The sequence below is a fragment of the Leptolyngbya sp. FACHB-671 genome (assembly GCF_014695745.1).
Lineage (GTDB): Bacteria > Cyanobacteriota > Cyanobacteriia > Elainellales > Elainellaceae > JAAUTN01.
Genome location: NZ_JACJOV010000157.1, coordinates 1 through 115,343, shown reverse-complemented (window position 1 = coordinate 115,343; position 115,343 = coordinate 1). Strand labels below are relative to the sequence as shown.

The 115,343-nt window shown below is 48.3% G+C and carries 100 protein-coding genes, 2 tRNA genes and 1 pseudogene (1 of these 103 running past the window's edge); 59 read left to right on the top strand and 44 right to left on the bottom strand.

What is annotated here, in order from left to right; translation table 11 throughout:
* Positions 1-30, bottom strand: the 5' portion of a protein-coding gene (locus H6F93_RS28675) for a GTP-binding protein (protein WP_190688549.1). Its footprint begins 501 nt before the window's first position; 30 of the gene's 531 nt are visible here — the first part of the coding sequence; its start codon is at positions 28-30; the stop codon falls past the left edge of the window.
* 389 nt (positions 31-419) lie between these two features.
* Between H6F93_RS28675 and ggt the strand changes: the two genes are divergently transcribed.
* On the top strand, positions 420-1,976 hold the full coding sequence (gene ggt, locus H6F93_RS28670) for a gamma-glutamyltransferase (protein ID WP_190688547.1): 1,557 nt from the start codon (positions 420-422) through the stop codon (positions 1,974-1,976).
* 71 nt (positions 1,977-2,047) lie between these two features.
* On the opposite strand, the gene H6F93_RS28665 is transcribed toward ggt, so the two are convergent.
* Complete coding sequence (locus H6F93_RS28665; protein ID WP_190643396.1) at positions 2,048-2,305, bottom strand: hypothetical protein; 258 nt, start codon at positions 2,303-2,305, stop codon at positions 2,048-2,050.
* A complete protein-coding gene (locus tag H6F93_RS28660) occupies positions 2,287-3,309 on the bottom strand; it encodes a ParM/StbA family protein (RefSeq protein ID WP_190688543.1) in 1,023 nt (340 codons plus the stop codon). Before H6F93_RS28660 ends, H6F93_RS28665 begins: the two co-directional genes overlap by 19 nt.
* A gap of 192 nt (positions 3,310-3,501) precedes the next feature.
* Between H6F93_RS28660 and H6F93_RS28655 the strand changes: the two genes are divergently transcribed.
* The 4 genes from H6F93_RS28655 (at position 3,502) to H6F93_RS28640 (ending at position 7,003) form a co-directional block, all read left to right on the top strand.
* Positions 3,502-3,573 (top strand) — tRNA-Thr (locus tag H6F93_RS28655).
* Between the two features lie 125 nt (positions 3,574-3,698).
* A complete protein-coding gene (locus H6F93_RS28650) occupies positions 3,699-4,091 on the top strand; it encodes a helix-turn-helix transcriptional regulator (RefSeq protein WP_242042339.1) in 393 nt (130 codons plus the stop codon).
* A gap of 244 nt (positions 4,092-4,335) precedes the next feature.
* Complete coding sequence (locus H6F93_RS28645) at positions 4,336-5,415, top strand: beta-galactosidase (RefSeq protein ID WP_190643324.1); 1,080 nt, start codon at positions 4,336-4,338, stop codon at positions 5,413-5,415.
* Positions 5,416-5,713: 298 nt separating this feature from the next.
* Positions 5,714-7,003, top strand: a complete 1,290-nt coding sequence (locus H6F93_RS28640) for a Glu/Leu/Phe/Val family dehydrogenase (protein WP_190688540.1) — start codon at positions 5,714-5,716, stop codon at positions 7,001-7,003.
* 200 nt (positions 7,004-7,203) lie between these two features.
* On the opposite strand, the gene psb35 is transcribed toward H6F93_RS28640, so the two are convergent.
* From psb35 to chlG, 3 genes are all read right to left on the bottom strand, one after another.
* On the bottom strand, positions 7,204-7,398 hold the full coding sequence (psb35, locus tag H6F93_RS28635; RefSeq protein ID WP_190643322.1) for a photosystem II assembly protein Psb35: 195 nt from the start codon (positions 7,396-7,398) through the stop codon (positions 7,204-7,206).
* Between the two features lie 89 nt (positions 7,399-7,487).
* Entirely contained in the window at positions 7,488-9,926 is a 2,439-nt protein-coding gene (locus tag H6F93_RS28630) for a transglycosylase domain-containing protein (RefSeq protein WP_347277372.1), read from the bottom strand.
* Between the two features lie 343 nt (positions 9,927-10,269).
* Positions 10,270-11,337 (bottom strand): chlorophyll synthase ChlG, encoded by a 1,068-nt coding sequence (chlG, locus tag H6F93_RS28625; RefSeq protein ID WP_190688537.1) that lies wholly within the window; start codon positions 11,335-11,337, stop codon positions 10,270-10,272.
* Positions 11,338-11,670: 333 nt separating this feature from the next.
* Between chlG and H6F93_RS28620 the strand changes: the two genes are divergently transcribed.
* A complete protein-coding gene (locus tag H6F93_RS28620; RefSeq protein ID WP_190643319.1) occupies positions 11,671-12,354 on the top strand; it encodes a sugar transferase in 684 nt (227 codons plus the stop codon).
* 109 nt (positions 12,355-12,463) lie between these two features.
* Here H6F93_RS28620 and H6F93_RS35480 read toward each other — a convergent pair whose 3' ends face one another.
* The 3 genes from H6F93_RS35480 to H6F93_RS28605 form a co-directional block, all read right to left on the bottom strand.
* Entirely contained in the window at positions 12,464-14,143 is a 1,680-nt protein-coding gene (locus H6F93_RS35480) for a sensor histidine kinase (RefSeq protein WP_347277371.1), read from the bottom strand.
* Positions 14,144-14,316: 173 nt separating this feature from the next.
* On the bottom strand, positions 14,317-14,673 hold the full coding sequence (locus H6F93_RS28610; protein ID WP_190688534.1) for a hypothetical protein: 357 nt from the start codon (positions 14,671-14,673) through the stop codon (positions 14,317-14,319).
* 478 nt (positions 14,674-15,151) lie between these two features.
* Positions 15,152-15,394 (bottom strand): DUF6761 family protein, encoded by a 243-nt coding sequence (locus tag H6F93_RS28605; RefSeq protein ID WP_190643317.1) that lies wholly within the window; start codon positions 15,392-15,394, stop codon positions 15,152-15,154.
* A gap of 504 nt (positions 15,395-15,898) precedes the next feature.
* On the opposite strand from H6F93_RS28605, the gene H6F93_RS28600 reads away from it, so the two are divergent.
* Entirely contained in the window at positions 15,899-16,666 is a 768-nt protein-coding gene (locus H6F93_RS28600; RefSeq protein ID WP_190643316.1) for a response regulator, read from the top strand.
* A 7-nt stretch (positions 16,667-16,673) separates the two neighbouring features.
* Here H6F93_RS28600 and H6F93_RS28595 read toward each other — a convergent pair whose 3' ends face one another.
* Together H6F93_RS28595 and H6F93_RS28590 are read right to left on the bottom strand one after the other, a co-directional pair.
* Entirely contained in the window at positions 16,674-17,438 is a 765-nt protein-coding gene (locus H6F93_RS28595) for an ABC transporter ATP-binding protein (protein WP_190688531.1), read from the bottom strand.
* A gap of 15 nt (positions 17,439-17,453) precedes the next feature.
* Entirely contained in the window at positions 17,454-18,071 is a 618-nt protein-coding gene (locus H6F93_RS28590; RefSeq protein WP_242043665.1) for a hypothetical protein, read from the bottom strand.
* Positions 18,072-18,285: 214 nt separating this feature from the next.
* Here H6F93_RS28590 and H6F93_RS28585 point away from each other — a divergent pair, with 214 nt between their 5' ends.
* Positions 18,286-18,573: an STAS domain-containing protein gene (locus H6F93_RS28585; RefSeq protein ID WP_190643314.1), complete on the top strand. Its 288-nt coding sequence runs from the start codon at positions 18,286-18,288 to the stop codon at positions 18,571-18,573.
* Positions 18,574-18,644: 71 nt separating this feature from the next.
* Here the strand turns inward: H6F93_RS28585 and H6F93_RS28580 are convergent, their stop codons facing one another.
* Positions 18,645-19,058: a DUF4079 domain-containing protein gene (locus tag H6F93_RS28580; protein ID WP_277881909.1), complete on the bottom strand. Its 414-nt coding sequence runs from the start codon at positions 19,056-19,058 to the stop codon at positions 18,645-18,647.
* Between the two features lie 273 nt (positions 19,059-19,331).
* Positions 19,332-19,673, bottom strand: coding sequence for a DUF1830 domain-containing protein (locus H6F93_RS28575; protein WP_190643312.1), 342 nt, complete (start codon positions 19,671-19,673; stop codon positions 19,332-19,334).
* Positions 19,674-20,195: 522 nt separating this feature from the next.
* On the opposite strand from H6F93_RS28575, the gene H6F93_RS28570 reads away from it, so the two are divergent.
* The 3 genes from H6F93_RS28570 (at position 20,196) to H6F93_RS28560 (ending at position 24,017) form a co-directional block, all read left to right on the top strand.
* A complete protein-coding gene (locus H6F93_RS28570; RefSeq protein WP_190688528.1) occupies positions 20,196-21,806 on the top strand; it encodes a photosystem II high light acclimation radical SAM protein in 1,611 nt (536 codons plus the stop codon).
* A gap of 46 nt (positions 21,807-21,852) precedes the next feature.
* Positions 21,853-23,307 (top strand): DICT sensory domain-containing protein, encoded by a 1,455-nt coding sequence (locus H6F93_RS28565; RefSeq protein ID WP_190688525.1) that lies wholly within the window; start codon positions 21,853-21,855, stop codon positions 23,305-23,307.
* A gap of 71 nt (positions 23,308-23,378) precedes the next feature.
* Complete coding sequence (locus H6F93_RS28560; protein ID WP_190688520.1) at positions 23,379-24,017, top strand: pentapeptide repeat-containing protein; 639 nt, start codon at positions 23,379-23,381, stop codon at positions 24,015-24,017.
* Between the two features lie 218 nt (positions 24,018-24,235).
* On the opposite strand, the gene H6F93_RS28555 is transcribed toward H6F93_RS28560, so the two are convergent.
* Complete coding sequence (locus tag H6F93_RS28555) at positions 24,236-24,712, bottom strand: DUF4079 domain-containing protein (protein ID WP_190643308.1); 477 nt, start codon at positions 24,710-24,712, stop codon at positions 24,236-24,238.
* A gap of 582 nt (positions 24,713-25,294) precedes the next feature.
* Here H6F93_RS28555 and H6F93_RS28550 point away from each other — a divergent pair.
* Positions 25,295-27,844, top strand: a complete 2,550-nt coding sequence (locus tag H6F93_RS28550) for a PAS domain S-box protein (protein ID WP_190688517.1) — start codon at positions 25,295-25,297, stop codon at positions 27,842-27,844.
* Positions 27,845-27,858: 14 nt separating this feature from the next.
* Positions 27,859-29,610 carry an EAL domain-containing response regulator gene (locus tag H6F93_RS28545; protein ID WP_190643306.1) on the top strand — a complete coding sequence of 584 codons (1,752 nt, stop codon included), beginning with the start codon at positions 27,859-27,861 and terminating at the stop codon, positions 29,608-29,610.
* An 11-nt stretch (positions 29,611-29,621) separates the two neighbouring features.
* Here H6F93_RS28545 and H6F93_RS28540 read toward each other — a convergent pair whose 3' ends face one another.
* The 4 genes from H6F93_RS28540 to H6F93_RS34850 all read right to left on the bottom strand — a co-directional run bounded on the left by H6F93_RS28540 (position 29,622) and on the right by H6F93_RS34850 (position 34,369).
* On the bottom strand, positions 29,622-30,497 hold the full coding sequence (locus H6F93_RS28540) for an SDR family oxidoreductase (RefSeq protein ID WP_190688513.1): 876 nt from the start codon (positions 30,495-30,497) through the stop codon (positions 29,622-29,624).
* 141 nt (positions 30,498-30,638) lie between these two features.
* A complete protein-coding gene (locus tag H6F93_RS28535) occupies positions 30,639-30,989 on the bottom strand; it encodes a hypothetical protein (RefSeq protein ID WP_190643304.1) in 351 nt (116 codons plus the stop codon).
* Between the two features lie 118 nt (positions 30,990-31,107).
* Entirely contained in the window at positions 31,108-32,217 is a 1,110-nt protein-coding gene (locus H6F93_RS28530; protein WP_190688510.1) for a hybrid sensor histidine kinase/response regulator, read from the bottom strand.
* A 271-nt stretch (positions 32,218-32,488) separates the two neighbouring features.
* Complete coding sequence (locus H6F93_RS34850; protein ID WP_190688507.1) at positions 32,489-34,369, bottom strand: calcium-binding protein; 1,881 nt, start codon at positions 34,367-34,369, stop codon at positions 32,489-32,491.
* Positions 34,370-34,666: 297 nt separating this feature from the next.
* Here H6F93_RS34850 and H6F93_RS28520 point away from each other — a divergent pair, with 297 nt between their 5' ends.
* From H6F93_RS28520 to H6F93_RS28505, 4 genes are all read left to right on the top strand, one after another.
* Complete coding sequence (locus tag H6F93_RS28520) at positions 34,667-35,434, top strand: DUF3891 family protein (RefSeq protein ID WP_524538033.1); 768 nt, start codon at positions 34,667-34,669, stop codon at positions 35,432-35,434.
* A gap of 122 nt (positions 35,435-35,556) precedes the next feature.
* A complete protein-coding gene (locus H6F93_RS28515) occupies positions 35,557-35,775 on the top strand; it encodes a hypothetical protein (RefSeq protein WP_190688505.1) in 219 nt (72 codons plus the stop codon).
* Between the two features lie 93 nt (positions 35,776-35,868).
* Positions 35,869-36,729 carry a TIGR02587 family membrane protein gene (locus tag H6F93_RS28510; RefSeq protein WP_190688501.1) on the top strand — a complete coding sequence of 287 codons (861 nt, stop codon included), beginning with the start codon at positions 35,869-35,871 and terminating at the stop codon, positions 36,727-36,729.
* Entirely contained in the window at positions 36,726-37,166 is a 441-nt protein-coding gene (locus tag H6F93_RS28505; RefSeq protein WP_190688498.1) for a TIGR02588 family protein, read from the top strand. The genes H6F93_RS28510 and H6F93_RS28505 overlap by 4 nt, the downstream gene beginning before the upstream one ends.
* A 24-nt stretch (positions 37,167-37,190) precedes the next feature.
* Here H6F93_RS28505 and H6F93_RS28500 read toward each other — a convergent pair whose 3' ends face one another.
* A complete protein-coding gene (locus tag H6F93_RS28500; RefSeq protein WP_190643298.1) occupies positions 37,191-37,862 on the bottom strand; it encodes a response regulator transcription factor in 672 nt (223 codons plus the stop codon).
* Between the two features lie 315 nt (positions 37,863-38,177).
* On the opposite strand from H6F93_RS28500, the gene H6F93_RS28495 reads away from it, so the two are divergent.
* On the top strand, positions 38,178-39,608 hold the full coding sequence (locus tag H6F93_RS28495; RefSeq protein WP_190688495.1) for an NADP-dependent isocitrate dehydrogenase: 1,431 nt from the start codon (positions 38,178-38,180) through the stop codon (positions 39,606-39,608).
* Positions 39,609-40,000: 392 nt separating this feature from the next.
* On the opposite strand, the gene H6F93_RS28490 is transcribed toward H6F93_RS28495, so the two are convergent.
* Positions 40,001-41,356, bottom strand: coding sequence for a CIA30 family protein (locus H6F93_RS28490; RefSeq protein WP_190688492.1), 1,356 nt, complete (start codon positions 41,354-41,356; stop codon positions 40,001-40,003).
* Between the two features lie 206 nt (positions 41,357-41,562).
* On the opposite strand from H6F93_RS28490, the gene H6F93_RS28485 reads away from it, so the two are divergent.
* Together H6F93_RS28485 and H6F93_RS28480 are read left to right on the top strand one after the other, a co-directional pair.
* On the top strand, positions 41,563-42,891 hold the full coding sequence (locus H6F93_RS28485) for an NAD(P)/FAD-dependent oxidoreductase (RefSeq protein ID WP_190688488.1): 1,329 nt from the start codon (positions 41,563-41,565) through the stop codon (positions 42,889-42,891).
* Positions 42,892-42,901: 10 nt separating this feature from the next.
* The gene (locus H6F93_RS28480) at positions 42,902-43,312 is read left to right on the top strand and encodes a DoxX family protein (RefSeq protein WP_190688485.1); all 411 of its coding nucleotides are present in this window, start codon (positions 42,902-42,904) and stop codon (positions 43,310-43,312) included.
* Positions 43,313-43,434: 122 nt separating this feature from the next.
* Here H6F93_RS28480 and H6F93_RS28475 read toward each other — a convergent pair whose 3' ends face one another.
* Positions 43,435-43,911, bottom strand: coding sequence for a hypothetical protein (locus tag H6F93_RS28475; RefSeq protein WP_190643293.1), 477 nt, complete (start codon positions 43,909-43,911; stop codon positions 43,435-43,437).
* A 278-nt stretch (positions 43,912-44,189) separates the two neighbouring features.
* On the opposite strand from H6F93_RS28475, the gene H6F93_RS28470 reads away from it, so the two are divergent.
* From H6F93_RS28470 to H6F93_RS28455, 4 genes are all read left to right on the top strand, one after another.
* The gene (locus H6F93_RS28470; protein ID WP_190688482.1) at positions 44,190-45,530 is read left to right on the top strand and encodes a 16S rRNA (cytosine(967)-C(5))-methyltransferase; all 1,341 of its coding nucleotides are present in this window, start codon (positions 44,190-44,192) and stop codon (positions 45,528-45,530) included.
* 54 nt (positions 45,531-45,584) lie between these two features.
* Positions 45,585-46,253 (top strand): beta-carboxysome protein CcmP, encoded by a 669-nt coding sequence (gene ccmP / locus H6F93_RS28465; RefSeq protein ID WP_524538032.1) that lies wholly within the window; start codon positions 45,585-45,587, stop codon positions 46,251-46,253.
* A 9-nt stretch (positions 46,254-46,262) separates the two neighbouring features.
* Positions 46,263-47,108: a pentapeptide repeat-containing protein gene (locus tag H6F93_RS28460; RefSeq protein ID WP_190688478.1), complete on the top strand. Its 846-nt coding sequence runs from the start codon at positions 46,263-46,265 to the stop codon at positions 47,106-47,108.
* Positions 47,109-47,448: 340 nt separating this feature from the next.
* Complete coding sequence (locus H6F93_RS28455) at positions 47,449-49,044, top strand: DUF1565 domain-containing protein (RefSeq protein WP_199314155.1); 1,596 nt, start codon at positions 47,449-47,451, stop codon at positions 49,042-49,044.
* A 258-nt stretch (positions 49,045-49,302) separates the two neighbouring features.
* Here the strand turns inward: H6F93_RS28455 and H6F93_RS28450 are convergent, their stop codons facing one another.
* On the bottom strand, positions 49,303-49,602 hold the full coding sequence (locus H6F93_RS28450; protein WP_190643289.1) for a DUF3493 domain-containing protein: 300 nt from the start codon (positions 49,600-49,602) through the stop codon (positions 49,303-49,305).
* A gap of 88 nt (positions 49,603-49,690) precedes the next feature.
* Positions 49,691-51,301 carry a serine/threonine-protein kinase gene (locus H6F93_RS28445; protein WP_190688472.1) on the bottom strand — a complete coding sequence of 537 codons (1,611 nt, stop codon included), beginning with the start codon at positions 51,299-51,301 and terminating at the stop codon, positions 49,691-49,693.
* A gap of 353 nt (positions 51,302-51,654) precedes the next feature.
* On the opposite strand from H6F93_RS28445, the gene pheT reads away from it, so the two are divergent.
* The 3 genes from pheT to H6F93_RS28430 all read left to right on the top strand — a co-directional run bounded on the left by pheT (position 51,655) and on the right by H6F93_RS28430 (position 55,385).
* Positions 51,655-54,135, top strand: a complete 2,481-nt coding sequence (gene pheT, locus H6F93_RS28440) for a phenylalanine--tRNA ligase subunit beta (RefSeq protein ID WP_190688469.1) — start codon at positions 51,655-51,657, stop codon at positions 54,133-54,135.
* Between the two features lie 175 nt (positions 54,136-54,310).
* The gene (locus H6F93_RS28435) at positions 54,311-54,580 is read left to right on the top strand and encodes a YciI family protein (protein WP_190643286.1); all 270 of its coding nucleotides are present in this window, start codon (positions 54,311-54,313) and stop codon (positions 54,578-54,580) included.
* A 31-nt stretch (positions 54,581-54,611) separates the two neighbouring features.
* Positions 54,612-55,385 (top strand): Uma2 family endonuclease, encoded by a 774-nt coding sequence (locus H6F93_RS28430; RefSeq protein ID WP_190688467.1) that lies wholly within the window; start codon positions 54,612-54,614, stop codon positions 55,383-55,385.
* Here H6F93_RS28430 and H6F93_RS28425 read toward each other — a convergent pair.
* The 3 genes from H6F93_RS28425 to H6F93_RS28415 are packed head-to-tail and all read right to left on the bottom strand — an operon-like array spanning position 55,358 to position 57,084.
* On the bottom strand, positions 55,358-56,146 hold the full coding sequence (locus H6F93_RS28425; RefSeq protein WP_190645890.1) for a cobalt-precorrin-6A reductase: 789 nt from the start codon (positions 56,144-56,146) through the stop codon (positions 55,358-55,360). The genes H6F93_RS28430 and H6F93_RS28425 overlap by 28 nt on opposite strands.
* A gap of 5 nt (positions 56,147-56,151) precedes the next feature.
* Positions 56,152-56,892, bottom strand: coding sequence for a class I SAM-dependent methyltransferase (locus tag H6F93_RS28420; RefSeq protein WP_190688465.1), 741 nt, complete (start codon positions 56,890-56,892; stop codon positions 56,152-56,154).
* Positions 56,893-56,901: 9 nt separating this feature from the next.
* Entirely contained in the window at positions 56,902-57,084 is a 183-nt protein-coding gene (locus H6F93_RS28415; protein ID WP_190688462.1) for a hypothetical protein, read from the bottom strand.
* Between the two features lie 312 nt (positions 57,085-57,396).
* Here H6F93_RS28415 and H6F93_RS28410 point away from each other — a divergent pair, with 312 nt between their 5' ends.
* Complete coding sequence (locus tag H6F93_RS28410) at positions 57,397-59,970, top strand: mannose-1-phosphate guanyltransferase (RefSeq protein ID WP_190645893.1); 2,574 nt, start codon at positions 57,397-57,399, stop codon at positions 59,968-59,970.
* A 220-nt stretch (positions 59,971-60,190) separates the two neighbouring features.
* Positions 60,191-60,697, top strand: coding sequence for a single-stranded DNA-binding protein (locus H6F93_RS28405; RefSeq protein ID WP_190645894.1), 507 nt, complete (start codon positions 60,191-60,193; stop codon positions 60,695-60,697).
* 233 nt (positions 60,698-60,930) lie between these two features.
* On the opposite strand, the gene H6F93_RS28400 is transcribed toward H6F93_RS28405, so the two are convergent.
* Positions 60,931-61,128, bottom strand: coding sequence for an AAA-like domain-containing protein (locus H6F93_RS28400; RefSeq protein ID WP_277882886.1), 198 nt, complete (start codon positions 61,126-61,128; stop codon positions 60,931-60,933).
* 1,113 nt (positions 61,129-62,241) lie between these two features.
* On the opposite strand from H6F93_RS28400, the gene H6F93_RS28395 reads away from it, so the two are divergent.
* Positions 62,242-64,152 (top strand): ATP-binding protein, encoded by a 1,911-nt coding sequence (locus H6F93_RS28395; protein ID WP_190688458.1) that lies wholly within the window; start codon positions 62,242-62,244, stop codon positions 64,150-64,152.
* A gap of 133 nt (positions 64,153-64,285) precedes the next feature.
* Entirely contained in the window at positions 64,286-65,233 is a 948-nt protein-coding gene (locus H6F93_RS28390; protein ID WP_190688454.1) for an endonuclease/exonuclease/phosphatase family protein, read from the top strand.
* Positions 65,234-65,274: 41 nt separating this feature from the next.
* On the opposite strand, the gene H6F93_RS28385 is transcribed toward H6F93_RS28390, so the two are convergent.
* Positions 65,275-65,484 (bottom strand): DUF8139 family protein, encoded by a 210-nt coding sequence (locus H6F93_RS28385; protein ID WP_190645898.1) that lies wholly within the window; start codon positions 65,482-65,484, stop codon positions 65,275-65,277.
* Between the two features lie 127 nt (positions 65,485-65,611).
* Here H6F93_RS28385 and H6F93_RS28380 point away from each other — a divergent pair, with 127 nt between their 5' ends.
* Entirely contained in the window at positions 65,612-66,442 is an 831-nt protein-coding gene (locus tag H6F93_RS28380; protein WP_190688452.1) for a DUF3598 family protein, read from the top strand.
* Here the strand turns inward: H6F93_RS28380 and H6F93_RS28375 are convergent.
* Positions 66,439-66,921 carry a hypothetical protein gene (locus H6F93_RS28375; protein ID WP_190645900.1) on the bottom strand — a complete coding sequence of 161 codons (483 nt, stop codon included), beginning with the start codon at positions 66,919-66,921 and terminating at the stop codon, positions 66,439-66,441. The two genes, H6F93_RS28380 and H6F93_RS28375, sit on opposite strands and share 4 nt — an antisense overlap.
* Positions 66,922-67,076: 155 nt before the next feature.
* Between H6F93_RS28375 and H6F93_RS33565 the strand changes: the two genes are divergently transcribed.
* Positions 67,077-67,313 carry a hypothetical protein gene (locus tag H6F93_RS33565; protein ID WP_199314153.1) on the top strand — a complete coding sequence of 79 codons (237 nt, stop codon included), beginning with the start codon at positions 67,077-67,079 and terminating at the stop codon, positions 67,311-67,313.
* On the opposite strand, the gene H6F93_RS28370 is transcribed toward H6F93_RS33565, so the two are convergent.
* The 4 genes from H6F93_RS28370 to H6F93_RS28355 all read right to left on the bottom strand — a co-directional run bounded on the left by H6F93_RS28370 (position 67,271) and on the right by H6F93_RS28355 (position 72,231).
* Positions 67,271-68,545 (bottom strand): dihydrolipoyl dehydrogenase family protein, encoded by a 1,275-nt coding sequence (locus H6F93_RS28370; RefSeq protein WP_199314151.1) that lies wholly within the window; start codon positions 68,543-68,545, stop codon positions 67,271-67,273. The genes H6F93_RS33565 and H6F93_RS28370 overlap by 43 nt on opposite strands.
* 147 nt (positions 68,546-68,692) lie before the next feature.
* Positions 68,693-70,519, bottom strand: a complete 1,827-nt coding sequence (locus H6F93_RS28365) for a WD40 repeat domain-containing protein (protein WP_347277370.1) — start codon at positions 70,517-70,519, stop codon at positions 68,693-68,695.
* Between the two features lie 548 nt (positions 70,520-71,067).
* Positions 71,068-71,256 carry a CsbD family protein gene (locus H6F93_RS28360; protein ID WP_190688446.1) on the bottom strand — a complete coding sequence of 63 codons (189 nt, stop codon included), beginning with the start codon at positions 71,254-71,256 and terminating at the stop codon, positions 71,068-71,070.
* A 300-nt stretch (positions 71,257-71,556) separates the two neighbouring features.
* Positions 71,557-72,231: a sugar transferase gene (locus H6F93_RS28355; RefSeq protein WP_190688442.1), complete on the bottom strand. Its 675-nt coding sequence runs from the start codon at positions 72,229-72,231 to the stop codon at positions 71,557-71,559.
* A gap of 1,319 nt (positions 72,232-73,550) precedes the next feature.
* On the opposite strand from H6F93_RS28355, the gene H6F93_RS28350 reads away from it, so the two are divergent.
* From H6F93_RS28350 to H6F93_RS28280, 15 genes are all read left to right on the top strand, one after another.
* Positions 73,551-74,399: a WecB/TagA/CpsF family glycosyltransferase gene (locus H6F93_RS28350; RefSeq protein ID WP_199314149.1), complete on the top strand. Its 849-nt coding sequence runs from the start codon at positions 73,551-73,553 to the stop codon at positions 74,397-74,399.
* Positions 74,400-74,502: 103 nt separating this feature from the next.
* The gene (locus H6F93_RS28345) at positions 74,503-76,161 is read left to right on the top strand and encodes an alkaline phosphatase family protein (protein WP_190688440.1); all 1,659 of its coding nucleotides are present in this window, start codon (positions 74,503-74,505) and stop codon (positions 76,159-76,161) included.
* Between the two features lie 40 nt (positions 76,162-76,201).
* On the top strand, positions 76,202-77,866 hold the full coding sequence (locus tag H6F93_RS28340) for an alkaline phosphatase family protein (protein ID WP_190645906.1): 1,665 nt from the start codon (positions 76,202-76,204) through the stop codon (positions 77,864-77,866).
* 88 nt (positions 77,867-77,954) lie between these two features.
* Positions 77,955-79,382, top strand: coding sequence for a glycosyltransferase (locus H6F93_RS28335; RefSeq protein ID WP_190688437.1), 1,428 nt, complete (start codon positions 77,955-77,957; stop codon positions 79,380-79,382).
* A 58-nt stretch (positions 79,383-79,440) separates the two neighbouring features.
* On the top strand, positions 79,441-80,175 hold the full coding sequence (locus H6F93_RS28330; protein WP_190688434.1) for an acyltransferase: 735 nt from the start codon (positions 79,441-79,443) through the stop codon (positions 80,173-80,175).
* 85 nt (positions 80,176-80,260) lie between these two features.
* On the top strand, positions 80,261-80,995 hold the full coding sequence (locus H6F93_RS28325) for an acyltransferase (protein ID WP_190688430.1): 735 nt from the start codon (positions 80,261-80,263) through the stop codon (positions 80,993-80,995).
* A gap of 55 nt (positions 80,996-81,050) precedes the next feature.
* Positions 81,051-82,142 carry a polysaccharide biosynthesis/export family protein gene (locus H6F93_RS28320; protein ID WP_190645910.1) on the top strand — a complete coding sequence of 364 codons (1,092 nt, stop codon included), beginning with the start codon at positions 81,051-81,053 and terminating at the stop codon, positions 82,140-82,142.
* Positions 82,143-82,195: 53 nt separating this feature from the next.
* On the top strand, positions 82,196-83,755 hold the full coding sequence (locus H6F93_RS28315) for a GumC family protein (RefSeq protein ID WP_190688427.1): 1,560 nt from the start codon (positions 82,196-82,198) through the stop codon (positions 83,753-83,755).
* A gap of 30 nt (positions 83,756-83,785) precedes the next feature.
* Entirely contained in the window at positions 83,786-85,078 is a 1,293-nt protein-coding gene (locus tag H6F93_RS28310) for an O-antigen ligase family protein (RefSeq protein ID WP_190688424.1), read from the top strand.
* Between the two features lie 70 nt (positions 85,079-85,148).
* Positions 85,149-86,120 (top strand): glycosyltransferase, encoded by a 972-nt coding sequence (locus H6F93_RS28305; protein ID WP_190688421.1) that lies wholly within the window; start codon positions 85,149-85,151, stop codon positions 86,118-86,120.
* 181 nt (positions 86,121-86,301) lie between these two features.
* Positions 86,302-87,567, top strand: a complete 1,266-nt coding sequence (locus H6F93_RS28300; protein ID WP_190688416.1) for an oligosaccharide flippase family protein — start codon at positions 86,302-86,304, stop codon at positions 87,565-87,567.
* Between the two features lie 32 nt (positions 87,568-87,599).
* Positions 87,600-88,637 carry a glycosyltransferase family 2 protein gene (locus H6F93_RS28295; protein ID WP_190688413.1) on the top strand — a complete coding sequence of 346 codons (1,038 nt, stop codon included), beginning with the start codon at positions 87,600-87,602 and terminating at the stop codon, positions 88,635-88,637.
* Positions 88,638-88,802: 165 nt separating this feature from the next.
* Positions 88,803-89,834 (top strand): glycosyltransferase family 2 protein, encoded by a 1,032-nt coding sequence (locus H6F93_RS28290; RefSeq protein ID WP_190688410.1) that lies wholly within the window; start codon positions 88,803-88,805, stop codon positions 89,832-89,834.
* Positions 89,831-90,967 (top strand): glycoside hydrolase family 5 protein, encoded by a 1,137-nt coding sequence (locus tag H6F93_RS28285; RefSeq protein WP_190688407.1) that lies wholly within the window; start codon positions 89,831-89,833, stop codon positions 90,965-90,967. The genes H6F93_RS28290 and H6F93_RS28285 overlap by 4 nt, the downstream gene beginning before the upstream one ends.
* A gap of 142 nt (positions 90,968-91,109) precedes the next feature.
* A complete protein-coding gene (locus H6F93_RS28280; protein ID WP_190645918.1) occupies positions 91,110-91,322 on the top strand; it encodes a hypothetical protein in 213 nt (70 codons plus the stop codon).
* Positions 91,323-91,336: 14 nt separating this feature from the next.
* Here H6F93_RS28280 and H6F93_RS28275 read toward each other — a convergent pair whose 3' ends face one another.
* Positions 91,337-94,012: a hypothetical protein gene (locus H6F93_RS28275; protein ID WP_190688403.1), complete on the bottom strand. Its 2,676-nt coding sequence runs from the start codon at positions 94,010-94,012 to the stop codon at positions 91,337-91,339.
* An 18-nt stretch (positions 94,013-94,030) separates the two neighbouring features.
* On the bottom strand, positions 94,031-95,233 hold the full coding sequence (locus H6F93_RS28270) for a glycosyltransferase family 4 protein (RefSeq protein WP_199314143.1): 1,203 nt from the start codon (positions 95,231-95,233) through the stop codon (positions 94,031-94,033).
* Positions 95,234-95,352: 119 nt separating this feature from the next.
* Here H6F93_RS28270 and H6F93_RS28265 point away from each other — a divergent pair, with 119 nt between their 5' ends.
* Together H6F93_RS28265 and H6F93_RS28260 are read left to right on the top strand one after the other, a co-directional pair.
* The gene (locus tag H6F93_RS28265) at positions 95,353-96,921 is read left to right on the top strand and encodes a glycosyltransferase family 39 protein (protein ID WP_190688398.1); all 1,569 of its coding nucleotides are present in this window, start codon (positions 95,353-95,355) and stop codon (positions 96,919-96,921) included.
* Between the two features lie 151 nt (positions 96,922-97,072).
* Complete coding sequence (locus H6F93_RS28260) at positions 97,073-98,074, top strand: Npun_R2821/Npun_R2822 family protein (protein ID WP_190688395.1); 1,002 nt, start codon at positions 97,073-97,075, stop codon at positions 98,072-98,074.
* Positions 98,075-98,086: 12 nt separating this feature from the next.
* On the opposite strand, the gene H6F93_RS28255 is transcribed toward H6F93_RS28260, so the two are convergent.
* Complete coding sequence (locus H6F93_RS28255) at positions 98,087-98,941, bottom strand: glycosyltransferase (RefSeq protein ID WP_190688392.1); 855 nt, start codon at positions 98,939-98,941, stop codon at positions 98,087-98,089.
* A gap of 433 nt (positions 98,942-99,374) precedes the next feature.
* On the opposite strand from H6F93_RS28255, the gene H6F93_RS28250 reads away from it, so the two are divergent.
* Together H6F93_RS28250 and H6F93_RS28245 are read left to right on the top strand one after the other, a co-directional pair.
* Positions 99,375-100,331, top strand: coding sequence for a glycosyltransferase family 2 protein (locus H6F93_RS28250; RefSeq protein WP_190688389.1), 957 nt, complete (start codon positions 99,375-99,377; stop codon positions 100,329-100,331).
* Between the two features lie 109 nt (positions 100,332-100,440).
* Positions 100,441-100,803, top strand: coding sequence for a hypothetical protein (locus H6F93_RS28245; protein WP_190688385.1), 363 nt, complete (start codon positions 100,441-100,443; stop codon positions 100,801-100,803).
* On the opposite strand, the gene H6F93_RS28240 is transcribed toward H6F93_RS28245, so the two are convergent.
* Positions 100,798-101,514 carry a ComF family protein gene (locus tag H6F93_RS28240; RefSeq protein WP_190688381.1) on the bottom strand — a complete coding sequence of 239 codons (717 nt, stop codon included), beginning with the start codon at positions 101,512-101,514 and terminating at the stop codon, positions 100,798-100,800. The genes H6F93_RS28245 and H6F93_RS28240 overlap by 6 nt on opposite strands.
* Before the next feature lie 171 nt (positions 101,515-101,685).
* Here H6F93_RS28240 and infC point away from each other — a divergent pair, with 171 nt between their 5' ends.
* The 4 genes from infC (at position 101,686) to H6F93_RS28220 (ending at position 106,597) form a co-directional block, all read left to right on the top strand.
* Entirely contained in the window at positions 101,686-102,213 is a 528-nt protein-coding gene (gene infC / locus H6F93_RS28235) for a translation initiation factor IF-3 (protein WP_190645927.1), read from the top strand.
* Between the two features lie 169 nt (positions 102,214-102,382).
* The gene (locus H6F93_RS28230; protein WP_199314141.1) at positions 102,383-105,418 is read left to right on the top strand and encodes an MFS transporter; all 3,036 of its coding nucleotides are present in this window, start codon (positions 102,383-102,385) and stop codon (positions 105,416-105,418) included.
* 173 nt (positions 105,419-105,591) lie between these two features.
* Positions 105,592-106,077, top strand: coding sequence for a Crp/Fnr family transcriptional regulator (locus H6F93_RS28225; protein ID WP_190645928.1), 486 nt, complete (start codon positions 105,592-105,594; stop codon positions 106,075-106,077).
* A 25-nt stretch (positions 106,078-106,102) separates the two neighbouring features.
* Complete coding sequence (locus H6F93_RS28220; protein WP_190688378.1) at positions 106,103-106,597, top strand: DUF427 domain-containing protein; 495 nt, start codon at positions 106,103-106,105, stop codon at positions 106,595-106,597.
* A gap of 77 nt (positions 106,598-106,674) precedes the next feature.
* Here the strand turns inward: H6F93_RS28220 and H6F93_RS28215 are convergent, their stop codons facing one another.
* Positions 106,675-108,066 carry a malic enzyme-like NAD(P)-binding protein gene (locus H6F93_RS28215; protein WP_190645930.1) on the bottom strand — a complete coding sequence of 464 codons (1,392 nt, stop codon included), beginning with the start codon at positions 108,064-108,066 and terminating at the stop codon, positions 106,675-106,677.
* Positions 108,067-108,266: 200 nt separating this feature from the next.
* Here H6F93_RS28215 and H6F93_RS28210 point away from each other — a divergent pair, with 200 nt between their 5' ends.
* Positions 108,267-108,698 carry an SRPBCC domain-containing protein gene (locus H6F93_RS28210; RefSeq protein WP_190688374.1) on the top strand — a complete coding sequence of 144 codons (432 nt, stop codon included), beginning with the start codon at positions 108,267-108,269 and terminating at the stop codon, positions 108,696-108,698.
* A gap of 119 nt (positions 108,699-108,817) precedes the next feature.
* Here H6F93_RS28210 and H6F93_RS28205 read toward each other — a convergent pair whose 3' ends face one another.
* The 6 genes from H6F93_RS28205 to lipA form a co-directional block, all read right to left on the bottom strand.
* Entirely contained in the window at positions 108,818-111,343 is a 2,526-nt protein-coding gene (locus tag H6F93_RS28205; protein ID WP_190688370.1) for a peptidase domain-containing ABC transporter, read from the bottom strand.
* Positions 111,340-112,104, bottom strand: coding sequence for a foldase protein PrsA (locus tag H6F93_RS28200; RefSeq protein WP_190688367.1), 765 nt, complete (start codon positions 112,102-112,104; stop codon positions 111,340-111,342). The genes H6F93_RS28205 and H6F93_RS28200 overlap by 4 nt, the downstream gene beginning before the upstream one ends.
* A 115-nt stretch (positions 112,105-112,219) precedes the next feature.
* Positions 112,220-112,405, bottom strand: coding sequence for a hypothetical protein (locus H6F93_RS28195; RefSeq protein WP_190688364.1), 186 nt, complete (start codon positions 112,403-112,405; stop codon positions 112,220-112,222).
* 176 nt (positions 112,406-112,581) lie between these two features.
* On the bottom strand, positions 112,582-112,890 hold the full coding sequence (locus H6F93_RS28190; RefSeq protein ID WP_242043663.1) for a hypothetical protein: 309 nt from the start codon (positions 112,888-112,890) through the stop codon (positions 112,582-112,584).
* 280 nt (positions 112,891-113,170) lie between these two features.
* Positions 113,171-113,413, bottom strand: coding sequence for a hypothetical protein (locus H6F93_RS28185; RefSeq protein WP_190688361.1), 243 nt, complete (start codon positions 113,411-113,413; stop codon positions 113,171-113,173).
* Positions 113,414-113,933: 520 nt separating this feature from the next.
* Positions 113,934-114,821, bottom strand: a complete 888-nt coding sequence (gene lipA / locus H6F93_RS28180) for a lipoyl synthase (protein ID WP_190688358.1) — start codon at positions 114,819-114,821, stop codon at positions 113,934-113,936.
* Positions 114,822-114,946: 125 nt separating this feature from the next.
* Here lipA and H6F93_RS28175 point away from each other — a divergent pair.
* Together H6F93_RS28175 and H6F93_RS28170 are read left to right on the top strand one after the other, a co-directional pair.
* Positions 114,947-115,020 (top strand) — tRNA-Pro (locus tag H6F93_RS28175).
* Positions 115,021-115,170: 150 nt separating this feature from the next.
* A pseudogene (locus H6F93_RS28170) lies at positions 115,171-115,335 on the top strand (IS6 family transposase); the annotation flags it as partial.
* Positions 115,336-115,343: the final 8 nt, after the last annotated feature.

Sequence of the window (115,343 nt, the reverse complement as noted above, 5' to 3'; positions counted from 1 at the left end):
GCCTGTAACAACAACACGTAGAATTTCCATTTAAGTTTTGCTCCTTGGGTAGCTCACCAAATTCCACAAAAGTGAAAGGGGGTTTCTGGTTGATCCTTAAGCTTTTTTACCCAGAAATGGTCAGAAAATCTCAAGGGTTTTCACTTTAAAAGTGCTATGTAGCTGTTATAAAAACTTTGGGGCAATTGCGTCTCAGCATTCAACTCGATATTGACTCCGCAATATCGCTGGTTTTTAGCTACCCATTCGTCAAATATTAATTTAAATTAAGAATTACGCCTGAACCTTACGAAAGGTACATTTTTAGTATTTTTCAGTTTTTCTAAGAAATTTAAGTAAATGAACAAATACAAGGAACGGGGTACTCCCCCATTTTTTTCAACAGTGTTTAATGAGGTCTACTTACTTAGTACAGCTATATGATTCAGAAAACTCGTGGGGCGATCGCGGCTGGAAATTTGCAAACGGCTGAAGCGGGAATGGAAATGTTGCGGTTAGGTGGAAATGCGTTTGATGCAGCAGTCGCCGCAGTTTTAGCCTCATGTGTCACAGAAGCAACGCTCACTTCTTTGGCAGGTGGTGGTTTTCTACTTGCTCATACGCAGCACAACGAAAACATTTTATTTGACTTTTTCACTCAAACTCCAGGTCAAAAGCGAGACGTTAAAGACATTGATTTTTGTCCTGTTTCAGTCAATTTTGGCAGCGTTGCTCAAGAGTTTCATGTTGGACTAGGGGCGATCGCCGTCCCTGGAACTGCAAAAGGGCTTTTCCACGTTCATAAACGATTGGGCAGACTACCGCTTGAGGTAATTGTTGAACCTGCAATTCACTACGCTAAAACGGGTGTCCTGTTAGATGATTTTCAGTCCTACTGTCTAAAAATTTTAGAACCGATTTTGCTGGGTACCGCAGGATCGCGGGAGATTTTTGCTCCTAATGGAGCGTTACTTCAAGCCGGCGAAACCTTTGCAATTCCAGATCTGGCAGACACCTTAAATTGTTTGGTAGAAGAAGGAGTTGAAGCCTTCTACGAAGGCGAAATCGCTCAACAACTGGTTAAGGATTGTCAGGAAAACGGAGGATATTTAACTTTAGAAGATCTCAAAAATTATCGGGTGATTGAACGGAAACCCTTAAAGACTAGCTACCGAGGCAACACACTTTTAACAAACCCTCCCCCTAGTTCTGGCGGCAGCCTGATCGCATTTACCTTATCACTACTATCTCAGTTAGACTTATCTACCGTTGGCTTTGGCACAACTGAACATCTGAAAATTCTATCCAATGCAATACGCTTGACCAATCAAGCTCGAACAGATGGATATGATGCCAACCTATATCAACCCGATGTAGCACAAAACTTTCTGTCTTCTGAACATATCAGCCAATACGCTAACCAACTCACTCCTGTAACCAATAAGTGGGGTAGTACAACGCACCTGAGTGTTGTTGATGCAGAGGGAAATGCCGCTAGCGTCACCTCATCCAATGGGGAAGGCTCTTCTCATGTCATTCCTGGAACTGGAGTGATGACAAACAACATGTTGGGCGAAGCAGATTTACATCCCACTGGGTTTCATCAGTGGCAAAACAATGTAAGAATCTCTTCAATGATGGCACCTACGATGGTGCTACAACAAGACCAGCCTGAGATTGTTTTAGGTTCTGGTGGCTCCAATCGAATCAGGACTGCTATCCTTCAAGTCATCTCCAACATCATTGATTTTGATATGTCGGTAGATAATGCAGTCAACAGTTCTCGGATGCATTGGGAGAATGATGTGCTAAGCCTGGAGCCCGGCTTTCACCACTCAGACTTTGAGAAAACATCTTTTCCTTTTAATGGAGAACTGGTGTTATGGGAAAACCATAATATGTTTTTTGGTGGAGTACATAGTGTGATGCAATACCATGATGGAACAATTAGTGGAGCGGGCGATCGCCGCCGAAACGGTTCAGTTGCCACCAGTTAATCCTCTTGTAGAGACGCAATTAATCCAAAGGCAAAGATTAATCACGTCTCTACAAAATTGAAAATTGTGGCTTACATTGCCAATAAGTCTTCTAACTCATTCAGTGCTTCACATCCGCTGCTCGGTCCTTGGTTAAACGTAGTCGAGTCCAAAAAGTGAACATTTGACGCTTCATCCATAGACTTCCCGCGTCCATACAGATACTCATCTGAGTAGCGACGGAAGACTGCTTCCACAGCAGCACGGGCATTTTTGAGTCCCCACTCGGCAGCAATGAGTTCAGCCTTATCAAGGACATCCTGGCTTAGCCTTACTTTGTTGTCATACATAGCTGTGTATCGTTAGATAAAAGAAACAAACCACGAACATTTGCAAACTGAGGATCACCCATCACAGCAAACAATTTCCGCCCTGCCAACCGCTCTGCGATCAGGTGAGAACCTCCCCCTGTCACCAAAAATCGGGTCACTCTCGCCATGTAGGGCGTATATTGAGCCTTGATGGTTTGAAAAATTCCTTTAAACCAGGAATCTAAATGCTCTTCCAGCCAGGGTGCCCAAGTTAACTCGGTATCTGCATAGGTATGTCCTACCCGAAAGCCATCCATTACAATGCTGGGGTCTGCGGTTGTGCCGAGAATATCGGTCAATCGTCTGTCGAAGCTAATCGACGCAGCTAACTCATAAGTTCCGCCCCGATCCATGACGTTTTCATCAATCACGTCACCTTCTGCATCAACCAGACGAGTTAGCCAAGTTCCTCCCCCAATATCAACCACAATCGTGTATCCGTTGTTGGGAATGTGTCCCTGCTTACGCGCGTAGTGGTAAGCCCCCATGCCTTCCCGCTCAACCTCAACCTGCTCTACATTGACCCGAAACTCAACGCCATTCCGAACAAACTCATGCAGTCCCAAAAGTTGCTCTCGAATCGCGTCTTCGTTTCTAGCAGGTTCAGGAGTAGAAACGTAAAGGTTTAAGGGGAACTCAGAAACTTCTGCACCTGTAGGTTCGAGACAAGCGTACAAGTGTAGCTTTGCCAGCTCAACTTTGTTTTCGACTACAGTTTGCTGCTGCCTTCTGTATTTATAAGCCTGTGCGCCAAAGTGGCACCGTGTACCATCAGGTAGCGCAATGAGAGGCGAGGCTTCAGAATAACGAACAGCATCTCGACCTTGAGGTAACTGGAAACGTACAGACCGAATCGCCTTTGGATGCCCCGTGCCGTCATAAAACTTAAGGTCATAGTTACCCGCATCCAGTGCCAGGGTTCGAGTCGCCGTCACAGGAGTTGGATCTTTACTAACTCTTCTCTGTCTGGTACCTATAGTCATATGTCTCCCCCTGTTTCCAGGTGTGCAGGTTTGCCCCCATCAGTACATATGTACTATAGCACCATAGACAAAGATGTGGGTCATCGGACGTTGACTAACTGTTATGGAAGCTTCATCTACAAATTCTTCAATCTCTCAACGCGCTTTGTAGAAACTTGGCAAGGAAGACTGCTATACTTATCTACTGTCTGTGCCGATGTGGCTCAGTGGTAGAGCACTCGATTCGTAATCGAGCGGTCGCGGGTTCAAATCCCGCCATCGGCTTTAAGGTTGTAGAGTGATGCTTTATTTAGACAAATAAAGCATCACTCTGCAATCTGCTTGGCAAGCCGAACCTTCGACGTGGAGATCACTGACTATAACTATCCGTCGCGATTTATCGACTTCTAATGAGAGAGCAAGGGGCTCGGCTGCGTCAGATTGCCGTTCTCGGTGGCTACACGCACCACATCGCCAGAGCGGTCGATCGCCTTCGTAAAGACTTTAACCAGCCGCTTCGGATTGAAAACATTGCACGAGAGCTTGGCATGAGTGTTTCGGGCTTTCATCATCACTTTAAGTCGGTTACTGCCATGAGTCCTTTGCAGTTCCAAAAGCAACTGCGGCTTCAGGAGGCTCGCCGTCTAATGCTGGGGCAAAATCTGGACGCGACCACTGCGGCGTACCAGGTGGGGTATGACGATCCTTCACACTTTAACCGAGAGTATAAGCGGCAGTTTGGTGCACCCCCAATGCGCGATGTGGAGCGGCTAAGAGAAGTCGCAAAAATTGGTTCAACTTAGTTCTTCACAGGTCTACTTCAGGCTCCGTAAAACGTCTGTCTCACATCTGTTGTGCTCTTGTCGCTGCGTTTAATTGAGCACGAAAATGCGGTTTCCTGCTCAGAATTATCCCTTATCATAAAGCCATTCAGTAGAAGAGCAGTCAACAGGGCACAGATTGCAAATGAGTATCCATAAGTGAGTATCTATAAAAGATATTTCTTCGAGAGTGAGGTAGTTCAACTTGACTTATAGAAGACAGTTTATGGCACTCTCGGTGTCCACTCTGCTTGGGTTCGTAGTATCTGATACAGGTAAAGTAGTTGCCTTGCCTTATTTGCAGCAATTGCTAACTCAAAGTCAAACTCAAGTTGGAACAACGTTTAGCCAACTTCAGTGCCAATACATTAACTTGAACTATCAAGAAGCCTTTCGTCAGATTTGCTCTCTTGGACTTAAGAGAATTCGCTTATGTAGCTACTGGCATGAGATTGAGCCATTAGAGAACTCGTTTGATTTCACGACTCTTGATTGGTTACTTGATGAAAGCCACAGACACGGAATCGAAGTGATACTTACAGTTGGCATGAAAGCACCACGCTGGCCAGAGTTTCACTTCCCCAGTTGGCTAGCTGCCCAACAGGATACTTCTATCACTTCTCAACCTGTTGATCACAATGCAGCGATCGCCAATTACACATTACGCTTCATTCAAAAAGTTATTGAACATACCCGCGATGCGCCCAATCTTAAATACTGGCAGATTGAGAATGAACCGTTCACTCGACTAGCCATTACATCGGGGCGTTATTTGAGCTATGAATTTGTGCGTCAAGAGGTTGAGTTAGCCCGTACACTAGCGCTGCCGAGACAGAAACTGTTGCTAACTAATGCAATTACACTACCCGATGCAGGCTCGAATGAGGACGATCGAGCATTCCAGGAAAGCCTATCGCTTGCTGATGCAGTTGGAATCAATGTTTACACACAGGTTCCAGATGGCAATCTATCTAGTTACCTACAACCATCCCCTGCATACTGGTACAAACTCAATGCATGGCAACAACAACTGTCTACGAGCGGCAAAGAAGCATGGGTTTCGGAAGCACAAGCGGAACCTTGGGAACCGAATCACCTTGTTGCCCTGGATGCTGTTCAGTATCCCAGTTCATCTCCCCAACAAACTTCTGGGCTTGTAAACCTGTTAGTGGATTTAGGCTATCGCACTATTTTGCTGTGGGGGTGCGAATACTGGTACTGGCATCAACAAAATGGGCGCGATCGCTGGTGGAACACGATCGAACAATTATCAAAAGCACCTTCTCAATCTATCCAGGAAGTTTGATATCCCACAAATATCATTGTTCTGACTGTTGATCGGGTAGCCCCTTTTTTGCCCTGTTCTGTATTCCTCTGTATTCAATAGACCTCTGAATCACTTCTTAAGGCGTGAATGGTAGCGCAGCGGAGCCGCGCTACCATTCATGCTGAAGGTCTACCACGACCACAGATGGACAAACTGGAAAAATAAACAGTAACAAAGATTACAAAATAGAATATTTTTTAGAAAAACGGCTAGTCTGGCCATAGGGATCAATAAATAGACATTCAGTTCGTGGAATTCCACGATTGCGAGAAGATTTATGGTTTTATCACCGCTGGTACCGTTAGAAGCACCTTCTCCAGCTCACATTTGCCCAGCCGATCAAGCCTGTAGCTATCTTGAGGCGGCAGCTAGAGAATTGCATTTAGATCAAGGTGTTCTAACTATTCTGAGCAATCCGCGTAAGGTCGTCACTGTCTCCATTCCCATCAAGTTAGATAATGGCGAAGTGCGGGTTTTTGCGGGACATCGCGTTCAGCACTGCGATATTCTTGGACCTTATAAAGGCGGGACTCGCTATCACCCAGCCGTAACGTTGCAAGAGGTTTCGGTGCTGGCCATGCTGATGACGTGGAAGTGTGCGCTGTTAGGCATTCCTTATGGTGGAGCCAAGGGAGGAATTGCGCTCGACCCCAATCGTTATAGCGTGAATGAATTGGAGCGGATTACGCGCCGCTATACCAGTGAGTTAATTAAAGACATTGGCCCATCTGTTGATATCCCGGCTCCTGATGTGGGCACCTCAGCCCGCGAAATGGCATGGATGATGGACACCTACTCGATGAATGTGGGCCATGCGGTGCCAGGAGTAGTAACGGGTAAGCCCATTTCAATTGGTGGGTCGCGCGGGCGCGAAATGGCTACCGGACGAGGAGTGATGATTGTGGTACGGGAAGCGTTGGCAAAGCAGGGAAGGGCGATCGCCGATTCCCGCATTGTCATCCAGGGTTTTGGAAATGTTGGCAGTGCCGCAGCTCTATTGCTACATCAAGCTGGAGCTAAAATCCTGGCAGTATCTAGAGGCTCTGGCGGAATTTTTGCGGCAGATGGGCTCGACATTCTAGCGCTCAAGGCCTACTCTGCAGAACATGACAAAAACCTGAAAGGCTTTCCTGGCTCCGTTCCCATTAGCAATGCTGAGTTACTGGCTTTACCGTGCGATGTTCTCATTCCAGCCGCTCTAGAAAACCAAATTACTACGGACAATGTTGACCAGGTAAAAGCCAGCATCGTTGCAGAGGCGGCAAACGGACCAGTTTCCTTAGAAGCAGACCGGGCACTAGAGGCACGAGGAGTAACCGTTCTTCCAGACATCCTGGCAAACGCAGGCGGAGTAGTGGTGAGTTATCTGGAGTGGGTGCAAGGACTTTCCTACGTGTTTTGGGATGAAGAACGAGTTAACCGAGAAATGGAAGGATTAATTGTCCACGCCTTTCAGCAGGTAATGGAGCAGTCCCAGATGAGACAGGTGCCAATCAGGCTTGCCGCATACATGCTAGGGGTAGGGCGGGTTGCTCAAGCTCTGATCGACCGAGGACTTTATCCGTAATAACGTTTCTCTAAGAAGGGGCTACAGGTAGAAGGGCACCCCGCTTGGCAGGGTGACTTCCACCTGTAGCCCCTTCTTGGAATTGGTATAACGTGAGTGTGACTTAAAAATAAAGCGGAAGTATGTACACTTCCGCCACTGCTTCCTCGATTAAAAATTGATATAAGTTACGAACTTAGCCGTCGGTTGCAAAACCGACTTTAGAGACCAGGGTTCTGGTCTTTGTCAACTTTAGGTACAACGTCTGGACGCTCTTTGCCTTCCCAGCCAGGAGGACGCTTCGAGTTATACCAGGCGATCGAACCAATGGTCACAGCGGCAATAAACCCGACGACGTAAACTAGCGTAGCGGAAATTGGAAAATGAGGTCCGGCAACTTCCGTCATTAAAGTCATTGGCTATCAGCTCCTCTATAAAACATTAGATAAACATACAAAAAAACGCTAAAGAATACATCCACCTTTCTAGGTATCCATCGATACGCTTACTCTGCTGCGGCTTCTGGTGGCGGTGCAGGTTCGGAGACGGGCTCAGTTGGCACAACTACAGGAGGTAATGGTTCAGGTGGGGCGGGTTCTGCTGCGGGAGCAGGTTCAGGGGCAGCAGCCTCTGGCGGAGCAGCGGGAGCAGGAGCTGAGTCACCACCAGAGTCACCGGAATCGCCACTATCTCGCAAGCGCTCTCGCAAATCCTCGGTCTTCTCCTCTTCCTCATTGCTGCGCGATCGCTCTCTCCGCGAAGGCTCAGATCGTCTCTCGGTGCGATCGCCGCCCTCGTCGTCGTCATTATCATTATTCCTAGCACTGCTTGCCGAAACGCGTCCTGGTCGCACAGGATCAGCTTCAATACTGCCCCTACGCCCTTCTAGTCGAGGTAGTTCAGGAAATTCTTGAACCGGTAGCCATTGCACAATCGTACCCATAAAGTCCCGCCAGGTACGAGCAGCCGTACTGCTGGCTCCGTACGTTGGGCGGCTGTCATCATTTCCTAACCAAACGCCAGTTACAAGCTGAGGTGTGTAGCCGACAAACCAAAGATCCCTTCTTTCCTCAGAAGTGCCCGTTTTTCCAGCGACCGGGCGACCCAGTTGAGCTCGTGCTCCAGTTCCATTTTGGACGACTCCTTGCAGCATCCAGGTCATGATGGCTGCGCTGGTTTCGTCCACCACACGCTTGGGTTCAACCTCCGATTCATAAATCACTTCACCAGAGCGATTGATGACTCTAACAACGCCGTGTGGTTCGGCATAATTTCCTTGCGTTGCCAGGGTGCCATAGGCACTGGTTAGCTCTAGCAGGTTAACCTCAGAGGCTCCCAAAGCCAGCGAATAGGTGGGCAACAATTCTGATTTAATCCCCATGTTGCTTGCCATCCTGATCACGGGGTCAAACCCAACATCAATCAGGGCTTTGACTGCAACGATGTTGATCGAAGAAACTAGAGCATCTCGAATGGAAACGCTGCCTCTATACCCTCTGCTGTAGTTTTGCGGTTCGTAGCCGTCTACAACAAATTTGGCATCTACATAACTCTTGTATGGAGAAGAACCAGAGGCGATCACTGCTGTATAAACGAAGGTTTTGAAGGTAGAACCAGGTTGCCGCTGTGCTTGGGTTGCTCGGTTGAACTGGCTTTTAGCAAAATCATCACCCCCAACCAGGGCTCTGATTTCGCCATTGCGCGGGTCGATGCAAACCAAGGCTGCTTGCTCAAAGTTTTGCCCCGGACCGTAGTTGGCGATCGCATTTCTCACCGTATTTTGAGCAATTCTTTGCCATTCCAGGTTCACGGTTGTTTCAACGGTAAGACCACCGACTTTCAGTTCTTCTTCTGGAATAAGCAGGGGAAGCTGTTGCTGAATATAAGAGGTGAAGTAGGGAATCTCGCTGTAAAGCCGCTTTGGAATGCTGGGGTTAACCGTTAGCGGAGTGGCGATCGCCGCATCCATTTCAGCTTGCGTGATGAATTCTGAATCTAGCATTCGGGCTAGCACCACGTTGCGCCGCTGCTCAGCCGCTACCGGATCAACCAACGGAGAATAAACGCTAGGAGCCGGAGCCATGCCTGCAATCATCGCCATCTCTGACAGCGTTAGCTGATCGGCAGTTTTACTGAAATAGACCCAGGCTGCATCCGCTACTCCATAGGCACTAGATCCGAGATAAACCAGGTTAAGGTAGTACTCTAAAATTTGCTGTTTATCTAAATCGCGCTCAATCTTCTGAGCCAGTAAGGCCTCCCGCAGTTTTCGCTGAAAGCTACGTTCTTGAGAGAGAAAAACGATTCGGGCCAACTGCTGGGTGATGGTGCTACCACCTTCTACTAATTCACCTGCTGAAACGTTGGCGATAACTGCTCTGGCGATCGACTGATAATCAATCCCGTTGTGTTCGTAGAAATCCTGATCCTCTGCCGCCAGAAATGCCTCGATCAGTTGCGGCGGAATCTGGTCAAAAGTCAGCTTATCGCGAGTTGCGGGACCAAGCTGCTGCAAGATGGTGCCATCCGCTGCTTTGATGGTCATCGTTCCATCGCGTACAAAAGTCAAGATGTTGCCCGTGTCAGGCAGCTTTTGATCAACAGCCTGCACCGTTCGATAGGCATAAACTCCGCTACCAACAACGCCAGCGCCAAGTCCCAGCAATACCCAGGGCCACCAACGCCGATAGAGCGGCTTTTTGTGCCCGGGCTGGGGAGTACCCTGCCCTGGAGACTCCGAGCGGCGACGAAGTTTAGAGTTGGTCATTGACTGCAATTTTGCAAACAACGGGGCAGCAGGAGACTTTGAGCGCCGCCTACTTCGTCTAGCAGAAGGATTTTGACGCGAACTGCCAGACTTGCCAGATGCCCTATTAGATTGAGTTGAACCAGAATTGTTGAACTTAGCCGACATGGCTTTGAGCTTGGAAATAAAATCTGCCACTTCAGTTCCTCTCGCACCACCACAAGCCAAGCCGCTTCTGTCGATCTATAGGGCTTGGGAAGAATCTACACCCCAGTGTATCTAGTCTGTTCCAGGTTGCAGCTTTGGGTTGGAAGGCGATCGCTCCCTTCACAGCTACAGCACAATTTCCTGGTTCCTCCGGACGAATTATCGTTAAGTCTAGTGCATCAACAAATGAATTCATCCTTAGCTGCTCAGAATTGGCTCGGATCAATGAAACCTGGAAACTAGAATTTAGTCGGTCTAAAGTCTAAGGGCTAAAGCCTGAATTCCACAAGCGAATTTGACCAGAACTGATGGTATGAATTGCACCTCAACGCCCTCAAACTCCTGCATGTCCAAGTGCTAGAGCCGTAACCAACATGCCAAAAACCAAAAATGGCTGTGCGCTAGCTTGATACTTTACGTCGTTTTCTACGGGATTCCGCAAGAAATACATATCCTGAAACGTAATTTGCGGAATGATCAGCAAAATCAGGATGACAGCATAGAGATTTTGGTGAATGCTAATTAGATAAGCTGCAACCCCAGATTGAAATACGTCAATCATCAAGACGCAAATCCAAGCAGCCGTACCAATGCCAAACATCACGGGTAAGGATTTGAGACCGAGTTGGCGATCGCCTTCCACACTCTTGAAATCATTCACAACCGCAATGCCCAACCCCGACAAGCTGTAAAACAGCGTCAGCACTACAATTGTCGGATTCAAATCGCCAAACAGAGCATGACCTGCCCACCAAGGCAGCGCAATATAGCTAGCTCCCAACGCATAATTGCCCAACCAGCCATTCTTCTTGAGCTTGAGCGGTGGAGCGGAATAGATATAAGAAATGAAACATCCTCCCAGCGCCAACACTGCAATTGTAGGGAATTCATGACCTGCCCATACATCGAGGAGGAAGGCAACACCTAACCCAGCACCCAGCAAAACGAGAATTTGAACCACCACCTGAGGCACGGAAATTGCACCAGAAGGAATGGGGCGATAAGGCTCATTGATCGCATCAATATCGCGATCGTAGAAATCATTTAGCGTCTGAGTATAGCCAGTCAGCAGCGGGCCAGACAGCAGCATACAGGCAGCAGCCAGCAGCACATTTTCCAGCGTCCAGGTATAGCCACCCGATGAAGCTGCCCCACAAACTACGCCCCAAATTAATGGAATCCAGGTAATCGGCTTCATTAGCTGCAGCCGGATCTTCCAGATCGAAGTTTCTCCAGCTTCTGCACCCTTCATGCCTAAAAGCTGACGGGCTTTGCCACTACGGTTTACAGCAGCGGGTGTAGCAGCCTCTAGGGGTGAATTCGGATCTACGCCATCAAGGGGGCTGTCCTGAATTTGCTCTGATGAGTCTGCCGAAAACTGAGGGGAAGTGGGTTCAGCCATGAGGTTAATCCGATATGAAAAAGCTTGAGAATCAAGAACGCTTCATTTAATAGCGTAGAAGACTTCCTGTAATAGCGTAAAAGACTTCCTGCCAAAAGCACGAATCTTCTAAGGGCTCTTCTAACTTCCAATTGGATTGAATGATACCAATCTGATTCCTAAGCTTTACATAAACTTCACAAACGTCCGCCATCTTGATTCTCAATGACAAGTTTCTGCAAAGACTGGGTGTCACCCTCTCCTCCGTTCTGGAGAGCAGACTATATTCTTTGGATAGCTTCTTAAGTATTTACACGGTCATTGTTTTCAAGCATTGATGGCAGGAAGGTTAGGATGACCCAATATACAGTCTCAGAGGCAACCCTCTCAAACTCTCTAGCACCTTCCATTCAGTTGGGAAGAGACGTTCATCCGTCAGCTTATTCCGTTTTCAAGCGGTTGCTTGATATCGTAGGTAGCCTGGTGGGGTTGCTAATTTTGGCGGTAGCGTTTGTCCCAATTGCGATCGCCATCAAGCTAGACAGCCCCGGTGCAGTCTTTTATGAGCAAGAGCGCTTTGGCTTGCAGGGTTCCCGCTTCAAAATCCGCAAGTTTCGCTCGATGGTTGACAATGCTGACCTACTCAAGGCACAGGTTGCTAACGAAGCTAAGGGAATGATCTTCAAAAACGAACAAGATCCCAGAGTTACTAAAGTTGGGAAGTTTTTACGGAAGACCAGCCTGGATGAGCTGCCCCAGTTTTGGAATGTGCTGGTTGGCGAAATGAGCCTCGTAGGAACTCGTCCTCCTACTTCTGATGAGGTTAAGCACTATGGCGATCGCCACTGGCAGCGCCTTAACGTCAAACCCGGATTGACGGGCGAATGGCAAGTCAGCGGTCGTTCTTCAATCAAAGATTTTGAGCACATCGTAGACCTGGATCTGCGCTACCAGAGCCTCTGGAACCCAATGTATGACCTGGTGATCATCTGGAAAACGGTTCAAATCCTATTCTCTCGTCGCTCTGGTGCTTGCTAGAGCAATTTCTGGGAAAAGTTATAACGTTGCTTTAGAAAGAGGCCACAGATGGAAGGGCACTCCGCTCCGTGGAGTGCCCTTCCATCTGTGGCCCTAATTTTTGGACTTCTCACTCTTCAAGCCTTTTAGTCTCCAAAGGCAAGAAGATCGTCAACACCTCTCCCTGCTCAGGACGCTGTCGCACAATCAGCTTACCGCCCAGTGCCTGAAACAAATTCTTGGTAACTGACATATTTAAGCTGAGACTACCTGTTTCGGGCTGGAACATCAGCAATCGACCCACAGATTTAAGCCCAGTTGCAAAGCTCGACTGTACCGTTTTCCTAGAGCCTCTTCCGTTTGAGCTTTCTACGTCGTCTTTAGGCTGAGACTGAAGCTGTAGCTTGAGCTGGTGTCCCGCCAACATAACTCGCACCTGAATGTGGCTTCCAGACGGCAGACTATGGGTGATTTGATCCATTAGCCCAGTCAGCACTTGATTTAACATGGTTGGATCACTGACCACCAGTGGCAGCTTTTGCGGCAAGATGACTTCTAGCGTCAATCCTCGCTGACTCGCCTGCTTTTGCCAGCGAGGTACATTGTCCTGAAACACCTGAGTCAGGGAAATTGCTGCCAACGGACTTAACGGATGCTTAACAGCGGATGTTTCTAGCTCGACCGCCCTGAAAATTAAGCTAAAGCGGTCAATCTGCTCCGTACATTCCCGGTCGATGACTTCCAACCGTTTAACCGCATCTGGGCTGAGGTCTTTTCGCTTTAACAACAGCCGAGTCAAGGTGCGAATGGTGGTCAGAGGCGTGCGAACTTCATGGGCGATCGCCTGCAACAGCTCTGCGTCTGAGCCAAGTTTCGCTTGAGCCAGTTTCTCTAATGAAGAATCATACGGTCGCCCTTTAGTAGCTATCTTCAAGGGCTGATTTGGTTTTGACAGAGGATGACGAGTATTTGGCTTTGTCCCGACTGTCAGGTTGTCGTTCTGCCCCTGAGATGTAGACGATTGGTTGGCAGAAGACAGGGTGTAAGAAACTTGTCGAATCGGTACGCCAGCGCGATCGCCTCCCATCTCCCAGTCCAGCGGCTCAGGCAGGTGTGCCAACATCAGTTGGCTAAATTGCATGACCAATCGGTAGTCCGGTGGCTTAGGCAAAAATTGCTTGACCAACGTATCCAGATGTTCAAAAGATTGAGGATTAGTCAGCAGCAAGCGTGATTGCAGCGATCGCCAAGACTGCCAGACGACTTCAGGTTCAAACGAAAACAAAAAGGCTGGCTTGGCATCCGCATCTTCACCCAACACCATCACCAGGCTAAACTCAGAAGTTAAGACCAGACAAAACTGCTCTGCTGCCAGCGGATCATTGGGCAACAGAGGCAGCGTCGAAGAAGTAGGGCGAGATTGAGTCACCTTGCCAGCCGCCGGAAGCAACTGAAACGGCATCAGGCTCAAAGCGCCCATGGGCTCAGTCGTAAATGTCCAGGTTGAGAAACTTGAAACCAGATTTGGCTGGTCTAGTACAGGCAAAGGACCCGACAAAACTAGCCCTTGCTCTTCTCGTTTAAGGGAAGCTGTCTCTTCTAAATTAGCTGAATTAGCTGAAGCAGCTAAACCATCAGGAGTAGCTACCGATCTAGATTGGAGCAAAGAGTTGAGAGCGGCGATCGCACCACACCACTCTCGTTCTGCTCTAACTCGTCGCTGTGCCTCAAAACCAGACCTTTCAGCGGTTTGAGCTGATTCACTCACCGCTAAAATTTCACCTAGAGTTGGCAAATACCACTTATACACCTGACTTACCCAGATAGTCGTTAGGAACACATAAATGCATTACGTTGTCCTCTATTACGACAATAACGGCATGTGCTGATTAGGTGTACCCGCAAAACCGAACTGAGTTAGTCGCAATCCCCGTGCAAGCGAACTATCTCCTGCACTTAATTTACATTTGCTTCAGCAAAACCTCAACCAAACCAATTAGACGGGGCAAAAGCAGAATTTGTCTCCTGGGGAATATGACGCTCGATCCAATCCATATTCTCCTGGAAAATGTGATCAATCCCTTGACGAACCAAATTCTCGATCTGAGTTCGCTGTTCCAAAGAATTGCACAAGGACTTAGGATTCATCGCTGCTTGGTCGGCTTCTTCAACTACTGTGTACACTCCAGGTACCCGACAGAGTACGTAAGAAATTAGCTTCTTCCGTAAATCAGGAATTGAAAATGCCTGCTGATAAGGATGATAAGGGTAAGTATCAAGTACATCCTCAGCTTCTTCCACTACTACAGGTAAAGTTAAATTGACGATTGTTTTACTCATCTTTCAACTCCAAATTAAATGGGATTAAGCCAATAAAATTGCTTCCGAATGTTGCTTGTGATACTGAGACGTAACCTTAACCAAGCACTCCTAAAAAGGAAGGAAGCAATTTACATTTCCTCACTCCTACACCCACCTGTAATTCCTAAATAGACTGCTTTTTGCCAATGTGAGCAGCTGCTTCAGCACCTTAGACGTCAAAGTTTGTTTACAAGGAATCTATTTAAGAAAACCGTTCTTTGAAAGAGGATTGCTTAAGAATTTCTTAGAGCGTAAGTTAACTTTTGCTGAACTTTTCGAGAAGCTGTAATCAAATTATGCGATGACATCCAGAGAATACGTAAAGGAAGTACTTAAAAGTTACTGTTTGTTTTCACTACTTTACAAATGCCTTAGATTCTGCCGCAAAGATTAAGCGGGAGCGCAGCACTGCTACACTCCCGCTTAATCTTTGCAGATTTAGGATCTGAGGACCTTTTTAGTAATAGTCTGGCTCTGACTGTGGAACCTCAAAATTAGACGGATCGTACAGATAGCGAGTGGCTTCTTCTTCTAAGCGGTGAATTAAATAAGGCTCAATTGCGTTGCTATGACGTAAGGCAGCCAGGTAGCCGTCTAGATAGAGCCGCAGGTCGTCAAAACGATAACCCCGGTTCCACTGTTCAGCCAGAGCATCAGTGATTCTCTGGTAGTAGCGAATAGTTTGAGTGTCTCGAAGCATAGTTAGTGGTGAGGATTCTTATACCTTGTAAACACAAAATTTATTCAGACAGATACTTAAGCAGGTCTTGACGGAGCAGAGGTCAGAGTATAGGACGGGCCCTAACTTGGTCCTTTGAATGTATCGTAAATAGGCAATCGTAAACAAGTAACCGCTAATAAGCTGATTTTTTACTATCTAAACTACAGGGATTGGCGGACTGGTAGGAGCACACTGTTTTGACAGCTAGTAGGATGGGTTATGAGGCGCGAGCGCCAGCAAAACGGAGATTAAGTAACCTTGGTAGAGCTAATCCACTAAATTCATTCTAACCTCAGGTGCTTCTATCTACCGTCCCTCAATTGGATTATGCCCAAATGGACATTACATCTCCAGCTCAAATATTTAAGCTACAGAACGTAATAGCTCGGAGATACAGTGACGGGTAGGGTAGCAGCAGTTACAAAACCTTGACAGTTGCTCTGATAACCTTAAATCCGCTGACTTCGAGGAAAGCTTAGCATTGTGGGATCTGTTTGCATCCAAATTGTTGAGGGAAATCCTCATTTGCGATCGCTGCTCGGCTGGCACTTACAGCAAGTAGGCTATTGGGTTCATCAATCGGCTGACATTCATCAAGCCCGAGAGGTGTTTCACAACCGTCAACCAACGCTAGTGATCCTGGACTCTGAGCTGCCGGACGGAGATGGGTTAGAGTTTTGTCGCTGGCTTCAACAGCAGCAGCAGGCATTAATCTTGATGCTGTCTGCCCGAAATACTGAAGCAGACATCGTGAATGGGCTACGTGCGGGTGCCGATGACTACTTAACCAAGCCCTTTGGGATGCAGGAGTTTTTAGCTAGAGTCGAGGCTCTGACTCGCCGCAGCCGCACAACTGCTGCTCCAGCTTTGCTTGACTACGGCGATTTAAAGATAGACCTGATCCAGCGTCGAGTTCGCTTTAAAAGCGATCTAATTGAGTTAACTCCTCAGGAATTTAGTCTGCTCTATGTTTTAGCCCAGGCAGGAGGTTTGCCACTCAGCCGTTCAGAGCTGTTGCGGAAAGCCTGGCCTGACGCCATCGACAACCATCGTACGGTTGACACCCATGTTCTTTCGCTACGCAAAAAAATTGAGGTCGATCCCAGGCAGCCTAACCTGATCCAGACAGTTCGTAACGTGGGCTATCGGTTCAACGTCGAAGTAGTGGGCTCCAACGGAATACCGGGCGATCGCCACTCCGTCTCAAAGAATGCCATACGTCCGCTATCAAAAGTAGTGGAAAGCCGCTGAAACAGGACTACTCCCATTCTTTAGCTATCTCAGCCTCGGCTTGAATTAAAGTCTGTTTCAGGTCGTTCCAGTCTGCCTTTTCGGCATCCAAGTCTTGAGCTAAGTTGCCCTGTTGCAGATATAGCACTCTGGTGCAAAACTGCTCAGCTAACTCTAGCTGATGGTTCACCATCAAAATCGTCATTTGACCAGATTTAGCCCAGTCTGATAGAACGCTAACCACGTAAGCCGCTCGACCCGCATCCAGGGCAGAGGTAGGTTCATCTAACAGCAGCACTTCAGGCTGAGCGACCATAGCCCGGGCGATCGCTACAAGCTGTCGTTGCCCTACAGAAAGCTGTAGTTCTGTCCGGTCTAGCCATTCTAGAGGAATGTGCAAGCGCTCAGTCCACTCCTCAACTCTTTGCTGCATTTGAGAGCACTCCATGCCCCGCAGCCGCAGCGGATACATCAGTGCCTCTCGCACAGTCATTCCCAAAAGTTTAGACTCTTGCAGCACCAGCATAATTTGCTGCCGCAACTGTAAGACCGGGATCTGTCGAATCTCGCGATCGCCAAAATAGATTTGCCCTTGGGTGATTTCGCTTAACCGATTGAGCAACTTCAGCAAAGACGTTTTGCCTGCCCCAGATGGTCCGATTAGAGCGATGCGATCGCCGCGAAGAATTTCACAGGAAATATCTTGTAAAAGACATTGTGAACCTATGCCAGATACCAGACTGACTTGCTGTAGTCGCAGTTGAGTAGAACCTGAACGAGCTGAACTGGGCATCCGTAATAATTGCGATTAAATTAAGTTTCCTTGAAGCAAGGCAGTCCAGATTGTCCAGCCATCGACTATCAGCAACAACAGCGTAGATACCAACAAAATTAGGTACATCCAGGGTTGCGCCAGAGGGCGAACATCCGTCGTATCAATTCCTGTTTCAGCTTGCACTCGCTCAACTAGCTTGGCAAATCCAGCCACTCGCATAGGCAGTAGATAGGCTTCTCCCGACTGACTCAAGAAATAATAAACTAGCCCACCCTGCCCGGTAGAACGAGGCTTTAACGCTTTCACCTCTGACCAAGGCAGAGACCATCCCTTTCGCCAAAAATTGGGGACCCAGCCTGGGTATGCAACTTGAATCCCCTGATCGTTCAAAATCACGCCCTCACTCAAGGCTACGTAGAGTCCTAGCCAGCCGATTACCAGCCCTATTATCAATAGTTGGGGCGGCACAGGAGACGCTGTTACCTGTGCTAAAAACGGCAGCGGTAAGGTGAGTGCCAGGTATAGCAACGTTAGCGTCAGCCGAATTAATGGTGAAATTCTTAGCACTAATTCGGCTTGTTGATTAGCCGCAGTTTGGCGAGAGGTTTGAAGGTTAGGGGGTTGAGTCGGATCAAGCTGAGGCTGATTCATGGAAGCACAACACAATGAGGAAAAAAGAGCAAACTTTAACAAGACTCCGAAACTCAACGAGCAGATTTACGGAGTTCTGATGTTAACGAACTAGTATTTTCACCAGAACACCCTACTTCACCCAGCAAAGAAAGACAGAATCTCACCGATGCTAGATCAGCGGTCCATCCAGTTATATCGAATTATCTAACCTCATTACCTATTTACTCCTCCTATGACCTCTACCTATGCATTAGTGACAGTTCGTGTACCAAAACGGGTTGATGCTTGGACAGCTCCTTTTCTTGCACAAGATTTGGAAGAGAAGATTCAAGAAGGCATCTCCATCGTGCTTGACCTGACTCAAACCCAGTTCATTGAACCCAGTAGCGCCAATGTTTTGCTTGAAGGGTTGATCAAGTCTAGGGCGCGTCACGCTCGAATGACGCTACGCGGGGTTAGCCCTCAAGTCAAAGTTGTCTTAGAAATGGCAGGGGTATTAAAACACTTTCGCCGCAAATAAAGCCTATATACACATTCAGTGATTGAGGGTGAGAGGTTAATCGTCTCGCCCTCAACCATTTGAGATCCGGGTCAGGGTAAATACTTTTGCACAACGTTCCAGCCCGTCAGCGAAACGGCAACGAAACCTAGTAGGAGAGTGATGTTAGTACCGATGTGGAGCGGGCGTGCCCAGGGGTGTTTTGGACTAATTTGCGTTGCACTCCAAGCTGAGAGCAGTGTTAACGCCACCACAGTCAGTCCGGCTGGTAAATGTACAGAATGTCCTAGATTGCCGTAGTAACCAACTGTACCAACTAAACCGACCGCCAGCAGCAGCAAGACTAGCACAACCATCGTCCCTCCTATTCCGTAATGGAGAGGGCGCAGCCACTTAGGTCGTCCTTGCCGCTGCTGACGACTGTAAAAAAGCCAGGTTCCAGTTGCCGCTAGCAGAACATAAGCCAACAGGGATAATCCCATTGACCAAGCTGCAATGCGCCACAACCAAAGGAAGGAGGGTAGATTCAAGGGACGGATTCGAGAGACAGCTTCCTATAATCTTATAGCGGTTCGTATTCGCACTAAAACCGAAGCATGAATCTTGGAGGATTGATGCCCTAACACCTCACATGCATAGGAAACTGCTATTTCTGCCTGCTTTTATAGATAATGATCCTAAAAAAATTGCGAAAGCACACCTAACCTAAGCAGACCTTTCAAAACCCACTGTAGGGATACGTTTGCTTAAATGCTCTACTAGCTTTCTAGATTTTTTCATCAACACGTAACTTTTGCCAAAGGCTCTTCAATCGCCAGGGTGGCGATCGCCTCTGTCTCTACCAGGTCAGGTTCCTCTTCTATTTCTTCTTCGACTTGGAGGCGATCGCACGGGATGCGATCAGACAAAATCGCACTAGCCATCATGCCAGTATGAATTTCCAAATGAGCATGGGGTAAGGATTCAAACACCAAACGCTGTCCTGGAAAAACTACGCGCTCAAAGTACCAGTTAGGAACGTTGGTCACGCGGACAATCTGGATCTTGTTCGTTGCATTCACGTAGCAGCAAAGGATTTGGCTTGAGCTATCGGAAGGTAGGGGATCAAAGATTTGTGCCATGACTGTGGGAGGAGCTTTGCACCGGAACTAAGGGTCGTATCGGAACATTAACATTCCGCGATCCCTGCTGCTGTAAACCCGACTACCAACCCCCCAGTGCCTGATGCTCCACAGATCAGATTCAAGTCAAGTCACCTAAAGTGCTTGACTTTGGCGGTTCCAAACGATTTTCGGCTATTCTTTCGACCCAGACGCGAACCAACTATCTAATAAGGGTAAATTCGCCTGATCTTTGGCTGAGTCTGCAATTTGTCTCCGAGGATGAGCATACTCCAATTCGGGATTGTTTTTGAACATCATGCAACAGCCGAGAGTCAGTGGTATCGTAAAGTTATATAAATTAGTTTTCAGAATCTTACCAAAACAAACTCAGGTCGTGAAGATGGGAAGCGATCGCTCTTAGGCTAGACTCACCAATCAAAATCTTCAGCCCCCACTTGATCCAAACTTTTCAGATCCTTGTTATTTTTCTCCATTGCTGATTTCTCCTCTGTTTACTGTCAATAGCGCCTTAGACTGCTAATGAACCCGCAAGAGCTACCGTTAAGCAAAGTTTCCTCAGAAGATCGAATTCTGTACGTGCGGCTACCCTGTAATCCAATCTTTCCGGTTGGTGTAGTTTACCTAGCTGACCACGTTCACAAACTGTTTCCAACCGTTGCACAGCGAATTTTTGACTTAGGCACTGTACCGCCTTTAGACTTCAACTCCGCTCTAGATGCTTGCATCGATGAGTTTCAGCCAACGCTATTGGTATTCTCCTGGCGAGACATTCAGATCTATGCTCCCGTAGGTGGGCGGGGCGGAAACCCGTTGCAAAACGCTTTTGAGTTTTATTACGCTCGTAACCCACTACTCAAGCTACGAGGGGCGATCGGCGGACTACGGATGGCAACCTCCTATCTTGTAGAGCTTCAGCGCAACTCAAACTTGATCAGGCGCGGCTTACAGCGAGCTAGGAAACATCAGAGCAACGTTCGCATAGTCGTGGGTGGCGGAGCCGTTAGTGTCTTTTATGAGCAGCTAGGTACAATGCTGCCAAAAGGCTCAATCATCTCAGTCGGTGAAGGAGAAGTTCTGCTGGAGCGGCTCTTGCAAGGTCAAGACTTTTCCGATCAGCGTTGCTACGTCGTCGGTGAGACAACTCCCCGTGAACGGATGGTTCACGAGCAGCCTGATCCCATCGAGAAAACTGCTTGTAATTACGATTACATCGCGAGCATCTGGACAGAGTTTGAATACTACCTACAAGAAAGCGACTTCTACGTTGGCGTACAAACCAAACGCGGCTGTCCCCACAACTGCTGCTACTGCGTTTACACCGTCGTTGAAGGAAAGCAAGTGCGGATCAATCCTGCCGATGAAGTGGTAAAGGAGATGCGCCAGCTTTATGACCGGGGTGTGCGAAACTTCTGGTTTACTGATGCTCAATTCATTCCAGCACGACGATTTATGGATGATGCAGTCGAGCTACTGCAAAAGATCCTGGATGCGGGTATGACAGATATTCATTGGGCTGCTTACATTCGGGCAGATAATCTGACCTCAGAACTGTGCGGCCTGATGGCAAAAACAGGCATGAACTACTTTGAGATCGGCATCACCAGCGGTTCCCAGGAGCTTGTTCGGAAGATGCGGATGGGCTATAACCTGCGAACCGTGCTGCAAAACTGCCGTGACCTGAAAGCGGCCGGATTCAACGATTTGGTTTCCGTAAATTACTCGTTTAATGTGATTGACGAAACCTTTGACACGATTCGGCAGACGATCGCCTATCACCGTGAGCTAGAGCGCATTTTTGGAGTAGACAAAGTAGATCCTGCTATTTTCTTTATCGGACTCCAACCTCACACTCACTTAGAAGATTACGCCTTTAAACACGACATCCTTAAGAAAGGCTATGACCCTTTAGCAATTCATTTACCTTGGGTAGCCAAAAAGCTACTCTGGAACCCAGAACCACTTGGCTCTTTTTTCGGGGAAGTTTGCCTGCAAGCTTGGCGGCGCAATCCTAATGATTTTGGACGAGAGGTCATGAAAATCTTAGAAGAACGGTTAGGAGTTGCTGATTTGGAAGAGGCTTTGAGTGCACCGATCGCCACTTCCGATCGACAATTAGCTGCCATATCGTAGATCAAGAGATATTTCAACGTTGTAAATCCTTCATTTAACCGCTGGCATGTTACAAGGCTCAATTTTACAAAAGCTAGGATCGGCCCATCAATCTGAAAAAACCGGGAAAAGACCACTCAATTTTGGCGTGTATTACAAAAATACACTGGTAGCACTCTGCCATGCGTTGGAAGATGCCATCCTTGATTCTGACTCTGCGCCCCTGGTGATTACAGCGTTTCAGCAAGGAAAGTGGTATTTACAAGAAGCCGATCGCTACGGCGAAATTGCCGATCAAGCCAGTCAAATTGTAATCATGGCAGCGGCTGGCACAGGTTTTGCGGAGCATCCGACCAGCCAGCGCTCGAACGTGGCTTTAGTAAACCTGGACAAAACAGACCCAGTAGCGCAAGAATGGCACCTGATCATTTTGTCGCCCAGTTACACAGCGATGGTGCTGTGTCAGGAGTTATCCGAGGCAGACTATGGTGCTGCTGGAGTGCCCCAAAACGATCTAGAGCGCAAGTTTTATGGGTTTTGGACGTTTGAGTCGGGTTTGGTGCTAGAAACAGCAGAGCTAGCGATCGCTCACATTTACCGCTACGATCCAGAGCTACAGCAAGCTCTGGCCGGTCAAGTTGAAGCGATCGCCACCTTGGCTCAGAACCAGGAAGCACGCTGTAACCAGCCATCCGCTGACAACTTGGGTGAAATTGTTTTCCGGGTAGTGGACTATCTGCAAACTAGCCAGCAAAACTTGTCACAGCCCACTAGCTATGCTCTAAATGCCCAGCAGGGGCTAGACAACAATCTGGTTTCTAACGAATTGCAGGCCTACCTGCGGGTTGCACAACTGATCGACCAGTCAGATGTGAATAATCCAATGGCAGCAGCAGAGGTGGCGACCCTTGCAGAAGTAGTGGGTCAATTATTAGATCTTCCCGCATGGCAACTACACCGACTACGTTTAGCGGGGTTGCTGCATCGAATGGCCTTTCTACAAACCTTTGAGAGTGACCTGATATCTGGAACAGTTCACTACGATGACGCTCCTGGCGTACCGCTTAGCTGCCCACTTGTGCCTGGAACACAGGTGCTAAGAAAAATGCAGCGGCTCAGAGCGATCGCCACCATCATTACGCACCAAACCGAGTGGTGGAATGGCTCTGGTCAACCTGCCGGACTAGCTGGAGACGAAATTCCAGTTGAGTCCAGAATTTTGGGACTGGTAGCAGAATTTCAGCACTACCTAGCAAGATTTCGAGCAGAGGATAGCTCAGACAGCCTATCGAGGGCATTGAGTGAATGTCAGACCCAACAGGCCAATCGCTGGGACCCTAAAATTGTGGAAGCCTTGCAGCTTCTAGTCAGTGGACTTCATCAAGGCATAGACCTGCCCATCTCTCTACCTAAAATTGCTGCAGGACTGTGGATGTTAGATTCCCACTCTGAAGAAAATTTGCTCAACTTAGACAGCTACAGCGAAGCAGAACAGAATGCCTCCCTTAAAGTCAGTCAGTAGATTACGGATGCATTCCCTGCATTAACCTACCTGTCAACCCAGTTCCTGTGAATAGCAAAGTGTAAATAGCCATGGATATTGAAGCAGTTCGTATAGGAAAACTTAAACAGCTAGCAGGAGTTAATCTGGAAGATGAAGACCTGACTCGTGCCGACTTGAGCGGGATAAACTTGGCAGGTGCTAATCTCGTAGGCGCTGACTTTAGCAACGCTGATCTCAGAGGAGGGCGGCTCGACGGAGCAAATCTGGTTGGCGCTAAGCTCATCGGCTCGGATCTGCGAGCAAACTTTCTGGGCGCAAACCTGATGCAAGCAGACTTGACCGAAGCCGATTTACGGGGCAGCAATCTGCGTGGTTGCAATCTAATGCAAGCTCGGCTAGCCCGAACAACCTTTGCCGGAGCGTTCCTCAGTGGCGCAAACCTGATGGGTGTCAACCTTCAAGGAGTTGATCTGCGGAGTGCCGATCTACGGGGCGCGAACCTAAGTAACGCAAATCTTCAAGGTGCTAATCTCAATCAAGCTGACCTGCGCGGTGCAAACCTAAATGCAGCCAATTTAGAAGAGGCCGATCTGCGAGGTTCTAATCTAGCTGGTGCTGATTTAACTGAGGCAAATTTGCTTTGTGCTGACCTAGAGGGAACGAACTTGAGCGGCACTAGCTTTTCAGGAGCTTGTCTAATCGGTACAGCCTTGACCCTGACTACCTGAAACTCCTATTTCTGGAGTGATCTGCCATTAAAAAGTGGAGACATAGCTGCCTTCACTTCTTCACTCAAGAATTTAAGGACTTCGTTTTCATACTGATTTGATTTAAAGATACTGCAGATACGGGAGGGGCGCACCGTAGTGCGCCCCTAGAGAGATTAATGTGTCGCGGAATCGGTTTAAATCGGTATCGCCAGCGCTGATAGAACGCTAGAGATGCTCTATGCCGTCATGTTCTCCAAAATGCGCTGAATGATTTGCATTCCTGTAACAGCCTGCCAGCCAAACAAAGCTAACAGCCCAACGTTGAGCAGGATATGAGTGTAGCGTGCCCAATCCTGCCCTTTCTGCATGAAAGGAGAGAGTGAAGCAGAGGTAGCGACTAAACCCGTCATTCCCAAACCAACCAGTAGATGGGGTCCAAAGAACAACTTTCCGTTGTTGATGTAAGTTGCTGCCATCCCACCAATCGTACCGATGACCATAAAGGCAAGTAAAGCAGAACCGATTTGGTAGTGCTTAATGTTGAATTTTCCTTTAATCAGTTCTTTTTTGGCATCTCCCTCAGCTTTGCGAGTACGACGGATTTGAAAGCCTAAGTAGAGCGCATAGATGGCGATCGCCAACAGCACCCACATAATCACAGGGTGAACAAAGTTAAGCCAGGGTTTAATAGACTCAGGGATATCTAGACTCATAAAGCATTTAAGAGCGGTTAAGGAACTTTATAAAAGTTAGTACATTTTCGTTCATAAAACCAAGCTAGTTCAGCATATTTCTAAAGAAACTCTAAAATTTCTCAGCTTTTTGTTCTGATACGAATATTGCCTAGCAAAATTACCCCCACATCAAAAAAGTTTGTTTAAGAGAAACGTCTAAAAATATGAGACTTTGTGATAGATGTCACATCCTTCTCGCACATCAGTTCAGTACAGGTGGAAGAGTAAGTTTTGGCTATCTGGATGGGCGATCGCTGCCTTCGTTCCGTCCAGGTCTTTTCTAAGTCTTTAATCCAAAAATTCTTAACCCCAAACTACGAGCAGATTCCGTTTTAGGACATTCTTCAACATAGTGATTAGTCATCTAGTTAGTGCAGAGCTCAGAAGTTAGCTTTGCTCAATATTTGGGATAACTAAGTGAAGGATTAGGACTCAACAAGTTTTGTCGGTTTCCAGATGCTCAAGCGCAAAGAGGTCTAAGTAGAAATGCTCAATGGCACTCAAAACCTGTTCAATTTTTCTGAACTTCCCTAACAGGGCAGCTTTACTTTTGATCCGGTTATGACCCAGACACAACAGACAGCAATTACTCAACCCATTCTTCAAGCTCTTCAGGGTTTACGAAAAACAGACGAGGCACTGCAAGCTACCGTCAATCAACTACATCTAGCTCTAAATGTTAGTTGTTGTCTGTTAGTTAGACCAGGTGCTGGACAAGTAACTATTAGTCAAGCCACCCTAAAAACCGATCTTTTTGCGGATACCCACTGCCTCCAATCTCATTTTCAGCTACAGCTAACTGAGGGAGATGCAGTAGTGTGCGATCGCCTCGACACCATCCTTTCCCCAGAAATTCAGCAATTTATTCAAACTAGTGAGATTGGTGCCACAGTTATAGTCCCGCTGGTCTGTCATCAATCTTATCTAGGAGAAATCAGCCTTTATCAGTGCAACCGTCCTCGTCAATGGACAGCAGCAGAATTAGATTTAGTGCAGCTAGCTGCAAAATACATGGCGATCGCCCTCTATCAAACGGAATTACACAAGCGTTTAGAACAAGCAGAGCAAACAGAAATAGCCCTGCGAGAAAGCGAAGAGCGTAAGCAGACAGAAATTGCGCTACGTCGGCGAGAGCAAGAATTTAGAGCTTTGGTTGAGCATTCCCCCGATGTGATTGCTCGCTTTGACCGAGACCTGCGACATCTTTACATTAATCCTGCTGTCACTCAAGCAACTGGCTTGTTGCCCGATTGCTTGATTGGTCGTACAAACCGAGAAGTATGGGGATCTCAGAACACTATAGCGATGTGGGAGAGGTCCTTGAGGGACGTTTTCTCAACAGGGCAATCCAAAACTATTGAATTTGAGTTTTCTACACCAGTAGGTACAAAATATCACCAGTCTCGTCTAGTTCCAGAGTTTGATAGCCAAGGCAAGGTTGAGTTTGTCCTTACGGTTTGTCGCGACGTCAGCGCCCTAAAACAGGTAGAATCAGCCCTCCGCCAAAGTGAAGAACAGTTTCGTCAGCTCGCTGAGAATATCGGTGAAGTTTTCTGGATCACTAGCTCAAATCGCAGCCAACTCATCTATGTCAGTCCTGCTTACGAGATGATTTGGGGACGTAGCTGTGAAAGCCTTTACGCTAACTCGCAGACTTGGATAGAGTCTATCCACCCAGAAGATCGTGAGCACGTAGCAAACTTAGTTCAAGAGCAAGAACTACAGGACTGGGAAACAGAATATCGCGTGGTTCGCCCTGACCAGACTGTGCGTTGGATCCGCGATCGCGCCTTTCCCATTCGAGATGAATTAGGTGAAGTCTATCGCTTTGCTGGTATTGCAGAAGATATTACCTTAAGGAAGCAAGCAGAGCAGGAGTCTAAGTTACTCCAAACTATGACTCAAGCGATTCTTGAGTCAGAAGACTTTCACTCGGCGCTTCAGGTAGCGCTGCAGAAAGTTTGTGAAGCAACAACTTGGGCTATTGGAGAAGCATGGGTTCCCAATGCGGAAAAATCGGTCCTCGAATGTAGTCCTGTCTGGTACAGCAAAGTAGAAGGTTTGACTGAGTTTAGAACTATAAGTCGGGAGTTTGTTTTTCCACTTGGAGTTGGTCTCCCAGGGCGAGTTTGGGCAGCCAAGTACCCAGAGTGGTGCCGTGATGTTTCAACTGAAGCTAGCAACGTTTATCTGCGGGCTAAGCTCGCTTTGAATGCAGGACTCAAAGCTGCTCTAGGTATCCCGATTGTGGCAAACGATCGCGTGCTAGCAGTTCTAGTGTTTTACATGTTTGAAGCACGTGAAGAAGACCAACGACTCATTGAGTTAATTTCTGCCTCAGCAGAGTTGGGCTTATTCATTCAACGCAAACAGGCAGAAGGCGAAATTCGTAAATCTCTGCTCAAAGAAAGAGAACTGAATCGGCTCAAATCTGACTTCATCTCGATGGTGTCCCACGAGTTCCGTACACCTTTAAGCAGCATTGTTTTGTCAGCCGAGCTTCTAGAAACCTATGGGCAACGGTGTACCGAGGAAAAGAGGCAAATTTATTTTCGGCGAATTCAAAACTCTACTCAACGCATTACCCAGCTATTAGAAAATGTGTTGTTCCTGGGACAATCCGAATCGGGAAGACTAGAGTTTAATCCCCAATTGGTGAACTTAGGGCACTTTTGCCAAAATTTGGTAGAGGAGCTACAACCCGATGAGGGTAGCCAACACTCCATTGCCTACATAAGTCAGGGAAATGGGGAGCAAGTTTATATGGATGAAAAATTGCTTCAACATATTTTTGGTAATTTGCTCTGCAACGCAATCAAGTACTCGCCGAAGGGTGGAGTGATTCGATTTGAACTTTTAACTCAAGTAGAAGAAGCGGTTTTTAAGGTGCAGGATACAGGCATCGGTATTCCTCTAGTAGATCAACTTAAATTGTTCGAGCCCTTTCATCGAGCAACCAATGTTGAGAAAATTGGCGGCACTGGGTTAGGGCTATCTATCGTTAAACAGTGTGTAGACTTGCACCGTGGACAGATTACGGTACAAAGTGAGGTAGGAGTGGGAACAACATTTACGGTTCGCCTTCCTTTGGGTCAATCAGTCGGAAGGTAAACAGGATAAAGATTATGCCCAAAATTTTGGTGATTGAAGACGGACTAGATGTCCGAGCCTGCATCATTGAGCTACTTGAAGTAGAGGGTTTTGAGGTAATTGCCGCAGAAACCAGCCCTGAGGGAATACGGCTTGCTCGGGAACTGTTACCAGATCTAATTTTGTGCGATGTCATGATGCCAGAGCTAGATGGCTATGAGGTGCTAACGGCTCTGCGACAGCACCCCATAACAGAGACAGTACCGTTTGTTTTTCTCACAGCTAAGGCAACCAAGTCTGATTTGCGGTATGGCATGGAATTGGGTGCTGATGATTATTTAACTAAACCTTTTACTCGTTCGGAACTGTTGGGTGCGATCGCCACACGCTTAGCTAAACGAAAAGCCTTTTCTCATCGATATGCAACCGATCTAAGTCAAGCAACTGAGTCTCTCAACCAACTCGCTTACTATGACAGCCTAACGGGTTTGCCTAACCGACTGATGCTAAGTGAACGCTTTCATCAGGTATTAGCTGAAACTGATGGAGTTCATTTACCCATTCCAGTTTTATATCTAGATATCAGTCAGTTCCGCCGAGTCAATAGCACATTAGGATATGAACTAGGCGATTATCTGCTTAGGACGATGGCAGAACGTTTGCAAGCTTTTGTTGGCTCTAGGAACTTAGTTGTTCGTTTGGGAGATGACGAGTTTGCCATCGTTTTGGGGACAATGGGCTTGGAATTATCTCAAACCCAAGACATTCATTCAGCGATCGCCCGTGTTGCTCAAAACTTGTTATGGGCCATGAGCCAGCCTTTTACGGTACAGGAGCGAACAGTTTTCTTAACAGGTTGCTTAGGAATTGCGGTCTATCCCGAAGATGGGAATGATATCGATACCCTGATTCGCCATGCAGACATTGCCATGCACGAGGCTAAAAGCCAGGGCAGTAGTCAGTTCAAAGTTTATCAACCAATAACCAAAGTTACATCTGACCAACTTGCGATTGAAGCCGATTTGCGTTATGCGTTAAAACGTTCAGAGCTTCAAGTCTACTATCAGCCTCAGATTAATCTCAAGACAAAAATGATCACAGGTGCAGAGGCTTTGCTGCGCTGGAAACATCCTCAACGAGGAATGATCTCACCAGCCGAATTTATTCCCTTGGCTGAGGCTACAGGTCTGATTGTTCCAATCGGGGCATGGGTTCTACAAACAGCCTGCCAGCAAACGAAGTTGTGGCAGGCTGAGGGATTTGACAATCTCCAAATTGCTGTTAATTTGTCGGCACATCAGTTTGGGCAACCCAAATTGTGCGAGGCGATCGCCCGAACACTTCAGCGAACTGGACTTGACCCTGCTCTGTTGGACTTGGAGTTGACTGAGAGTGCTTTAGTCCAGGATGTTGACTCCGCTATTGAAACCTTAAAACAATTGCGATCGCTGAGCATTCGAGTCTCTGTAGATGACTTTGGCACAGGCTATTCTTCCCTAAGTTATCTACAAAGATTTCCCTTTAATACTCTAAAAATCGATCGCACTTTTGTTAAAAGCATTAGCCAGGATGCCAAAAACGGTGCAATCACAACTGCAATCATTCAAATGGCACACCAACTTCAGCTACAGGTAATTGCAGAAGGCGTAGAAACCCCCGCAGAACTAGCATTTCTCAGCCAACATGATTGCGATCTAGCGCAAGGCTATTTGTTTAGTCCACCAGTGTCAGCAGAAGCATTCACCGAACTACTGCACCGTCAAGCTCTAAGTTCCCAAAGGCAGTAACCCCAAATGAATTAGCCGTTGACTACGGTACCACCGTTAGGATGAATCACCTGTCCAGTAATATAGGATGAGTCATCTGACGCTAGAAACACGTAACTTGGAGCAACTTCTTCTGGCTGTCCGGCTCGCTTCATCGGCACCTGCTGCCCAAAGCTTTCTACTTTATCTTCAGGGAAAGTCGCAGGGATCAGAGGTGTCCAGATCGGACCAGGAGCAACTGCATTCACTCGGATTTTTTTCTCGACTAATGCTTGAGACAAAGAGCGAGTAAACGCAACAATGGCACCTTTTGTAGAAGAATAGTCCAGCAGTTCAGGGCTTCCCTTGTATGCGGTTACAGAAGTTGTGTTAACGATCGCACTGCCTTCTTTTAGGTGAGGTAGAGCAGCTTTGGTGAGATAAAACATTGAGAAGATGTTAGTTCGAAAAGTTCGCTCTAGTTGCTCTGCACTAATCTTTTCAATGCTATCTTGTGGATGCTGTTCGGCAGCGTTGTTGATCAGGATATCGATTTGCCCAAATTCATCGACAGTTTGCTGAATTAACTGCTGACAAAACTGCTCGTCTCCAATATCGCCCGCCATTGAGACACACTGAGCACCTTCCTGCTCAACTTGCTGTTTTGTTTTCTCAGCATCCTCGTGTTCATTTAGGTAGGCAATCGCGACTTTTGCTCCTTCTTTAGCAAAAGCGAGGGCAACAGCACGCCCAATTCCGCTATCACCACCCGTAATTAGAGCAACTTTATCTTTGAGTTTATTGCTGCCTTGATAGCTTGGATCTTGAGCTTGAGGTTTAGGATTCATTGCCTCCTCGCTTCCAGGTTGCTGCTCCTGATGCTGAGGGGGTTGCTGCGCTTTTTCCTTAGTTTTCTGCTTCTGAGGCATTGTTTTATATCCTAACTATTGGGAACTAAACTGCAATTTATTCAAACATTCACTTTGGCATGCACACCAATTAAGAGTTCCAGTAGTGCAAATTAAACTCACTACTGAAACTCTAAGTAATTCAGGACTACTTGTCTCTACTTACCACCAGACACGGTTACCATCTTCATCGACACGAGCTTGGCGAATGACATCTGAAATCTCTTCTGCATCTTTTACATGATGTAGAGCTTTCTTTTCGCCATCCGGTTCATCTACGATGAAATAAGTTGGAACGGTGATATGATCACCTGTAATATCTGCAGTATCTACAGCGACCTGTTGTGCTTTTTCTTCAATGGTTTGAGGTTCATCGGAAATGCGATCGCCAGGGTTAGCTGTCAGGTGCTTTCCACCCTTACGCATCTCTTCCTTAATCGCTTTTTTCTGCTCTGGTTTAACGTCTTCTGGTTGGGTGGGTTGTTTAATTTGATCGTTGTTTTGCTTATCCATAACAGAAGCTTTAATGAGTTGATATGGTTGTCTTTTCTGTCATAATGCTAGGAAAACAGAGACAATCATACCTCCTTCAAATGGAGTAGCTTAAACTGTTTCAGCCTATTCACAGTATTCAAGAAGTGGGAAATTGAATTGTAAATTGGGTCCACCCTGCTTCACTTGTGACTTGGATAGTGCTGTTGAGTCGCTCAACAATTTTTTTAACCAACGTTAGCCCTAAACCACTGCCGCCTTGTTGCCAGCGATCGGCATTTGGCACGCGGTAAAACTTGTCAAACAGACGTGGCAGCGCAGTATCAGGAATATCAGCTTCGTTGCTGATGACTAGCATAATTAAATTAGAGTTGAGCGTTGCTGAAGCTTGTGGCGCACGATAAACTTCTAGAGCAATTTTTCCAGAAGGAGCCGTGTACTTGCAGGCATTGTTGAGTAGTTCAGCTAACATACGCTTTAAGTTGGCAGAATCTACTATGACCGTAGGCAAGTAAGGCGGCACATTAATTTGCAGCGTCTGCTGACGAGCCTGAGTACGAACTTGAAAAGGTTCTGCAACGGCTGGAACCCAGTCTTGCAATTTTATTGTTTCAACGTTAGCAGGGTGCGAATCAGTTTCCAAGCGCTGCAAATCCAATAAGTCATCAATTAGTTCCAGTTCACGGTTAGACTCTGCTTGCAAAACTTCCAGATAGCGCTGTAGCCGCTCCTTAGTGGGAGCTTTCTTCAGCATTTGAATTGCCATCAGAATGTTAGTGGCTGGGTTACGTAACTCGTGGGATGCAGTATTGAGGAAGTCGTCTTTCTCTAAATTACTTTGGTTCAACGTTGCAATCTTTCGCTGTAGTTGCACGATTGAATTTTGTTTGGTAAGTCGAGTGGCGATCGCATCTAATAAGTCAGTTCGCTTAAAGGGCTTAACAATGTAATCATCGGCTCCTAACTTCATCCCCTGCCGGAAATCTTCAACCGTGTTCCTAGCGGTTAGAAAAATAAAAGGAATTAAAGCTGTAGCCGGTTCTTGACGAAGCTGGGATAGGACGCCATGCCCATCCAACTCAGGCATCATTACGTCACAAACGATTAAGTCGGGTAGTAGCTCCTTTGCCATCTGAACACCAGCCAACCCATTTTCAGCACTGGTAATCTGGAAGCCCTCAAGTTCGAGCAGTTCAGAAATTTCTTCCCTAAGTGATACTTCATCTTCGATTACAAGAATTGTAGTCATCGCCCGTGTCTAATTTTCCTAAAGAAATGACCCCTGATCATAGAGTTCCCTACTCCAATCAACTTAAAACGCTAGGACAAACGGGACCCACCAGATGAACAGACCTCTTAAACATAAAGAGCCTCCATACCTTCAGGTATGGAGGCTCTTTATGTTTACTTACTCAGCCCAATCTAGTCGTATATGACTGTTATACCAATTTCAAAAATTAGGGCTACAGATGGAAGGGTACCTTTCCATCTGTAGCCTCTTTTTAGAGAAACATTATTACTTATACGATTGAGCTAACCACAAAACTAGCGTTAGTAAGAGTTGGTACAGTTCCAAGTGCTTTATCAAGGGTGGCAACTAGCCCACCATTCTCGCCAAGACCATTCACAGATCCTAGTGCATTCGTACCATTTGCATCATAGAACAGCTTGCCGCTCTCAGTGCTATAGATGAGGCGAGTTGCTCCAACCAACAAATTAGATAAAAGACCAGAAGCACCTTGCAACGCTGATGCATCACTATCAACTACTACTAACCGATCTGCACTTAAGACTGAACCAACTACCTGATCAACCAACCCAAAGGCAGTTTGCCCCAGAGCAATAATGTCTTCTCCTGCATTGAAATCGGTGATGATATCTTTGCTTGTATCCAAGAGCGCAAAGGTGTCAATTCCAGCGCCACCCGTAAGCGTATCAATGCCTAAGCCACCAATTAACTTGTCAGCGCCAGCACCGCCAACAAGAGAGTCAGCACCAGCACCGCCAGACAAGATATTGTTAGCGGCATTGCCGCTAAGCGTGTTTGCTAAATCATTTCCTGCACCATTGACTGCTCCAGTAAGCAACTCCAGGTTTTCTACCTGCTGAGTCAGGGTGTAGTCAGTGAGAGTAGAGCGAACTACGTCAATACCTTCATTCACTAACTCCACTACAAGGTCTCCAGCATTATCGATTAAATAGGTATCGCTGCCGAGTCCACCAATTAGTTTATCTGCTCCTGCTGCACCATCTAGAACGTTGTCAGCAGTGCTTCCAGTAATGGTGTTTACTAAGTCATTACCTGTACCTTTGATAGCGTTACCAACTAGAAGCAGGTTTTCTACCTGAGCGGTGAGCGTGTAATCAGCGAGGCTAGACTTAACCAGATCAACCCCTTCTCCTACGGCTTCAACGACTAAATCTCCTGCATCACTGACGGTATAGAGGTCGTTACCAAGTCCACCAATCAGTTTATCTGCTCCTGCTGCACCGTCCAAAACGTTGTTGCCAACGTTGCCGATGATAGTGTTGGCTGAGTCGTTTCCGATGCCGTTAGAGTTTTTGGTGCCCGTAAATTCCAGATACTCGATGTTATCAGCTAATTTGTAATCAGCTAAAGCTGTTCTAACCCGATCAATACCACCATTGGCAAGTTCAATTGTGGCATCTGCGACGTTGTCAACCAGGTAAGTGTCATCGCCCATTCCACCCGTCAAAGTATCTGCACCTGCATCACCATTTAACACGTTATGACCGCTGTTGCCGGTGATGGTGTTGGCGAGGCTGTTTCCTCTCCCGTCTAGGTTTTGAGTGCCTATCAAAACTAGATTTTCTACATGATTGCCCAAACTATAGCTGATCGAGGAGCGAACGTTATCAATCCCTTGATTGCCTCCCTCTACGACTTTGTCTTTGAGGTTATCGACGACGTAAGTATCGTTGCCTACTCCTCCAATCATCACATCTTGACCTGCTCCGCCATCAAGAACGTCATTACCAGCACCACCTCTTAAACGATCCTTTCCTGCTAAACCGCTGAGCAGGTTATTGCCTGCATTACCAGTGAGATGGTTATTCAGTGAATTGCCTATTCCTTTGATTGCCTTGTTGCCTTTTAGAGCGAGATGTTCAACGTGCTTACCCAGCCTGTAACTGGCAGATGACTGAACTATGTCAGTTCCTTGATTTGCCAACTCAATGGAGCGATCGCCACTATTATCCACGACATAAGTGTCGTTGCCCAAGCCACCGAAGAGAGCATCTTTACCCGTGCCACCATCAAGGACATCATTTCCCTTTTGCCCCATTAAGCGATCATTACCGCTGAATCCGCGAAGGTTGTCTTTGCCTTCAGTGCCTTTGAGAGAGTTCTTCTTAGAGTTACCTTTGATGCGAGCCATAGGAATTAACCAGGAATTAGAAACTTCGTATTTAAGGTAATAAAGTCACCCCCCTCCTAATAACCAGAAAAATACTTGAGTTTCTGTTTGCTCTTCTGGATTAAGAAGCTTTACTTACGCAATTAGAGTATAAATTTATACTAATCTAGGTGCGCACTGAGATTTTGCTTAGGGAGCAACAGGAAATTCCGCAATACTCAAAGATTTCAGCCAAGCGATGGAGTGATGAACTGAAACACAAAAGCTATTCTAAGCAGTGCTTTATATTTCTTGACGTTCTTGAAAGGCAGTTTTTGGGTGCCTTTTGAGCGTGCTTTCGGCTTTAAGGATGAAGTGATGATTGTGAATTTGGAGCAGGACGGATGGCAAGTGATTTATCACCGTGCCCATGCATTGCTGGCAGCACAGCTAGCAGGGCAATGGCGACGAAAAGATGCACCTCCTCGTCTGTATGAAACTGTGGCAGCAATTTCTCACCACGATGACTTGGAGCGTGAATGGGAGGGAAATGAACTAACTAGAGCAGGCACACCGTTGGACTTTACCCTTGAGCAGGGAACTTCGGTTGAGCAGTTGTCTGAGCAGATCGAAAGTTCGCGCTATCGAGGGCGGTGGGTTACTCTGATGACTTCTATGCACATCAGCCGCCTGACAGAGCCGAGCCGTGGAACATCAAAAGAACTAGACAAGTTCTTAGATGAACAACTTGAGCTTCAGCAGCAGTATCAAAAGGAGTTGGAAATTCCTAAAGAGGATGTGGATGCGGCTTACGCCTTTATGCAATGGTGCGATCGCCTCTCGCTCATCCTCTGCCAGCAAAAGCTTCCTGAAGATGAGCGAGCATTGGAAGTGAGTAAAGGTCCAGATGGAAAGCGGTATGACGTGATTCAGTTTCGTGATAACCGCGTCACGATTAGACCTTGGCCCTTTGAGGATGAGGAGTTTACTGTGAATGTAGAAACCTGTAAGTTATCACAGGTAAAGTTTGACAGTAATACAGAGTTGAGGGAGGCACTTCAACAGGCACCAATTGAGGTGTTGGAGTGGACATTCGAGAAGCGCTAGCTCGCTTGTTTCCATACAATCAGGAAACTAAACTCACGGTAGATGAAGGGGGCACGGGTTTGCCTCCAGAATTGCTCATGTAACTGCAACGTTTCGTTCTAGCTAGCAGGTAGAGACCGATTATGATTAACACTTTTACCCGCAGTCCCTTTAAAGCCCTGATGGGTTGGGTTGTGACTGCCTTTCTAGTGGTTGTTGCCGTGGGCTGTGCGCCTAATGCACCTGAAGCTGAAGAGGGTGGTGGACTAGGTGAGGAAATTGAGGAAGAAGCGGAGGAGGGAGAAGTTGAAGAGGGAGAAGTTGAAGAGGGGGAAACTGGGGAAGGAGGAGAAGGGGATTAGTAGAAACTGAACAGGGCGATCGCTTCTCTATTACTAAGTATCAAATGGTTTTCCTATCTATGACACAATAGGAAAACCAGTTAAGAAAGGGTTATGGATACAGCAAAAAAACACCGCAAAAATGTCTGGCTCAACGAGCTTGACGACATTATTCGCGGTGCTTGCGGTGGTTTTCTGTTTGGTATTCCACTGCTCTATACAATGGAAGTTTGGTGGATTGGCTCGGTTGTTGAGCCACCCCTGATGCTACTGGCGATCGCAATCACCTACATTGTTATATTTCTGCTTAATCGCACTGCGGGGTTTCGCAAGATTGAGAAAATTCGGGCGATCGATGCAGCTAGAAACAGTGTTGAAGCCATTTCTATTGGCATCGTTTGTGCAACGGTAATGCTGACTTTACTCCGTGAAATCAATTCTGATGTCTCTCTAGATGAAATGTTAGGCAAAGTGCTATTCGAGAGTTTGCCATTCACACTAGGGGTGGCGCTAGCAAATCAATTTCTAAGGGGAGATCGAGGTGGTAATGAGGGGCAACGCTCCTACAAAAGCGAAATCAACGCCACCTTTAGCGACATTGGGGCAACCTTAATCGGTGCTGCTGTGATTGCTTTGAATATTGCTCCCACTGATGAAGTTGTAATGTTAGCCAGTGCCGTCTCAGGAGGAAGGCTGCTTGCTATTATCGCGGCTTCGTTGATCATTTCTTATGGCATTGTGTTCCAGTCGGGTTTTGCTGATCAGCAAAAACGGATGCAGCAACAGGGTGTCTTCCAGCGCCCAATGAGTGAAACGCTTGCTTGCTATTTAGTTTCATTGGCAGCAGCAGCATTTATGCTGTGGTTCTTCCACCAACTGAGCTTTGGCGACCCCTGGACAATGTGGTTACAATACACACTCATCCTAGGATTGCCTGCAACAGTTGGGGGTGCAGCGGGAAGGTTAGCAGTATGACCCGAACCCCAGCCCATTCTCCTGACCAACAACCCTCTGAAGCTTCGCCACAGCAACGTCCGCGCTCGCTTGCAGAACAGACCACGTTTGGCATTGCTGGTTTGATTTTAGCCATGATTGTGGGACTCGTGCTGTATATCTGGTTTGATGAACAAAAGCAGCAACCTCCTGACATTACAGTTTCTAGTCAAGGTGCGGTGCGAGAAGCTTCGGGACAATTCTACGTGCCGTTTGAAATTGAGAATGTTGGCGGGGGAACAGCCGAATCAGTGCAAGTGATTGCTGAACTTCGCATTGATGGCGAAGTTGAAGAATCGGGTGAACAACAAATCGATTTTCTTTCTGGTGGTGAAACGGAGGAAGGAGCCTTTGTCTTTAGCCGCAATCCTGAGGAGGGAGAGCTAGTGCTACGGGTGGCAAGCTATAAGCTCCCCTAAAATGCATTAGGGGTAAGGAAGATGCTATTCCTCTGGTGTTTGTTCACCTGGAGAACTGTAGCCTCGCTCAAAGGCAAAGCGAATGAGTTGGGAACGGTTTTCCAGGTGGAGTTTACTAAGAATGTTGCTGAGGTGCGTCTGTACGGTGCGAGGGCTAACAAATAGGCGATCGCCAATCTGCTTATTGGTAAAGCCCTGAATCACTTCCCAAAATACCTTTTCCTCGGCTGGTGTAAGCGGCAGGGGAGAAGGTGTTGCGACACTGGGCTGCTCAGCAGTATTATTTTCGGACTGCTGCATCAACCGCACGATTTCTGAATGAATTCGACGCGATCGCTCTAACTGAGCTTCGATTTTGGCAACTAACTCTCGCGGCTCAAAGGGCTTTGCCAGATAGTCATCTGCCCCCATTTTGTGCCCCTGAATGCGATCGTCAATATCTTTACGGCTCGATAGGAAAATGAACGGCACCAACTGCCCAAAGCGAGTATTTCGCAAGCGGCGGCAAAACTCTAACCCGTCCATCTCTGGCATCATGACATCAGAAACGACCAAATCAGGCGGATTTTGCTCAAACAGCTCCATCGCCTCAACGCCAGAGCTAGCATTTTGAACCGAATATCCCCGATTCTCCAGATAGCGGATCAAGGCAGTTTTTAAGGTGATATCGTCATCAACAATCAGAATTTTCTTCATGCAGATTTACACAGCCGTCACAGCACAGAGCGATAGAACTAGCCTTACTCTTTTTTATCTTAGGATCACGAATCGTAAAACTTCTCTTTCTAGTCTTTCTTAAACAGCAACGCGGCAATATTCACCTTAGTCAAAGATCTGAATTCTAATTCAAACCACTGATTCTGAGCAAAAGTACCCTTTTAGCTTTACAGCTTTGGTGATACAGCAAAAAGGCAGACGAAAAAATCAAGTCTAACACCGTTGTGGGGCAGGAAGTTTGCTAATCTGCCAGGGAAGCTACAGAATCGCTAGCAAGCAGGAGTTGCTGCAACCATGTACGAAAAAATTGTTCCTCCCAATGTTGGATCGCGAATTACCTTTGAGAACGGCGAACCCATTGTTCCAGACAACCCGATCATCCCTTTTATTCGAGGAGATGGCACGGGAGTAGATATTTGGCCTGCTGCTCAACGAGTTTTTGATGCTGCTGTCAAACAGGCTTATGGCTACCAGCGACAGATTGTCTGGTTCAAGGTTTATGCTGGGGACGAAGCCTGTGAGGTTTACGGGACTTATCAGTACTTGCCAGAAGATACGCTAACTGCCATCCGGGAGTATGGCGTGGCAATCAAGGGGCCCTTGACCACTCCAATTGGCGGCGGAATTCGATCGCTCAATGTGGCCCTACGGCAGATTCATGACCTCTACGCCTGTGTCCGTCCATGCACATACTATGCAGGTACGCCTTCCCCTCATAAGACCCCCGAAAAGCTAGATGTAATTGTTTATCGGGAAAACACAGAAGATATTTATCTGGGGATCGAATGGCGGCAGGGTAGCGAGGTGGGCGATCGCCTGATCAAGCTACTCAACGAAGACCTGATCCCAGCTACACCTGAGCATGGCAAGAAGAAAATTCCCCTCGATTCGGGAATTGGCATTAAACCCATCAGCAAAACAGGTTCTCAGCGATTAGTGCGTCGTGCCATGAAACACGCCCTGCGGTTGCCCAAGTCCAAGCAGATGGTGACTTTGGTGCACAAAGGCAACATCATGAAATACACCGAGGGGGCGTTTCGAGACTGGGGCTATGAGTTGGTCACAACTGAGTTTCGGAATGAGTGCGTGACTGAGCGAGAATCTTGGATTTTAAGTAACAAGGAGCGCAACCCGGATCTGAGCGTGGAGGATAATGCCCGTCAAATTGAACCAGGCTACGATGCTCTGACGGCTGAGAAAAAAGCAGATGTTTGCAAAGAGGTACAGGCAGTACTGGATGCCATCTGGGAAACCCACGGCAGCGGGCAGTGGAAAGACAAGATCATGGTGAATGACCGAATTGCTGACAGCATTTTTCAGCAAATTCAGACTCGCCCTGATGAATATTCGATTTTGGCGACCATGAACCTGAACGGAGACTATCTGTCGGATGCAGCAGCGGCGATCGTTGGTGGGTTAGGAATGGGACCAGGAGCAAATATCGGCGACAACTGCGCGATTTTTGAGGCGACCCACGGCACGGCTCCTAAACACGCTGGATTAGACCGGATTAATCCGGGTTCCGTCATTTTGTCAGGAGTGATGATGCTGGAATATATGGGTTGGCAGGAAGCGTCCGACCTGATCAAGCAAGGAATTGGAGCAGCAATTTCGCACCGTGAAGTGACCTATGACCTAGCACGACTGATGGAACCTCCGGTAGACCCACCACTGAAGTGTTCAGAATTCGCAGAGGCGATCGTTAAGCACTTTGGTGGCAACTAGCATCTTCTACCCTCTTCGGGAGAAACACAGTTCATTGCATCTCTGGAGAAAATCGCCTTCTAGTAGGGGACATGGGTTTAGCCTGTAACCTCTTGTCAATGTCGTCCCCAGGTAGAGCCTGGAGATGTTTCATAGTGAGGCTCTGCTTCTTGGGACTCCCACAAGGCGGAGCCTCATTTATAGATCTGGTTGACTGACAAAACTTCCAAAACTATGGGTTAGCTTAGGTTGGGTGAAACAACGTGCAACCCAACATCCACCTGGATTCTGTTGGGTTACGCGTTCGCTTCACCCAACCTACATCAGAAGATTTGTCAGTCAACCAGTTTATAGGCACTACAAGGCAAAGCCTTAGAACGAGAAAACGGGAAAAAATTGTTTTTTGGGAGTGTTTACGGATTGGGTTTCAGTTGAGAGAACAAGCAATCCCAGTCACGGGGAGCGCAATTGTTTTCGGCTTCTGTAACCAGAAAGGTAGTGTTACGAGCTTGAGAGTGGGAAAGCGATTGGACGCAAACGGCTGCGACATCTTCACGGCTGATTTTGTTTTGCTGGTCAAGGTTTTCTGGGAGACTGTCTGACGTAAAGAGGAGCGATCGCCCCCCCGCTTCATCCGTTAATGAGGACGGTTTTACAATCGTGTAAGCGATTTCACTTTGACGTAATCTTGATTCTGCTTCTGCATCAGAAGCGCCCACAGGACTGACAAGAATAAACTGCGGCAACTCAGAGATTTTGTAGGTTTTGATAAATTTCACTTGAAGCTGAAACGGTCCAGGTGAGAAGTGAGGATTGAGCGCGCCATCATACTCAAACTTGCTGAGCATTAGCTGAAAGGCATAGGTTCGGCTGGAATCAAACGATTGAGCGTCTTTTACCGTCTTAGCTCGAAATACCGGGATCAGCGCTGAAAAAGGAACCCGAATCAGCATTTGGGTATCTGGGATCGTGTCAAACGAATAGCTGTAGGCAAGGCTGTCCCAGCCCGATTCGCTCCGCAGCAATAGCTTGTAGCGATTGCCATCCCCTTTCACGCACAGCTCAACTCCTTCTGCTTGAGACAGGTCGAGCGGCGGCTCAAAGTTGCGCGTACGAACGGAGACAAAACCGCCAGAGTTTGCAGTTGAGACGGTTCCAGAAAATACGGCACCGTCAGTATCTAAACGAATGCTGCTTTGACTCGCACCGCCCATGACAACATCATCCAGCGCACCCCAAACTTCCTTAAGGTCACTGGTGGGGTTAGTGAAATCGAAAACAAGCTGACCCGGTCGATTTAGACTATCTGCGGCTGCATCAATCAGGCGAGGCAAAGAGTACTCTGGTCCATTCACACAGATAATTGCGCTCACGCCTTTCAGAACATCGGAAATTGCTTCAGGGCTGGCAAGATCTGCTTGCACAGGTTCTATTTGATTTTGGGATGGAGTTGGGACTTCCTCAGTCGGCGTGAACAGCGATCGCACCCGGTAGCCCTGATCGACCAACTGCTGCACCACCTGCTGTCCCAGCGCTGCGGCTGCACCCACGACCAGAATGTTGCCTAATTTGGGATCAGTTAAGAAACTGGTAGCGTTTTTTGCAGAAGTGCCGTAGGAGATAGCAGAGCGATCGACCTTTGGGTCAGGACGACTGCCTAGCCACTGCTGGAACCAATCGACACTGCTTAGGAAGGGGATCGCTCCAAAGTAGGACAGCGTTTTAACAAAGCGTCCCAAATCCCAGCTAGAAGAATTTTGCTGACTCATACGGTCACCTACTGTCACCCGTTTTGCTGTTTTTATCTTAGAAAACTTGCGATCGCCTTCCCTCTAGCGTGGGTGGTGCATCCGTAAGATCCCATCTGTGATTTAGCTAGCAGCTTACCCTTAAGAATTATGTAAAGATACGTGTAGATCACGACCGTCAGGCAAAAATACTTGGCAATTGGCGGTTATTCCTTGAGGAACTGACCATGAGTACGCAAAAGCGCCCTCGAATCGTGATCATTGGAGGTGGGTTTGGTGGGCTATCGGCGGTGCAAAGTGTTGCTAGCTCAGCAGTTGAAGTGTTGCTAATTGACCGAAACAATTACCACACCTTCAGCCCCATGCTTTATCAGGTTGCGACGGCTGAACTGGGAGCAGAGCAGATTGCTTACCCAATTCGCAATATCTTGCGAAAGCTGCCAAATACTCAGTTTTTGCAAGCAGAAGTAAAACGAATTGATTTTGCTCAACGAGCTGTGGAAACCGATCGCACCGTTATTTTTTACGATTTTTTGATCTTGGCGACGGGAAGCGTTACCCAGATTCTTAGCGTTCCGGGGGCAGCAGAATATGCATTTCGGCTGGACAATTTGAGACAGGCGATCGCCCTTCGCAATCACATTTTGCGTTGCTTTGAGCAGGCTGCCTATGAATCAAACCCAGAACGCAGACGGCAGCGATTGACCTTTACAATCATTGGCGGCGGTCCAACAGGCATCGAATTAGCAGGTGCATTGGTTGAATTGCTCGGCAATTCTCTCAAGCGGGACTACCCAGTTTTAGATTTTCGTCAGGTGAAGGTGCTGCTGGTGCAATCAGGAAGCCGCTTGCTGAGGGACATGCCAGAGCGATCGCAGCGTTATACCCAGCGTCAGCTTCAAAAAATGGGCGTGAAAGTCATCCTGGACGCAAAGGTAAACCGAATCACTTCCGGTGCCGTGCATTTGCAGGACGGACGCATCATTCTTACAGAAAGTCCGATTTGGACTGCAGGAGTACAGGCTAATTCACTCTTGCGGCAATGGGGTTTACCGATGGGTGACAAAGGGAAGGTGACAGTTTTGCCGACTCTCCAGGTGCCAGATCATCTAGAGGTTTATGGAGTAGGAGATCTCGCACTGCTCAAAGAAAGCGGTCAACCGTTGCCGATGGTGGCTCCGGCTGCGATTCAGCAAGGAAGAGCAGCCGCAAAAAATATTCGGCGGCAACTGATAGGGCGACAGCCCGTTCCGTTTAAGTATTGGAACAAGGGAGCGATCGCCATGATTGGGCGAAATGCGGCAGCAGCCCAAATTGGCAAATTCGTCTTTACTGGGTTCCCCGCATGGCTACTATGGTTGGGAGTTCATCTTGTTTATTTACCTGGATTTCGCAATCGCCTACAGGTTCTGATTGATTGGCTGTGGGATTATGTTTTGCGCGATCGCCCTGCTCGATTTGTGTCGCCTACTTCGAGGGCGATCGCTGAAACTTACCCAACGCCAGATCATAAATCGGACGAAGTTCGCCAGATTTACAACAGACAACGGGTTTAGAGGTAAGCCGATGGACTTGCAAAAAATCATTCCGCTCATCGCTCGCACCTGTCTGGCAGTGATCTTTCTTCGCTCTGGAGCAGGTAAAGTACTTGATTTTGCTGGCACGCAAGAACAAATTGCAGGGGCAGGCTTGCCTCTCGCAGCCCTGATGACAGTAGGTGCGATCGTATTTGAATTGGTTGGGGCTGTCCTGGTTTTGCTGGGTTACAAAGCCAAGTGGGGGGCACTGTTACTCATCTTGTTTCTAATTCCAACGACGCTGCTCTTTCACACCAATTTTGCAGAGGGAATGCAGGTTACACAGTTCTTTAAAAACCTGGCTATTCTAGGTGGACTGCTGATGGTGACAGCGTTCGGTTCAGGGCCATTAAGTTTAGAAAATCGGTTTCGTTCGCGGCGCAGGTTTGGAGGAATATGAGACCCTGGAGTTCATTGTCAAGGCGTAGCATTCGATAAGTAAGCTACTTGAATTAAGCGTAATACACTGCCCAAATGCTACTCCCCTACTCCGTGCTGGGTAACAAACTCAGACTTCTAGACTCATGCTGGAACTGCGACAGCAGAAAGCATTTGCTTCAGGTTTTCGGGCTGCACAAACTCTAGATACTGACAGGCGATCGATGGCGGCAGCAGTTCAATCATCATCGTATTTTCGATCCATAGTTCAATCACTTCAAACAGTCCATCCCGACTGCAGTGGAGCGATCGCCACCCTTCCCGTTGAGCCACTTCCTGAATCTTTTCCTGGCTAACAGGCACTGAAATTGCAGCGTGAACTGCACCAAAACTGTAGGCAAACGCATTGGTAGAGAAAGTTGCCTGTTCACTGTCAGTTCCTGGCAGCAGTTCAGTTCCAGCCGGATAAACTTCGATTAAAGTTCCATGTTCATCCAGGGCAAGCGCCATGTAGCTGCCCGGATGAGGTGGAAAGGGGGCAGCGCAACCGTCCAACAATTCAGCCAAAACCTCAGCAACATGAAGCGGATTGCTGGCAGAGATAGAAATGTGATGAATCATAGAAATCCCTCCGAAATCAAGAATCTTTAAATAGGACTTACGCCAGGACTTCTCACCGACCTTGGCTGTGTAGTCCTGATCTATACATCGCTTTGAAGTGCATCCATTTCGTAAGTGAATATACCGAAAACGTAGATCTCATTCCATTGGGGGATTTATCTTCATCCGGACGAATCGCCCGATTGAATGAAGCTAAATTCGCTAAAATCTCAAGGCAATAGCCTACGAGAGTTTTCGCTGGGCTGTTGTGTGGTGTTTGCTTTCGTCCGAATGGTTCAGTGACTCAAAATCCCCGGCAAGCGGCCTTCCTCGCGCTCCGATCAGTCCATCGGGGGGCATTTGCAGATATAGCGTTAGACCGTGCTTTACAGCGGTCAGAACCAGCCCCTCCAGATCGCCGCCTGGTGACGGAGCTGGTCTACGGCAGCGTTAGACGACAAAGAACGTTGGATGCTCTAATTGACCAACTTGCAAAGCGGCGATCGTATCAGCAGCCCCCCGATTTACGAGCTATTTTGCATTTGGGGCTGTATCAACTGCGCTATCTCAATCAAATTCCGGCAGCGGCAGCAGTCAATACGACGGTTGATCTGGCAAAGCAAAACAGCTTTGAGAAATTGGCAGGGTTTGTCAATGGGCTGTTGCGCCAATATCTTCGGCTTGCAGAAACGGGCGACCCGCTACAGCTACCCGACGATCCGGTCAATCGACTGGCAGTACTGTACAGTTACCCCGATTGGGTGGTGCAGGTTTGGCTGGAGCAATTAGGCTTTGAGGAAACGGAGATGCTTTGTGAATGGCTGAACCGATCGCCTCACATTGACTTAAGAGTTAATCCACTGCAAGCTTCTTTAGAACAGGTTCAATCAGCGCTGCAAGAGGTGGGAATCAAAACCACTACGGTCGCCGCACTGCCTCAATCACTGCGATTGTTGGATAATTCGGGGTCAATTCAGAATCTACCCGGCTTCCGGGAGGGCTATTGGACCGTACAGGACAGCAGCGCTCAACTGGTAGGTCATTTGCTTGACCCGCAGCCAGGGGAAATGATTGTTGATGGCTGTGCGGCTCCAGGCGGCAAAACAACGCACATCGCTGAATTGATGGGCGATCGCGGCATTGTTTGGGGATGCGATCGCTATGCTTCGCGGTTGAAAAAACTACGCCAGAATGCAGAACGACTGAGGCTGACCTGCATCCAGACCTGTGCTGGAGATAGCCGTCAATTTACTCAATTTGCTCAACAAGCAGATCGGGTGCTGCTCGACGTTCCCTGTTCAGGGCTAGGAACCCTGCACCGCCATGCCGATGCCCGCTGGCGACAAACGCCAGAAACCGTCCAGGAATTAGCCCAACTGCAAACCGAATTGCTTGACCAGGCAGCAACCTGGGTCAAACCAGGCGGAGTGCTAGTTTATTCCACCTGTACGCTGCATCCTGCCGAGAATGAGGCGATCGCCCAATCCTTCCTATCTCGCCATTCAGAATGGGTGATTCAGCCGCCGTCTCACCCTCCTGGCGATGCTTTTGTCACTCCAGAAGGATGGCTCAAAGTTTGGTGTCATCAGCGCGATATGGACGGTTTTTTTATTGCTCGTTTCCGCAAAGCTATCGAATAACATCCTTAAGAGTCGAATAGCGCGGTAAACTCAAATCGTTACACATTGAGGAGTTTGACCTCAGCACACGGAGATCGCAGATTGGGCGTAGAACTTCGCAGTTACGTATATTTAGACAGTTTGCAGTCTCAGCACGCTGCCTACATTGGCACAGTCTCACTAGGGTTTCTGCCGTTACCAGGAGATGCCTCTCTGTGGGTAGAGATCTCACCTGGTGTTGAAATTAACCGGATCACAGATGTAGCGCTTAAGTCTGCGGTCGTTCGTCCAGGGGTGCAGTTTGTCGAACGGCTATACGGGCTACTGGAGGTGCATTCTAACCGCCAAGGAGAAACTCGTGCCGCAGGCAAAGCGATTCTTGAAGCATTAGGTGTGCAAGAGCGCGATCGCCTCAAGCCGTCTGTCGTTTCCAGCCAAATCATTCGCAATATTGATGCCCACCAGGCGCAACTGATCAACCGCAACCGTCGCGGACAAATGCTCCTGGCAGGGCAAACGCTTTACGTGCTAGAAGTTCAGCCTGCTGCCTACGCCGCTTTAGCCGCAAACGAGGCAGAAAAGGCAGCACTGATCAATATTCTTCAGGTGCAAGCAGTTGGCAGCTTTGGGCGACTTTATTTGGGCGGCGAAGAGCAAGATATTTTGGCGGGTTCTCAGGCGGCGATCGCGGCAATGGAAAACGTCTTTGGGCGAGAAAACCCGATTGGCGGGCACAAGGAATGAGGCTTTCCGATGGCAAGGATTGAACATCTGTCGCTCCTCCAAAGTGCTAAGTGGACTTCCTGGAGAATCCAAAACCCTGAAATTCAACTCGACCTGAGTGAAGCAGACTTGCACGGCGCAAATTTGCCAGGAATAAACCTGAGCAATGCCGACTTAAGTCGAGCCATCCTCAGGGACGCTAAACTAACCACCGCCGATTTCAGCAGGGCGAACCTCAGCAACGCTGATTTACAAGCCGCAGAACTAAGTGGGGCAAATCTCTACGCAGCTGAGCTGGTTGTCGTTGACTTGAGAAGGGCAACCCTTAAAGAAGCTGATTTGACTGGAGCAAACCTGATTGGGGCTGACCTGCGAGGAACGACGCTTAACCGAGCAGACCTGACCAGAGCTAACCTGATTGGCACAAACCTGAGCAATACTCGTTTGCGCTGGGCAGACCTGACCACAGCAAAGCTGGCAAAAGCTAACCTTAGCCAAGCCGATCTGTATCAAGCAAACCTCAGTAACGCAAACCTCAGTAACGCCACTCTTTACCAGGCTCAATTTATCGGGGCTTCTTTGTATGAAGCTAACCTGGCGCAGACAGACCTCGGAGAGGCATACATGACTCGCGCCTACCTATTCAATACAAATCTGCAGGAAGCGTCACTACGAGGAACGGATTTAAGGTGGGCAAACCTGAGCAAAGCAAACTTAGAGGGTGTTGATCTGAGAGCCGCCAAACTAAAAGGTGCAAACTTCAGCAAAGCGAATCTTAGCCGTGCAAATCTCAGCAACACAGATCTCACTTATGCCGACTTAACTCGTGCAAACCTCCGAGGCGCAGTCATGCCTGACGGTACGGTGCATGATTAGAGGGACAGGCTAAGAACTGTCTACCTCTTGCCCCAGACCCAGGTGGCTTTCAGTATAGGCTAAAGCCAGTAGGTGAAAAGCTGGGACTTGGGGTGTTTACTTTAGAAGAAAGTTTAGGTCCAGCAGTATTTTCCGTGGCTTAGCCTGTGTGGAACTGAGAGTCTTTAAACCCTGTCCCAACTGTAGTAACAACATTTACTAGCTTTTCCTCGTAGCGCCCGCGTTAAGCAAAACGGTCATGAGTCGGAGTTTAAGTTTGAATCGATTCATAAATTCATTTCTGCACACCCCCCCATCTATTAGTAAGGTAATGCTACGAAGACATTCCCCCCATGTCAAAATGTCCATTCCTGTGGGCATAACCGCTCTTTTACTGTTAGCGGGTGGAGCGATCGCTGCCCCCCTTCCTGCTAACCTGGGCTCCTCCATTACCGCCCAAATTCCCGCAAATGCCACGGTCCTTCATGTCAACCCGACCCTGGGGACAGACAACCCTGACGCAGGTAGGGAATCAACTCCCTTTCGCACCATCAGCTACGCGATGCAGCAGGCACAGCCTAATACGGTCGTTCAACTTGCGCCTGGTAGCTACACCCGCGACACAGGTGAAGTTTTTCCAATCGTCGTCCGACCTGATGTAATCTTGCGAGGTGATGAATCGACCAAGGGACAAACGGTTCTGATCATTGGCAGCGGCAGTTATGCCAGCCCCACTTTTGCCGTCCAGAACGTGACGATCCGAGCAGAATCTGATAGCTCGATTCGCGGGGTCACCGTCACCAACCCTAACAGTCGCGGCACTGCTATTTGGGTAGAATCCACCAACCCTAGCATTCGCGACAGCACACTTTCCAATAGCCTGCGAGACGGTATCTTTGTCACCGGTACAGCTGCCCCCACGATCGAAGGCAACGTCTTCACCAACAATCAGGGGAATGGCGTTTCGGTTGCTCGGACTGCCCAGGGTGAAATTCGCGGCAACATTTTCCAGAGCACTGGATTTGGAATTGCGATCGGCGACAACTCGTCCCCTAGAGTAGAAAATAATCAAGTCGTTCAGAACGTAGACGGTATCGTTGTTTCTAACAATGCTCGTCCGGTTTTACGAAATAACGTAATTGAGAGTAATACCCGTGATGGTGTAGTGGCGATCGCCAATGCTCAGCCCGACTTGGGTACTGCCGAAAGCCCCGGAGAAAACCTGATTCGCAACAACGGTCGCTATGACCTCTACAACGCTACCCGTAGCAACACGATCGTGGCAGTTGGCAATCAGATTGACCCCGAACAAATCTCTGGCTCCGTTGACTTTGTTGCAGCTACGATTGCAGGCGCATCCAGATTTTCAGACGTGACAGGACATTGGGCCGCAGCATACATTGAAGCATTAGCTAACAGAGATGTGATTGGTGGCTTTCCTGATGGCACATATCGTCCTAATGAACCCGTCACTCGTGCCCAGTTTGCCGCCATTGTGAATGCTGCTTTTTCACCCACTCCAGAGCGATCGGGAATTACTTTCCCTGACGTTCGCTCAGATTTTTGGGGCAATGCCGCAATTCAGTCGGCCTACCGGGGAAATTTCCTCAGTGGCTATCCAGATGCAACCTTCCGACCCAATCAACAAATTCCTAGGGTTCAGGCACTCGTTTCCCTGGCATCGGGCTTAAAGCTGCCTGCTGGTGATACGACCGCGCTAACTCGTTACCAGGATGCTGGACAAGTTCCGGCTTACGCAACGGGGGCGATCGCCGCTGCCACTCAGCGAGGCATTGTCGTCAACTACCCCAACGTGCAGCAGCTAAACCCTAATCAGGTTGCCACCCGGGCAGATGTAGCGGCCTTTATTTATCAGGCTCTAGTTAACGCGGGTCAAGCTGAGGCAATTCCCTCACCATACTTAGTGCTTAGCTCTGATGTTAATCCTTTGCAATAGCTGAGAGGATAGCTTCGGAAATCTCTTAAGCGGCGACCATAAATGCCGAGTGCCAGCCCTTTGTGGGCTGGCACTCGGCATTATTTATTCACAGGAAGTTAATAGTCAGGACCTTTATATCGGCTGATCCCGATTGAGCTTTTACTATATTGCCGGAGATTTTCGCGGCTCCTCAATTTTGTAATCTTTTCTTTGTGTTTCCCTTCCTCAGGATTCTCAACCTTTTGTTCCCCAAACTTCAAATATATTCACACCTCTTCATCCCTCATCTTTCACTTTACCTTTCTGCTCTAAGCGATACAGCCAGACCATTAGCGCTACCACTCCAACTTGGAGTGCAAAGTTGGGAAAAGCAGCGCCAACTTCCCGACCTGCAAGCAGTTGTGTGAAAAAAACAAAAGCTCCGATCAGTCCAGATGCACCAAAAGCAACATAAACAAACTGCCTCAAGCCTCGGTAAGGTGCCTTCGCCTCAGCCCTCAAACGGGCATACTTTTCGGGACTAAGATTCCGAGCGGGTTTTGCCTTGCCACGACGCTTAGAATTTGAATCAGCCATAACTAGATTCCTTCTCAACTAGACCAGGATTGCCTAGATAAGATAGCAGATTCAAAACTTAGGCACTGGGAAATCTTGTAGCCATTCGCTACCATACGCCTCGCTTGCCGCTGGGATGAACGGTTGTCCAGTTTGTTCGAGCTGTAGCAAGCTGTTCCTCAGAAACTTTTGCTCCTGTCAAATCAGCCCCACACAGATTTGCGCCGCGTAAATTGGCATTGCTCAAGTAGGCAAAGCTCAGGTCTGCACCACGCAAATCTGCTCCCTCCAAATCAGCGTGACTCAAGTAAGCTCTCGCCATATTTGCATTTCGTAAAACAGCGTGACTTAGACTGGCTTTACCAAAGTCAGCGTTAAACAAATTAGCGCCCTGAAAGTTAATCTTCTGTAGCTTCGCCTGATGGAAATTTGCTTCAGCAAGATTAGCTCGTTGTAAGTTTAATAAGCTGAGATCGTGAGAAGTAAAGTCCCTTCTTCCTTTGGCATAGGCTGTGAGCAGGTCAGTAGAAGCCAGTTTAGGTGCCGCAGAAGGTACCCCAGCGGTTCCCTTAGATTTGATAGCAGTGGATAAAGAAGCTTTTTGGGTCAGAAGCCTACGTCGAGGAGAGCCAGGCTGTAAGCTGGTCGCTTCAGAGGATGCTGCTTTGGCTTGCTGTCGCGCCCGAATTGCAGCCGCCATCCGAGAGGATGGGGTAGATGGAGTGGTGTCATTCAGGTCAACAGAAGGAGAATACTCCGGCTCAGCTTGATAGAGAGGTCGATTAGGTTTGGTGACCATGCCCTGAGCTAAGCTATCAAGATAAGGCTCAAGATCGAGTGCCCTCAAAACTTCGTTGGAAGACTGGTAGCGATGGCGAACCGAGACCTCCAGCATCTTCCGCAAAACATCAGCAAAGTGATCGCTAATGTGAACTTTCTCCCGCCAGAGCATTTCTCCGGTTGCAGGGTCATAGTCTAGGTCTTTTGGCGACTTCCCAGTTAGTAAATAAATGCAGGTGACTCCAAGGGCATAGATATCACTGGCATAGACTGGACGCATTGCCATTTGCTCAGGTGGAGCATAACCCGGAGTGCCAATCGCATAGGCCGTTAGAGCAGTTTGCTCAGAAGCGCCAGCACGAGTCGGATTTACCTGGTCTTTTACTGCCCCGAAATCAATCAATACCAGCTTTTTGTCCTGAGAGCGGCGAATCAGGTTAGCAGGCTTGATGTCGCGATGAATCACCTGTTGGCTGTGAATGTACTGCAGCATCGGCAAGACTTCGCTGAGAAACTGCTTGACCCCGGCTTCGCTAAATGGGCCAGAACGTTTAACCTCTTGCTGAAGGGTAGAGCCGCTAATATACTCCTGTACCAGGTAAAATTCTTGGTTGGCTTCAAAGTAATCTAGCAGTCGAGGAATTTGGGGGTGATTTCCGATTCTGCCAAGGGTTTTGGCTTCGCGCTTAAACAGTTCTCGTGCCATTTGCAGCACGTGAGGAGAAGATGCGGCTGGGCGAAGCTGCTTAATGACGCAATGGGGAAAACCTGGTAATGACTCATCCTTAGCCAGGTACGTTGCCCCAAAACCACCGTGACCGAGGGTTTGGAGAACTCGGTAGCGATCGCGCAGCAGCAACTTGGAGCCGCAAGCCTGGCAAAGCTCGGTATGAACTAAATTTTCGGGGTTAGGACAGGCTGGATTTAAGCAGTAGCTCATGCGGCATCACTCGCTATGTCAGTCGCCGGGGCATCACTTCATCCACTTCTAGACGTAGACACCTTAACTTCTATTATCTTTCCAAGAAAGACGAGATAAAGCGCCAAGTTTGCGGAAAATCTCTTGAAGAGTTGCTAAAGCTCACCCTACTTTCCTTAAAATCCTTGTGAATACCCGATTCTCTGTAGTTTAAGGGAGGAGAAGATGGCACAGTGGAGGGGTTGCACCCAGTTATGGCAAAGCACCACAGACTCGTAGCAAGCTTCCATCATTTCAGAGGCTTCTCACAGTTGAGCGGTAGAATGGTGGGGCACTATTGTAGACCGACCTAGAGTTAAAGAGCAAGTTAGGCAATGCGTATCTCACTAAACTGGCTGCGAGAACTAGTAGACCTGACAATGAGTCCAGAAGAATTAGCAGAAATGCTAACAATGGCTGGATTTGAGGTCGAAGAAATTGAAGACCGTCGCACTTGGGCAGATGGTGTCGTAGTCGGAAAAGTGTTGAGCTGTGAGCCACACCCCAATGCAGACAAACTCAATGTCTGTCAGGTTGATATCGGCAGAGGCTCCCCTTCCACCATCGTCTGTGGCGCGTCTAACGTCAAGGCAGATCTTTACGTTCCTGTTGCCACAGTGGGGACTTATTTACCAACTGTAGACTTAAAGATTCGCCCTCGTAAGCTGCGGGATGTCGCCTCGGAGGGCATGATCTGCTCTCTGGCAGAGCTTGGGCTTGCGAAAGAGTCTGTAGGTATCCATCACTTTGAGCAAGATTCCTTGAAGGTCGGCAGTGATGCTCGCCCGCTTTTGGGCTTGGATGACGTGGTGCTGGATTTGACCTCAACAGCAAATCGAGCAGATGCACTCAGTATGGTCGGGGTAGCAAGAGAAGTAGCAGCCTTGACAGGGGCTAAGTTGAAACTGTCCAATGTGCCTGAGCTTTCAGTCGAAACCAGTCCAAGCTTAGCTGTGAAAGTTTCTGAACCTGAAGCTTGCCCGATCTACATTGGCACAATCATAGAGCAGGTGAAGATTGCACCCTCGCCTGAATGGCTTCAGCGCCGGCTCCAGGCAGCAGGAACGCGCCCGATCAACAATGTTGTAGATATTACCAACTACGTTCTGTTGGAATGGGGGCAACCCCTTCATGCGTTTGACCGCGATCGCCTGCGCTCTGTCGTCGGCACTGATAATCTGACGATTGGCGTTCGCTTTGCTAACTCTGGGGAGTCTTTGACCACTCTAGACAGCCAAAAACGAACGCTACATGAGCAAACGCTCCTAATTACGGCAAACGATAAACCCGTAGCGCTGGCTGGTGTGATGGGTGGTGAAGAAACTGAGGTTTTTGCCGATACGCAAAATTTGATGCTGGAGGCAGCCCTGTTCGATTCTGTGGCAGTCCGCCGCTCGGCTCGCTCTCAGGGGCTTCGGACGGAGGCTTCTGCTCGCTATGAGCGGGGCGTAAATCAGGCAGAACTGGCGATCGCCTGCCGCAGAGCCATTCATCTAATTTCAGAATTGGCAGGGGGGGTAACAACGGTGCAGGCGATCGCTGACTCACGTTCTAGTCAGGCAACAGCAACTCGCACCATTGAGTTACGCCTTGACCGCGTCAATCAGGTACTTGGGCCAATCGAACTGGATGCAGAGGCGCTCTCAAGCGCCGCTACGACCGACCCCAAAGACATGGACGAAGACGTTGGCGAACTACAGCCTGAAGACATTGAGCGCATTTTGACTGCCTTGGGCTGTACGCTGGTTCCAGTTCAAGAGCGAGTTTGGAGTGTCACCGTTCCGCCCTATCGTTACCGGGATTTGGAGCGAGAAATTGACCTGATTGAGGAAATTGCTCGACTCTACGGCTACAACAATTTCTGCGACACTCTACCTGCCAAAACTGAGCCAGGATACCTTTCTGTTGAGCAAGCCCTAACTCAAAAGATTCAGCAGGCGTTTCGAGCCGTCGGACTAACCGAACTGATTCACTATTCTCTGGTGAAACCAGACAAAGAAAACCAAATTTCGTTGGCAAATCCTTTGTTCGCAGAATACTCAGCCCTTCGCACTGAGCTTCTGTCTGGGCTAATTGATGCCTTCCAGTACAACCTGGAGCAGGGGAACGGAGCACTGAATGGGTTTGAAATTGGGCGAGTATTTTGGCGAGAAGAGGAAGGCTTAAACGAAACGGATATGGTTGCTGGCATCCTGGGTGGCGACCCCAGCCAGGGGCAGTGGGTGCGCGGCGGGCGAGAACAGCCGATTACCTGGTTTGAGGCGAAAGGAATGATGGAGAGTGCCTTTCAACGGTTAGGACTGTCCGTTGAGTATCAGCCCGATCGCCGTAACGCTCTCTTGCATCCTGGAAGAACGGCCTCTCTCTGGGTTCAGGGAAACCGTCTGGGTACGTTTGGTCAACTGCATCCCCAGCTTCGCCAAGAAAGGGGCTTACCCAATGAGGTTTATGTTTTTGAGCTAGACCTGGATGTGATGTTTGCCCAAATGGAGCAAGAGGAAAACACTGCGTCCGCATTCAAACCCTACTCGACTTACCCAGCTTCCGATCGCGACATTGCCTTCTTTGCCCCGACAAAAGTATCCGTTTCTGAGATTGAGCGGGCAATTAAGAAAGCAGCGGGCACACTTTTGGAATCAGTAGAGCTATTCGACGAATATCGAGGAGAGAATGTCCCTGAAGGAAAGCGCAGTTTGGCACTGCGGTTAGTTTATCGAGCAGGCGATCGCACCCTCACTGATGAAGATGTCGAACCCGTGCACCGCAAAGTTCGAGATGCTTTGATTGAAAAGTTTGGGGTCGATCCGAGAAGTTAGAGTTCACTCGAAAGGTTGAGTTCTCATGCGCGTCGCCCGTAAGAACTCAACCTTTCAAAACCCGCTTAAGGGTTGACTTCTCAAGAAGTCCTAAATCTGTAATGATTTTTGGCAGTGTGGGTTTTGCCTGTGCTGCCAAAATCTTTTGTAGATCAATTCACCGAGATACTGGTTTATGCCTAAATACGTGATGTGGGGAAGCTACTGTGATGACGTGTTGGAGAAGCGTTCTCCCTATCGTCAGGCGCATCTAGATCGGCTTGCTAAGCTAAAGGAATCTGGAGCGTTGGTCACAATTGGCCCAACTCAAGATCTGACTCAGGTGTTTGGGGTATATGAGGCGGAGGACGAGCCTACTGTGAGACAGTTGGTCGAAGAAGACCCCTACTGGCAAAACGGCATCTGGACAGAATACGAAGTGAAAGAGTGGATTCAGGCTTTTTGATTTAGAGTGTTTTTGGATTAGGAGATTGCGAATGTCTACTGTCACATCTACTGCAACCCAAGCTCCTATCGCCCATCTCAAAATTACCTGGCCCCTCCTGCCAGAGGACTTCATTCTGCCTGATGACCCCGTGGAAAACACCGATCAACCCCTGCTTGCAGCCGCTCTACGACAGCCGCTTACTGCATTTCCTGAGTTGATGCAGGATGCTTTGGTCGTCTCCAATTTTGCCCTCTGCGCTGCCATTCAAGACCGAACTATTTGTAAAGCACCTGACTGGATGTATGTCCGTCCAGTGCAGCCCTGGCAGCGACCTGAGTCTCGCCGCAGCTATACGCCACACACTGAGGGCAGCGTTCCCCAAGTGGTGATGGAGTTTTTATCTGCAACCTACGGCGAGGAATATTCGGTTGAGTTTACGCAGTCGGTTGGCAAGTGGTTCTTCTATGAACAGGTGATTCAGGTTCCCCACTACATCATCTTTCGACCCGACACGGGACACGTAGAAGTTTATGCACTGACCGAAGGACGCTACCAGATTCAAAAAGCAGACGCCTCAGATCGCTACTGGATTTCAGGACTGGAACTGTTTTTAGGTGTTTGGGAAGGCCCTAACGAAGGACGAATGGGCTATTGGCTGCGCTGGTGGAATTCCGATGGAGAAATGTTGCTCTGGTCTGAAGAGCGCACTGAACAGGAAAGTCAGCGGGCTGAACAAGAACGCCAACGGGCTGAACAGGAACGCCAACGGGCTGAGGCTTTGGCTGAGCGATTGCGTCAGTTAGGGATAGATCCGGAAGTGTAGTGCTGTCGGCAAAACTCTAGGGCGATCGCCACCTCACCCGTTTGTTGGGGATAGGAGACTGGAGGACGAGCGATCGTTACCCACTTCACCCCTAGCTCAACCGCCACCTGCCGCTTTACATCCTCGCCTCCGGCAACCCCAGAAGCCTTAGAGACAACCATTGAAATTTGCCACTGTTGCCAGAGAGCCCGTTCGAGATCGGCTGAAATAGGCGGACGCAAAGCAATTAGGCGATCGGGCGTAAAGCCTGCTGCTAGTGCTGCCTCCAGTGCTGTAACGGAAGGTAAGATGCGGGCAAACAGAGTTGCTTGAGATTGCCACGAGCGAAACTGTTCCAACGGTCTGTAGCCCACAACTAACAGCACCCTTTGTCCCTTCAGATAATCCCCAGCTACCAGGGTTCCAAAGTTATCTAAAATGATTTGGTTTGAGCTACTGTTTTCGTCCAGGCTTGGTCGTTCATAGCGCAGATAGGGAAGTTGAAATTTAGCAGCAGCGGCGATCGCCATCCTGGACACTTCCACTGCAAATGGATGAGACGAATCCAAAATGCAGCTAATCTGGTGAGTTTGCAAAAAATCTTTGAGCTGCACCTCGGACAGGCGACCCACCCAAACTTGTAGTGATGGAGTTGAGCAATAGAGCGATCGCGCTGATTCGGTCGTTACGGTGACGATGCAGGGCAGATTAGAGTGGGCGATCACCCGTGCTAGTTGCACACTTTCCTGAGTACCGCCAATCAGCCAGATTTGCCCAAACATGAGGATCAGGAAAAGCGCACTTTATAAAGCTGAAATAGTTCTCCTGGCTGCTGTTTCACAATTTTTGCACCAGCCGACTGAATCATTTTCTGCCAAGCTGTCAGCGATTCCAGGAATACTTCAGCACCTAAATAAGTTTCTAAGATTGCCCAGTTCTCAGCGATCGCTGAATCAGGATCGATTGCGTCAAACACAAACAGTCCCTCTGGCTTGAGCACTCGCTTTGCTTCTGACAAGACGGTACTCCAATAATCCAGCGGATAGTAGCAGCTAAATCCAGTGGCGATCGCCAGATCGAACTGGTTTTCTTCGTAGCTCAATCGATGCGCCCCGCCAAGCTGCACACCCTTAAACAGTTTTGAATTCAGCTGAGGTCCGCGCGCGTTCAGCGTGTCTCGTGCCACCTCACTAATCTCCTGACCGTAAAAAAATGCTTCCCAATCACGCCAGGGATAGATCAGGAAACTCACTCCACAGCCAATATCCAGGCAGCGCTGCTGCTTACGAGGTTGGGCAATTTCCCAGAACGGTGAGGCAATCTTGGCAGCGAGAGAACCGGAAGCCCATTCTCGAAAAATTGGCATTGCCTCGACTTCGGGCGGCAAATCAAACGATTCCCGTCGATATTCCTGATTAAATCGACGTGCTACTACTGCAAGTTGGGTCTGCCAATCTGAGCTGCTGTTGGAGCGATCGCCCAAAAAATTGGCTAGATCTTGAGAATTGCGTTTCCGTTCCTGGGGCATTCCGTTCTGTTACCCCTTCAGCGCTCGCTTAAAGTTTTGACGATAGGACCTATTAGAAATCAACAAAACTGGCCACAGTGCCGCTAGATAAAGCTTTCCCTGGCTGAAGTTAGTGCGGTGAAATCCTGTCCAAAACTTCCATACACCGCCTAGATAAACAGCTAACAGCACAAAACCAAGTAATCCAGTCATCGCTTAAACTCCAGTTTGAAGTCAGACGCTTTAATCCAAGTGTAGAGTAGCGAACCGAATTCCTGCTACACCCCTTAATATGCTTAATACCCTGTTCCAATTTGCGGGATATCGTTACTATTCTCTTGAGCAATGAAAAATATTTGAGTTCAACGAAGCAACTGTGAAGATTCTCACAAATCACCTCTAGTGGGGATATTCAGAGTTTCTTGCCCATAGGAGACTGCATAAGCAGATAAGTTATACAAATATGCGGTTCAGTCTTAACCGCAAAATTACAGAGAGACGGTTGGCAACAACTAAGGAGGATTTATGCGAGCAGTGCTGATGGCCGGTGGATCGGGAACACGGCTCAGGCCGCTAACCTGCGACTTGCCAAAGCCGATGGTCCCTATCCTAAATCGTCCGATAGCCGAACACATCGTCAATTTGCTCAAGCGGCATCGAATTACAGAAGTGATCGCAACTCTGCACTACCTACCAGATGTGATGCGCGACTATTTTCAGGATGGCAGCGACTTTGGGGTGCAAATGACCTATGCCGTTGAGGAAGATCAACCCTTGGGCACTGCGGGCTGTGTCAAAAATGTTGCTGAATTGTTAGATGAAACGTTTCTCGTGATCAGTGGCGATAGCATTACAGATTTTGACTTGAGTGCGGCGATTCAGTTTCATAAGCAGCGCGGCTCAAAAGCCACACTGGTGCTGACGCATGTTCCTAACCCAATCGATTTTGGAGTGGTCATCATTGATGAAAATCAGCGAATCCGCCGGTTTCTAGAAAAGCCTTCTAGCAGCGAAATCTTTTCAGACACGGTGAATACAGGTACCTACATCCTGGAACCAGAGGTGCTGGACTATTTGCCTGTTAATCAGGAATCAGATTTTTCTAAGGAACTATTCCCGCTGCTGCTAGAGAAGGGGGAACCTATGTATGGTTATGTGGCGGAGGGTTACTGGTGTGATGTGGGTCATCTCGATGCTTATCGGGAGGCACAGTATGACGCACTATATCGAAAGGTAAAGCTGGATAGTAGCTATGAAGAGCGATCGCCCAATTTATGGGTAGGACAAAACACTTACATTGACCCAACTGTTCAGATTGAGACTCCAGCACTCATTGGTAGCAATTGCCGGATTGGGGCACGGGTACAAATCGATGCCGGAACGGTAATTGGCGATAATGTGACGATTGGTTCTGATGCAGATTTGAAGCGACCGATTGTGTGGAATGGAGCAATTGTGGGGGATGAAGTTCACCTGAGAGCCTGTGTTGCAGCGCGGGGTGTTCGCATCGATCGCCGTGCTCATGTATTAGAAGGGGCGATCGTCGGTTCACTTTCGACGGTGGGCGAGGAGGCGTTGATTAATCCAGCAGTACGTGTCTGGCCAAGCAAAAAAATTGAACCGGGCGCAACACTCAACATGAATTTAATCTGGGGACATGCCGCCCATCGCAACCTATTTGGACAACGCGGCGTTTCAGGACTGGCAAATGTAGATATCACGCCAGAGTTTGCAGTCAGGTTGGGTGCAGCCTATGGCTCAACGCTCAAACCGGGTTCTAATGTGACTGTCTCTCGTGACCAGCGCAGCATTTCGCGTATGGTGTCGCGATCGCTGATTGCTGGGCTCATGTCCGTGGGCATCAATGTGCAAAATTTAGAAGCAACCGCCATTCCGGTTGCCCGTGCGGTGTTGCCCACACTATCGGTTGCCGGGGGAATTCATGTGCGGGTTGGCTCCGATCGCTCTGACCACATTTTGATCGAGTTTTTTGACGCAAAGGGAATCAACCTTTCCAAAGGGCGAGAAAAGAAGATTGAAGGCGCTTACTTCAAGGAAGATTTTCGCCGAGCGCAGATTCAGGAAATCGGCAACGTCGTTTATCCAGGTCAGGTAATCGACATCTACAGCACTAGCTTTGAGCGCCACCTCAACGCAGAAGCGATTCGCAACAGCAATTCTAAAGTGGTGATCGACTACGTGTATGCCGTATCAGGTGCCGTTCTACCTATTCTCTTGGGTAAATTTGGCTGCGACGCCGTGGTGCTAAACGCGAGCCTCAGCCCTAACGTTCCCTCGGTAGCAGACCGGGAAGTGCTGTTAAGCCAACTGGGACATGTGGTAGAAGCACTAAAAGCCAACCTGGGCGTACAGGTGTCTGCAAATGGCGAACAGTTGATTTTGGTAGACGAGTCAGGCAGTGCCATTCGCGGCGAACTGCTGACCGCGCTGATGGTTCATATGATTTTGACAGAGCATCCACGAGGCACGGTGGTTGTACCAGTGAATGCCTCCAGCACAGTGGAGCAGATTGCCCGTCGTCATGATGGTAAGGTGATTCGCACTAAAGCAAACCCGACTGCGCTGATGGAAGCCTGCCACACTAACAGCAATGTGGTTTTGGGTGGCAGCGGGGAAATGGGCTTTATCTTCCCCCAATTGCATCCTGGCTTTGACGCAATGTTTTGCATCGCTAAACTGATCGAAATGTTGACGCTGCGAGAACAGGAGATGTTTGGCAACGCACCACGCACACTAGGTCAAATTCGAGCAGAACTGCCTCGCGTTTGCCACAAAACGATCACGGTGCGTTGCCCCTGGACGGCAAAAGGGGCATTGATGCGGCATCTAGTCGAAACCCATCCGGCTGAGGATCTCGACTTGACGGACGGGGTAAAGATTCTCAACCCGCAGCATGACAGTTGGGTTTTGGTGTTGCCAGATGCTGGAGAACCGCTGGTGCATCTATTTGCAGATAGCAGCGATCGCGGCTGGGTCGATGAAACTTTGAGAGAATATCGCGCTCAAGTGCAAGAGTTTGTCGATCACGAGCAGGGCACTGAGGAACCTCGAATTGATCTCGACAAAATAGGCGTTTGAGCATTGAGGAAGTAGAGGCTGTCAACTTCTTCTGTCAGATCTTATACTAGTAGACGGTAGGTCAAGTGTACTATTTTGTGAAACTTCGGAAGGAGAGCGATCGCCTTCAACAATGTGGAGAATCGCGTCTCTACAGAACTAACGCGAAAAATCTACCCCAAAAAATGCAGAGTTGGGGCTTTTTAGATTAAAACTATTATTTGAGCTCAGGAGTGTTGAGATGAATAGCTGTATTTTGATGGCGGAGATTATTCAAGAACCTCAGCTTCGCTATACCTCTGATAATCAAACGCCGATCACTGAAATGATCGTTCAATTTCCAGGAATACGGGATGATGACCCACTAGCAACCATGAAGGTAGTGGGCTGGGGCAATTTAGCCCAAGAGATTCAGGAGCGCTTTCATGAGGGCGATCGCGTCATTATCGAGGGTCGCCTCAGCATGAATACCATCGATCGCCCTGAAGGGTTCAAGGAAAAGCGGGCTGAGCTGACCGCCCAAAAAATTCACAGCGTTAGCGGAGACGTAGTCGCCAGCGCAGTTTCTAATCCTGCAACTGCCGCTGCACCCGCACCTACATCTGCACCTGCATCCGCACCTCGTAGTCAGGCACCTGCTAAAACGGCGAGTCGCTCGGCAACCCGCTCTGCTGCTCCGGAAACTAGCAAGTCTGCTGCCTACTCTGCACCTGCTGAGACGGCAGACTACGACGACATTCCGTTCTAAATGCTGTGTTATTGGGAGCGATCGCACGAATGCCAATCTTTTGGCTTAATTTCAGCGTTCGTTCTCAAATAATTCTGCATTCAATTACAAGCATATTTGAGCGTGTCCAAATTCAGAATTTGCTCCAGGCCCCAAAGGTGAATAGTTTGGTCACGCCCAGCAGAGGCAATTCACTTTGCTGTTGGGGCTAAATCCGTCGGGTCACGCCCCTTCAAGCAATCGCCAAAGCCAACTTAAAATAACGGGCGTACAGATCGCATCTCGGTAAAACCTTCTGATTTTGCACGCTCGTCTAACGTAATTTCTTCTCCACTTAGATGATGCAACGCTAGCTGAATCAGGTAAGGATTGCTACCCATTAGCGACATCAATTGCTCAACCGAATCTGTTGCCATCTCCGTACCTGCCTTTTCTATATAGGCTCTCAGCAATCCTTACGCTTTGGAAATCGGGTTTTCATCGTGCTTCAATTCACCTCTCCTCGATAAAAATTTACTTGCTTTGAGAAGCTGTTCTTTTTATCACTCCCGTCCTAACTTTACAGCTAGCAATTCACCGTAAGACATCACTTAGGCAAGAATAATTATCATTTACTTTCATGGGTATACAGTATTTAGTCTTAATTTAGTTAAACTTTAATTCTTTTTATACAAGACGTTAATAGCGCAGTTGCTAAACGGTCACAACAACCTGCTATGAACTTGTTGTAGATTTCCTACGAATGAACTATTCAACTTAATTCTCATGTTGAATTAGGATAGCCATGGCAGTAACTTGCTAAAAATAGGAGTTCCGGCGCTTAAATTGCGTGGTTAATTTGCAATTTTCACTTAGTAAGAGATTTAGCGTCAGCTATCCCAACTAAAGTGAAGAATTACTTAGTGATTAAAGAGAAATCTCTCGTAAACAGCTAGTCCGAAGAGCCTAATAGACGAACAGTCTACTGATACTCTGTGAGAGCGAGCAAGTCAGGATCACCTGAAGTTGGCAAGTCACTCACGCTAGTCAAGCTGCCGAGCTATTGACCTGCAAGGAGAAAATAGATTTACGAAACTGAATTTTCACCAAGTGGCAGTAAAAAGTTGCGCTCACAGAATCTAAACTTCTCATCAATAAATATTAATTTACGATCTGCCTTTGGGTAGATGACGACACTTCAATTTTAGCAGCCCCAGAATTGTTAAGTTGAGAAATGTATCGATCGTTCTAGGAGTTTGCTCAAATTCCTAGAAAGTGTTGAGCATCGCAGATTCTAGGAATCCTCATGCTATAACAACTACAGCATCCTCCAGTGGTCTACGTTGCGCTTTAATCTGGTGCATTACCTTTAGGTGTTTTATTAGACTGCATTAGTAGACCAATCAACTTAATTCGTGTCTTTCAATTAATAGACTTTCGGCAAACATTAACAACAAGTTCCATTAAATTAACGTTCTTGTGTTAACCAGTTTGTTTAGCGGAATCCTTGGGAAAGTTAATTAGGTAATAGTTGCTTAATGTTAAAGACTGACTAGATTAATTTGTAGCTATCCAACAACCCAAGAATGTTCACGGAAAACTTTATTCCTCACGGACACTGCTATCTGTGGAAGCCCGATTTAGTAGGCTTGCACATTGTGTCAGATGCGTTAATCGCGATCGCCTACTATTCGATTCCCCTGACTCTGATCTACCTTGTCCAAAAGCGGCGAGACATTCCCTTTAACTGGATCTTTTTGCTGTTTGGGGCATTCATTGTTTCCTGCGGCACCACTCATTTATTAGAAATCTGGACACTTTGGCATCCTGTCTACTGGATTTCTGGAATGACCAAATTGGGAACTGCTGCTATTTCTCTCTACACAGCGATCGCACTGGTAAAGTTGCTTCCTGTGGCGATGGCAATTCCCAGTGCGGCGCAGCTAGAAGCTGTCAACGACGAGATTAGGGAACGCCAGCGAATTGAAGCAGAACTCAAGCAAAAAAATTTAGCACTGGAGCAAGCAAAGCTAGAGGCAGATTTAGCCAATCGGGCAAAGAGCGAATTTTTGGCAAACATGACCCACGAGCTACGCACTCCTTTGAACGCAATCTTGGGCTTTACAGAACTGTTGACCTGTGACTCAAACCTCACCACCGACCAGCACGAACAACTCCGCATCATTGACCGCAGCGGCGAACATCTGCTGTCGCTGATCAACGATGTGCTGGAGATGTCGAAGATTGAAGCAGGCATGACAACGCTCAATCCCAACAGCTTTGATCTATGCGGACTGATTGCCAGACTGAAAGAGATGCTGCAACTCAAGGCTGAGTCTAAAGGCTTGCAGTTTATTACGGCGATCGCCCCGGATGTGCCGCAATACATTCAAGCAGATGAAAATAAGTTACGTCAGGTATTGCTCAATCTGCTGAGTAATGCCATCAAATTTACCGTGACGGGCAGCGTTGAACTGCATGTAGCAGCTAAAACAGCCCTAAACGATGGTGATTCTTCACCAGATCAAATTCTCTACTTTGAGGTGACAGACACCGGTCCTGGCATCGCTCCTCACGAGATTGAAGCTTTGTTCAACCCCTTTGTACAAACTGAGACAGGACGCAAATCTCAAGAGGGAACAGGATTGGGATTAGCGATTAGCCATCGATTTGTGGACATGATGGGCGGTAAGCTAATGGTTGACAGCAAGCTAGGAGAGGGAACGGCGATCGCCTTTGACCTACCCGTTGAACTAACCCCAGCCCCACTCAGCTATGCCAACCTCTCAGGAGAACGGGTAATTGGGATAGCTCCCGAACAGCCCACCTACCGCATTCTGGTAATCGAAGACCGTTGGGAAAATCGTAGCTTGCTGGTGAGAATGCTCAGCAACATCGGCTTTGAGGTGCTTGAGGCAAACGATGGGCAGGAAGGAGTCACCCTCTGGCAAAATTGGGAACCCCACCTGGTTTTGATGGACATGCGAATGCCTATCATGGACGGCTATGAAGCAACTCGACGCATTAAAGCCAATCCTAAAGGACAGTCAACCGCCGTCATTGCAATCACTGCCAGTGCCTTTGACGAAGAACGCGCCAAGATTATGGCAACAGGCTGTGACGACTTTGTTCGCAAACCCATTCGAGAAGCATTGCTCTTAAGTAAAATTGCTCAACATCTGGGAGTGCGCTATCTCTATGAAAGTTCCTCTCAAACGCCCTTGCTTCAAACTACAGAAGCCGAGCATTTGACAGAAATCAAAATGCCCAAACACGAAGCACTGCTGGCGATGCCGTCGCTCTGGCTAGAGCAGCTGAATGAGGCAGCTTTGAGGGGCGATCGCCAACAAATTTACACCTTATTGGACTACATTCCTGATCCAGATTCATCTTTAAAGTCAGCCTTAACTACTTTGGTTAAAAACTTTCGCCTGGATTTAATTGCGAATTTGACCCAGGAGAGTGCAAGCGAATCGCAATTCTCAAATCATCTGTAGCAATCCCAGATGGCTTGTAGAAACTCAATGAATCGTGTCACTGCGGAACTCTCACAATCAATTTGGGATTGCTAGATAACGTAAATCTTCTGGTCGTTAGCACCCTCCAGAGAACTTCGTTCAGGGATGCAAGATGAATAGCTTTAGTCAGATTCGTGCAGGGTTAATCGGCTCTGTGCTAGTGACGCTTATTTCCTCGATTGCCATTAGTCGCGCCGCGTCTGCTGAAAATTTAACTGTAGTCAGCTTTAATGTAGAGTCGGGAGGTTCTGACCCAGTCGTGATGGCGACTCAGCAGATGGCACCCCTGGACGGCGTGGATGTGTGGGGTCTGTCTGAGGTACAAAATGAAGCTTGGGTCAATGCTTTAGAAACCGGAGCAGAAGCAGGAGAACAAGCTGACTTCGACTCAATCTTGGGTACAACGGGAGGTGGCGATCGCCTCGCCATTCTTTATAACAGCACTTTACTAGAAGAGGTTCGCCACGAAGAACTAGACGAACTCAATCTTGGCGGCAATGTTCGAGCCGCACTAGTTGCCCAGTTTCGCCTGCGGCAAACAGGCGAGGAATTTCTGTTTGTGGTGAATCATCTCTATCGCAGTGAAACTGAGCTGCGCCATGAACAGTCCCGGCTACTCAACGCCTGGGTACAAGAACAGTCTCTTCCAGTCATTGCTGTTGGAGATTACAACTTTGACTTCAATGTGACAGACGGCGATCAGGGCGATCGCGATGCAGGATTTGATCTACTTACCCAAAACGAAGCTTTTGTGTGGATTCGCCCTAAGGATTTGATTGCAACTTTTTGCAGTACTAAATACAACAGCATCCTAGATTTTGTTTTTGTCGCCAATGCTGCTAAAACCTGGACGGTAGAGTCATCCGAGGTGCTGTTTGCTGATCCCACCTCAAACTATTGTCCTGATGACGAAATAACTAGCGATCACCGTCCTATTGAAGCAACGTTTCAACTACCATCCGATCAGGCAGATGGAGAAGCGAGTCTATCCCAGCCAGGAGGGTGGTTTCGACAGGTGCTTCAGGCGATCGCTAGTCTAGTTAGAAGCTTGCAATCTTAAGCTAGCATGGCTGAATGCGGACAGGATTTATGAAAGTTTGATTAATCTACTGGAATCAAGTCAAACTCACGAATTTTGGGCTTGATTGAATCACCTGTATCTAGCTCCACGGTGTAGGAAGCGCCCCACAGGGTCGTCACATCCGGGCTACGTACAACCACTCCCGTTCTGCCATTTAGGTGGTGAGGCTTAAGCAACCTGTTAATCTGAATTTTGACGCGATCGCCTGGCTTAAATCTTGGAGTATTCATATTCAACTCTTACTAAAAATCAAACAAGCTGTGAATCTCTATTAACGACTCAAGCTTCGCAAACATAGCAATCCATAGCCTCTGTCGCACGTCGACTTTCTTCTGCATCTTTAGAGGGTGATTCTCTATGACCCAACCGACTCGTTCTCAATGGGATAATCTGCTTTGCAACCTAGGAGACTGGCGAGGCTCATTTACCCGACTCTCTCCTCAAGGAATCGTCAAAGAAGATATCCCAACCCAAGTCACACTGGAAGGCTTGAACCAAAATCAAACCGTTCGTCAGGTCATCCGGCATTTCTCGGAGACGGGTGAGGTGTCGCAGGAGAAGGTGTTGGAGTACAGTTCTCTTAACCGCAGCACACTATTCTTTGAAGACGGTGCTTTTTCGCAGGGGTCGATACAGTTTGGACCATTTTCAGAATTTGGAGCAGAGCTAGGCTTCATTCGGGGCGATCGCCGTTTGCGTCTCGTGCAGCTTTTTGACACCCACAGCAGTCTCTCTAGCCTGACGCTAATTCGCGAACATCGGGCTGGCACGGAAGCAGCAGAACATCCTACTCTGACTGTCGAGCAGTTGATCGGTGAATGGCACGGGGAAGCGACAACACTTTATTCGGATTGGCGATCGCCCGACTGTTACGCCAGCCAGTTGATTGTGCAGAGAGAGGGCGATCGCTTACACCAAAAACTGATTGCCCCCAATTTAGAACTGAATTCAAGCGCACAAATTCAGCCAAACCTGCTGCTGTTTGACCAGGGAAGTTATCCCATACAGGTACTTTTGTTGCCTGACGGGGCTTCTTCTAATACACCGCTGGCAATTCCCAAAGGTAAACCCTTTTTCCTCGAAGCGGGATGGCTGGTTCAGCCTGGTTTACGTCAACGCTTAATTCGCAGCTATGACGCTCAAGGTGGCTGGGTTAGCTTGACTCTAGTCACAGAACACAAAACCTAAACCCTATTGCGTCGCTCCAGAGCAGCTTTGACGTTGGGTTTACTTAGAAAAATAATAGTCAGAATAGGGTAAATCAAACCTACTAAGCCACCAACCACGCCGCCAACAATACCCCCTATGGCAGCCGGATCACTGGATGCAAGACCGCCAGAAAAGATTCCGACGATAAAAATCATGTTCAAAATGCCGATGGCGATCGCAATGTAGGCGTAAATAATTGAGCCTGACCTTGCCCAGGGCTTTTTCATCAGCAGTCCAATTCCCAGAATCAGCAACGCCAGAGCCATTAACGGAGCAAACCACGCGGAAGCCCTGAACCATCCGATAGTCGCCGAATTTGCTCCAAAGTTCTCAAAAAATTCAATTGATTGATCTAGACTGAGCAGTCCGAGCGGACTAGTAACCAGTCCAAAGCTACCAAATACGATATTTAAAATACCAAAGACTTTTACTGAACTTGGAACAGTTTGACCTTCCATCGCTTCATCCCCTTTTGATGATCGACTTCAACATCAAACTGTAAAGCATTTAGCAATTTGAGCAAACATGATCCTAACTTCAGCAAAATAGCTGAGAAGAATAGGAGATGTCTGGTCCATTCTAGAAGTACGGTATCGTCTGGAACTCAAGCTGAATGCGTCAGTCCTCTACCAAATCCCTACAGCAAAATCCTTTTCTCACCTATCGTGATCCTAAGACGGGACGCTGGCTGGTCGTCAAACCGCAGCAGCAGGTTAGCTTCTCTGACTACACAATATCAATCAAGTTTGATGCAGCCGTTGGAAAGGCAAAAGTTGTTCTTTTGAGATCTTCTGCAGATAACTTGTATCAGATTGCCAACGCAAAAATGTTGACTAGCTCTTCAGCATAAGATCCCAGCAGGTGCGCTCCGAGAATGCGATCGCTCCCTTCTTCGACCAACACCTTAAAGCCTGAGTAGGGTTCATTAATACGGCGTGAAAAGTACCAGTCTGAAGTATCCGGCTCATAGAGGGTCTTGAACTTCAAGCCTTGCTCTCTCGCCGCTTTTTCTTGTAAACCCACCGACGCCAGTGTGGGGATGCTAAACACCATACTAGGAATTTCTGTGAAGTCAGGTTTGTGATGATTTCCCTGGAGCAAGTTATCAGCTACCACATGCCCTTCGATGCTAGACACAGGCGTCAAAGGCGGCGCACCACTCGCTGAAATATCACCGGCTGCATAAACCTGAGGATTTGAGATGCTCTGAAGGTAGTCGTTTACCGAAATGCCTTTTTTCTCATACTTAATCCCTGCCTTTTCTAAATCTAGGTCTTGAGTGGTGGGAACGCGTCCTGCTCCATGAACCACCATCTCCGTATCAAAAGTTTCTTCACCTTGCTCTGTCTCGACCTGCACCACTAGGCGGTCTGCCTGCTTCTGGATGCCTTTGACTTGTGTATTGACTTGCAGATTTATACCTAGATTCTGAGTTGCTTCAACAAGCCGCTCAACCAAATCTGGATCGAAGGGTTCCAGTGGTCTTGAGCCTTGATGCAAAATTCGCACCTGAGCGCCAGCCCGTGCTGCAATGTGGGCAAATTCCATTGAAATGTAGCCGCCTCCAATCATGGCAACTTGGCGGGGCAATGTTTCCAACTCTAGAAACTGGTCACTGTAGGTTAAATATTCTTCGCCTGAAATACCCAGGGGGGCAGGTTCTGCACCAGCGGCGATCGCCACATAGCGTCCGCTCAAGCGTTCGTCCCCAACCTGAACAGTTGTTTCATCTACAAACTTGGCAAGACCAGGAAAGGTCTTGATCCCAGCATCGGTGTAGGTTTTCTCACGTTTTTGGGGAACGGGTTCAGTAAAGGTGCGTTTGAACCGCATAAGATCCTGCCAATTAATCTGCAGGTCTGCTGAGGTTATGCCCTTGCCTTGCATCCGCTTTGCCCAATCGATCACCTCTGCGGCACCACCTAACACTTTTTTGGCATCGCAACCTCTCAAGGCGCAAGTTCCACCAAAGGGACGAGAGTCGATGATAGCAACGCTCCAACCTGCTGATCGGCACTTTTTGGCAATAATGGAACCCGCTGTTCCTGTGCCTATGACGATCAGGTCAAATTTTTGGGTCATCTAAAATGCCTTTTCTGTCGATTCGATTTACTGCTACAGCGGCTAACGTTTTATCTGCCGCAGGCTGTAACTCTTTCAAAATAGGCATGAATAGCGAGGCGATCGCTCTATCAAGAGTAGTACATTCAGCAAATCACCTTCAGCCTGTTAGTGCCAAAGTCTGATGCTTCTATCCTTGCTGCTACTAATCAAGGTTTTCCCATCAGGGCTAAAGTCCAACGAGATCACCCAATCTGAGTGTCCAGCTAGCGTATTCACGAGTTCCCCAGTTTGCAAGTTCCATACGCGAACTGTTTTGTCGAGACTGCCACTGGCGGCCGTTTTTCCAGAAGGGCTAACGGCAACGGCAACAACTTGTTCTGAATGACCGGATAGCGTCTTGGTGAGTTCTCCGGTTTGATAGTCCCAGATTTTGACGGTTTGATCCCAGCTACCGCTGATCAAGGTTTTACCATCAGGGCTGAGGTCGATCGACCTGACAGCGTTGGAGTGTCCCTTGAGGGTGCGTAGTTCTTTCCCGGTTTGCAAGTCCCAAACCTTGATACTTTTATCGCTGCTGCTGCTGGCAAAAGTGCGGTTGTCGGGGGCGATCGCCACTGACCAAACCGACTCTGAATGGCCAGTGACCGTATGTTGCAGTTCGCAATCTTGCAAGTCCCAAATTTTGACTGTGCCATCGTAGTCACCGGTAACAAACCTACTGCCATCGGGACTAATCGCAATCGTCCACACTGGACTCAGGTGACCTAAAAGCGTTCCACGCAGCTCACCAGTTTGTAAATTCCAAATTTTGATGGTTCCGTCCCCACCACTGCTAATCAGCGTTTGATTATCGGGGCTAATAGCAACTGCTCGAATCGCATCTGAGTGTCCTGAAAAAGAGCGGAGAACTTCACCGCTGTAAACATCCAAAAGCTTAATATTGCTGTCATAACTGCCACTTACCAAGGTTTGACCATTAGGACTAACAGCAACTGCCCAGATAGTATCTGAAGTTTGACTCAGGAAGTTTGTCAAGGAGAAATCGGGCTCTGGAAATGCTTCCTGTGACTCAATTGGAGCAGGGGACACCGAAAGCGGTAGCCCGTAATAATAAGCTCCAAGTGCCAAACCCAGTAGAACCCCAGCGCCAAACATCAGCAGTGGGGAGCGATGCCGTCTAGGGCTTCGAGGCGAAATTTCTGCTTCTTCAATCGGCTTTGCCCAAGGAAGTAACGGTAGCTGAGCAATATCAGTTACCGTTACTTCCTTAGCAAGAATGAGCTGTAAATCGCCTGCTGTTGAGACGGTTGAACTCTGTAACGCTGGCTGGAGGTGATGCTGAACCTCTTGCTCTGAGGGAGGCAACTCAACAGCCGGTAATACTGCTGAGGAAACGGTGTTTTGCAGTCCTGGCAACGCTATCACAATGCTCAGATTCTCCGCACCCTCAAGGTCGGGAATAGAAATGTTGGGCAAGGAGTGTAACAACTCAGCTAGCTCTGCTGAACTGAATTCTCCCTGTTCGGGACGGCGTTCCTGTTGGTGGTTTTGCAAGTAAACATACTCTGCCTCTACTTTATGAAGCTGAGTAGCAGCATTAATTTTCAAATTCTTCAGGCAAGCCCCAGTCCACCGAGTAGCAGTAAAGTCAGCTCCTTCTGCCTGGGCCTTGGTCAAATCGGCATGAGTAAAGTCAGCTTCGCTAAATTTAGCATCACTTAAATCTGCGCTCGCGAGATTTGCACCTTGCAGATTTGCTCCGTTAGCATACGCAGCACTCAGGTTTGCTCCAGATAAGTTTGCACCTTTCAGATTTGCCCCAATTAAGCAGGCGCGACTGAGGTTAGCATCACTCAGGTCAGCTTTACTTAAATCTGCCTCAAAAAAGTATGCTCTGTTGAAATCTGGTTTAACCGCAGGGTTTTCCTTTCTCCAGCGGTTCCAAACTTCTATTCCTTGCTCAATCAACTTGAGGTAGTCGTTATCCGCCACAGTACGCACCTCCTTAGAAAGCGAAAGCAAAGGCATTGCACAGAAGCATTACGCAACTGGCAGCCCTAAGGATTCACAATTTGGACAATTAGTAGATGCTGGATGATAGACGTAACCGCTCTGATGGTTGTTCAGTCTGCTTGTTATTCTCTGCTAAATGGCAAGCTAATGCCAACCCTTACATCAAGTAAAGCAAACATTACAGGAAGTGTTTAACCTTGAGTCAAACCCCAAGGTTGAGGGACGAAAGCAAATAACGAGTTTTTACATCAAGGATTGGAGTAGGGCTAGGACCTGATATGACAAACAGCGATATTTTGAGAAACTCTGCTGTCTACTACCTTTTTCAAAACTATTTCTTCAACGGACAGCCTTAGAGAAGATTGATATTAAATACTTTATGTAAAGGAAAAAGCCTAATCTCTGAGCCGGTAACGCTTTGGGCATTACACATTAGAAATTAGGCTTTTAAGGTGAGGTGTGAAAAGTGTGGTCTAAGACGACTTAGCAACCTTTTGTGCTAATCAGCAAAGCTAAAGTTTTTCTGTCTAAGCTCTGTCGATTATGTCTTTTGCTGCATCTTTGACATCCTCTACAGCATGCATTGCTGCTGCTTGGCTTTGCTTATCTTGACCCTCAACTTTATCTCTGGGATTACCGGTTACATCACCGGTTGCTTCCTGAATTTTACCTTCAACATTTTTTGCAATTGCTTTTGCTCTATCTTCAATACTCATGTTTGTACTCCTTTATAAATGATGTAAAGTTAACCTTTCGATTTGAAGAATAACACTTTGAATAATAGAGACACATCGTTCCCCAGGCAGACTGGCTACATCTCCCTAGAGATGTATTTCTAAAAACTCTAATATCTGCCTGTTAAATGATATCAGTTGATACTAATTCTTTTTGATCTTCAAAACATGCAGTTTCACGTAGAAACGCTATGAACAAAAATGGGGGCATAAGCCCCCGTAACAATCTACTTATTCGTAATACAAATTTGCTGCCTATTAGAGAGACGAACTTAAACTTATTTAGAATGCTCCTACCCTCGCGAAAACCACGTAGAGAGTTCTAAAGATCACGAACAGGTCGTAAAGGGGAGTCCAACGGCTCTGGTAGCGCAGATCCAAATCTACAATCTGCTCAAAATCTTCAATGGCAGAACGACCATTGACTTGCCATTCGCCGGTAATTCCAGGCTTGACATTCAGGCGTTGCCAATGACGATCGCTATATTGAGATACTTCATCAATGGTGGGAGGACGAGTTCCAACCAAACTCATGTCACCCATCAGCACATTCCAGAACTGGGGCAGTTCGTCCAGGCTGGTTTTACGTAGAAACTTACCTACTCTGGTAATGCGAGGGTCTTGACGATTTTTGAAGATTAGCCCTTTTGCCTCATTCTTAATCTGCGCCTTTAGCTCGTCTGCATTCGTGACCATTGAGCGAAACTTCACTAGGTGAAACACCTGCCCTTGTAGACCGCAACGCTTCTGGACAAAAAAGATGGGGCCAGGATTGTCGAGTTTGATGGCGATCGCGATGGGTACAAAGACGATGGCTAGAACCAATAACCCAATAAGACTTCCACCAATGTCGAGTATCCGCTTGAAGTTAGAGGTTACAGAAGGGTGAAGAGAACTGAGCTTTAACGCTTGGGATTGAGAGGAATCGGCGATCCTAGGTGAAAGTGTAGATTGCATAGTTTATTTCCTTGCTATCGCTGTCGTATTGAGATAAAGCGTGTATTCACTCAGGTTTAATTACCTAAACATATATTCACTTCTTGAAGACAAAACAGTTTCCAAGACGACTTATCCAAAACTTTATTGCGGGATCAGTATTTTCCAGCTTGTTTAAATTATTTATAAAGTGGAAGAAAAACTGTTGTTTCACTTCCTTTAGGTAGATGCTGCTGAGAATGAAGTAGGCAGATGAAACAGCTTTCCTTTTGCACAAAAGAGCGTTAATCAGGAATACAAACTCCATCAAGCCGTCTTCTATCTATAGATATAGATTAGAAGAACTCGGGTCTTCCGATTCTCAGCGTGAAGACGATTAAGGTGCTATTTGAGCTGTTTGTAGAAGCCTAGCAAATTGCTGTAAGTCTCTTCCACCAGGCATTTGGGCATCTCAGACCTTCTACGGGCAGTCCTAGAAGCAATGCTGTTTCAGTTCAGAGTGGAAAATTATATCGGGCGATCGTCTACAATCTATCCAAAGGTAGAAGCGAGAAAAAAAAATTAGCTTCTCGAGTTAGCTTCATCGTGTTAACCTCCTGCTTTTGTAATCTTTGAAACAAGGAAAACAATCCAAATTACAAGGATTTACGGAAGTATTATTAGAAGAATCGGGAATTATTTTCAAGCCAACTAGAATTGATCACATCCCACTCTCCGTATACGTAGTATTAATCTGTAAAGGTAATATGAGTGTTCGGTGAAGTTGCGCAGAATCGTTGATCTAGTAATAAAAACTGTGCGATATTTCTTCGCATGTCCTCTTAATACCTTGCGTAGATACACTTAATTAGTAATTACTCCACAACTGGTTTCAAAACAAATTCTTGATTTGAGCAGTTCTAACCTGGAGCAAGCAAAGTTACTAGAGTGTTCTCTACATATGTGCAAAGGCAAATTAAGAGCACATCACGCTGAACTCAAGAGTTTTTAGGACTCATGATCTTGTCCCCCGATAACTTCTAACTAAAAGTTTCCAGAATCTTCTTCACCAAACTCTAAGCGGTCAAGAGGCGAGGACAGGGCGACATTACCATCTCATGACTCCTCCCAATAGCATAGGCTTTTCTCAAACTGCTGCCTTGAAGAAATTTGATTCAGATGAATCGCTCTTTTAGGCTATGTTCAGGAGTTTCCAGAGTCTTCATTCTGCGATAGTGATGATTGCTTGAGAGAACTGTAAGTTCTCATAGGCTATCTCGTGCTGCAAGTTAAAGCTTTGCCTCAGCTATCGTGAAAGATCAAATTAGTCAGCAGTTGAAGTTATTCAAGTAGAAAAGAACATGGGTCGTGAGGTCAAAAGGGGTAAATTCCAGATGACGGAAGAGGTCAAAATTCTAAACCTGTCTATTAGCAATTTATCTAGGACAGAATTGCTAAATCAATTAAAACTGGGTGTTGTTTTTACGCCTAATGTAGATCACTTAATCAAGCTGCAAAGCGATTCGGATTTCCTTAAGGTTTATGCTGCTGCGGATTATAAAATTTGCGACAGCAAAATTCTGTTATTTGCATCCAAGTTCTTGGGGAGTCCTATCAAAGAAAAGATTTCCGGCTCTGATTTTTTTCCTGCATTTTACGAGTACCACAAAAAAAATCAAGAAATCAAAATTTTTCTGCTAGGTGCTGCTGCTGGTGTAGCTAGCAAAGCCCAAAATAGAATCAATAAAAGAATTGGTAGACAGATTATTGTAGGTTCCTATTCTCCTTCTTTTGGTTTTGAGAAGAATGAGGAAGAGTGCCAAGAAATTATAGATATCATCAACCGTTCAGGAGCAACGGTCTTGGCAGTTGGAGTAGGTGCACCCAAACAAGAAAAATGGATTTGCAAATATAAAGATCAGCTGCCTAAGGTCAAGATTTTTCTGGCGATTGGGGCAACGATCGACTTTGAAGCAGGGTATAAGCGTAGAGCACCCAAATGGATGAGTGAAGTTGGGTTTGAATGGCTTTACCGACTTATCTCAGAGCCGAGAAGACTCTGGAAACGGTATCTGGTAGATGATGTTTATTTCTTTTGGCTAATTTTGCAGCAAAGATTCAACCTTTACAAAATTCCAATCGCTTTGGGGTTGGAATCAGAGCAGTACAAATCTCCAAAGCAAACTAGTAACCTTTCAGCCAAGGTTTAGATTTTTGGGGAATATCGAATAACTTGGCTTGGCTTTTCACAATAGCTAGAGTTAATTTTTTGGTCTGGTTTTATCTGGTTTTATTACCGCTGTGAGGACACCTATGAATCATCCTGTTATCGCTATTGGACTTGATGCTGCAGACCCATTGTTAATCGAAACTTGGATGTCGCAAGGGCATCTGAAGAACTTAAAGCAATTGTGCGATCGCGGACTCTACACTCGCCTCAAAACCTTCGATTACTATCGTGCTGAAACTCCTTGGACAACTTTCCTAACAGGCTGCTCTCCCCAGAAAACAGGCTACTGGGCACCTGTAAAGTTCTACGAAGGCACCTATGAAGTAGAAGAAATCGAAGCTTACGATTTCTCTGAACATCATCCTTTTTATGCCCTAGGAGATGACTATCAGGTTGCAGTATTTGATATGCCGCAGTCCACTCTTTCAGAGCAGGTTAACGGGTTACAGGTCTTAGCTTGGGGTGCACATTCACCACTTACACCTAGCCACTCAAAACCCGCAGGTTTATTAGAAGAACTGATACAAAAACACGGCGAACATCCCAGATTGCGGAAGGACCACGCGAGCTGCATGAATGTAGCAGCATTGAAGCGATTACAGTCAGACATTCAGGTAGGAATTGCTCGTCGTTCAGCCATTTGTCAGGACTTGTTGCAGCGCCAACCCTGGGATCTGTTTCTCACGATTTTTGGTGAAACTCACTCTGCGGGACACTATCTCTGGCATCTAAGCCAACCTAGTCACCCTCTGTATGACACTTACAAAGATCAAGTTTCTGGCGATCCACTGCTAGAGGTATTTGAGTCGGTAGACCGGGCGATCGGAGAAATTTTAGACAAAGCGCCCAAAGATGCTCAAGTAGTCGTCTTTGCAGCACATGGCATGGGCAACAACGTGATGGATTTGCCCAGCATGGTGTTTTTGCCGGAACTGCTTTATCGGTTTAACTTTGGCAAACCGGCTCTGGCTCCTGGGCAGCTAGGTGCTCCGCCATCAGAACCGATTACTAAAGGGCGAGTTGAGCGTGGCTGGATTGGTGCAGTCTGGGGCTTAAAGCACGATGCAAATCGGCTTAGAAGCTGGTTGCGGCAAAAGCTGCCTAATAAGCTGTTCAAACATGTGGAGCCGCTATTTGGCAAAGATTCACAGCCTGAGCTGGTTTCCCCCTTCAAATTAATTGAGCAGGGCGACGCACTGTTCTTTCAACCTGCGGTTTGGTACAAGCCATTTTGGTCGCAGATGCGGGCATTCGCGCTGCCTAGCTACTCTGAAGGCTACATTCGCATTAACCTCAAAGGTCGTGAGCCAGAAGGCATTGTTGAACCATCCGAGTATGAAGCGCTGTGTGACGAACTGAGCCAACTGCTTTACAACCTGAAAGACGCGCGGACAGGACAGCCCATGGTGAAGCAGATTGTCCGCACGCGCCAGCAGCCAGACCAGCGTGACCCCAAGCTGCCCGATGCCGACCTAGTAATCATTTGGCAGGAAGAGCATGTCACTGATGTTGTAGATAGTCCTGAATTGGGACGAATTGGGCCCGTTCCCTACAGCCGCACCGGGAGCCATCGCAGCGATGGATTCTTGATGGCGCAGGGCCCAGGAATTGAGCCAGGTTCTAGTGCGCCAGAAGGACATGCGCTAGATCTCGCTCCAACCGTTTTAAGCCTGATGGGTGCATCGATCCCTCCTCACTTTGAGGGAAGACCGTTGATTGAGACGTTGATTTTAGCGAAGTAACGCTACGTTCATTCATTCATCACTAGGTAAGAACAAAGCTATGAAGCATCCGGTTGTTGCAATTGGTTTAGACTCGGCGGATCCGGTTTTGTTGGAGAAATGGATGTCTCAGGGGTATTTGAAAAACCTGCGACAGTTTCAGCAGCAGGGGGCATATGGGCGGCTGGTCAACATGGAGTATTACAAGGGCGAATCTGCCTGGACAAACTTCTTGACGGGTTGTTTGCCGCACAAGACGGGCTACTGGTCTAAATACAAGTTCAATCCTCAAACTTATGAGGCTAGCAAGATCGGTGATTACGGTGCTTACGACTATGCGGAATATCCTCCCTTTTACGCCGTTGGGTCTGATCATCGGGTGGCAATGTTTGACATGCCGCAAACGGCTTTGTCAGATCAGGTGAATGGGTTGCAGGTGTTGGCCTGGGGTGCCCATGCACCCATGGTGGCTCCTGCGTCTCAACCTGAAGGATTGAGAGAAGAGCTGATCAGAAAGTATGGGGACTATCCGATTGATGTTTTGCACCACCAGGATCGCTCGGACTGGTACAACTCAGACTCGGTAGAGCATTTGCGGCGATCGCTTACAGATGGCATTCTGCGTCGAACTGCAATCACTCGGGACTTGCTGGGGCGTGAAACGTGGGATCTGTTTTTGACGGATATTGGGGAACCTCATACGGCGCAGCATTATCTGTGGCATTTGAGCCAGCCTGATCATCCGCTTTATCAGCCAAGTGCAACTGATCCGCTACTGGATGTTTTTGAAACGATTGACCAATCTCTAGGAGCAATTTTGGCTGAAGTTCCTAAGGATGCCTATGTGCTGATTTTCTCAGTGCATGGAATGGGGACGAATTCTGCTGACTTGCTCAGTATGGTGATGCTGCCTGAGTTTCTCTATCGGTTTAGCTTTCCGGGCAAGTCGATGTTGAAGTCGCAGGCAATGGGTGCGCCTTTGTCGGAGGCGATCGCCCCCAAAAAATCTGAACACTGGTACAAGCAAATTCACCAGCTCAAGGACGACCCTGACCCCATTGCCCGATTGTTTAGAGCCTTAGAACCAATCTTGCCAACGCGGTTGCTGATGAAGGCATACAAGCAGTTAGCCAAACTGCGCGGTTCAGCTCAGACAAACCTGTACGACTGGCATCCAGCACATTGGTACAAGCCGTTTTGGCCGCAGATGAAAGCCTTCTATCTGCCTGGTTTCTCAGATGGCTACATTCGGATCAATCTGGCAGGACGGGAAGCACACGGTGTAGTGCCTTTGGCTGAGTATGATGCAGTGTGCGATCAGCTAATTGAGCAACTGAAGGAACTTACCGATGCAAGAACAGGTAAGCCCGTCGTCAAAGGTATCGTGCGGACACGACAAAATCCGCTTGACCCCGATCCTAAGCTGCCCGACGCAGACCTGGCTGTGATGTGGGAAGACTCTGCGGTCGATACGGTTGATAGCCCCACCTACGGTCGTTTTGGACCCGTCTTCTACAACCGCAGCGGCGCACATCGAGCGAGAGGATTTGTTATGGCGCAAGGTCCAGACATTCCAGCTGGAACCAGCTTGACAGAAGGACATGCGGTTGATTTGGCTCCAACGATTCTACAAATGATGGAAGCACCGCTTCCTCAACATCTGGACGGAAAGCCACTGGAATATGCAGACGGCAAACCGCTAGTAGGTTTACCTCTAGTCAAGTAGTCCTGCTTCCTTAAATCCGTCTTCCTGGGGAGAGGGACTTAGATTCAGCTTCCTCTCCCCTCCTCGATAACTGATTTGGTGCGTTCTGATGAAAACGATTCAAGCCGTTGCTCGATATTTTCCAGAGAAGTGTGGTGGCATTCACATTCACCTGAGCGAACTGCTACCTGTGCTGAAGTCCCTCGGCGTAGAGAGCAAAGTTGCGGCATCACAGGATTTACCAACCGAAGATCACTACACTTACCGGGACACGGAAGTTTATCGCTATCCAGTGTCTCCGCAGCCTAAGTCTGAGCCCAATCATGGGGCGATCGCCCACGGTGGGTTCGACTACTTTGCTCAATGGCTCAAAGCCCAACAAGCGGATGTGTATCACCAGCACCAGTGGACACCCAAATGTGGCTTACCCCATCTGCGTCTGGCGAAGGAACTGGGAATGGCGACGGTGGTGTCGGTGCGGCTGCCCCAACCAATTTGCCAGCGCCAAACCATGATGCTGCACGGGGAAACAGCCTGTGACGGCAAAATTGACGTGGTGCGCTGTAGCCGCTGCTGTGGCGTTTCGTCTGATTTACCACCCGCAATTGTTAGGGGGTTGAGCCATACGCCAATGCCGATTAGCGTGGCAGCAGCAGGAATCTTGCGGCGGCTCAACTCAGGAAGTTTTCGCTCGGTAGCAGAAGCAACGCTGCGACCGATCGCCATTCCTGCATTTGTGGCAGCGCGTCAGTACGGGCTACAGGAAATGGCGCAATTTGCCGATCGCATCATCGTCATGAGCGAATGGGTGCGGCAGGCATTGATGATCAATGGCATTCCTGAAGAGAAGCTGTTTTTGCTGAAGCACGGCATCTCGGATACGTTTGCTCAGCAAAAAGTAGCTCATGTGAAACGGGGCGATCGCCTTCGGGTCGGTTTTTTGGGACGTTGGGCACACGACAAAGGCATTCACGTTTTAGTAGAAGCAATCAAACGACTACCAGAAGACTTTCCGATCGAACTCATTCTGCACGGCGTACCGCAAGATGCTGCCTATCGAGAACGCATCACTGCCCGGATTGGCGACGATTCGCGTATTCGCGTTGCGAAAGAACTGTCGCGGTCAGAATTGCCCCAGGCGTTGGCTGGATTTGACGTGCTAGCAGTTCCCTCACAGTGGCTAGAAACGGGGCCAGTTGTGGTATTGGAAGCTCATGCACACGGGTTACCCGTGATTGGCTCTGACCTGGGCGGCATTGCTGAAAAGGTGAACCACGGGGTAGATGGGCTGTTGGTTGCAGCTAGCGATCCGGGCGCTTGGGCAGAGGCATTTGCGCGACTGACGCTGGACGAAGGCTACTTAAATCAGCTACGAGCCGGAATTCAGCCTGTCCGCACGATCAGCATGGAGGCAGCAGAGTCGCTGATGGTCTACCAGAGCGTGCTGGCAAAACAGTCTGCGGCGGGTAATTCCTGGGCTGATACAACCTCAATGGGAGCAGGCGATCGCGCTCCAGTGCGAGGCTTAGCCGGATAAATCACTAAATTGCTGGATCTTCCCAACTTACAAGACTTTGAACATACGGGTGAACGTGATGACTGCTGCAAACCCACTTCCTCAATCTCGCTGGACACACTACAAAGAAGCAATTCTGACAACGCTAGTAGGCTGGGTGCCACTCTCAGTCGGTACGGCGCTGCGGCGACTGCTGTATCGAGCGATTTTGGCGCGAGTTGGTGCTGCGGTTGAGATTCGGCCGGGGGTTGAGCTAATCAATGCTGATTGTCTGGAGCTGGGCGATCGCGTCAAAATCGATCGCCACGTCCGGATCAGAAACATTGGGCAAAACACAATTCGGATTGGCGATCGCGTCACCCTCAATCGTGGAGTCGATATCAAAATGCACTCCGGCAACGGGGGGCAAATTGAGATCGGGCAGCAGACGGCGATCGGTCCCTACACCTGTCTCTCAGGTCGCCAGATTAGCATCGGACGCGATTGCTTGATTGCTCCCCAAGTTGGCATTTTTGCGAGCAGTCACGTGTTTACCGAGCTCACCCGCAGCATTCGAGAGCAAGGACAAAGCTACAAAGGCATCGTGATTGAAAACAACTGCTGGCTGGGCAGCGGCGTCAAAGTGCTAGACGGAGTCACGATTGGCGAAGGCAGCATCATTGGCGCAAATGCCGTGGTAACAAAAGACATTCCAGCGTATTCAATTGCGACTGGAATACCCGCCAAGGTCGTTCGGCGTAGGGTTAATGAGAACGACACCAAGCTTCATACATCTGAGTTGAGTGCAATTACAGCCCTAGTCACTCCCCCTTGATGGGCGGATGGATTAGGAACACCAGTGCTAGTCAGTGTCGCTATTAATTCACATTTGATGATTTGCAGTTAGGAACGAAGTCCGCATGAACACTGAAAAGCTTTTAGCACAACTCACTCATTGGAAAGAAGTTTTAGTCGTTGTCTTCTTTTCGTGGATACCTCTTTCCCCAGGAAGGACATTGCGAAATCTGGCATACCGCAGCATTTTAGGCCGAATCGGAAAGTCTACCAAAATTGAAACGGGAGTTGAATTGATTAACGCGAATTCAATCGAGTTGGGGTATGGAGTCAGAATTGACCGCGATGTTCGCTTGAGAAACGTCAGGCGAAACACCAAAATTTGCTTGGGCGATCGCGCCTGTTTGGGTCGAGGTGTAAATGTCAAAGTACATCCCGGTGAAGGCGGCAAAATCGAAATTGGCGATCGCACTTCCATTGGACCCTACAGTTGCCTATCGGGTCTGTTTATCAAAATTGGCAAAAACTGTTTGATCGCGCCACACGTCGGCATCTTTGCCAACAATCACGTCTATGCCGACCCAACTCAGCTCATCGTCGAGCAAGGGCACTCCTACGAAGGCATTGTGATTGAAGACGACTGCTGGCTGGGCTATGGAGCCAAGGTGATGGACGGAGTCACCATCAGCCAGGGCAGCGTGATTGGCGCAGGAGCCGTTGTCACCAAAGACGTTCCACCCTATTCGGTGGCTGTGGGTGTGCCTGCAAAAGTGGTTTCACAGCGAGAGCAAACGCCTAAACAGGCTAAACACTCCAGACGCTTGAGATTCCAAAGGCTGAGCTACTCATCAATCGGCTAAGTCAAACAGGTTGATCGGTCTGGACAATCTAATTTTTTCAAGTCAGGTGAATTCCATGATTAAGGGTTTGAGGTTCTCTCTACTTACATCTGTTGCAACGGCAGCAATGCTGGCAGTTCCGGCGCTCAGTTGGGCGCTACCGCTGTCACCAGGTGATCGCATTCGGATTTCGGTTCCGGCTGACGATGCCATTCCTGAAACCTACCGCTTCAGCGGCATTTATGAGGTCAACCTAGACGGAACGCTGCAAGTCCCCTTCCTCGAGCCAATGCCAGCAGCGGGCTTAGAGGTCGCTCAAGTGCAAGAGCAACTAACCGACTCTCTAGTGAGCGGCGGTTTATTTCAGCCTCAGTTCCTTCAGGTGACGGCTCAGGTTGTGGATTGGGGCCCCGTGCAGGTGACAGTAGCAGGTGCAACTTTTGAACCGGGTCGCATTCTGGTCACCGATCAAACCCCCTCCGAAGCGGCACCCCGCGATGTAGTTGTGGAAGAAACTCAAACTGAACCTTTCACCATTTCGGGAGAATATCCGGTTGGGCGCTATCTCACCTCTGTGCTGCGGCGGGCAGGTGGCTTGACTCCCAAAGCCGACATCGAAAACGTTCGCTTAATTCGCGGCGATGAAGAAATAGTCGTCGATTTGTCGGGCGTGCTGAGCGGCGAACCCGTCGAAGACATTGCGCTGATTGCAGGCGATCAGATTGTTGTGCCGGAACTGACCCAAATCCAGCCAGAACTGGTGCGCCCCTCGCAGGTGACCCCTTCAGCGATCGCCATCTTCCTCTCCAACCAAACCACCCCAGGCGGCAGCGGTGGCAATGGCGAAGTGACTCAAGTTGCCTACGGTTCACGCTTTTCTCAGGCGGTTGTGGCGGCCCAATGTGCAGGTGGAACGCGATCGACCAATGCCAATCGGCGCGTTACGCTCATTCAAACCAACCGCAGTACAGGGCAAACCGAAGTTTTTGATCGCAAAGTTGAAGACCTGCTACGAAACTCTAACGACACCGAGATTAACCCTTACCTCATGCCTGAAGACAGCATCGTTTGCTACGACTCAGCCGTGACCAACACAACAGGTGTACTCGACTTTATTGGCAATATCCTTAACCCGTTTAGAACCCTCCGCTCAATCTTCTTTGACTAAATTCTTGCAGCCCCATTCTTTGATTAACCCTTTAGCTAAATGAGTTGAACATTATGACAACGTCTCCTGCAATTCCGGCTTATGTTCCTGAAACGACCCCCTCTCACGGTCGCTGGCTGCGCTATCTGCTGATAGGACTGGCAGCTAATGCACTATTGTGGGGACTGGCATTCGCCTATCTAAAGATGGCAAAGCCAGACTACGCAAGCAAGTGGGCGATCGCCCTACCCTCTGCTGGCACCACTACCCGCGTCGCTTTGCCCGACATTGGTGACACCACCTCTGAGATTCGATCGCCCTACAACAACCCCGACATTCAAGACCCGCGCGAAAACTATAAGTTCATTCTCACAAGCAGTGCTGTGATTGAAGCCGCAGCCGAAAAAATCGGGCTAACCAGAGGCGAGTTTGGCACACCAGAAGTGCAAATCGTCGATAACACCACCCTGATCTCAGTCACGATGGAGGGCGACTCGCCCGAACAGGCTCAACGCAAAGCTCAAGCTTTGTATGAGTCCCTGGAAGAAAGCCTGAGCCAGCTTCGGATTCAAGAAGTTTCACAAAAAAATGCAGGCGTGCAAACGGCACTGGCAAACGCTCAGGCAAAACTAGAGCTAGCCCAAAACGAACTGTCGGCGTTTAAGGCTGAATCGGGCTTAAGCTCAAACATGCAAATTGACCAGATTTCCACCAACCTGGAAGAACTGCGTCGCGAACGCGCCATGATCGCGGCCCAGCAGCAGCAGTCCAACGCCCGTCTGGGGCAGCTTTCTCGCAATCTAAACGTCTCTCCCCGACAAGCGGCAGATGCCTTTAGCCTGAGTGCGGACCAGCTTTTTCAAAGAAATTTGCTCAACTATAGCGAAGCCAGCGCTGCTCTAAGTGTGCTGTCAAACCAGTTTGGTCCCAACCATCCCATGATTGTGCGAGAGCGAACTCGCCAAGAAGCTGCCAGAACCGCCATGCTACAGCGAGGCAGCACCGTTTTAGGGCGACCCGTTGATCAGACAACTCTGGCACAGCTTAACCTGGGTGAGGGTGAGCAGCGCTCCTCAGCTCGGGAAAACCTGTTTCAGGAAACCGTTTCTGCCCAAGTTGACAGTCAGGGTTTGAGCGCACAAGCCGCAGAACTCGATCGCCAAATTGCTCAGCTTGAAGGCAGGCTGCGCCAAATGACCCAGTACGGCTCCAGGTTAGAGGCGCTGTCTCGTGATGTGGCGATCGCCGAAGCCGTTTTCTCTTCTACGATTACCCGTCTAGATCTGAGCCAGTCTGATATTTATGGCTCCTACCCGCAGGTTCAGCTAATCAATCAACCCAGCCTGCCTGCATCCGCCGCTTCTCCTCGGTCCAGCCTGGTTCTCTTGGGTACAGCCGCTGGTTCTCTACTGATTAGTATGGCCATTATTGCGCTCTGGCTCAGACCTCGTAGACCGCTGGCAGATGCAACCGTTGCAACAGCAGGGCAGCCGTCCCAGCCATTAGCACCTCAGCCCTACATTGACATTGAAACCTTGCGAGCATTACTAGCTCCTAAGCCACATGAGTTAAATGGTTCAGCCAAGCATGAGTCTGCTCCAGAAGTATCCATTGTTAATGCTGAAGACAAATAGCCTGACTGCAAACCATTCTCTCCCCCTTCAATGAAACCCCAAAACTTTGAAGAAACCGTAATCTGGTACTACATTATTGGCAGCATGGGGCTGTATTTCATCGGAGCTTTGTTTGTTACTGGACCTGCCCTTGCTTGGCTCTTAGCCCTTTACGTAATTAAGCGACTCTGGCAACAAACAGACGAAACCCCTGCTGACCAAAGAATTTCAATTCCACTAGGAGTTTGGGTGTGGATTGGAGCAATGCTAATGATTGGCTTAGCGCTAATCATCGGACACATCAACTTCAACTACGATGACGCCAAAATCATCAAATCATTTATCAACTTCTTCCTGCGAACCTGGGCATTGTTAGCGTTATTTCCGCTGATTGGCTGCCTCAACATTCGACCGCAGCTAATCTACCGGGCAATTTGCATTTTGTGTCTGCAATGTTTGGTGCTGATTCCAATTGCCTACCTGCTGAGCACAACGGGAATTGAAACTCCTTTGTATAACGTTTCGCTGATGGCTAAGATCGGCGGAAACAGCGAACGTTTTTATAATGTCAGCTTGTTTTTGCGGCAAGAGGGCGAAGTTCGTTTGCTCATCTTTGCGCCCTGGGCACCTGCTCTAGCCTTTGCAGGCAACATTTACTTTTGTCTAGCGAGCCAAGATGCTGACAAAAAATGGCGCTGGATCGGCATGTTTTCTAGCGCGCTCATGGTTTGGGGTTCGGCTTCTCGACTGGGTTTACTATGCCTTGTAAGTTTGCCGTTTTTGAAGGCGATCGCCGCTAATCTCAGCCGCCCCAGTGTACAAATTGCGACCGGACTCTCTAGCTTTGCGGCTGGTCTTTTTGGACCTCAGCTAATTGGTTACGCAAGAGACTTTAAAGACTATTTTGACAGCCAAAGAGCTTCCTCTTCCAGCCTTCGGGGACTCCTGGCAAGAATGGCATTCTATCAATGGCAAGAAGCCCCAATTTGGGGACATGGAATCAAAGCTCCGCGTGGTCCGGCCGTAACAAACTTTATGCCCATTGGTAGCCACCACACCTGGCTAGGACTGCTCTACGTACATGGGATTGTTGGCTTTATTGCCTTAGCGATTCCAATGTTGTACAGCTTTGTAGAACTAATTATCAAAGCCCAAAAAAGTAAGGCTGCTCAAACAGGATTAGCTGTACTTCTGATCCTACTTCTCTTCTCATTTGGCGAGAATTTGGAAACTCTAGCCTACCTCTATTGGCCAGGCTTAATCATGCTAGGTATCGCCCTTAAGGAGCCATTTCCAGCACTTTTTTCTCACCTCAGACCTCAACTCAATCAATCTCAAGCTTGAGTAGGGGCAAACGGTTGTTTGCTCCCTATAGCAACAAAACTTTAATTCCTAGTTTGTAGAGGCTCATATCATGCCGTGTGTGTCTGTGATCGTTCCAGTCTACAATGCTGAGAAGACCATACTTGAGACGATTGAATCTATTCAGGCGCAGACCTTTTCTGACTTTGAATTGATTGTGATTAACGATGGCTCAAACGATCGCACCATTGAGCTTCTCAACACGATTAACGATCCTCGACTTAAAGTTTTTTCCTACGAAAATGGCGGATTGCCTGTAGCGCGAAATCGCGGCATTCAAAGGGCTACAGGAGAGTTTATTACTTTCATTGATGCCGACGATTTATGGAAACCCAACAAGCTAGAAGCTCAGCTTAAAGCATTACAAGCATATCCAGAAGCAGGGGTTGTCTATAGCTGGACAGCTTTTATTGATGAAAACAGCAATTTTCTTTATGCTTGGGAGCCACTTCACTGGCAGGGAAATATTTATCCTAAATTGCTTATTCGCAATTTTATTTCTAGCGGTTCCAACATTCTGATTCGTAGGCAGTTTGTTCAAGCTGCGGGAGAGTTTGACCCTAATCTAAAATCCGTTGAAGATTGGGACTACTACCTACGCTTAGCAGCTTTGTGTCCCTTTGCTGTAGTTCCTGAATATCACATTCTGTATCGCCGTTCTACTCAGTCGATGACCTCCAAAATTGAGGTCATGGAAAATGCAAACTTGACTGTAATTGAAAGGGCATTCAAGGCAGCACCCCCAGAGCTTCAGTATTTAAAGAATCAAAGTTTGGCTAATGCTTATCGGTATTTAGCGAAACAGTGTTTGTTTAATGGAAGCGATCGCCAGGGAGTTCAGCAAGCTCAGCGAAAGCTCTTAAAAGCTATTCAACTATCTCCCAAAATTTTGTTGAACCGCGAAACCCTACGCTTAGTTCTCAAACTGCTAACCGTAAAATTTCTCCCTCAGGGAACTGCCCGTCGTTTCATTCAATTTCTAGGGAAGAACTTTCCAATGGTGTCAGTATCAAAAGCAAATTGAATACAGGAACTTATTTTTTGACGTTGCGGTCGGGGTTATCTTTGTGAGTTTCGTTAGACAATTCAGTGTTGGAATTAAACGAAGAGTCTACCAATCCAACTTTCGGAAGCGATTGCTTAATTCCTCTAGAGAAGACAAGCAATCTGTAAGCAGAACTGTTTTACCTCCAAAGCTCGAAAGTGTGAAACAGTTAGTTCTTAAAAAAGTAGTCAACAACGATTTCACTCGCAACTTGGGCTGGTTAAGTATTGCCCAATTAGCAATTCGAGTTTCCCGGTTGGCGGCAACAGTAATTCTGCCGCGCTTTCTAACGCCCCACGATTACGGTTTGGCGGCATTGGTTTTAACCACTTACGAATTTACTCAAACTTTTACCAAGATCGGCATCTTTGCTAAAGTCATTCAATCTGATGATGAAAGCCTAGAGAGTACTGCGATCGGTGCATACTGGCTAAACTGGATCATTTACGCAGCATTATTTTTGCTTCAGTGCATTGCAGCTTTTCCAGTTGCCTGGTTCTATAACGACGACCAGCTAATTCTACCTATTTGTGTGCTGGCTCTAACATTGTTGGTTAGCCCATTTGGGCGGGTACAGTCAGCTTTAATCCAGAGAGAAAATCGGTTTAAGACGATCGCGATCGCCCAAGCAGCACGTTATGGAACGGCAAACATTTTGACCGCAGTATTTGCCTTTATGGGCATGGGAATGTGGGCAATTGTTTTACCGAGACTCTTAGCAGCACCAATCGAGTTCGTCATTTATCTAATGAATCATCCCTGGCGACCTAATAAAGGATTTACGACCGAGAAGTGGGGCATAATCTTTAATTTCGGCATAAACATTCTTGGGATTAATCTATTAAAAACCTTGAGAGAAAATTTAGATTATTTGCTAGTCGGTCGTTTCTTAGGCGTTACACAGCTAGGAACTTATTTCTTTGCTTACAATGCAGGATTAGGAATTAGTCTGACTATCATTCAGTCGATTATGACGGCTTTATATCCACATTTATGTAAGCTGCGATCGCAATTTGCTGCCTTCAAGAAAGGCTACTTCAAGAGTCTTAAAACGATTGGATTAATCATTACTCCATTCGTCTTGCTACAGTCAGGTCTTGCGCCTTTTTATGTTCCTATCCTATTTGGTGAACAGTGGACACCTGCTATTCCCATTCTGGTTCTGATTTGCCTGTCTGCAATTCCTCGTGCTTTTGACTCAGCCGCTTTTAGCTTATTAGCAGCTGTTGATGAAACTCGTCTCGGTTTAATCGGCAATGTCATGTTTACGGCTATCTTTGCCGTTAGCATTTTGGTCGGTGTTCATTGGGGAGTTGTAGGTGTGGCGATCGCCGTTCTATTAGCTCATGCCATCTTTATTCCGCTTTATACTGCTTGGGCAACTCGCTATGTTTTTGCCAAGCAGCGAGCGCTTGCCCAAGCATAAATTACTGTTACTACCACGCTAAGGAATCTGTTATGAAAAAAGCGTCTGTGATTGTTCCAGTTTATGGAGTTGAAAAGTATATAGCGGCGACGGTGCGATCGCTCCTAGAACAGACTTATCAAAATTTTGAAATAATCTTAATTGATGATGCCTCTCCCGATCGCAGTATTGAGATCTGTCAGCAATTTTCTGATCCACGCATCAAAATTATCCATCAGCAAAACCGAGGTTTGGCGGGTGCCCGCAATACCGGAATACGCCATGCTGAAGGAGATTATATTGCTTTCCTGGATGGGGATGATTTGTGGCTACCAGAAAAATTAGCCAAACACATTGAGCATTTAGAAAATTCGCCAGAAGTGGGTATTAGCTTTAGCCGTTCTGCATTAATCGATTCAGCAGGAAATTCTTTAAATACTTACTTAATGCCCAAATTGACAAATATTACAGTAGAAGATCTATTTCGTAGTAATCCGATTGGCAATGGTTCCGCAGCGGTGATTCGACGGCAAGTATTAGAGGAAATTCGTTTTCAAGATAGCCTCTATGGAACAGTAGAAGATTCTTATTTTGACGATCGCTTTCGGCGTTCAGAAGACATTGAGTGCTGGTTGAGAATTGCAATTCAAACATCCTGGAAAATTGAAGGAATTCCTGAAGCACTAACGCTTTATCGAGTTAATGCTGAAGGGCTTTCTGCTAATTTACTCAAGCAGTTGGAGTCTTGGGAACAGGTGCTTGAAAAGGTTCGTTCCTATGCACCTGAGCTAGTAAAAGAATGGGGAGATTTAGGGGTCGCCTACCGATTGCGCTATCTTGCTCGGACAGCCGTTCGGCTCAAAGATGGGGCAATGGCAGTAAATTTGATGCATCGTGCGATCGCTACTTCTAAACAAATTCTGTTAGAAGAACCGCGCCGAACTCTAAGAACCTGGTTTGCTGCCTATTTGCTTTACCTATTACCTCAATCGCTTTACTCAAAGATTGAAACCCTTGCAGCGAAAGCAGCAGGCTCAATTCAAAAAGACCGCATTCAGAAGGAGCAAATTCAACAGGCAACTTCTCCATAATTAAATTAGTTAACCCTCTAACGTAGGTTGGGTAGAACAGAGTGAAACCCAACATTCTTTTAGCTTTTGCTGGGTTACGCGATCGCTTCACCCAACCTACGATGTGTTAGTGGCTTCGGAAGTTTTAAGAGTCAACCAACTTTGTAATTTAACTGGATCTAACCCATGAAAAAAGTGTCTGTAATTGTTCCTGTTTATAAAGTTGAGCAGTACATCGCTGTAACCGTTCAGTCTGTTTTAGATCAAACTTACTCTGATTTTGAGCTCTTGATCATTGACGATGGTTCTCCTGATCAGAGCGTTAGTATTTGTCAGCAGTTTCAAGACCCGCGCATTCAGATTATTCGTCAGCCCAATCAAGGCGCAAATGCAGCTAGAAACGCAGGCATTCGTGCTGCCAAAGGCGAGTACATTGCATTCCTGGATGGAGATGATGTATGGCTACCAGAAAAGTTAGAAAAACACGTTGAGCATCTCGAAAACTCACCCGAAGTTGGCGTTAGTTTTAGCCGTTCTGCATTCATTGACGAGCAGGGCAATGCTTTAGGTATTTATCAGATGCCTAGATTACAAGACATCGAGATTTCTCATTTAATTTGTCGAAATCCGATTGGCAACGGATCAGCGGCGGTGCTGCGACGAGAGGCGATCGCCGCCATCAAATTTGAGGATAACCTGCATGGCATCACCCAAGATTTTTACTGGGATGAGCGGCTTCAGGGTTCTCAAGACCTCGACTTTTGGTTTCGGATCGCGATTCAAACGCCCTGGAAGATTGAAGGAATTCCTGAATCTCTGACCCTTTATCGAGTCAACTCAGCCGGAATTTCAGCTAATCTGATGAAAAAGCAGGATTCCTGGGAGCAGGTCATCGAAAAAACCCGGTCTTATGCACCGGACATCGTCGCGCAATGGGAGAACCCTGCTAGAGCCTATCACTTGAGATATCTAGCCCGCAGAGCCGTGACGCTGCAACTGAGAAAAGATGCCGTTTCGCTGTTGCATCAGGCGATTAGAACTCACTGGCGCATGGTGATTGACGAACCGCGCCGCACGTTGATTACCGCTGCTGCCGCCTATCTGCTGTGGCTCTTGCCGCAGTCGCTCTACACTCAAATGGAGACGCTGGCACTGAAAATTACGGGAGCGACTCAAAAGCGACAAATTCAGCAAGACCAAACCGGACAGCTTGCATGAAGCGAAAATTTTGGATTTTGTTTGGCGTTGGGCTGTTTGCAGCCCTGTTTTTATCGCTTCTTCTGATGATGCGATCGCTTGGCGTGGAGCAATCCCGCCTAGAGCGGCTAACCCAGGGCATCAATGTGGCTCACTGGTTTGCTCAGGCAGAGTTGACGGCTGACAACTTCCAAAATCGAATCCAGCCTGAAGACATTCAGCTAATCAAACAGATTGGGTTTCGGCACATTCGACTGCCGCTCGATCCGACAATTCTATTTGACAAAGAACAGCCAGAGCGCTTGAATTCAGAAAATTTGCCCTATGTTGATGCTGCCCTGGATCAGATTTTGGCGGCAGATTTGGCGGTGATTGTGGACTTGCATCCCCGGTCGGAATTCAAGCGACGGCTGTATCAGGAAGAATCATTTGTTGAAGCAGTGGGCTTGTTTTGGCGATCGCTTGCTCAACACCTAAGTTCACGCAATCCAAACCAGGTTTTTCTGGAAGTCATGAATGAGCCTGCAACCCGAAATCCGCAGGATTGGTATGCCATTCAGGAAAGGCTCTTGGCTGAAATGCGGGCTGGCGCACCCGATCATACTCTGATTGCTTCAGCAAATCTGCGCGTAGAGGACGACTGGGACACGATCGTAGCGCTGCAACAAATTACGCCCGTGGAAGACCCTAACGTCGTTTACAACTTCCATTTCTATCAGCCGATGTCTTTTACTCACCAGGGAGCAGACTGGGGAGAAGACACCTGGGAACATTTTCGCAACGTGCCTTACCCAGCAGATGCAGAGGCGATCGCTGCTATCCTACCTGAGATCGAAAACGAAACAGCTCGGGACTGGCTGATGGACTACGGAGAGGAGGAATGGAATGCAGCAAAACTGAAGGAAAGCCTCCAGCGGGCGGCAGAGTGGGGGCAATCCCATCAGGTACACGTCACCTGTAATGAGTTTGGCGTTTATCGTCGGGCTGCACCCGTAGAGGGGCGTGAGGCATGGTTGCGAGATGTGCGATCGCTGCTAGAGCAATCTCAAATTGGCTGGGCGATGTGGGAATATGACTCTGGCTTTGGCGCAATTCGCCGCACCGATGGAGAGCGTGTCCCCGATCCGGTGGTGGTAAAGGCGCTTTTTAACTAACTGGAGGTAGTCAGTTGGACGATAGGCAAACTAGGATCTAGGATCTGCATACCTGGTAAAACTAGATTGCCAGGTTGAATAACTGGATTCAACAATCCGGTTACATCTCATTGAATTTAACAGTACGAGTGATGGCGTAGTGATGGATCATGATCCTTTGATTGCGTATCGTTGGGAAGACTTTACCCAACTGGCCTCAATTTTGCTCTTAGTTGGGCTAGTGGGGGCAGTGACCGTTCTCAAGAATAGCTTTGAAGGCAGCTTCTTCATTGAGGCAACCTTATTTGTGGTTTTGCTGACCTCTGGAGCCATTGCAATTATGGCAATGGCAATTTTTCTAGGAAACGTAGCTTAAGCAGCTAAGCTTTTCTATTCAAACCGCTGATTTTGGGCTGACCAGCGTTGTAGTCCGTAGGTTTGACCATTCGCAACCAATAAAGCCGTTGTGCCGTCGCCGGGGTTGGCGATCGCCACCAAAAATTGAGCTGCGTCGGTACTCAGTTCGCTATAAATTAACTGCCCCTGAGCTGAAAAAATCAGCGTTCGAGTTTCATTCTGATCTGCCGCCTGAGCGCTAGCGGTGACATAGCTTGAAGCAGCTAGCAGGCTGGGCTTGAAGGTAAATACTGATTCAAGCTGTCCATCTCCAGTCAAATCTATCAACTCGACCGACCACTGCCCTACCTCTTGCAGCAAGTCCGGGTCTTCCAGATCGGTAGCTTGAACCTGACCTGCTCGCTGCAATTCCTGCCAAAGATTGGTCAGTAGCGCTGACCCTCCGTCGGGCTGCTGTTGGCTTAACTCGTCCAGCATTAGCAAGTTTCCTGTCTCCAACCAACTGACGGTGGATAGGGTAATGGCTAATGGAGAAAGCGCTTGCCCAGCAGATGAATTTGCATTAGATGGCGGTGAACCTGCTGCCAGCAGTTGCAGGTTGCCGCCGCTAACACGAGCCGCTTTGACGGTTGCTTCAATCGTTTGAGGCTGACCATCGGCTGACCACACCAGGATTTGAATGGGCGAATTATTCGTTAGCCCCAATAGGCTCCAGAGCCGCTGAGCCGCTCCAGTAGAAGGTAAGTTCAGGTCAGAAAAGGGCGATCGCCGCCAGCGCTGCCCATCATGAAAATTAGCAAGCTGGATCTGATACCAAACTTGCTGCCCCGTTAAGGTCAGTGGACTGTTAGCTTGGGGGCGCAGCCAATCTACCGCATTGATGCTAGAAACCTGGGTCGCAGAGCCAATCATGCGGCTATCATGGCTGGCTGTAAGCGTTGGTGCCGATTGGGGATTAACCAGATTCAGGACTTGCTGGATGCGGGTATTGGTATCTGGAGACGGGTTTTGTTGGCGCAACCAGGCGATCGCAGCGGCGCGATCGCGCTGAGCCGTTAGCACTAGAGCGCCCCAAATCTGGACATCGGGCTGGTTGCGGTTAACCTGAAGAGCAGCATTAACTCGTCGCCAAATCCGGTCAGAGTCAACCTCCAACAGACTCGACAAATCGTAACCGTTGCGAATCGTGGTTTGCAGTAATTGCAGTGCGTTGCCCCAACGTCCGTCAATTAGCTGTGCCAAAATCTGCTGGCTGGGGCTAGCCCAATCACGCTCTGCTTGAGCTTTGGTGGCGTTGGCATGGAGCGCAATCAGGTCTAGCTGAGCTTGGGCTGGAGCTGACCAATTCGCTGCATCGATCTGCTGCTTGAGGGATTCCAGCGTTCGCAGTGCTGCCGACCACAACCCATTTCGCGCCAGAGTCAGCCCGTTTTCATAAGTCCGACTATCAAGAGCAGCTTGTTCCAACAAAATTGGTGTCAGGCGAATCGGTTCAGTGGACGATTGCAACCTCTCTACCTGATAAACCTTGAAGCTTGGCTCCAGCCCAACCGTTTGGTTAACAACCAGTTCTGTGGCTTCGCTGCCCGTGATCTGCTGCCAGGTGGGAAACTTTCCAGCGGGGCTTGTCCATTCCACTAGAGAATAGAGCTGTGGAATTGCCGGATCGTAGCGCACCACTTGCCCATAGACGATGCGTGTGCTGCCCCGCATCCGTTCACCGCTGAGATGTAGCCAAATTCCCGGCTCTGTAGCATTGCCTTCGATTAGAGTGACAGTGCTGAGCGGCATGATCCGATTGGAGCCAGGGACAGCCGTCGGCGAGGTAACAAACGGGTCAAGCACAAAAAATTCTTCAGGGCCGTTTACCGACATCCGGCTCATCAGTTGAAAGGAACCAGGGCGCGCTCCCTCCCTGGCTGAAAGCGGACGATAAATTCTGACTTCGACTAGCCTGCCGCAGCCAGACGGAACGGAGGCGATCGCCCCCCTGCCACCACAGTGATCAGATTCCGCCAAAATTGGGATCAGCAAATCCTGCGGCAACCCTACCGTTGCCGGGAGGTAGAGCGGAGTGCCTAGCGATCGCCCTGCCTCGGTCGCTTCTGCTTCAATCTCAGCCAGCGTTTGAATGACCTCTCGCTGGAGTGCGTGACGATTCCACTCTGGCATCATCCAGCTTAGCCATCTGACTGACCCAGGGTTGATGATGAGCTGCACCGCCAGCCAACCTCCGCCCACAACGGTTCCCGCCATACCCAGCAGGACAAAGGAAACGAGCAAGGCAGACTTGATCCTTGATCCTCGTTTCGGTTTAGGCGTAACTAAGACATTAATGGCAAGACGGCCCGCTTCATCCTCTAGCTCTTCGTCCAGTTCCTCTTCTTCAAGCCACTCTGGTTCTGCCTTTCGGGGCGATTGAGCTTTCTTGGAAGATTTTTTGGATTGAGCCGACACCAACACGTTCACCTTGACGGGCACCTTGGCGGGTGGGGTAGGTGTGCTGCTCGTTGGTTCTGTAGATTGTCCGTTTTGGGCAGACAGAGTTCCCTGAGTTAAGCGTTTTTGGTTAGAAACCAGCACATTCACCTTAACCGGATGAGAGGCGCGATCGCCTCTCTGCTGTCCTCCTGAACGCTTAGGAGGAACGGGCTGATGCTTTTGCCGCTCCTCTGAAGCTGAATCTAAGTCATGTGGTCGTTTCGCCATCCAAAACTGCGTAGATTTCTACCCTTCAACAATTGCCCGCTCATAGCGCTGTCCGGCTTGTTCCCAAGTATAGGTGTTCTCGACGAGTGATCGACCATTTTTGGACAATTGACCCCGCAATTCTAGATTCTCAAACAGACGGCTAATTGCGTTGACGTATTCCTCAACCTGGTTAGCCCGCAAAGCCGTTAGAGGATCATTTTCGCCATCTACTGCCAGTCCTTCTAAGCCGCGATCGCTGCCTACCACAGGTACCCCAGCCGCCATTGCTTCTAACGTCTTGTTTTTGATCCCAAAGCCGGTTCGCATGGGCACCACACAGACCGTTGCACGATGCAAGTATTCTGCCATCGAGGGAACCTTCCCAGTAACCGTGATACCAGGGCGATCGTCCAATTGCTGCACCTGCGGCACGGGACGGGCACCTACCAACTCCAGCGTCACATCGGGGTAAAGGGCTTGGATTTTAGGAAACACTTCTTGGCTAAAAAAGCAGACCGCATCAATGTTAGGCGTATTGTCCATCGCGCCGATAAAAATCAGCCGATGTCCTCCCGGATCGGACGCACGATAGGGAAAGGCAGAAAAGTCCACGCCATTCGGAATGACAGCGATCGGTGTCTTCGGGCTAAACCGCTGAAGCTGATCCCGGTCTTCCTCAGTGGTCGCCACGATGGTAGAAAATTTGCCGCAATATTGCCGTTCATAGCGGTGCAGCAGCGGCAGGTTGAGGCGATCGCGCAGCCAATTCTCAGAGGTGCCCGTCTCAAGCTGATTTTTACAGGTGCCATAGACCGAACTATGGATGTTGACGATAGTGCGAAGTTGCGATCGCCATTCTGGCTTCACGTAAATTTCATTTACACTATGTTCACAGGTCACGGCTGCAAATTTGCCTGCTTGTACTGCCTGATCCACCCAATTCTGAATCTCAGGCGAATAAATCGAGAGAACGCTGGGCGGCGTTCCCTCAGCCAAAAAGGTGCCGAAGCGCTTTAACTTGCCACCGATGCTTTGCCCAGCAGCGGCTTGAGGGCGCGGAAAAACTACCAGTTCTGTAACTGCCTGCCGCAATTCCTCTATCTCAGAGTCAGTTACATCAGGGGAACGTTGTGTTATCAGGGTGATATCGTGACGCTGGCTCAAATACTTGATTAGGTTAAACGTTCTAACCTGAGTTCCTCCCCGTGTGGGTGGGTAAGGGAACGTTGCAGAGAGCATCAGGATCTTCATCAGGGGAATTATTGGGATAGATATCAATTTCACCAGGGCAATCGTAGCTAATCGTAGCGACTGGGTCACCTGTGTGAACAGCAATGCTTCAGAAATCCAAACCTTCCATGACTGAAATTCAACTTGGTGCGATCGCCATCCTCGCTCTAGGCATCTTCTTTCGATGCACAGCTTTAGGGCAAAAACTCTATTGGTACGACGAAGCTTTCACATCTCTGCGAATCTCTGGCTACAGCGAAGCAGAGGTGATGCAGCAGGCATTTAACGGCAAGGAAATTACGCCGCAAGAGTTGCAGAAATTTCAGCATCCCAATGATCAAAAAGGCATTTGGGGAACGATTCGAGGACTCGCCCAGGAAGAGCCACAGCATCCGCCGCTGTACTACACGCTGATTCGACTGTGGGCGCAATGGGTAGGCAGTTCGGCAGCGGCCGTAAGAAGTTTGTCTGTAATTTTTAGCTTACTAGTCTTTCCCAGCCTCTACTGGCTTTGCCTGGAGCTATTTGGGTCAACGGATGTGGCATGGTTGGCGATTGCCCTGGTTGCGATCTCGCCCCTGCATGTCGTCTTTGCCCAGGAAGCTAGACAGTACAGCCTGTGGACAGTGTTAATTTTGGTAGCCAACGCTGCGTTGCTTTACGCGATGCGAGTCGATAGCTTTGCCAGTTGGGCGCTTTACGCTGTGACGCTTTCCCTGGGGCTGTATACGTTCCTGTTTTCAGGGCTAGTGGCGATCGGGCACAGCATTTATGTGATCGGAGTGGAGCAATTTCGCTGGACGCCAATCTTAGAACATTATCTGCTGGCTTCAATCGTCGCCTTGCTCACATTCGTGCCCTGGATTTGGGCAGTCGCCACCCGCCACAGTTCCGTGCAAACCACAACTGCCTGGGCAAACCGACCGTCTAGCTGGAAAGCGATCGCCAGAGTTTGGGCATTGAATTTGAGACGCATCTTTTTCGATGCAGACTTCAAACTTCATTCTCAGTTTGCTTACACAGCCAGTATTTTCGGTGTCTATGCTTTTGTGCTGCTGTTGGAAATCGGTGCAGTCTACTGGCTCTGGCAATCTACCTCGATTCGGGTTTGGCTATTTGTCTTCACCCTGATTGGCACGACGGCTTTCACAATTCTGCTACCCGACCTGATTTGGGGCGGACAACGATCCACCGCTACGCGATACGCCATTCCCTGCTACTTGGGCATTCAAATCGCGGTTGCTTATTGCCTGGTAAACCTACTGGAATCCAATGCTTTTGGTTCATGGCAGCAAGTGTTAGCGCTGGCTGTTTTGGCAGGGGCGATCGCCCTCAGCATTCTCTCTTGCAGCATTGGCGCTAAAACCCCGATCGGCTGGAATAAGGTCATCAGCTACTACAATCCGCCTATCGCCAAGATCATCAATCAATCGCCACGCCCCCTGCTGATTGCAAACACCTCAATGGGGGGGGGTGAAATTTTGTCACTAAGCCGTTTACTGAATCCAAACGTGACGCTTCAACTGACCGTCGAGCCGAACGTGCCCCAGATTCGAGCAGGCTTTAGTGATGTTTTCTTAATGACTTACTCGCAGTCCTTGCGATCGCAACTCGCAGCACAGCAGCAGGCATCTGTCCAACCTGCTTACCAAGAACGAGGTAGAACCTGGCTTTGGCGGCTCACGAGCAAAAACTAGCCTCAGTTCAAGGAATCCGTCCCATAGCTTCTGAACAAGCAGACAGAATTAGAATTGGGAACCTTAAAGGGTAACCAGCTTGAATCTTTCAATTCAAATTCATCTTGAGTCTTCAATTAACTAATGCATTTCGCATTCTAGAAAAGGATTTATGCAATCGCGCGGACTCTATACCTTGGCAAATGATCGGGTCTATGACCAACTCATTGCCCTGCTTAATAGCATCGAAGCAAACGTTAGTTCAAATATTCCTATTCTGGTTATTCCTTTTGATCATCAGATTGAGAGAATCACTCAAGAAATAGAATTCAGACCTAATGTAAAACTTTTTCAAGACTGGAACTCAATTCAACGCTGGGAAGACTTTGCTCGGCAGGTTTGGACAGCCCATCCTATCGCCCAATCTCAATGGCTAACTCGTTTGCCAGCAAAAAATATAGGGCTGCATCGCAAATTTGTTACTTTTGACGGACCGTTCGACCAGTTCGTATTTTACGACGCAGACAGTCTAGCGATGAAGCCGATTGACGACATATTTGAAAAGCTAAATACCTACGATTTTGTATTTAATGATTGGGAACATAACAAACCAGAGGGGCAGACTGCCCTTGATTTAGCATTAGCAACTCAAACAGGTTGCTACCCTGAAACTCAGGTTAGAACTAAACTGCATTGCTCTAGTTTCTTTGGCTCAAAACGAGGCATTTTCGCGGAGCAAGAACTATTAGCTCTAAAGCAAAAACTGATTGACTGCCAGGAAGTATCTTGGGTTCCTCGATGGTGGGATGATGCTTTTCTGTTTAACTATTTGACCTTGAGAAGCGATCGCCCCCAATTTAACTTTACGCTGAGTCTCAACGCGCAGGAACGGACTGGCAACTGTGCTGATGCCGATCCTTTCGTCAACATTAATAACGTTCTTTACAATGAACAAGGCTTAAAGCCAATTCATCGCTTGCACTACATGAATTACTCTCCAGAAGACTTTTTCTGCCTGAGCAAAGGAGAGGATGTCGATGTATGCTACAGAGAAATCTTTTTACATTACCGTTTCTTAAAACAACCCGATCAAGAGCCCAAACATTTACAAGCGGTCAACTTTCCGACTCAATTGGGTCGCTACATCCAAAAAATTTCTCAAAAACTCAGGTAAACGCTTCTAGTACTATACCTGCCTGGAAAAATTGAATTTAACCTTCCTCAAGGTACGCACTGTAGAGGGAGAAATAATATTAGAAATTTTTCTTGTTTTGACCTTCAAAGTATCCCATTCCTTGTTGCTTCTCACAACATTCAGAATCTCTACAGTCATCCTCTTTAGACTCTTGAGCCTGCTGCTTTTAGGGAAATCCAGGCTAACTGCAAAATTTGAACCAAGGCGGTTAACGGGCTGCCATGCAGCACTGACATCAAAGTTGGTTCGCACATTATTACCATGAGCCACCATTAACCAAACAGGTTCAGCTACAATCTGGCAAGTTTTATAGTTGCTAATTTCAGTATGACCGTATTCAAGAACGGTTTTGCAATCGCCTTGATAGGATTCGATCAACGTATGGAATGGCGAAGTCAACCATTCTCTCAGATAAAGCTTTTGTTCGCTAACTCGATACAAATAGCCGAACGGAAAGTTAATAAATTCGAATTCTTGCTTCCTAAATTGGTTTTGAACTAGCTGCAAGAAATCTTTCGAAATTGCATCGTCGCTATCTAAGCTAGTCGTAATCAAGTACTTGCAATTCTGATTTGTGTGTTCTCTAACTACTTGCCTAACCGAGTTTAGCAATGTCTCCCGACTCTCTATGTAGATGGGAACAAGCTGAGTTATTGAGCAATATTTTTCAACTCTCTCTTTAAACTGAGTCGGTAAGGCTGCATCTAGAAGCATCAACCAGGTAAAATTCCTGTTGGTCTGTGCTGTGATGGACGGAAGGCAGATCTGCTCGAACAAAGCAAACCTTCTGCTGAGGAACTCTGGCTCGTTGCGATCGCTTCTAGGACGCGAAATCTGCCAGTCCACGTTCATCCGAGTGACGACAAAGTGCTTAAATTCCTGGGTCTGCATCAGTTACCTCACTTTAGTTAGAAAAACTGATTGCCTTGAATGGCTTAAAGCTGCCGCTGACGTTAAATTCTTCTCAACTTAGTTAACATTTGCTAAGACCGCATCCCCACTAGGGAAGGTTCCTCAGCTTAATTTTGGGTTTGCACAACCAGGGTTGTATGCCTAGGAGCGAGGCTATGCGACCGTAGAATTCTTACGAGCACCGATTAAGCTCTGTTGCTTAATCCACAAGGCTTCTCGGCAATCATCTAAAGAATCGGGTCTGTTGGGTTGGCTAATATACGTGAGGAACCTGGCGATCAGGCTTAAGCTGCAAAACCAGAGCAATTGACCAACCATAGTCTGACTGTTGATCCCCCTTTCATTAATCTGTCCACAATTCAAACAGATGCCTAAAGTTAGTGTTTGTATTCCTACCTACAATCGAGAGAAACTGCTGCCGATCGCCATTCAAAGCGTGCTTCAGCAAACTCTCCAGGATTTTGAACTGATTATTTGTGATGATGGCTCAACCGACACCACGGCTGAGATCGTGACTCAAATCGATGACCGTAGAATTCACTACGTTCGGCATCCTCGAAACATTGGCAAGAGCAATAACATGCGCTCTGGTTTTGAAGCTGCCAGTGGTGAATATTTTATTAAATTTGATGATGACGATCGCCTCACGCCTGACTTCCTGGCACGAACTGCGACGATTTTAGACGAACAGCCCGACGTAGATTTTGTTGGTACCGATCACTGGGTAATCGACATTAATAATGCGCGAGATCCGCAAGTGACAGACGACAATTCCCAGAAGTGGGGGCGCACCAATTTATCAGCTGGGATCATCCCAAACTTGCTAGAAGTCGTGTTTGTGCAGCAGAGTTTTCAAATTGGCGCAACCTTGTTTCGGCGGCGAGTTTTAGCAGAGCTGGGCTATATGCGTCCTAATATTCAAAACTGTGAAGACAATGATTTGCTGGTGCGTTTGGCTCTGGCAGGTAAAAAGGGTTATTACTTACCAGAGCGGCTAATGGAATATCGCTTTCATGCTCAGCAACAGGGCATTGGACGAGCAATTCCCTACTTAAAAGACAAAATCCAATACCTGGAGAATTTTCAATTTGAGTCAGAAAAACTAGAGCAGATTAGGCGATCGCGTCTTGCTGAGTCTCAGCTTCTTTTGGGATTGCGTCTGATCGAGACGGGCGAGACACAAGCCGGAAAGGCGCTAGTTCGGGTCGGTCAATCTGCTTCGCGTCCTAAAGCTTTAGTAGGATTGGCTCTATCTTTCTTGCCCATGACTTTAAGAAAACCCACGTTTCATCTATTGAGGCAAGTACAATCTCAGTCGATTTAACCCAATTTGATCTACTTCGGAGTACGATCTTAGAAACTAGGTTTGGCGATCGCCTTGAAATAGCAACTACGCCAAACAAGCAAAGACAAACCCTCCGGCTGAGGTCTTAATGGAGATTCGGGAACAGCTAAGCCAGCAGCGCGTAAAATACATCATCAGTAGCTATCAGCTGAGCGGCAATGAAGTAGATAGATTCAATACCTATCTAGATGAACTTCTGCAAATTTATCCACCGCCCCTGATCGAGCTAGCCTTGGTTGAAACGCTGGTCGATCAATGGTCAAGCGTTCCAATGCTGAGAGGAGTAGAGTTTTTAACCCAATCCCACAACAAGCTTAAAACTTGGGAAAATCAGCCGATTGTTAGCACTATTACCCCATCTCAGTTTCAGCAAATAGCTGGACTTGACCCTACTCCTGTGTTTGGCTCTACCGAATTGCCGCCAACTCGCCCGATTATGCGCCCCTCATAAGCTGCTGCTTGAAGTTTTATGCTCAAGCTTATTTCGGGCTTCCATGATAGGTTTTGCGATCGCCACCAACCCCACCACTTCAATCGCATGATGATGCAGGATTTGCATTGCAGAGCGAGCCGTTGCTCCCGTCGTGTAGACATCATCCAGCAACAGCACCGCAGATGAGCGATGGCGCTGAAGTTCCTTACCCACCCGAAATGCGTCGCTCAAATTTTCCTCGCGGGCTGTTGCAGAAAGAGTAAATTGCGCTTCCGTCGAGCGAATCCGCTCTAGACCTCGCCGCTGCAGAGGCAAACCTGCGAATTCGCAAAAATGTTTTGCCAGCAGTTCAGCCTGGTCATACCCCCGCTGCTGCTTTTTGGCAGCGTACATTGGAATAGGCACGACCGTCGGCTTTTGACGCAGCATCTTTTGCTGGGATGACTCTAGCCAAGCCTGAGCTAACCAATGTCCCAAAGGGCGTGCTAGACGAGGTTGGTTGTCATATTTGAGGGTGGCGATCGCCCGTTTCAGCGCCCCACCGTACACCCCCCACGCAAACAAGGGCAGTGGTTCCTGCCACTGAGCGTCACTGCCCTGACATCGTTGAATTTGCCGTTGACACCCCTGGCACAGTTCCCCCGGGGTAGACCGTTGACAAAGCGAACAGCCCAACTCCAAAAACAAATTCAGCAATCCGCTCAAACTCTGCACCTGTCCCTCCCCCATTTGTAGTAGGCAGACACCCTGCAATTCCGAGTAGAATGCGGGTAACAAATCTATAGTTCCACTTTCTGCTGTGCGATCTAATATGTTTGTTATCTCGTTTCATCGCAAACCCTAGTAAGTTCCCTCTCACAACCGCAAAACATTAACAAAGGACAGCTAACACAATTGCACATGGCTCTGATCAAGCAAAACCGAGACTTACCGACTATTAACGAACGAATTCGCTTTCCAAAAATTAGGGTTATAGATACAGATGGTGGGCAGCTAGGAATTATGGTGCCCCGCGATGCCCTGAAAATGGCAGAGGAAAAAGAGCTGGACTTGGTGCTTGTCAGTGACAAAGCAGACCCGCCAGTTTGCCGGATCATGGACTACGGCAAGTTTAAGTTTGAGCAGGAAAAGAAAGCGCGGGAAGCCCGGAAGAAGCAGCACACTTCTGACGTAAAAGAAGTGAAAATGCGATACAAGATTGAAGATCACGACTATCACGTTCGGGTAAACCAGGCAGAAAAGTTTCTTAAAGCAGGCGATAAAGTTAAAGCTACGATCATGTTCCGGGGTCGGGAGATCCAGCACAGTGACCTGGCAGAAACCCTGCTGATGAGAATGGCAACCGATTTGCAAGAAGTTGCTGAACTTCAGCAGGCTCCAAAACGTGAAGGGCGCAACATGATGATGATGCTCTCTCCCAAGAAGTAGGAATACTGCTTACCTGGCGACACAGGAAGTGGTCAAACCATAGGGATTTTGGACGTGGAGGTTTGACTTCCACGTCCAAATTTGTTCATCAGAAAATAGCTGTGAAAGCTCCAAGGCGTGCTTATATGATAAGCATTGACAAAAAGCTGTAAGGGCAGGGCAAGACTGCATGAATCTGAATGGGTGGTGGTCTGCTGCGAGTCAAAACGCAGCCCAATGGAGGTGGTTACAGTGGTTTAACCTCCGTCCAGAGGAAAGCGAGCGAACATTCCTCATGTTTGCTTTTTACACCGCTACGTCTATTGGTATTCTCTGGCTGGAGGTTAGTGCCGCAGCACTATTTTTGGGTGAATACGGGGCTGACTCCCTACCCTGGATCTATATTGCCAGTGCTGGAATTGGGACAGGTTTAGGATTTGTCTACTCGCTGATGCAGAAATTTCTGCCGCTGCGTCGGGTGATCGTAATCATTGCAGTGCTAATGGCGATGCCGCTGTTCATCTTTCGTCTAGGGCTGAATCCGGCTTTTTTGGGCGGGTATACCATCTTCTTAATGCGGCTTTGGCTGGAAGCAATCTATGTTCTAAATGAACTCAACACTTCCATTACAGCTAATCAGCTATTTAACATTCGGGAAATTAAACGCACTTACCCTTTAATCAGCAGCGGTATTTTGGCGGCTGATGTATTGAGCGGGTTTTCTTTGCCACTCTTGCAGTCCTGGATCGGACTCTCTAACGTTATTTTGTTGGCAAGTTTGATGCTGCTGGTTGGGGCGGGGATCTTGTTTTATCTCAGTGAGGCATACCAGCAAGCCTTTCCTGACTCTCTCAAGCGTAGATTGCAGGAAACTCAACATGACTTTACGGCGCGTCGTCTACGAGGTCCGCTTCAGCGCTATGTCATTTTGATCGTCGCTTTTTTTGTGATGGCGCAGATTTTGTCGCTGCTGGTTGATTTTCAATATCTCAGTCAGCTAGAGCAAAACCTGAGCGTTTCCGATATTGCGGCTTTTTTGGCATTATTTAGCGGCATTCTCGGCATCTTTGAGCTGATTACACAGTGGTTTATTTCAGGGCGAGCAATTGAGCGGTTGGGGGTGTTTGCGATCGCCATTCTCCCCCCGGCCCTGCTCACGGTGCTCAGCTTTCTCTCCTCCATCGACTTGCTGCGGCTATTTTGGGGCGTCATCATTCTCAAGTTTTTAGATGAACTGCTGCGCTACACGCTGCTAGCGAGCATTGGCCCGGTTCTCTTTCAACCTATTCCCGATACGGTTCGCAGTCGCATTCAGTCTACAGTTCGGGGGATTGCTGAACCGATTTCTTCAGGCTTAACTGGCGCTGGAATCTTAATTACCATCTGGCTTTGTCAGCGGCTTTTTCCTAACGTAGACGCTAATCTATTTCAAAACCTGGAGAGCCGAGTCTTTCTATTTCAAATTTTTATTTTTGCAGGGGTCTGGCTGGGAGCCGTTCTGCTGTTGCGCTCTAGATATCTGGGGCTGCTGGTACTCAGTGCAGAACGGGGACAGTTGAGCCTATCAGATGTAGATTTGCGAACATTTAAGCGGGCGGTTGTGGAAGCGCTCGATCGCCCTGGTACTGAGGCGGACAAACATTCTTGCATTGAGTTACTCGCCCATATCGATCCCAAAAATGTTGGCGAGGTGCTGTCTCCGCTTCTACCAAATATGTCTCCTGCTTTGCAGCGTCAGAGTTTGGAGACAATGCTCAACTTTCCCAATCTGATTTACCTGGATCGAGTCAGGGCGCTGATTCAGCAATCTGACTTGCAGCCAGAAGTTTTGGCAGTTGCTTTGCGCTATGTCTGGCTGACGGAACCCGATCCAGATATGCAGGAGTTGCGACCTTATCTGAAGTCGGAGGTTGATCCAGTTGTGAGAGGAACAGCCGCTTCTCTCATGCTCAGGCGTGGCAATCCTCGTCAAAAGGCAGAAGCAACGGATACGCTGCGACGAATGTTGACCCATATGCGGGAACGAGAACGGGTGATGGGCTGTCGGGCGCTAGGTGAGGCAGTTTATTTGCAAGCGCTGCGGCTGTATATCAGACCGCTACTGCAGGATCAGTCGTTGCGGGTGAGGTGCGCTTTGCTGGAGGCGATCGCCGCCACTCACTTAGAGGAGTACTATCCTTCACTCCTGCGCGGATTGCACTACAAATCTACCCGTGAGGCGGCAATGCGGGCGTTGGTGCGTCTAGAAAATGATGCGATCCCAATGCTAATCGAACTGGCAGAAGACGTTCGCAAACCGGAGCTAATCAGAACCTATGCGCTGACGGCAATTGGTCAAATTGGCACGATAGAAGCATTGAATGCACTGGTCGCTCAACTGATGACTGCCTGGGGAGCAACTCGTCGCAACATTCTGCGAATTCTGCTAAAGCTACCGCAAGAGATTGGCATTGATGCAGTTGCCGATATCTTAGGGCGAAGCGGGGTTGAGAATCTAATTAATCAGGAATTGCTGTTCATTGGGCAAGTTTACGCAGCCCTGCTGGACTTGACTCCAGAAAGAGTGTCTGGGCGCGAAGCAGATTTGCTGCGGCGATCGCTGAATGATGCTCAGTTCGATGCATTCGAGCGGCTATTTCTGCTGATGCGGTTTCTCTATCCTTCTAGCGCAATTCAGGCAGCATCCTTTAACCTCCAGTCTGACTCCCACGACAGCATGGCAAGAGGGCTGGAAATTTTGGATAATACCCTCGACATTCCCAGTAAACGAGCCCTGTTGAGCATCCTCGATCGCCGCTCTACGCTTGAGAAGCTGGAAAGTTTAGCAGAGATTATGCCTTACACGCCGATGTCGCCCAGTCAGCGGTTACGGCATTTATTAGAGCTACGCAGCTTTTTGTCAGACTGGACGCTATCCTGCTGTTTTCACCTGGCCCGTCAAGCCCGCTGGAGCCTCACTTCAGAGCAAACACTTTCTTGCTTGCGCCACCCGACAGGGTTTGTGCGGGAAGCTGTGCTAACTTACCTGAAAGTTGCTTCACCCAGAGTGCTGCCAGAACTGCTGCCGTTGTTGCAGAACGATCCAGATCGTTTGGTTGCAGCTCAAGTACGCCAAATGATGGCAGAATTAGGGCTTGAGCCATTGAACGCTGCAATTTCTGGTGTTGAGGGGCAGTCAAATGGTGCGGTACGGTTGCCCGGTCATTCTGGGCTTGAGCCGATCTAGGCGATCGCCACGGCATTGACTGACAGACAAAAAAAGCTTGAAAATGGGCAAGCTAGTGGCAGACCGCTTGTCTCGCTTGCCGTTTTTGGGGGTATGCATCTATAGGGAAAGGTGAAAGCGGTGTGGCTTGGTTCAAGCAAGATTGCCCAGGGAAGTTTTAATATCGGTTTTCTATGCTGACTAGCGTTGATCGTCTACTGTTTGTTCGGGGAGTTCCAATTTTTACAGAGCTACGGGATGATTTTCTCGTCCGGTTAGCTTCCATCATGGATGAGCTATCTTTCCCAACCAAGCACACCATTTTTACACAGGGGCAAGAGGGGCGATCGCTCTATATTTTGGTGTCTGGGCAAGTGCGGGTTCACATTGGCAATCACGAAATTGTTAGATTTCAGCAGGGAGACAGTTTTGGCGAAATGTCGCTGTTTGATGCAGAACCTCGCTCCGCTTCAGTCACCACTTTAGAACCCTGCGAATGCTTGATGCTAACCCAACAGCAGCTCTATGAAGCGATTGATGAAACCCCTGGCATTGCGGTGAACATTATTCGCTTGCTGTCTCGACGGATTCGAGAACTTAATCAAAAGATGAACACGCTGCAAGATGGCGATGGACACAGGTTGCCTTCTATGATTCAAGAAAAGCTAGCAGAGCTTTGATCTTGATGATGCAGAGGAGAATTCAGTGTCGCGTGAACGTATTGCCCCCGGTCCTGGGCAGGAGTCTGTTTGGGATTATCCCCGTCCTCCCCGGCTAGAAGACTCGACCAAACACATTCAGATTATTTTTAACGGTGTGGCGATCGCCGACACCCATCGTGCCAAGCGGGTATTAGAAACCAGCCACCCACCGGTTTACTACATTCCGCCTGAAGACATTCAGCAGCAGTACTTCAAGCAAACTTCGCGCTCAACCTTCTGTGAATGGAAGGGACAGGCAGCTTACTACACTATTCAAGTCAACGATAAGCAGGCTCAGGATGCGGCATGGTTTTATCCATCTCCCACTTCCCGCTTTGCTGCGCTTAAGGACTACGTAGCGGTTTACCCTAGCCGTATGGAAGCTTGCTATGTGGACGGCGAACAGGTGCAGCCCCAGCCCGGTGACTTCTACGGCGGCTGGATTACCAAGGATATCGTCGGTCCGTTTAAAGGCAGTGCCGGAACCTGGGGCTGGTAAGGAGCAATTTTCCAACCCAATCCATACCCATAGACATCCCATGGGGGCGTTTCGCGGAACGCCCCTACCAGCGCTTGCTAGTTGGCAGCAATGCCCTCCTGACGAGCAGCTCGCTGCACAGCAGCGGCGACTGTTGGGGCGACTCGCTCGTCAAACACCGAGGGAACGATGTGTTCGGAGTCAAGTTCAGAGGGATTGATCAGAGAGGCGATCGCCATCGCAGCTTCCAGGTACATCGTGGTGGTCATTGCCGCGGCTCGGCAATCCAGCGCTCCCCGAAAGATTCCAGGAAACGCCAGCACGTTGTTGATCTGGTTGGGGTAGTCGCTGCGTCCAGTTGCCATCACCGCTACGTCGTCTTCTACGAGTTCTGGCTGAATTTCCGGGATCGGGTTTGCCATTGCAAATACAATCCGGTCTTTCGCCATCGATCGCACCATTTCTGGGGATAACACTCCAGGCGCACTGACTCCCAAAAATACATCTGCGCCAACCATTGCATCTGCCAAGGAACCGCTCTGATCAACAGCAAACTCGCGCTTTTGCGCAGTTAAATCGGTGCGGCTGTGGCAAATAATGCCGCGTGAGTCGCACATCCAAATTGCTGTAGCTCCGGCTTTGTGCAAGAGACGGGCGATCGCCACCCCTGCTGCGCCTGCTCCGTTAATTACAATTCGGACCTGCTCTAGCGGCTTTTGCACAAACTTCAGCGCATTGAACAAAGCTGCCAGAGTGACAATAGCGGTGCCGTGCTGGTCGTCATGAAAAATCGGAATGTTTAACTCTCGCTGAAGTCGAGCTTCGATTTCAAAGCAGCGAGGGGCGCTAATGTCTTCCAGGTTGACCCCACCAAACACAGGCGCAATATTTTTTACCGTTTCGACGATCGCATCGGTATCTTGTGTATCTAGGCAGATGGGGAAAGCATCAATCCCAGCAAATTCGCGAAACAGCATGGCTTTGCCTTCCATTACGGGCAAAGCACCTTCTGGACCTAAATTGCCCAATCCCAATACAGCGCTGCCATCGGTGACGATCGCCACCGTATTGCTTTTGATCGTCAGTGCATAAACCTGTTCTGGATCTTGAGCGATCGCCGTACAGATTCTCCCCACCCCCGGTGTATAAGCCATCGCCAAATCGCCCTGAGTCTTTAGCGGAATCCGGCTCTGGACGCTAATTTTGCCGCCGCGATGTAGGTTAAAGGTGCGATCGTAGACGCTGATTACCTTGATGTCTGTGAGCGCTTTCACGTCTGCCACTATCCGTTCAGCATGTTCAGTGCTGTAGGCATCAACTGCAATGTCTCGAACCAGAGTTTTACGATTTTGCTCAATTAGGTCAATCTGCCCGATGTTGCCTCCAGCAGCGGCGATCGCCTGCGTTACACAAGCCAGCGTTCCTGCCCGATTAGGAAGCTGAAAACGAATCGTTAGACTAAAACTAGGATTGGGTGTCAGGCTGACCATACTGCTGCCGCTGCTCTCCTTGGATAAAAAATACGAGTCGATCTAGTCAGGACTTTAATGCTACAGCTTTGAGCCTGTTCCTGATTGCTCTGCTCAGGAATTTCTCAAAGACTAATGCTGTACGCAAGCCCTTCACAGCTTAGGCTAGCGATAAACTCATGACTGTACTCCGTCACACCGAGTAGATCAATTTCACCTGTATGCCAAGTCTCTACGTCGAAATCGAGATTGACGCGCCCCGCTCAGCAGTCTGGCAAGCATTGCTCAACAAGCAAGATTGGCTTCGGTGGAATACCTTTCTCTATGATCGTGATCCGGTTCAGCCCTTCGAGCAAGGCAAAACGGTCTGGCTATCGCTCAAGCGAGTTTCCCGCGAAGAGGAAACCGAGTTTCAACCTACGATTACTCTACTTCAGCCGGAAGTATGTCTCCAGTGGCTTTCCTCTGCTCCCGGATTCCGGAATGAGCATGTCTTTGAGCTACTAGATATTGGCAAACGCACTAAATACATTCACCGAGAAAACTTTTCTGGTCCGTTAACTCGCCTGTTTTTTCCCTTCATTCGCCAGGACGAGCAGCAAGGCTTAAGAAGAATGGCGCAAGAGCTGAAGCAATATGTCGAACGTTCCTAAAATTTTAGTTAAGGTTCGACCTCATTCCCAGCTAGTCGCGAGGCTCCGCCTCGTGGAGGAGGCACCTCTAGTTGAGCATTATGAGGCGGAGCCTGGGAACGAGGGAAAGAAGTAATGGATTAGATAGACATCTGTTGGCGCTGGTAGAGCGACCAGTACAGTCCCTTCTGCTGAATCAATGAGTCGTGCGTTCCTCGTTCAGCAATGACACCCTTTTCCATTACCAGAATTAGGTCAGCTCGTTTAAGCGGTGCAAAACGGTGAGCAATCAAGAACATCGTGCGGTCTTTGGAGACGCGCTGGAGGTTTTCTAGCACCTGCTGCTCGGTTTCTGCGTCAAGGCTGCTGGTGGCTTCATCCAGGATCAGGATCGGAGCCTGAGAGAGAAACAGCCGTGCCAGGGTAATTCTTTGACGCTGTCCACCAGAAAGGGCAGTGCCCCGTTCCCCTACGCCCGTTTCATAGCCATCGGGTAAATCGCAGACAAAATCATGGGCAACAGCCATACGAGCAGCTTCTACCACCTGCTCTGCCGTTACTTCAGGATTTCCCAGCGTGATGTTTTCCAGAATGGAGCCGTTGAATAGGAAATCCTCTTGCAGCACAACGGCAATTTGAGTCCTGAGCGAGGACAGGTCTGCACTTTTAATGTCAAACCCGTCTATCAAAATTCGCCCTGACTCAGATTGGTAGAGCCGCTGAATCAGTTTGGAGAGGGTACTTTTACCAGAACCACTGCGTCCAACAATGCCAACGAACATGCCGGGTTCTACGTCAAAGGAAACGCCACGCAAAATCGGCTCCTGGTTCGCCTGATAACGGAAAAATACCTGGTCAAAGTTGACCTGTCCTCTCAGCGGCGGCAACACCAAACCCGTTCCGGGTTCTGCTTCGGGGGCGACGTTGAGAATGTCGCCAATGCGGTCAACGGCAAGCAGCACTTCTTGGAGGTTTTGCCAGAGCTGCACCAGGCGCAACAGAGGGCCTGTGACTCTAGCGGAGAGCATTTGAAAGGCAACCAGTTGACCAATGGTGAAGTCCTGGTTGATCACTAGCCTTGCACCAAACCAAAGAATTAGCAGTGCCGAGAAACTGGTGAGGAAGTCACCGATGTGGTTGCTGATGTTAGCGGTGGTGGTGGCTTTGAATCCCGTGCGAATGAAGCGGGCGTAGAGCCCTTCCCAGCGATCGCGCGATGTCTTTTCTGCCGCGTGAGCCTTAACCGAGTGAATCCCCGTTACCGTTTCCACTAGAAAAGATTGGCTGTCAGCACTGCGGTTAAAGGTTTCATTCAGCCAGTTTCGCAGGATGGGGGTGCTAATCAGCGTCAAAATCGCGAATAGCGGGATCACTGCTAACGCTACTCCAGTTAAGCGAGCGCTGTAGTAGAACATCACCGCCAAATACACCACCGAGAAAATGCTGTCGAGGATGACGGTCAGAGCAGTGCTGGTGAGGAATTGACGGATTTCCTCCAGTTCTTGCACTCTAGCGACCGTGTCTCCTACCCGCCGCGCCTCAAAGTAAGACAACGGTAGCCGCAGCAAATGCCGGAAAAGCTGGGCAGAGAGGCCTAGATCGAGCCGATTGGTCGTGTGGGTGAAGATAAACATCCGCAGGGTGCCCAGCAGCGCCTCGAAGATGGCAACGGCAAGTAGGGCAACTGCCATCACATCAAGCGTGGCCAAACTTTCCTGCACCATCACCTTATCGATCACCACCTGCGTGATCACCGGAGTCGCCAGCCCCAGCAGTTGCAGGGTGAAGGAAGCCAGCAGCACTTCCCCTAGCAGATTGCGAAACCGCCAGACGGCAGGCAAAAACCAGGTCAGGCTGAATTGTTCTTGCTTTTGAACAAGTTCGACCTGCCAGAGTTGCCCATCCCAAACTTCCTCTAGCATCGCTCTGGGAATGCTTTCGCAGGTCTGGCTAGGATTCATTGGATCGGCAATGACGAGGCGATCGCCCCTCACTGCATAGACGACCACCCAGCGCTCTTGCCGCCAGCGAATCAGCCCCGGCAGGGTAAGCTGCCGCAGGTCTTGCCAGTTGCTCACCAGAACCCGTCGCAGTTGCAGCCCTAGCTTTTCGCCTGTGTCCGCCAGATCTTTAGGGCGTTGTCCTCGGAGTTGACGCTGCACCCATTCCAACTGAGCTGGAGTTTCTAGGTACTGACACAACATCGTCAGACAGGCAGCAGCGGTGTTGATTGCGGATACAAAGGGGTAGCCAGAAACAGGCTGCGGCGCAGTCGAAAATTCGGGTTGATAGCGCGATCGCAGCGTTAGCCAGAATTGTTTGATTTCAGGAGTGGCGATCGCCTTCCAGACCTGAGCATCCCATTGAATTAGGACAACCTCTTTGCTGGAAGCTCTAGCTTTCCACTGATCGGTCAGTTCTGGAAAATCGCCAAACCAGTCGCCCGACTTCAGCACCGTCGGTTTACCCTGATCAGGAATCAGGCGAACATTCCCCGAAATCACTAGAAACTGGCTTCCAAGTGTATCTGTAGACCAGATCACCTCTCCTAACCCGCAATAGCGAGTCCTTGCCTGATCTTTAAGTCGAATTTGCTGTTCGGCAGATAGCCAGTTAAGCGGGGGAGAATCCCACAGAATGCTAGCTAGCTGGTCATCAGTAATCATGAGCCCACCTGTAGCTTGATCGGCAATCCCTGAATTTTGTCCATCAGCCATTGTTCAAATAGCTCGTCTATCAGGGTTTGCCTTAATTGCAGATCGTCAAGTGAGGCTGGAAGAAATTCTTCCACGCGAAATAATCCCCACCGATCTTCCATTCCCAGTGGTCCGACAATTTCTCCGGACTTTGCCAAATCAACTGCCGCCCGCAGCGTATCTGGCATTGTCCCTCGGCTGATTGGACCGACCATACCGTTTACGATGCGGTCATCGGTCAGGGAATATTCCCTAGCAAGCTGTTCAAATTTTGCGCCTTCTTCTAGAATTTGGCTTCTCAGTTCCTCAGCCAGTTCTTTATCGACGACGATGATGCGGGACAGCACAACCCGATCTAAGAAAATTTTGCGCTCGATAAAATATTCTTGCAGCTTGGGTAACGCCACATCTTCTTTCAGCTTTCGCAGCTTAAACCCAGAAGAGACTTGATTGTGAAATGCCTCATAATCCATCCCATTGCCAGAGAGCCATTCCTGAAACTGCTTTGGATCAGTAAGCTGCTGCTCCAAGCGAAAATCAATCACAGCCTGCTCAACTGCGGCCGTGTTGATTTTAAGGTCTTCACGGGTTTGTAATTCCTGGTCAACGACAAACTGGCGAATGATTTCGCCGATGAATGCGTCGAATTTTCTGCCCGTCTGTAAATATCGAATGGCTTGCCCAAGAGAAATGGGCTGGTCGTCAACAGTCAAAAAGGGTTCGGATGTCATGAATCGGCCAGTTACTCGCTAGCAAACTCAATTATGCCCAAACCCAAAGGTACTTCACCCAAACTTTATTCATTAAGTTAAGTAAAATTACTGGACTACAAACTTAGCCAAGAAGCTAAACAACCTGTTCCATCGTCGTCACCATGAGGGGCAAGCCTGCCATCAAGCCTGCGAGGCAAACCCAGAGGCAAAAAGCTTCAACGTCTTCGTCTTGATTAAGGGCAACCTCCATTTGCACGATCGAAAATGGCAGTACGGTCAGAACTAGAGCAAAGACAAAAGCGTATTCTATGAATGACATGGGATCTCCTTGAAAGTTTGTTGCGGGAAATTGTTATGCCCGTCTAAATGGGATGAGCCTGTTGAATTACATTGGTGCAGCAAACACTCACCTGTAGGAGCTAAAGCATTCGCGCAAAATCTTTGTAGCTATCTGGAAAACACTTGCCGAATGCTTTGCCCCTACGAAATCGTGAACTAATTCAATCCCTGTTCTTTGACGATCGCCACTTCGTCAATATCAGATTCGTATAGCAGAACTGTTGTTTCGCTACCAATTCGACCCATTTCTGGTTCTGGTCCTAACTCCATCTCCACTCGATACATCCAGGTACCAGAAGTAGGTTGAAAGCTTTTGATCGTACCTATACCCCTTAAGAAACTTACCGTTTCACTCCGGTTAAATTTGGGTAATACAGGGACTTGATGAAGCGTAGGAGCGATCGCTATTTCATCCAAGTCTCTGGTGCCACAGCCAAGCTCTTGCTGAATTAATAGAGTATTCATGATTCTAATTTGAAGATTAAAGAATTGAATGTTTTATCGTTGAACCTAGCTATTAACACTGCTTAGCTATAGCTAGTAGCTGAACAATGCTGATGTCCAACAACCAATGATTATTTACCAGGTGTATCGCACATTGGTTTAGAAGATTTCGCAGCGTATCAATTTCTGCAAGGGTGTGCCGCAGCGCGCCCCTACCCACATCTCTAGATACAGCTGGTATCAGATAACCAAAAGCAATACACGTTAATAAGTGGTTGAAAACGGATTAACTGAAAGAGTATTAATGTCTAGATAAAGCCACCAGTTCTCTAGCCTGGGAACTGGGTATTAATGTCCAACCCGCTTTCATCAATTTCTGATAAGTTGCCCAACCTTTTGAACCCCCAGGAATCTTGTAATCTGGAGCGGCAAACTGGGGATAGGCAGTATAAGGCAACCAGGGTTCATTCGGTTGAGCTTTTAAGTGTAAAATTTTCTCCCCGTCTTTCCCAAGTTTAGATAGCCAGCACATTTGACCAACCATAATAAATTCTCCACTTGTTCAGAGAGGAAGCTTAAACTTGGAGCACATTTATAGGAGTTTTATTAAGGTTCCTTCGGTAAATAGAAACAGTTTTTGGCTAACAATCCAGGCTGAATTTGTGTGTAGAAATAAGGATTGTTTAAGCAATAGTTTGGTTCTATCTAGCTGCGATCGCCTTTCTACTTCTATAAATACGCTCGTAGTAAAACTTCCATTTAACTGCTCTAAATTTATTCATTAGAGTAGTATCTAGGTTTTAGCTAAAAGTTATGGGTAAATATCTCTGTCAAGAGTTTTGCTTTAGATTCAACTCTATAGATCTACAGAAGCAAGACTCAAGAAAGTCTTTCGCTCTTAGGGAATAGAATTAGGCAGTGCTGTGCACCACAAACCTAACTGCCGGTTTCCGCCTCTGTCCGTGAGAACCGCAGCCCTACTTAATTTGCGAACAAGACGCTATTTGTAAAGACACCCATTCTCTAAATGGATGCCTTTACAAGTTCTTTTTGGATAGATTGCGTCAAATTGAGAGATCAGCAGTTCGGGGGTAGCGCTCCATCAACTCCTGTACCTGCTCAGCATGGTAAGAACTGCGGGTCAGAGGCGAGGAAACAACCTGAAGGAAACCGATAGATTCACCAAATTGCTGCCACTCAGCAAACTGCTCAGGCGTAACAAACTGCTGTACAGCTAAATGCTTAGACGTGGGCTGAAGATACTGTCCAATCGTCAAAATGTCGCAGTCTACCGATCGCAGATCTTGCATTACCTGACGCACTTCTGCATCAGTCTCGCCCAGACCCACCATGATTCCCGATTTGGTGTAGAGCCAGGGAGCAATTTGGTGCGATCGCCTCAACAATTCTAGAGTTCGCTCATAGTCTCCCTGAGGACGAACCCGTCGATATAATCGTGGAATGGTCTCCATATTGTGATTCAGCACATCCGGCCGTGCTTGCAGAATCACTTCCAGAGCTTCCCAGTTTCCACACAAATCTGGAATCAAAACCTCAATGGTAGTCTTAGTAGAAACAACCCGGATTGCTTCGATGCACTGAACGAATTGAGATGCACCGCCATCCGGTAGGTCATCGCGATTCACAGATGTAATCACGACATGGTTTAAATTCATCCGGCGAACCGCTTCTGCCAACCGGGATGGTTCAGTTGGGTCAAGTGCTTGAGGTTTCTTCTCAAAATCAATGTCGCAGTAGGGGCAGGCTCGTGTGCAGGCTGGACCCATGATCAAAAAAGTTGCGGTGCCGTGACTAAAGCATTCACCAATGTTGGGGCAGGAAGCCTCTTCACAAACTGTATTCAGCGACAGGTCACGCAAAATTTCCTTGACACTGCCGACCCGCTCCCACTGAGGCGCTTTAACCCTTAACCAATCTGGCTTAACAGTCACGCTTAACCTTACCCAAACGTTAACAAATCTAATCTTAGCAAGAGTCAGGACTTGAAATCAGAGCCACAAGTGAATGACTTGGATACCCGTTTGCTGTGATAGGCTAGTGTAAAGTTGAAAAACTACGGGATGTAGCGCAGCTTGGTAGCGCACCTCGTTCGGGACGAGGGGGTCGAAGGTTCAAATCCTTTCATCCCGATTTATCCATTAATGTCCATTAAAGAATTAATGGGCAGTTTTAAAGAATTAATTTCACAGTTTGCATTCGATGACCTATTTGCAGTGGTTGTGTCGCAAAAACGGGATAATGGTAGGGTAGACAAGCCCAACTCTACCAGCTCGCTCTCCAATGTCTCCTCCTAGTCTGTTCAAGTGGCGGCATTTCTTGCCCCAAATCATCTTGCTGAATGTGCGGTGGTACTGCCGCTATTCACTCAGCTAGCGGAACCTAGAGGAGATGATGCAGGAGCGCGGCATGGGAGTGGATCACTCAACCATCAACCGCTGGGTTTTACGGTAAGG

Bases quoted from the DNA above. Each gene is read 5' to 3' on its own strand.
- H6F93_RS28375 (WP_190645900.1), bottom strand. From the start codon at position 66,921: ATGGAAGGTCAAACTGTTCCAAGTTCAGTAAAAGTCTTTGGTATTTTA.
- H6F93_RS28335 (WP_190688437.1), top strand. From the start codon at position 77,955: ATGAAAACGATTCAAGCCGTTGCTCGATATTTTCCAGAGAAGTGTGGT.
- H6F93_RS28390 (WP_190688454.1), top strand. From the start codon at position 64,286: ATGAATAGCTTTAGTCAGATTCGTGCAGGGTTAATCGGCTCTGTGCTA.
- psb35 (WP_190643322.1), bottom strand. From the start codon at position 7,398: ATGACTTTAATGACGGAAGTTGCCGGACCTCATTTTCCAATTTCCGCT.
- H6F93_RS28195 (WP_190688364.1), bottom strand. From the start codon at position 112,405: ATGTCATTCATAGAATACGCTTTTGTCTTTGCTCTAGTTCTGACCGTA.
- H6F93_RS28260 (WP_190688395.1), top strand. From the start codon at position 97,073: ATGCAATCGCGCGGACTCTATACCTTGGCAAATGATCGGGTCTATGAC.
- H6F93_RS28565 (WP_190688525.1), top strand. From the start codon at position 21,853: ATGTTACAAGGCTCAATTTTACAAAAGCTAGGATCGGCCCATCAATCT.
- H6F93_RS28230 (WP_199314141.1), top strand. From the start codon at position 102,383: ATGAATCTGAATGGGTGGTGGTCTGCTGCGAGTCAAAACGCAGCCCAA.
- H6F93_RS28665 (WP_190643396.1), bottom strand. From the start codon at position 2,305: ATGTATGACAACAAAGTAAGGCTAAGCCAGGATGTCCTTGATAAGGCT.
- H6F93_RS28265 (WP_190688398.1), top strand. From the start codon at position 95,353: ATGACTGAAATTCAACTTGGTGCGATCGCCATCCTCGCTCTAGGCATC.
- H6F93_RS28640 (WP_190688540.1), top strand. From the start codon at position 5,714: ATGGTTTTATCACCGCTGGTACCGTTAGAAGCACCTTCTCCAGCTCAC.
- H6F93_RS28240 (WP_190688381.1), bottom strand. From the start codon at position 101,514: ATGGGGGAGGGACAGGTGCAGAGTTTGAGCGGATTGCTGAATTTGTTT.
- H6F93_RS28515 (WP_190688505.1), top strand. From the start codon at position 35,557: ATGATTAACACTTTTACCCGCAGTCCCTTTAAAGCCCTGATGGGTTGG.
- H6F93_RS28395 (WP_190688458.1), top strand. From the start codon at position 62,242: ATGTTCACGGAAAACTTTATTCCTCACGGACACTGCTATCTGTGGAAG.
- H6F93_RS28380 (WP_190688452.1), top strand. From the start codon at position 65,612: ATGACCCAACCGACTCGTTCTCAATGGGATAATCTGCTTTGCAACCTA.
- H6F93_RS28330 (WP_190688434.1), top strand. From the start codon at position 79,441: ATGACTGCTGCAAACCCACTTCCTCAATCTCGCTGGACACACTACAAA.
- H6F93_RS28215 (WP_190645930.1), bottom strand. From the start codon at position 108,066: ATGGTCAGCCTGACACCCAATCCTAGTTTTAGTCTAACGATTCGTTTT.
- H6F93_RS28310 (WP_190688424.1), top strand. From the start codon at position 83,786: ATGAAACCCCAAAACTTTGAAGAAACCGTAATCTGGTACTACATTATT.
- infC (WP_190645927.1), top strand. From the start codon at position 101,686: ATGGCTCTGATCAAGCAAAACCGAGACTTACCGACTATTAACGAACGA.
- H6F93_RS28295 (WP_190688413.1), top strand. From the start codon at position 87,600: ATGAAAAAAGCGTCTGTGATTGTTCCAGTTTATGGAGTTGAAAAGTAT.
- H6F93_RS28405 (WP_190645894.1), top strand. From the start codon at position 60,191: ATGAATAGCTGTATTTTGATGGCGGAGATTATTCAAGAACCTCAGCTT.
- H6F93_RS28495 (WP_190688495.1), top strand. From the start codon at position 38,178: ATGTACGAAAAAATTGTTCCTCCCAATGTTGGATCGCGAATTACCTTT.
- H6F93_RS28360 (WP_190688446.1), bottom strand. From the start codon at position 71,256: ATGAGTATTGAAGATAGAGCAAAAGCAATTGCAAAAAATGTTGAAGGT.
- H6F93_RS28480 (WP_190688485.1), top strand. From the start codon at position 42,902: ATGGACTTGCAAAAAATCATTCCGCTCATCGCTCGCACCTGTCTGGCA.
- H6F93_RS28510 (WP_190688501.1), top strand. From the start codon at position 35,869: ATGGATACAGCAAAAAAACACCGCAAAAATGTCTGGCTCAACGAGCTT.
- H6F93_RS34850 (WP_190688507.1), bottom strand. From the start codon at position 34,369: ATGGCTCGCATCAAAGGTAACTCTAAGAAGAACTCTCTCAAAGGCACT.
- H6F93_RS28650 (WP_242042339.1), top strand. From the start codon at position 3,699: ATGAGAGAGCAAGGGGCTCGGCTGCGTCAGATTGCCGTTCTCGGTGGC.
- H6F93_RS28610 (WP_190688534.1), bottom strand. From the start codon at position 14,673: ATGAGTAAAACAATCGTCAATTTAACTTTACCTGTAGTAGTGGAAGAA.
- H6F93_RS28185 (WP_190688361.1), bottom strand. From the start codon at position 113,413: ATGGTTGGTCAAATGTGCTGGCTATCTAAACTTGGGAAAGACGGGGAG.
- H6F93_RS28455 (WP_199314155.1), top strand. From the start codon at position 47,449: ATGTCCATTCCTGTGGGCATAACCGCTCTTTTACTGTTAGCGGGTGGA.
- H6F93_RS28245 (WP_190688385.1), top strand. From the start codon at position 100,441: ATGGAGATTCGGGAACAGCTAAGCCAGCAGCGCGTAAAATACATCATC.
- H6F93_RS28490 (WP_190688492.1), bottom strand. From the start codon at position 41,356: ATGAGTCAGCAAAATTCTTCTAGCTGGGATTTGGGACGCTTTGTTAAA.
- H6F93_RS28285 (WP_190688407.1), top strand. From the start codon at position 89,831: ATGAAGCGAAAATTTTGGATTTTGTTTGGCGTTGGGCTGTTTGCAGCC.
- H6F93_RS28545 (WP_190643306.1), top strand. From the start codon at position 27,859: ATGCCCAAAATTTTGGTGATTGAAGACGGACTAGATGTCCGAGCCTGC.
- H6F93_RS28205 (WP_190688370.1), bottom strand. From the start codon at position 111,343: ATGATTACTGATGACCAGCTAGCTAGCATTCTGTGGGATTCTCCCCCG.
- H6F93_RS28450 (WP_190643289.1), bottom strand. From the start codon at position 49,602: ATGGCTGATTCAAATTCTAAGCGTCGTGGCAAGGCAAAACCCGCTCGG.
- H6F93_RS28535 (WP_190643304.1), bottom strand. From the start codon at position 30,989: ATGGATAAGCAAAACAACGATCAAATTAAACAACCCACCCAACCAGAA.
- H6F93_RS28250 (WP_190688389.1), top strand. From the start codon at position 99,375: ATGCCTAAAGTTAGTGTTTGTATTCCTACCTACAATCGAGAGAAACTG.
- H6F93_RS28445 (WP_190688472.1), bottom strand. From the start codon at position 51,301: ATGAGCTACTGCTTAAATCCAGCCTGTCCTAACCCCGAAAATTTAGTT.
- pheT (WP_190688469.1), top strand. From the start codon at position 51,655: ATGCGTATCTCACTAAACTGGCTGCGAGAACTAGTAGACCTGACAATG.
- H6F93_RS28305 (WP_190688421.1), top strand. From the start codon at position 85,149: ATGCCGTGTGTGTCTGTGATCGTTCCAGTCTACAATGCTGAGAAGACC.
- H6F93_RS28320 (WP_190645910.1), top strand. From the start codon at position 81,051: ATGATTAAGGGTTTGAGGTTCTCTCTACTTACATCTGTTGCAACGGCA.
- H6F93_RS28350 (WP_199314149.1), top strand. From the start codon at position 73,551: ATGGGTCGTGAGGTCAAAAGGGGTAAATTCCAGATGACGGAAGAGGTC.
- H6F93_RS28325 (WP_190688430.1), top strand. From the start codon at position 80,261: ATGAACACTGAAAAGCTTTTAGCACAACTCACTCATTGGAAAGAAGTT.
- ggt (WP_190688547.1), top strand. From the start codon at position 420: ATGATTCAGAAAACTCGTGGGGCGATCGCGGCTGGAAATTTGCAAACG.
- H6F93_RS28585 (WP_190643314.1), top strand. From the start codon at position 18,286: ATGACCTCTACCTATGCATTAGTGACAGTTCGTGTACCAAAACGGGTT.
- H6F93_RS28345 (WP_190688440.1), top strand. From the start codon at position 74,503: ATGAATCATCCTGTTATCGCTATTGGACTTGATGCTGCAGACCCATTG.
- H6F93_RS28590 (WP_242043665.1), bottom strand. From the start codon at position 18,071: ATGAATCAGCCTCAGCTTGATCCGACTCAACCCCCTAACCTTCAAACC.
- H6F93_RS28210 (WP_190688374.1), top strand. From the start codon at position 108,267: ATGCCAAGTCTCTACGTCGAAATCGAGATTGACGCGCCCCGCTCAGCA.
- H6F93_RS28290 (WP_190688410.1), top strand. From the start codon at position 88,803: ATGAAAAAAGTGTCTGTAATTGTTCCTGTTTATAAAGTTGAGCAGTAC.
- H6F93_RS28485 (WP_190688488.1), top strand. From the start codon at position 41,563: ATGAGTACGCAAAAGCGCCCTCGAATCGTGATCATTGGAGGTGGGTTT.
- H6F93_RS28530 (WP_190688510.1), bottom strand. From the start codon at position 32,217: ATGACTACAATTCTTGTAATCGAAGATGAAGTATCACTTAGGGAAGAA.
- H6F93_RS28595 (WP_190688531.1), bottom strand. From the start codon at position 17,438: ATGCCCAGTTCAGCTCGTTCAGGTTCTACTCAACTGCGACTACAGCAA.
- H6F93_RS28280 (WP_190645918.1), top strand. From the start codon at position 91,110: ATGGATCATGATCCTTTGATTGCGTATCGTTGGGAAGACTTTACCCAA.
- H6F93_RS28555 (WP_190643308.1), bottom strand. From the start codon at position 24,712: ATGAGTCTAGATATCCCTGAGTCTATTAAACCCTGGCTTAACTTTGTT.
- chlG (WP_190688537.1), bottom strand. From the start codon at position 11,337: ATGGCTGAACCCACTTCCCCTCAGTTTTCGGCAGACTCATCAGAGCAA.
- H6F93_RS28475 (WP_190643293.1), bottom strand. From the start codon at position 43,911: ATGATTCATCACATTTCTATCTCTGCCAGCAATCCGCTTCATGTTGCT.
- H6F93_RS28385 (WP_190645898.1), bottom strand. From the start codon at position 65,484: ATGAATACTCCAAGATTTAAGCCAGGCGATCGCGTCAAAATTCAGATT.
- H6F93_RS28225 (WP_190645928.1), top strand. From the start codon at position 105,592: ATGCTGACTAGCGTTGATCGTCTACTGTTTGTTCGGGGAGTTCCAATT.
- H6F93_RS28430 (WP_190688467.1), top strand. From the start codon at position 54,612: ATGTCTACTGTCACATCTACTGCAACCCAAGCTCCTATCGCCCATCTC.
- H6F93_RS28420 (WP_190688465.1), bottom strand. From the start codon at position 56,892: ATGCCCCAGGAACGGAAACGCAATTCTCAAGATCTAGCCAATTTTTTG.
- H6F93_RS28620 (WP_190643319.1), top strand. From the start codon at position 11,671: ATGACCCAATATACAGTCTCAGAGGCAACCCTCTCAAACTCTCTAGCA.
- H6F93_RS28645 (WP_190643324.1), top strand. From the start codon at position 4,336: ATGGCACTCTCGGTGTCCACTCTGCTTGGGTTCGTAGTATCTGATACA.
- H6F93_RS28570 (WP_190688528.1), top strand. From the start codon at position 20,196: ATGAACCCGCAAGAGCTACCGTTAAGCAAAGTTTCCTCAGAAGATCGA.
- H6F93_RS28425 (WP_190645890.1), bottom strand. From the start codon at position 56,146: ATGTTTGGGCAAATCTGGCTGATTGGCGGTACTCAGGAAAGTGTGCAA.
- H6F93_RS28410 (WP_190645893.1), top strand. From the start codon at position 57,397: ATGCGAGCAGTGCTGATGGCCGGTGGATCGGGAACACGGCTCAGGCCG.
- H6F93_RS28415 (WP_190688462.1), bottom strand. From the start codon at position 57,084: ATGACTGGATTACTTGGTTTTGTGCTGTTAGCTGTTTATCTAGGCGGT.
- H6F93_RS28275 (WP_190688403.1), bottom strand. From the start codon at position 94,012: ATGGCGAAACGACCACATGACTTAGATTCAGCTTCAGAGGAGCGGCAA.
- H6F93_RS28505 (WP_190688498.1), top strand. From the start codon at position 36,726: ATGACCCGAACCCCAGCCCATTCTCCTGACCAACAACCCTCTGAAGCT.
- H6F93_RS28605 (WP_190643317.1), bottom strand. From the start codon at position 15,394: ATGCTTCGAGACACTCAAACTATTCGCTACTACCAGAGAATCACTGAT.
- H6F93_RS28540 (WP_190688513.1), bottom strand. From the start codon at position 30,497: ATGCCTCAGAAGCAGAAAACTAAGGAAAAAGCGCAGCAACCCCCTCAG.
- H6F93_RS28315 (WP_190688427.1), top strand. From the start codon at position 82,196: ATGACAACGTCTCCTGCAATTCCGGCTTATGTTCCTGAAACGACCCCC.
- H6F93_RS28550 (WP_190688517.1), top strand. From the start codon at position 25,295: ATGACCCAGACACAACAGACAGCAATTACTCAACCCATTCTTCAAGCT.
- H6F93_RS28560 (WP_190688520.1), top strand. From the start codon at position 23,379: ATGGATATTGAAGCAGTTCGTATAGGAAAACTTAAACAGCTAGCAGGA.
- H6F93_RS28435 (WP_190643286.1), top strand. From the start codon at position 54,311: ATGCCTAAATACGTGATGTGGGGAAGCTACTGTGATGACGTGTTGGAG.
- H6F93_RS33565 (WP_199314153.1), top strand. From the start codon at position 67,077: ATGCGTCAGTCCTCTACCAAATCCCTACAGCAAAATCCTTTTCTCACC.
- H6F93_RS28190 (WP_242043663.1), bottom strand. From the start codon at position 112,890: ATGAATACTCTATTAATTCAGCAAGAGCTTGGCTGTGGCACCAGAGAC.
- H6F93_RS28355 (WP_190688442.1), bottom strand. From the start codon at position 72,231: ATGCAATCTACACTTTCACCTAGGATCGCCGATTCCTCTCAATCCCAA.
- H6F93_RS28575 (WP_190643312.1), bottom strand. From the start codon at position 19,673: ATGGCACAAATCTTTGATCCCCTACCTTCCGATAGCTCAAGCCAAATC.
- H6F93_RS28500 (WP_190643298.1), bottom strand. From the start codon at position 37,862: ATGAAGAAAATTCTGATTGTTGATGACGATATCACCTTAAAAACTGCC.
- H6F93_RS28660 (WP_190688543.1), bottom strand. From the start codon at position 3,309: ATGACTATAGGTACCAGACAGAGAAGAGTTAGTAAAGATCCAACTCCT.
- H6F93_RS28200 (WP_190688367.1), bottom strand. From the start codon at position 112,104: ATGACATCCGAACCCTTTTTGACTGTTGACGACCAGCCCATTTCTCTT.
- H6F93_RS28370 (WP_199314151.1), bottom strand. From the start codon at position 68,545: ATGACCCAAAAATTTGACCTGATCGTCATAGGCACAGGAACAGCGGGT.
- H6F93_RS28340 (WP_190645906.1), top strand. From the start codon at position 76,202: ATGAAGCATCCGGTTGTTGCAATTGGTTTAGACTCGGCGGATCCGGTT.
- H6F93_RS28270 (WP_199314143.1), bottom strand. From the start codon at position 95,233: ATGCTCTCTGCAACGTTCCCTTACCCACCCACACGGGGAGGAACTCAG.
- H6F93_RS28460 (WP_190688478.1), top strand. From the start codon at position 46,263: ATGGCAAGGATTGAACATCTGTCGCTCCTCCAAAGTGCTAAGTGGACT.